At 44.6% G+C, this 115,343-nt stretch carries 87 protein-coding genes, 1 rRNA gene, 5 pseudogenes and 1 CRISPR repeat array (2 of these 94 only partly in view); of the genes and pseudogenes, 62 read left to right on the top strand and 31 right to left on the bottom strand.

Annotated features, from left to right (window positions below):
- From KUA48_RS06415 to KUA48_RS06380, 8 genes and pseudogenes are all read left to right on the top strand, one after another.
- Positions 1-578 carry the 3' portion of a nucleotidyltransferase family protein gene (locus tag KUA48_RS06415; RefSeq protein WP_218431974.1) on the top strand. It extends 511 nt beyond the left edge of the window, so 578 of the gene's 1,089 nt are visible here — the last part of the coding sequence; its start codon lies beyond the left edge, outside the window; it ends in the stop codon at positions 576-578.
- Positions 579-783: 205 nt separating this feature from the next.
- Positions 784-1,053 carry a hypothetical protein gene (locus tag KUA48_RS06410; RefSeq protein WP_119238398.1) on the top strand — a complete coding sequence of 90 codons (270 nt, stop codon included), beginning with the start codon at positions 784-786 and terminating at the stop codon, positions 1,051-1,053.
- Positions 1,054-1,072: 19 nt separating this feature from the next.
- Positions 1,073-2,938 carry a glutamine--fructose-6-phosphate transaminase (isomerizing) gene (gene glmS / locus KUA48_RS06405; protein ID WP_218431972.1) on the top strand — a complete coding sequence of 622 codons (1,866 nt, stop codon included), beginning with the start codon at positions 1,073-1,075 and terminating at the stop codon, positions 2,936-2,938.
- Between the two features lie 11 nt (positions 2,939-2,949).
- Positions 2,950-3,075 (top strand): annotated as a pseudogene (locus KUA48_RS06400) (dTDP-4-dehydrorhamnose 3,5-epimerase); the annotation flags it as partial.
- 604 nt (positions 3,076-3,679) lie between these two features.
- Positions 3,680-4,504 (top strand): DUF3800 domain-containing protein, encoded by an 825-nt coding sequence (locus tag KUA48_RS06395; RefSeq protein WP_218431970.1) that lies wholly within the window; start codon positions 3,680-3,682, stop codon positions 4,502-4,504.
- 941 nt (positions 4,505-5,445) lie between these two features.
- Positions 5,446-5,601 (top strand): hypothetical protein, encoded by a 156-nt coding sequence (locus KUA48_RS06390; protein WP_006849444.1) that lies wholly within the window; start codon positions 5,446-5,448, stop codon positions 5,599-5,601.
- Positions 5,602-5,603: 2 nt separating this feature from the next.
- Positions 5,604-6,203 (top strand): N-acetyltransferase, encoded by a 600-nt coding sequence (locus KUA48_RS06385; RefSeq protein ID WP_218431969.1) that lies wholly within the window; start codon positions 5,604-5,606, stop codon positions 6,201-6,203.
- Between the two features lie 203 nt (positions 6,204-6,406).
- A complete protein-coding gene (locus tag KUA48_RS06380; RefSeq protein ID WP_218431966.1) occupies positions 6,407-9,277 on the top strand; it encodes a DEAD/DEAH box helicase family protein in 2,871 nt (956 codons plus the stop codon).
- 259 nt (positions 9,278-9,536) lie between these two features.
- Here the strand turns inward: KUA48_RS06380 and KUA48_RS06375 are convergent, their stop codons facing one another.
- The 3 genes from KUA48_RS06375 to dapF all read right to left on the bottom strand — a co-directional run bounded on the left by KUA48_RS06375 (position 9,537) and on the right by dapF (position 13,917).
- Complete coding sequence (locus KUA48_RS06375; RefSeq protein WP_218431964.1) at positions 9,537-11,726, bottom strand: glutamine synthetase III; 2,190 nt, start codon at positions 11,724-11,726, stop codon at positions 9,537-9,539.
- Positions 11,727-11,782: 56 nt separating this feature from the next.
- Entirely contained in the window at positions 11,783-13,015 is a 1,233-nt protein-coding gene (locus KUA48_RS06370) for an LL-diaminopimelate aminotransferase (RefSeq protein ID WP_153073375.1), read from the bottom strand.
- A 62-nt stretch (positions 13,016-13,077) separates the two neighbouring features.
- A complete protein-coding gene (gene dapF / locus KUA48_RS06365; protein WP_218431962.1) occupies positions 13,078-13,917 on the bottom strand; it encodes a diaminopimelate epimerase in 840 nt (279 codons plus the stop codon).
- Between the two features lie 454 nt (positions 13,918-14,371).
- On the opposite strand from dapF, the gene KUA48_RS06360 reads away from it, so the two are divergent.
- The 10 genes from KUA48_RS06360 (at position 14,372) to KUA48_RS06315 (ending at position 25,821) form a co-directional block, all read left to right on the top strand.
- On the top strand, positions 14,372-14,728 hold the full coding sequence (locus tag KUA48_RS06360) for a P-II family nitrogen regulator (protein ID WP_006849503.1): 357 nt from the start codon (positions 14,372-14,374) through the stop codon (positions 14,726-14,728).
- A 101-nt stretch (positions 14,729-14,829) separates the two neighbouring features.
- Positions 14,830-16,098 (top strand): ammonium transporter, encoded by a 1,269-nt coding sequence (locus tag KUA48_RS06355; RefSeq protein WP_218431960.1) that lies wholly within the window; start codon positions 14,830-14,832, stop codon positions 16,096-16,098.
- A 211-nt stretch (positions 16,099-16,309) separates the two neighbouring features.
- Positions 16,310-17,293 (top strand): helix-turn-helix domain-containing protein, encoded by a 984-nt coding sequence (locus KUA48_RS06350; protein WP_218431958.1) that lies wholly within the window; start codon positions 16,310-16,312, stop codon positions 17,291-17,293.
- 76 nt (positions 17,294-17,369) lie between these two features.
- Positions 17,370-17,558: a hypothetical protein gene (locus tag KUA48_RS06345; protein WP_218431956.1), complete on the top strand. Its 189-nt coding sequence runs from the start codon at positions 17,370-17,372 to the stop codon at positions 17,556-17,558.
- 5 nt (positions 17,559-17,563) lie between these two features.
- Positions 17,564-21,484 (top strand): type V CRISPR-associated protein Cas12a/Cpf1, encoded by a 3,921-nt coding sequence (cas12a, locus tag KUA48_RS06340; RefSeq protein WP_218431955.1) that lies wholly within the window; start codon positions 17,564-17,566, stop codon positions 21,482-21,484.
- Positions 21,477-22,046: a type V CRISPR-associated protein Cas4 gene (gene cas4 / locus KUA48_RS06335; RefSeq protein ID WP_119227725.1), complete on the top strand. Its 570-nt coding sequence runs from the start codon at positions 21,477-21,479 to the stop codon at positions 22,044-22,046. Before cas12a ends, cas4 begins: the two co-directional genes overlap by 8 nt.
- A gap of 10 nt (positions 22,047-22,056) precedes the next feature.
- Entirely contained in the window at positions 22,057-23,010 is a 954-nt protein-coding gene (gene cas1, locus KUA48_RS06330) for a type V CRISPR-associated endonuclease Cas1 (RefSeq protein WP_256624403.1), read from the top strand.
- Positions 23,011-23,280 (top strand): CRISPR-associated endonuclease Cas2, encoded by a 270-nt coding sequence (gene cas2, locus KUA48_RS06325; protein ID WP_218431951.1) that lies wholly within the window; start codon positions 23,011-23,013, stop codon positions 23,278-23,280.
- Between the two features lie 176 nt (positions 23,281-23,456).
- Positions 23,457-24,930: direct repeats of the CRISPR family, unit length 36 nt; unit sequence GGCTAGTATGCTTCAATAATTTCTACTATTGTAGAT.
- A gap of 345 nt (positions 24,931-25,275) precedes the next feature.
- Positions 25,276-25,524, top strand: a complete 249-nt coding sequence (locus KUA48_RS06320; RefSeq protein WP_006848385.1) for a DUF3791 domain-containing protein — start codon at positions 25,276-25,278, stop codon at positions 25,522-25,524.
- Between the two features lie 90 nt (positions 25,525-25,614).
- Complete coding sequence (locus tag KUA48_RS06315) at positions 25,615-25,821, top strand: DUF3791 domain-containing protein (RefSeq protein ID WP_006848384.1); 207 nt, start codon at positions 25,615-25,617, stop codon at positions 25,819-25,821.
- Between the two features lie 587 nt (positions 25,822-26,408).
- Here the strand turns inward: KUA48_RS06315 and KUA48_RS06310 are convergent.
- Together KUA48_RS06310 and KUA48_RS06305 are read right to left on the bottom strand one after the other, a co-directional pair.
- Positions 26,409-28,490, bottom strand: coding sequence for a VapE domain-containing protein (locus KUA48_RS06310; protein ID WP_218431949.1), 2,082 nt, complete (start codon positions 28,488-28,490; stop codon positions 26,409-26,411).
- Between the two features lie 555 nt (positions 28,491-29,045).
- Positions 29,046-30,581 carry an ISL3 family transposase gene (locus KUA48_RS06305; RefSeq protein WP_264949399.1) on the bottom strand — a complete coding sequence of 512 codons (1,536 nt, stop codon included), beginning with the start codon at positions 30,579-30,581 and terminating at the stop codon, positions 29,046-29,048.
- A 459-nt stretch (positions 30,582-31,040) separates the two neighbouring features.
- On the opposite strand from KUA48_RS06305, the gene KUA48_RS06300 reads away from it, so the two are divergent.
- On the top strand, positions 31,041-31,652 hold the full coding sequence (locus tag KUA48_RS06300) for an HAD family phosphatase (RefSeq protein WP_256624515.1): 612 nt from the start codon (positions 31,041-31,043) through the stop codon (positions 31,650-31,652).
- Positions 31,653-31,761: 109 nt separating this feature from the next.
- Positions 31,762-32,901 (top strand): DUF418 domain-containing protein, encoded by a 1,140-nt coding sequence (locus KUA48_RS06295; RefSeq protein WP_218433684.1) that lies wholly within the window; start codon positions 31,762-31,764, stop codon positions 32,899-32,901.
- Between the two features lie 36 nt (positions 32,902-32,937).
- Here KUA48_RS06295 and KUA48_RS06290 read toward each other — a convergent pair whose 3' ends face one another.
- The 11 genes and pseudogenes from KUA48_RS06290 to KUA48_RS06240 all read right to left on the bottom strand — a co-directional run bounded on the left by KUA48_RS06290 (position 32,938) and on the right by KUA48_RS06240 (position 46,437).
- Positions 32,938-33,864 (bottom strand): LysR substrate-binding domain-containing protein, encoded by a 927-nt coding sequence (locus KUA48_RS06290; RefSeq protein WP_117587764.1) that lies wholly within the window; start codon positions 33,862-33,864, stop codon positions 32,938-32,940.
- Positions 33,865-33,890: 26 nt separating this feature from the next.
- Entirely contained in the window at positions 33,891-34,469 is a 579-nt protein-coding gene (locus KUA48_RS06285; RefSeq protein ID WP_153073866.1) for a 4Fe-4S binding protein, read from the bottom strand.
- A 19-nt stretch (positions 34,470-34,488) separates the two neighbouring features.
- Positions 34,489-34,689, bottom strand: a complete 201-nt coding sequence (locus KUA48_RS06280; RefSeq protein WP_218433681.1) for a 4Fe-4S binding protein — start codon at positions 34,687-34,689, stop codon at positions 34,489-34,491.
- A gap of 8 nt (positions 34,690-34,697) precedes the next feature.
- Positions 34,698-35,099: a C-GCAxxG-C-C family protein gene (locus tag KUA48_RS06275; RefSeq protein WP_153080559.1), complete on the bottom strand. Its 402-nt coding sequence runs from the start codon at positions 35,097-35,099 to the stop codon at positions 34,698-34,700.
- 178 nt (positions 35,100-35,277) lie between these two features.
- Positions 35,278-36,437, bottom strand: a pseudogene (locus tag KUA48_RS06270) (dicarboxylate/amino acid:cation symporter).
- A gap of 87 nt (positions 36,438-36,524) precedes the next feature.
- Positions 36,525-37,745, bottom strand: coding sequence for an anaerobic sulfatase-maturation protein (locus KUA48_RS06265; RefSeq protein WP_215651608.1), 1,221 nt, complete (start codon positions 37,743-37,745; stop codon positions 36,525-36,527).
- Positions 37,746-37,800: 55 nt separating this feature from the next.
- Positions 37,801-39,324, bottom strand: a complete 1,524-nt coding sequence (locus tag KUA48_RS06260) for an arylsulfatase (protein ID WP_153088062.1) — start codon at positions 39,322-39,324, stop codon at positions 37,801-37,803.
- A gap of 25 nt (positions 39,325-39,349) precedes the next feature.
- Complete coding sequence (locus KUA48_RS06255) at positions 39,350-40,996, bottom strand: sulfatase (protein WP_153073875.1); 1,647 nt, start codon at positions 40,994-40,996, stop codon at positions 39,350-39,352.
- A gap of 251 nt (positions 40,997-41,247) precedes the next feature.
- Positions 41,248-41,597 (bottom strand): annotated as a pseudogene (locus KUA48_RS06250) (hypothetical protein); the annotation flags it as partial.
- A gap of 110 nt (positions 41,598-41,707) precedes the next feature.
- The gene (locus KUA48_RS06245; RefSeq protein ID WP_256624514.1) at positions 41,708-43,354 is read right to left on the bottom strand and encodes a RagB/SusD family nutrient uptake outer membrane protein; all 1,647 of its coding nucleotides are present in this window, start codon (positions 43,352-43,354) and stop codon (positions 41,708-41,710) included.
- 17 nt (positions 43,355-43,371) lie between these two features.
- Entirely contained in the window at positions 43,372-46,437 is a 3,066-nt protein-coding gene (locus KUA48_RS06240) for a TonB-dependent receptor (protein ID WP_238399665.1), read from the bottom strand.
- 168 nt (positions 46,438-46,605) lie between these two features.
- Between KUA48_RS06240 and KUA48_RS06235 the strand changes: the two genes are divergently transcribed.
- On the top strand, positions 46,606-47,136 hold the full coding sequence (locus tag KUA48_RS06235; protein ID WP_369503330.1) for a hypothetical protein: 531 nt from the start codon (positions 46,606-46,608) through the stop codon (positions 47,134-47,136).
- A 335-nt stretch (positions 47,137-47,471) separates the two neighbouring features.
- Positions 47,472-47,714 carry a hypothetical protein gene (locus KUA48_RS06230; protein WP_153083912.1) on the top strand — a complete coding sequence of 81 codons (243 nt, stop codon included), beginning with the start codon at positions 47,472-47,474 and terminating at the stop codon, positions 47,712-47,714.
- 354 nt (positions 47,715-48,068) lie between these two features.
- Here KUA48_RS06230 and KUA48_RS06225 read toward each other — a convergent pair whose 3' ends face one another.
- A complete protein-coding gene (locus KUA48_RS06225) occupies positions 48,069-48,770 on the bottom strand; it encodes a S24 family peptidase (protein ID WP_218433497.1) in 702 nt (233 codons plus the stop codon).
- A 139-nt stretch (positions 48,771-48,909) separates the two neighbouring features.
- On the opposite strand from KUA48_RS06225, the gene KUA48_RS06220 reads away from it, so the two are divergent.
- The 13 genes from KUA48_RS06220 (at position 48,910) to KUA48_RS06160 (ending at position 56,415) form a co-directional block, all read left to right on the top strand.
- The gene (locus tag KUA48_RS06220) at positions 48,910-49,350 is read left to right on the top strand and encodes a hypothetical protein (protein WP_194253305.1); all 441 of its coding nucleotides are present in this window, start codon (positions 48,910-48,912) and stop codon (positions 49,348-49,350) included.
- A 15-nt stretch (positions 49,351-49,365) separates the two neighbouring features.
- Positions 49,366-51,363, top strand: a complete 1,998-nt coding sequence (locus KUA48_RS06215) for a hypothetical protein (protein ID WP_218433495.1) — start codon at positions 49,366-49,368, stop codon at positions 51,361-51,363.
- Positions 51,364-51,407: 44 nt separating this feature from the next.
- Positions 51,408-52,283, top strand: coding sequence for an ATP-binding protein (locus tag KUA48_RS06210; RefSeq protein ID WP_218433493.1), 876 nt, complete (start codon positions 51,408-51,410; stop codon positions 52,281-52,283).
- 2 nt (positions 52,284-52,285) lie between these two features.
- Positions 52,286-52,909: a bifunctional adenosylcobinamide kinase/adenosylcobinamide-phosphate guanylyltransferase gene (locus tag KUA48_RS06205; RefSeq protein WP_153096493.1), complete on the top strand. Its 624-nt coding sequence runs from the start codon at positions 52,286-52,288 to the stop codon at positions 52,907-52,909.
- 5 nt (positions 52,910-52,914) lie between these two features.
- Entirely contained in the window at positions 52,915-53,139 is a 225-nt protein-coding gene (locus KUA48_RS06200; protein ID WP_153083916.1) for a hypothetical protein, read from the top strand.
- Between the two features lie 3 nt (positions 53,140-53,142).
- Entirely contained in the window at positions 53,143-53,319 is a 177-nt protein-coding gene (locus KUA48_RS06195; protein WP_153083917.1) for a hypothetical protein, read from the top strand.
- Positions 53,312-53,551 carry a hypothetical protein gene (locus KUA48_RS06190; protein WP_153096492.1) on the top strand — a complete coding sequence of 80 codons (240 nt, stop codon included), beginning with the start codon at positions 53,312-53,314 and terminating at the stop codon, positions 53,549-53,551. Before KUA48_RS06195 ends, KUA48_RS06190 begins: the two co-directional genes overlap by 8 nt.
- Before the next feature lie 6 nt (positions 53,552-53,557).
- Positions 53,558-53,827, top strand: coding sequence for a hypothetical protein (locus KUA48_RS06185; RefSeq protein ID WP_153096491.1), 270 nt, complete (start codon positions 53,558-53,560; stop codon positions 53,825-53,827).
- Positions 53,802-54,269: a hypothetical protein gene (locus KUA48_RS06180; RefSeq protein ID WP_153096490.1), complete on the top strand. Its 468-nt coding sequence runs from the start codon at positions 53,802-53,804 to the stop codon at positions 54,267-54,269. Before KUA48_RS06185 ends, KUA48_RS06180 begins: the two co-directional genes overlap by 26 nt.
- A gap of 29 nt (positions 54,270-54,298) precedes the next feature.
- Complete coding sequence (locus tag KUA48_RS06175; protein ID WP_153083921.1) at positions 54,299-55,033, top strand: DUF3164 family protein; 735 nt, start codon at positions 54,299-54,301, stop codon at positions 55,031-55,033.
- A gap of 143 nt (positions 55,034-55,176) precedes the next feature.
- Positions 55,177-55,428, top strand: coding sequence for a hypothetical protein (locus KUA48_RS06170; RefSeq protein ID WP_118311851.1), 252 nt, complete (start codon positions 55,177-55,179; stop codon positions 55,426-55,428).
- The gene (locus KUA48_RS06165; RefSeq protein ID WP_153083924.1) at positions 55,400-55,975 is read left to right on the top strand and encodes a phage virion morphogenesis protein; all 576 of its coding nucleotides are present in this window, start codon (positions 55,400-55,402) and stop codon (positions 55,973-55,975) included. Before KUA48_RS06170 ends, KUA48_RS06165 begins: the two co-directional genes overlap by 29 nt.
- Positions 55,972-56,415 carry a hypothetical protein gene (locus KUA48_RS06160; RefSeq protein WP_218433492.1) on the top strand — a complete coding sequence of 148 codons (444 nt, stop codon included), beginning with the start codon at positions 55,972-55,974 and terminating at the stop codon, positions 56,413-56,415. The genes KUA48_RS06165 and KUA48_RS06160 overlap by 4 nt, the downstream gene beginning before the upstream one ends.
- A 72-nt stretch (positions 56,416-56,487) precedes the next feature.
- On the opposite strand, the gene KUA48_RS06155 is transcribed toward KUA48_RS06160, so the two are convergent.
- The 8 genes from KUA48_RS06155 to KUA48_RS06120 form a co-directional block, all read right to left on the bottom strand.
- Positions 56,488-56,970: a hypothetical protein gene (locus KUA48_RS06155; protein WP_118311848.1), complete on the bottom strand. Its 483-nt coding sequence runs from the start codon at positions 56,968-56,970 to the stop codon at positions 56,488-56,490.
- On the bottom strand, positions 56,970-58,271 hold the full coding sequence (locus KUA48_RS06150) for a reverse transcriptase domain-containing protein (RefSeq protein WP_153096488.1): 1,302 nt from the start codon (positions 58,269-58,271) through the stop codon (positions 56,970-56,972). Before KUA48_RS06150 ends, KUA48_RS06155 begins: the two co-directional genes overlap by 1 nt.
- Before the next feature lie 519 nt (positions 58,272-58,790).
- Entirely contained in the window at positions 58,791-59,981 is a 1,191-nt protein-coding gene (locus tag KUA48_RS06145; RefSeq protein WP_218433499.1) for a phage minor head protein, read from the bottom strand.
- 122 nt (positions 59,982-60,103) lie between these two features.
- Positions 60,104-61,420, bottom strand: coding sequence for a DUF935 family protein (locus KUA48_RS06140; RefSeq protein WP_153096487.1), 1,317 nt, complete (start codon positions 61,418-61,420; stop codon positions 60,104-60,106).
- A gap of 5 nt (positions 61,421-61,425) precedes the next feature.
- Entirely contained in the window at positions 61,426-61,845 is a 420-nt protein-coding gene (locus tag KUA48_RS06135) for a phage protein Gp36 family protein (protein ID WP_153096486.1), read from the bottom strand.
- A gap of 11 nt (positions 61,846-61,856) precedes the next feature.
- On the bottom strand, positions 61,857-62,087 hold the full coding sequence (locus tag KUA48_RS06130) for a hypothetical protein (RefSeq protein WP_153083821.1): 231 nt from the start codon (positions 62,085-62,087) through the stop codon (positions 61,857-61,859).
- Position 62,088: 1 nt separating this feature from the next.
- On the bottom strand, positions 62,089-63,648 hold the full coding sequence (locus KUA48_RS06125; protein ID WP_153085727.1) for a hypothetical protein: 1,560 nt from the start codon (positions 63,646-63,648) through the stop codon (positions 62,089-62,091).
- A 9-nt stretch (positions 63,649-63,657) separates the two neighbouring features.
- Positions 63,658-64,122 carry a terminase gene (locus tag KUA48_RS06120; RefSeq protein WP_153083823.1) on the bottom strand — a complete coding sequence of 155 codons (465 nt, stop codon included), beginning with the start codon at positions 64,120-64,122 and terminating at the stop codon, positions 63,658-63,660.
- A gap of 169 nt (positions 64,123-64,291) precedes the next feature.
- Between KUA48_RS06120 and KUA48_RS06115 the strand changes: the two genes are divergently transcribed.
- The 15 genes and pseudogenes from KUA48_RS06115 (at position 64,292) to KUA48_RS06045 (ending at position 86,083) form a co-directional block, all read left to right on the top strand.
- A complete protein-coding gene (locus tag KUA48_RS06115; RefSeq protein ID WP_153096485.1) occupies positions 64,292-65,230 on the top strand; it encodes an HK97 family phage prohead protease in 939 nt (312 codons plus the stop codon).
- A gap of 27 nt (positions 65,231-65,257) precedes the next feature.
- Positions 65,258-66,319 carry a hypothetical protein gene (locus KUA48_RS06110; protein ID WP_218433490.1) on the top strand — a complete coding sequence of 354 codons (1,062 nt, stop codon included), beginning with the start codon at positions 65,258-65,260 and terminating at the stop codon, positions 66,317-66,319.
- 2 nt (positions 66,320-66,321) lie between these two features.
- Entirely contained in the window at positions 66,322-66,792 is a 471-nt protein-coding gene (locus KUA48_RS06105; RefSeq protein WP_154029759.1) for an N-acetylmuramoyl-L-alanine amidase, read from the top strand.
- A gap of 22 nt (positions 66,793-66,814) precedes the next feature.
- Positions 66,815-67,273, top strand: a complete 459-nt coding sequence (locus tag KUA48_RS06100; RefSeq protein WP_153084237.1) for a hypothetical protein — start codon at positions 66,815-66,817, stop codon at positions 67,271-67,273.
- A complete protein-coding gene (locus KUA48_RS06095; protein ID WP_218433488.1) occupies positions 67,227-67,583 on the top strand; it encodes a hypothetical protein in 357 nt (118 codons plus the stop codon). Before KUA48_RS06100 ends, KUA48_RS06095 begins: the two co-directional genes overlap by 47 nt.
- Positions 67,580-68,107 carry a hypothetical protein gene (locus KUA48_RS06090; RefSeq protein WP_153128510.1) on the top strand — a complete coding sequence of 176 codons (528 nt, stop codon included), beginning with the start codon at positions 67,580-67,582 and terminating at the stop codon, positions 68,105-68,107. The genes KUA48_RS06095 and KUA48_RS06090 overlap by 4 nt, the downstream gene beginning before the upstream one ends.
- Positions 68,108-68,110: 3 nt before the next feature.
- Entirely contained in the window at positions 68,111-68,602 is a 492-nt protein-coding gene (locus tag KUA48_RS06085) for a hypothetical protein (RefSeq protein WP_154029765.1), read from the top strand.
- A gap of 38 nt (positions 68,603-68,640) precedes the next feature.
- Positions 68,641-68,838, top strand: coding sequence for a hypothetical protein (locus KUA48_RS06080; RefSeq protein WP_153084241.1), 198 nt, complete (start codon positions 68,641-68,643; stop codon positions 68,836-68,838).
- Positions 68,835-73,313 carry a tape measure protein gene (locus tag KUA48_RS06075; protein WP_218433486.1) on the top strand — a complete coding sequence of 1,493 codons (4,479 nt, stop codon included), beginning with the start codon at positions 68,835-68,837 and terminating at the stop codon, positions 73,311-73,313. The genes KUA48_RS06080 and KUA48_RS06075 overlap by 4 nt, the downstream gene beginning before the upstream one ends.
- Position 73,314: 1 nt before the next feature.
- Positions 73,315-73,779: a hypothetical protein gene (locus tag KUA48_RS06070; protein WP_218417133.1), complete on the top strand. Its 465-nt coding sequence runs from the start codon at positions 73,315-73,317 to the stop codon at positions 73,777-73,779.
- Positions 73,780-73,803: 24 nt separating this feature from the next.
- Positions 73,804-78,030, top strand: a complete 4,227-nt coding sequence (locus tag KUA48_RS06065; protein ID WP_256624488.1) for a hypothetical protein — start codon at positions 73,804-73,806, stop codon at positions 78,028-78,030.
- Between the two features lie 10 nt (positions 78,031-78,040).
- Entirely contained in the window at positions 78,041-78,325 is a 285-nt protein-coding gene (locus KUA48_RS06060) for a hypothetical protein (protein ID WP_118311832.1), read from the top strand.
- Between the two features lie 2 nt (positions 78,326-78,327).
- Positions 78,328-78,945: a hypothetical protein gene (locus KUA48_RS06055; protein WP_256624487.1), complete on the top strand. Its 618-nt coding sequence runs from the start codon at positions 78,328-78,330 to the stop codon at positions 78,943-78,945.
- A gap of 49 nt (positions 78,946-78,994) precedes the next feature.
- Positions 78,995-85,167, top strand: a pseudogene (locus KUA48_RS06050) (CotH kinase family protein); the annotation flags it as partial.
- A gap of 196 nt (positions 85,168-85,363) precedes the next feature.
- Positions 85,364-86,083, top strand: coding sequence for a transposase (locus KUA48_RS06045; protein ID WP_369503331.1), 720 nt, complete (start codon positions 85,364-85,366; stop codon positions 86,081-86,083).
- Between the two features lie 46 nt (positions 86,084-86,129).
- Here the strand turns inward: KUA48_RS06045 and KUA48_RS06040 are convergent, their stop codons facing one another.
- The 5 genes and pseudogenes from KUA48_RS06040 to KUA48_RS06020 all read right to left on the bottom strand — a co-directional run bounded on the left by KUA48_RS06040 (position 86,130) and on the right by KUA48_RS06020 (position 90,261).
- Positions 86,130-86,927: a glycoside hydrolase family 16 protein gene (locus KUA48_RS06040; protein ID WP_144151057.1), complete on the bottom strand. Its 798-nt coding sequence runs from the start codon at positions 86,925-86,927 to the stop codon at positions 86,130-86,132.
- A 12-nt stretch (positions 86,928-86,939) separates the two neighbouring features.
- Positions 86,940-87,221, bottom strand: coding sequence for an ROK family protein (locus tag KUA48_RS06035; RefSeq protein ID WP_256624504.1), 282 nt, complete (start codon positions 87,219-87,221; stop codon positions 86,940-86,942).
- Positions 87,222-87,226: 5 nt separating this feature from the next.
- A complete protein-coding gene (locus KUA48_RS06030) occupies positions 87,227-87,409 on the bottom strand; it encodes a carboxypeptidase-like regulatory domain-containing protein (RefSeq protein WP_238399664.1) in 183 nt (60 codons plus the stop codon).
- Between the two features lie 152 nt (positions 87,410-87,561).
- Positions 87,562-89,004: pseudogene (locus KUA48_RS06025) on the bottom strand (alpha-L-fucosidase); the annotation flags it as partial.
- 36 nt (positions 89,005-89,040) lie between these two features.
- Complete coding sequence (locus KUA48_RS06020; protein WP_153080555.1) at positions 89,041-90,261, bottom strand: ROK family protein; 1,221 nt, start codon at positions 90,259-90,261, stop codon at positions 89,041-89,043.
- Between the two features lie 468 nt (positions 90,262-90,729).
- On the opposite strand from KUA48_RS06020, the gene KUA48_RS06015 reads away from it, so the two are divergent.
- From KUA48_RS06015 to KUA48_RS05965, 11 genes are all read left to right on the top strand, one after another.
- A complete protein-coding gene (locus KUA48_RS06015) occupies positions 90,730-91,695 on the top strand; it encodes an ROK family protein (protein ID WP_153073873.1) in 966 nt (321 codons plus the stop codon).
- Positions 91,696-91,755: 60 nt separating this feature from the next.
- Entirely contained in the window at positions 91,756-93,747 is a 1,992-nt protein-coding gene (locus KUA48_RS06010; protein ID WP_153094925.1) for a glucosamine-6-phosphate deaminase, read from the top strand.
- Between the two features lie 24 nt (positions 93,748-93,771).
- On the top strand, positions 93,772-96,114 hold the full coding sequence (locus tag KUA48_RS06005) for a family 20 glycosylhydrolase (RefSeq protein WP_153094924.1): 2,343 nt from the start codon (positions 93,772-93,774) through the stop codon (positions 96,112-96,114).
- 10 nt (positions 96,115-96,124) lie between these two features.
- Positions 96,125-99,268 carry a glycoside hydrolase family 2 TIM barrel-domain containing protein gene (locus KUA48_RS06000; protein ID WP_153094923.1) on the top strand — a complete coding sequence of 1,048 codons (3,144 nt, stop codon included), beginning with the start codon at positions 96,125-96,127 and terminating at the stop codon, positions 99,266-99,268.
- Between the two features lie 347 nt (positions 99,269-99,615).
- Positions 99,616-99,972: a P-II family nitrogen regulator gene (locus tag KUA48_RS05995; protein WP_006848366.1), complete on the top strand. Its 357-nt coding sequence runs from the start codon at positions 99,616-99,618 to the stop codon at positions 99,970-99,972.
- A gap of 165 nt (positions 99,973-100,137) precedes the next feature.
- Positions 100,138-101,400: an ammonium transporter gene (locus KUA48_RS05990; RefSeq protein ID WP_218433618.1), complete on the top strand. Its 1,263-nt coding sequence runs from the start codon at positions 100,138-100,140 to the stop codon at positions 101,398-101,400.
- 201 nt (positions 101,401-101,601) lie between these two features.
- Positions 101,602-102,321, top strand: a complete 720-nt coding sequence (locus KUA48_RS05985; RefSeq protein ID WP_117587760.1) for a hypothetical protein — start codon at positions 101,602-101,604, stop codon at positions 102,319-102,321.
- A 490-nt stretch (positions 102,322-102,811) separates the two neighbouring features.
- Positions 102,812-104,599, top strand: a complete 1,788-nt coding sequence (asnB, locus tag KUA48_RS05980; protein WP_118201470.1) for an asparagine synthase B — start codon at positions 102,812-102,814, stop codon at positions 104,597-104,599.
- An 88-nt stretch (positions 104,600-104,687) separates the two neighbouring features.
- Complete coding sequence (gene gltB, locus KUA48_RS05975) at positions 104,688-109,211, top strand: glutamate synthase large subunit (protein ID WP_218433617.1); 4,524 nt, start codon at positions 104,688-104,690, stop codon at positions 109,209-109,211.
- A 19-nt stretch (positions 109,212-109,230) separates the two neighbouring features.
- Positions 109,231-110,574, top strand: coding sequence for a glutamate synthase subunit beta (locus tag KUA48_RS05970; protein ID WP_218433616.1), 1,344 nt, complete (start codon positions 109,231-109,233; stop codon positions 110,572-110,574).
- A gap of 284 nt (positions 110,575-110,858) precedes the next feature.
- Positions 110,859-111,917: a glycoside hydrolase family 43 protein gene (locus tag KUA48_RS05965; protein ID WP_218433615.1), complete on the top strand. Its 1,059-nt coding sequence runs from the start codon at positions 110,859-110,861 to the stop codon at positions 111,915-111,917.
- Between the two features lie 96 nt (positions 111,918-112,013).
- Here the strand turns inward: KUA48_RS05965 and KUA48_RS05960 are convergent, their stop codons facing one another.
- Complete coding sequence (locus tag KUA48_RS05960) at positions 112,014-113,237, bottom strand: transposase (protein ID WP_153093847.1); 1,224 nt, start codon at positions 113,235-113,237, stop codon at positions 112,014-112,016.
- 665 nt (positions 113,238-113,902) lie between these two features.
- Between KUA48_RS05960 and KUA48_RS05955 the strand changes: the two genes are divergently transcribed.
- Positions 113,903-115,343 (top strand): 16S ribosomal RNA (locus KUA48_RS05955) (it continues 91 nt past the right edge of the window).

Raw genomic sequence — 115,343 nt, 5'->3', positions numbered from 1 at the left:
TCCTGCTGTGCTTCTGGCATAACAGAAAACTTCAGAAATATTATGATAGGGTGAAGGAGGATCAGTTCTCGCATCGGGTAATATTGGTAAAGCAAGAGGAGGTTGCGATTCCGACAGTGGAATTCAACCTCATCTTCCAATTGACTCATATCTTTACACATTTGATGAACGAGGGGATTGGGTTGAGACAGCTTCTTGATTACTACTATTTGGTTTTAATGTTAAGTGTTAACTGTGAAATTTTAACTTCCTTGCAGAAGGAATTGAAGGAGTTGGGATTGTGGAAGTTTGCTGGGGCTATCATGTATATTATGCACGAGGTGTTCGGTATGCCTACCTCTCGCCTTATCGTTCCTCCTAATGAGAAATATGGTAAGTTTGTGCTGAATGAAGTGCTGGAAGCCGGGAACTTCGGTAAGCATGATGAAAGGAATCGCTTCGGAAGATCAAAGCTGGGTCATAATCTTCAAAGGGTTTATAGGGATATGAGACTCGTGACGTATTTTCCTGCAGAAGCCCTCTGTGAGCCATTGTTTCGCATTTGGCACTTCTTCTGGAGGATAAAATATAAGAAATAATAGATATATGGGCGAACGGCTCTCTCCCCTTTTTAATTAAGCTACTTTTCGGGGATGGAGCCTAGTAGCCCTTTAAAATTCAATTCAGGCAAATTATAATCATTAAATAGAAGTAATAAAAATAAATATATTTGCAACTTCTGCTCACCCATTTTTAATAAAGCTGCCTGTTGAAAGAAAAATATGTCATATCTAATAAAAATATATGAATAACGAGAGTAAAAGTAAATTCAATCTTTGGCTGTCTGAACATCCAGAGTCGTTTCATCCCAGTGATGAGGCGCGGATGTTTGATTTTGTGAATTCCCTCTATGAAATGGAGGGGAATATATGTATTGATGAAATTTTCAGTGGATTTACCAAAAGCCATCCTGCTTACAGCAAGGAGGAGGCGATGAGATTGAGTGATAAGTGGGAGGAACAGATTCTGCTCATCATGAGATTCCTGGATTGGAAGAAACAAATAAAAAAATAATTTAGTAAGAAAGTAAACTATGTGTGGAATAGTTGGATATATAGGACAGAATGATGCTTATCCTGTTCTTATTGAGGGGTTGAAGAAACTGGAGTATCGTGGATATGACAGTGCTGGTGTGGCCTTGATTAATGGTCAGGATCAGCTGAATGTGTATAAGACAAAGGGTAAGGTGAGTAACCTGGAGGCGATGGCTGCCGAGAAGGATTGTAGTGGTCATGTAGGTATCGCTCATACCCGTTGGGCTACCCATGGTGAGCCTTCTGCTACCAATGCGCATCCTCATGTGAGCATGAGTGGTGACTTGGCTCTGGTGCATAATGGCATCATCGAGAACTATCAGGTTCTAAAGGAGCAGCTCGTTGAAAAGGGCTATGAATTCAAGAGTACTACCGATACTGAGGTGCTGGTACAGCTGATTGATTTCTACTACCAGCAGAATGGCAAGGACTTGGTTTCTGCCGTCTGCCAGGCTTTGAACGATGCCATCGGTGCGTATGCCATTGCCGTTGTCGAGAAGAATAACCCTAACCATCTGGTGGCAGCACGCCAGTCTAGTCCGCTGGTAGTTGGCGTGGGTAAGGATAACCTGAACTTCTATATCGCCAGTGATGCTACGCCTATCGTAGAGCATACGGATAAGGTTGTGTATCTGGAAGATGGTCAGATTGCTGACGTCAGGGTAGGTGAGGAGTTGAATATCATCAACCTGGAGCATTCTGCCTGTCATTACGATATCAAGACCGTGGATCTGGACATCAGCAAACTGAGCAAGGGTGGTTTTGATCACTTTATGCTGAAGGAGATTTATGACCAGCCTAACTGTCTGAAGGATTGTATGAGTGGTCGCCTCTTTGCTGACAAGGAACATCCTGAGAACAACCGCATCGTTCTTTCTGCGCTTCGTGATTATCGTGACCGACTGGTTCAGGCGAAGCATATCATCATCGTGGCGTGTGGTACCAGTTGGCATGCCGGACTGATCGGTAAGCAGCTGATTGAGAAGATGTGCCGCAAGAGAGTGGAGGTGGCGTATGCCAGTGAGTTCCGCTATGGCGACCCTGTGATTGAGCCGGAGGATGTGGTTATTGCAATCAGTCAGAGTGGTGAAACGGCGGATACCTTGGCTGCGATTAAGCTGGCAAAGGAGAAGGGTGCGCTGATTTTCGGTATCGTGAATGGCGTGGGTTCTTCCATCGCCCGTGAAACGGATACGGGTATCTATATCCATGTGGGTCCGGAGATTGGTGTGGCAAGTACGAAGGCATTCACCGGGCAGGTGACGGTTCTTACGCTTCTTGCTTTGGCTTTGGGGCATGAGTTGGGAACCCTGAACAATGCTGACTACTATCAGATGATAGAGGAACTTTCTGAGATTCCGCAGAAAATGAAGAAGGTATTGGAGCAGGCTCCGATGATCAAGGATATCTCCCGAATGTTTACTTATGCACACAACTTCCTGTATCTGGGTCGTGGTGTGAACTATCCTGTGGCGATGGAGGGTGCCTTGAAGCTGAAGGAAATCAGTTATATCCATGCCGAGGGCTATCCTGCTGCCGAGATGAAGCATGGTCCTATCGCTCTGGTAGATCAGGATATGCCAATCGTTTTCCTTGCTACGCATCATCAGTTGTATGAAAAGATTATCTCGAACATGCAGGAGGTGAAGTCGAGAAACGGCCGCATCCTTGCCGTGGTGACTGAGGGTGACCAGCAGGTGAAGGAGATAGCGGATAATGTATTGGAGGTTCCAAGAACCCTGAATGCGCTGGTTCCGCTGCTGAGCGTGGTTCCGCTGCAGCTGCTTGCTTACTATGTGGCAGTGGATAAGGGACTGGATGTGGATATGCCGAGAAATCTGGCGAAGAGTGTGACGGTGGAATAAGGTTCATCTGTCACCTAGAGGCTGATGGTGGAATCTCTTTCCTGGATGAATCACTCGGGATTGATTGGCGTATTCCTACGGAACACGCTAATCTTTCCGAGAAGGATACGAAACATCAGGTATTGAAGGACTTTTAAAGTCCTTTTGAATACTAGAAGAAAGGTGTTTTTCTAATAATATTGAGGTGCTTTCCCTCTAAAATCATCCCGTCCTTCTTTACCATTAAAGAAGGCTCCACCTCTCATCTCGGTCTTCTCCCCTCAGGGAAGAAGAGGAAAACCGCCCTACAGTGCTGGATTTTCTACCTCTCCGTCTCTCCTGCAAGGAGAGCTCCACCTCTAACCAAGCCTTCTCAATAGTCTTTACGCCCCCTTCGGTTCCCCTTGTAGGGGACAGAAACCTCAGAAGGAAGGATGTAACCGCCCTACAGTGCTATATTTGCCCCACCTGTCCCTCCCCTGCGGGAGGGTCCTTACCCTATACCCAAGCCCTAAATCCCTACCATAGGGATTAGGGATGTAACCGCCCTCCGGTGCTCGGAACCGCTTCGCTATAAGGTTGGCGGGGCATCAAAGCCCTGCGCCATATTGTGCGGGATGGGACCGCCTGGGAAATAGCAATTTACAGTTAACAGTTTATAGTTTACAGATTTTTGTGGTAATTTGTTGATGAGTTGCAGATTTCTTTCGATTTTCTTGGTGGTTTCGAGGAAAAAGCGTATATTTGCTGCAAAAAAAGATTATGTATTATATTTGGTTCGATGAAAGTGATAAAGAGGGGGCGTATTACTCCAATTTCTATGGCGGCATTCTCGTAGATTCTAAAAACTACGAGAATGTGTTAGCTATGTCTAAAACTTTTGTTGAAGAGTTTGGTATAACGGAGGAAATCAAATGGCAAAAAGTAAATGAATATTGGTATGAGAAGTATTTGACTCTGGTTGATTTCATCTTTGAATTGTTAGCTCAAGGTTATATCAAAATACGAATTTTTTTTCGTAATAACCAGTATACGGCTCCCTATTTAACAAGAGAACAAAGACATAAGGCTTATCCTTTGTTATACTATCAATTTATCAAGCATGCTTTTGGTTTCCAATATTCTAATCCTGAGAACAAACCTCAGTACTTAAAAATAATGTTGGATGATATTCCTTTGAAGGGTGAGGATAAGAAGGAGTTTAAGAAATTTATCTATGGACTCAACTATGATAAGGGATTTCAAAAGGCTAATATACATATTCGTGAGTCTGATATTTGTGAAATTGTTTCTTCAGAACATCTTATGTTGCAATTTATGGACTTAATCTTGGGATCGATTTGCTTTCGTCTCAATAATAAGCATAAAATCAAGGATGGTACTACCAATCGCAGAGGTAAAAGAACTATTGTCAAGGAAAAGCTTTATAAATATATTAATTCCAAGATACGGGAATTGCATCCAGGATTTAATATTGGGGAAAGTACTGGCATCAGCCAAATTGAGGAAAGATGGACTTTGCCATACAGCCATTGGAGCTTCAAACCATGTAATTATGTCCGTGATACTTCGAAAGCAAAAAAATAACTCCTGCGTATCTACACGAGTGAGCTACGACACACGTAGCCTTTCAATACGTCAAGAGTTATTTTTCTACTGCAAAGATAATACAAATATTTATATGTTGCAAATATTCAACTTGATTTTGGGGTAAGTTTAATCAAGATTAACAAAAATCCCTATCTATTAATGTATTTGCATAGTTTTTTGAAGGGAGTTCAAAAAAGATTTTAAAAGCATGTAGGGATTACTTACATACTACCGCAGAACTTGTAAGGAAGCAGAATCATTTTGTGTGTTGTAAGAATGTAAAAATTAGATTTAGTCAGGATTAATAGTTGTGCACCATATTAATTAATGCATTTTTTCTCATTCGAGTGGCGACAAGCGCAGAGCGATACTGCGATGGGGAGCAAATATAATTTTTTTCAAAAAACTGATAGGTGTAACTATTTGTAATATAGTGGGGACGCTGTATTGGTGATATACAAGAAGAGGGAAATCGCCCTACAGTGCTATATTTGCCCCACCTGTCCCTCCCCTGCGGGAGGGTCCTTACCCTATACCCAAGCCCTAAATCCCTACCATAGGGATTAGGGATGTAACCGCCCTCAGTGCTGACTTTTCTACCTCTCCGTCTCTCCTGCAAGGAGAGCTCCACATCCTAACCAAGCCTTCCCTTCTCGAAAAGGGAAGGATGTAACCGCCCTCCGGTGCTCAGAACCGCTACGCTCTAAGGTTGGCGGACCATCAAAGGTCTTCGCCATGTTATGCGGGATGGGACCGCCTTACTATAGCTTGCTGAGGTAGGGAATAGCAGTTTATAGTTTACAGTTAATAGTTTATTGTTTACAGTTGATTTTGTAGCAATTTGATGATAAGTTGCAGATTTCTTTTGATTTTCTTGGTGTTTTCGAGAAAAAAGCGTAACTTTGGCGGCAGAATTAAATGTTTAAAAGGAGAAGATTATGGCAATAGATATTAAAGTGATACCGACTCTACGAGGTGAAGAAGCAGCTCGCTTTGTGAAGAGAGCGGAAGAAGTTATGAATAATAATAATCGTGTGGACTTCTCTGCAAAAGTTGCTGAAGCTCGTGCCATTTTGGAAAAAGCGGGTTTTTGATTATGGGGTTCTTATTGGAAAAATGCAAACTTGTGAAATTGGATGATAAGATATTGTCATCTTGTCACCCTTTTACCTGTGGAGATGCTGACCTTGACGACTTCTTTCAGAATGACGCTATGCGTTACAAGAAAGAGTTGTTAGGAAAGACTTATTGTTTTATTTTGGATGAGGATCCTAAGACAATCGTTTGTATGTTTACACTATCAAATGATAGTATTCGAGTGGATGTCATTCCCAATAATCGGGGACGTAAGTTGTCGCAAGACATTCCAAGAGAGAAACGTATGCGTAGATACCCTGGTGTATTGATTGGACGTTTGGGAATTAATGCAGGGTTTCGCAATCATGGTATCGGTACGGAACTTCTTGATTTTATAAAATCATGGTTTATAGATGAGGAAAACAAAACAGGTTGCCGCTTTTTGATTGTTGATGCTTACAATAATGAAGCACCTCTTGGCTTTTACCAAAAGAATGAGTTCCTGTTTTTGTTTTCTACGGAACAGCAAGAAGCGGAAAATCTAGGCTATGACATAACAAAGACTTTGCACACTCGTTTGATGTACTATGATTTGAAGAAATTGACTTCAATTGCCTAATATCTGGAAAACACAAAAGGATAAGAATTTAGATTTTTAATTATATACTTTAAGATTGGCAGGGCTTTTGATGAAGCTCTGCCCGTCTTTTTGACTTTTCTTTTTTTGAATTTAAAAAAAGATACCATCTTACTTTTTAACATACTGATAGGTGTCACTGCTTGGAATATAGCAGGGACGCTATATTCATTATATGCTTTTATATGAAGAATATTAAGCTTTTTGATTACCAAGAGGATATGAAGGAACGGATTGAGAAGGCGTTGCGCCTTCATCGGTCCGTGATGGCACAAATGCCAACGGGTACGGGAAAAACGGTTCTACTCGCTTCGGTCGTAGAATCGTTTTTGAGGGAACATTCCAATTGCAATGTTTGGATTGTTGCCCATAGAAGGGAGCTGGTTTCTCAGATTCGAGAAACTATTCAAAGAGTCTTTTCTAAAACCCCATCCCTTCTTTATAAGGATTTTTCGAACCACCCTGTCAATTCTTCTAAAATCACCCCGTCCCTCTTTACCATTAAAGAGGGCTCCACCTCTCACCCCGACCCTCTCACCCTCAGGGGAGAGGGAGGAAACCGCCCTACTCGGTGCTCGGAACCGCTTCGCTCTAAGGTTGGCGGACCATCAAAGGTCTCGCCAGATTGTGCGGGATGGGACCGCCTTACTGCTTCTTGCTTGCGGCCTGCTGATGGGCTTGCTGCTACTTGCTTGCGGTCTGCTGAGGAACTTGGGGACCGCCTGGGTGAGAGGGGTGGAGATGGACTTGGTGCAACTTCTGCCTCTTCTGATAATCCTACTTCTGACATGATGCCGATAAAGGCTGTGTCGATACAATGGTTGTCGAAACACTATGACGAGATAGAGGAAGAACCGGGGATGATTGTGATTGACGAGGCGCACCATGCGCTTGCCAAGACCTATAAGGAGATGTGGGAGAGATTCCCAAATGCTAAGTTCCTGGGACTGACGGCTACACCTTGCCGATTGAATGGTAAGGGATTTACGGATTTGTTTGATGTCTTGGTGCAGTCGTGGAGTGTTCCTGAGTTTATCAGCAAGGGAAGATTGGCGACATACGATTTTGTGAGCATCAAATCAGATGGTGTGACGCAACGGCTCATCGACTCCTTGCAGAAGCGAGGGGCAGACGGTGACTACCAAAACAAGGAAATGGATATGTTGCTGAATAAGAAGCCGAGCATCGAAAGGCTCTATCGGAGCTTGGAGGAATATGGTAAAGATAGAAAGGGCATCGTGTATGCTATCAATATCAGGCATGCTAATGCTATTGCCGAGTTCTACAGAGAACACGGCATAGCGGCTGTTGCTATTGATAGTAAAACGCCAAGTTCTTTACGAAAAGAACTTATAGAAAGGTTCAAAGCTTCTAATACTTCTTTTTCGAATCACCCTGTCAATTTTTCTAAAATCACCCCGTCCCTCTTTACCCTTAAAGAGGGCTCCACCTCTCACCCCGACCCTCTCACCCTCAGGGGAGAGGGAGGAAACCGCCCTACTCGGTGCTCGGAACCGCTACGCTCTAAGGATGGCGGACCATCAAAGGTCTCGCCAGATTGTGCGGGATGGGACCGCCTGGGTGCTACTTGTTTGCGGGCTGCTGATAAAGTTGGCGATGGGCTTGGTGCTACTTGCTTGCGGGCTGCTGATGGACTTGCTCCTATACAAGTGCTGGTGAATGTGGACATATTCTCGGAGGGATTTGACTGCCCGGATGTGGAGTTTGTACAGTTGGCTCGACCTACATTGTCGCTTGCCAAGTATCTGCAGATGGTGGGACGAGGATTGCGAGTAGCTAAGGGAAAGAAGAACTGCGTAATTATAGATAATGTGGGACTATATCGGGTGTTCGGATTGCCTTCGCAAGTATGGAACTGGAATGCTATGTTCGAGGGAAAGCTGAAAGTTGGCAAGAGAAAGGAGACTCCGAAGGATAGAGAGTTTTTCCTGATGAACGAGAAGCAAGACGATATTCAGATTCATCCAGACTCAGAAATGATGATGGTGATGAGCCATGAAGAATTGCTCCAAACACTACAGTATCGTGAGTTCGTAGATAGCAAAGGGGAGTTTGCCATCATCAAACTGCCTGATGGAAAGATGACGGTAGTGAACCGACAAGGAGAACAGGTCTTGGAGCCAGGCGATTACTATGACATGAAGCTGTTGGATGGCAACATCCTGTTCTACCGACCTCGCAGAAAGGCGAAATGCTATTATGACCTGTTGGCAAAAGCTGTCATCGACGATGGCACTAACGTAGCAGAAACTCCCCATGTTGTCAACATAAAAGGATGGGAGTTTATAGAATATAACGACATCTTCATGTCTCGAACCCAAGAAGATTTTTCTCTGCCCTATCATCCTTCACAATATGATTTTCTGAATTATGGCTATTATATGATATTCAGATTCAGACCTTCTGCTCCCGGTTGTCAGGTATGGTACTATTGTGAGGGTGATGAAGGGAAGATGCGCATGAGCAATGAAGAAAGCAGGAATGTATGTTTCCTGCGTAATGATTACGAACATGTGTATTGGTTATGTGCAGTCCTGTATGGTGAACGTATCGTTGTCATGGACAGCAAAGAGGACTACTACCTGGTGGATTCAAATTTGAAGAAGACTTATATAGGATGCAATCATCCAAAGAATGAAAATGAAGATTTGAATTTTGTGATGCCTCGCCTTGGCAAGAAATACTATCATGAGGCGATGTTGCAAAAGAAGGAAATGGAAGAAAACGAGATGCTTCTTTTGCATGAGAAGTCAGAAGCAGGACATGTAGAATTGTATCAAGCAGGAAAGAAATGGGGCGTGAAGGTAGATGGTAAAGTTGTCGTGCCACCCCTCTACTGCAGTATAGCGCAACCTGTTGGTGCCTATTGCGCCTTTGAAGAGATTCCCAGACATTGGGGCGTTATGACATTGAAAGGAAAAGTGATTGTTGATGCCAAATATGAGAAGGTGGAGATTCGTGACAATGGAATCGCCGTGGTAACAGGTATCACGGGAAAAACACAGACAATCAATCTTTTAAAAGTAAAAGGGTAAAAAGGTAAAAAAGTAAAAAAGTAAAAGAGTAAACAGACCGATGTGAACAAACGTTCATGTCGGTCTGTTTTTTGTTTATGTAAATCAGGAAATAAAAAAGCGGAGCGTGATTTCACAACCACACTCCGCGCAAACTTAAACAACCAATAAAAGAAATAGATTGATCGTTCAATTGTTATATCTGATGAAGAGTAGCTCTTGTTAGAGCTTTGTTTTTTTATCTGTCAGAAATATGTCTTATGTTGGAAGACATTGCTGATTAGCGGATGAACAGGAGTTCACGATACTTAGGCAAGGTCCAGAGCTCATCGGCTACTGTCAACTCCAACTTATCAATCTGATAACGGATTTCCTCCATCTTTGGAGCTACCGTGTCATGATAAGCTATCGCCTTATCGTGCTCATTCTCAATCTTGTTGGCAACCTTGCGGGCATTAACCAACTCCTCAACACCTGTCTCGATAATCTGAGTGCGCTCGGCAATCTTCTTGATGATATTGATGTTGCGGGCAGTCAACTTCTTGCCTTCCTCGTCACCGAAGATGTCAATCATGTTCTCCACATTCTTAGCCAACTGGCTCTGATAGTGAGTAGCCACTGGGATGATGTGGTTCATGCTCAAGTCGCCCATTACACGAGCCTCAATCTGAATCTTCTTGGTGTAGGTCTCCCATTTCACCTCGTTACGGGCTTCCAACTCGTTCTTCTTCATGACACCCATATCCTCGAACATCTTGATAGATGCAGGGTCGAGATAACGCTCGAAAATCTTTGGACAGCTCTTCTCGCAGTCCAGACCACGCTTGGCAGCTTCCTCTACCCACTCATCTGAGTAACCATTGCCGTCGAAACGGATTGGCTTGCAGGTCTTCAAATCCTGACGAACGATATCGATGATGGCAGATGTCTTGTCCTCACCCTTGGCAATCAACTCATCCACACGCTTCTTGAAGTCGGTCAAAGCCTCAGCTACAGCTGTGTTCAATACGATCATTGCTGATGCACAGTTAGCCTCAGAACCTACGGCACGGAACTCGAAACGGTTGCCGGTGAAGGCGAATGGTGATGTACGGTTACGGTCGGTGTTATCAATCATCAACTCAGGAATCTCTGGGATATCCAGCTTCATGCCCTGCTTGCCAGCCACGGTGAAGAGATCCTTCTTGTCGGCTTTCTCAATGTGCTCGAGAAGATCGGTCAACTGCTTGCCGAGGAATGAAGAGATGATTGCTGGAGGTGCCTCGTTGGCGCCCAGACGATGCGCATTGGTAGCACTCATGATAGATGCCTTGAGCAAACCGTTGTGCTTGTATACACCCATCAAAGTCTCTGTGATGAAGACTACGAAACGGAGGTTATCCTCTGGTGTCTTGCCAGGACCATGAAGCAGAATGCCTGTATCTGTAGCGAGACTCCAGTTGTTGTGCTTACCGGAACCGTTGATGCCTGCGAATGGCTTCTCATGGAGAAGTACGCGGAAACCGTGATGGCGAGCTACCTTCTTCATCAAGCTCATCAGGAGCATGTTGTGGTCAACGGCAAGGTTGGTCTCCTCGAAGATTGGTGCCAACTCAAACTGGTTTGGTGCTACCTCGTTATGACGGGTCTTGCAAGGAATGCCGAGCTCAAGAGCCTGGATTTCCAAATCCTTCATGAATGCCTGAACACGCTCTGGGATGGCTCCGAAGTAGTGGTCGTCCATCTGCTGGTTCTTGGCAGAATCGTGACCCATCAGGGTGCGGCCTGTCAGCATCAGGTCAGGACGTGCAGCATACAAGCTTTCATCTACCAGGAAGTACTCCTGCTCCCAACCGAGATTGGAAATAACTTTCTTGACATCTGGGTTGAAGTAGTGGCAAACCTCTGTTGCTGCTACGTTTACAGCGTGCAATGAACGGAGCAATGGAGCTTTATAGTCGAGTGCCTCACCTGTATAAGAGATGAAGACAGTAGGGATACAGAGTGTATCGTCGATGATAAATACAGGAGATGTTGGATCCCATGCAGAATAACCGCGAGCCTCGAAGGTTGAGCGGATACCGCCAGATGGGAAAGATGATGCATCAGGCTCCTGCTGAACGAGCAACTTGCCTGAAAATTCCTCGATCATACCACCCTTGCCATCATGCTCGATGAAGGCATCGTGCTTCTCGGCAGTACCTTCTGTCAATGGCTGGAACCAGTGAGTGTAGTGGGTTACGCCATTCTCGTCAGCCCACTGCTTGATGCCTTTGGCTACGGCGTTGGCGATGTTACGGTCGAGACGTGCTCCGTTGTCGATGACGTCTATCAGTTTCTCATAGACATCTGCAGGGAGATACTTGTACATCTTCTGTCGGTTGAATACCTTCTTTCCGAAGAATTCACTTGGTCGCTCGCTAGGAGCGGTTACCTCAACAGGCTTTCTCTTGGAAGCCTCTGAAACAGCTTCAAATCTTAAGTTGCTCATACCTTATATAATTTAAAATTTCTGATTTTCAATGTTTTTATATTCTGTTGGAATGTTTATTTTCCCAGCCATTTGGCAATTCTCTCCATGGCTTCCTTGCAGTCCTCATGCTCGCCGAAGGCGGTGAGTCGGATGTAGCCTTCGCCCGATGGACCGAAGCCGACACCTGGAGTGCAGACTACACTGGCACCATAAAGCATCTCTTCGAAGAATTTCCAGCTTGGCGTGTTGTTTGGCGTCTTCACCCAGAGGTAAGGTGCATTCTCGCCGCCATATACTCTCAAGCCGAGTTTCTGGAGTTCGGCTCTCATGAAGTGGGCATTCTCCATATAGTAATTGATGGTTGCCTTCACCTGTTCCTTACCCTCAGGGGTGTAGATGGCTTCGGCAGCACGCTGGCTGATATAGCTTGTACCATTAAACTTGGTGCACTGGCGGCGGTCCCAGATAGGATTCAATGCCACTTCCTCACCTGCCAATGTCTTTGCCTTCAACTCTTTAGGAACGATGGTGTAACCACAACGCACACCGGTGAATCCGGCAGTCTTCGAATAACTGTGGAATTCTATCGCTACCTTTCTGGCACCACGAATCTCGTAGATAGAATGAGGAATTGATGGGTCGGTGATATATGCCTCGTAGGCTGCATCATAGAGGATGATGCTCTCGTTCTTGATAGCATAGTTTACCCATTTTCTGAGTTCTTCTTTCGAGATGACCGTACCCGTAGGGTTGTTTGGATAACAGAGATAAATCATGTCCACACGGTGATCTGGAATCTGAGGGATGAAGTCATCGCTCTCATCGCAAGGCATGTAGGTTACATTGCTCCACTTGCCGTTCTCGAAGACTCCGGCTCTACCTATCATCACGTTAGAGTCTATATAAACCGGATAAATCGGGTCGGTAACGCCGATGTTGTTATCCCATCTCAAAATCTCCTGGATATTTCCCGTATCGCTCTTGGCTCCATCGTTTACGAATACCTCGTTGGCGTCAAGATGAATGCCACGTGGCAGAAAGTCGTTCTTGATGATAGCCTCGCGGAGGAAGTCGTAGCCTCGTTCCGGACCATAGCCTCTGAAAGAAGCCTGCTCAGCCATCTCGTCTACAGCCTTGTGCATCGCCTTGATGACGGCAGGGCAGAGAGGCTGGGTTACGTCACCGATGCCCAGACTGATTACACGCTGCTTTGGATGTGCAATCTTGTAGGCGTTCACCTTCTTTGCGATGTCGGCAAACAAGTAGTTGTTGGCCAACTTCAGGAAATGTTCATTAACTAATGCCATATTTTGTTTCTCCTTTTATTTGTGGTCATTATCGACCATTTGTTATTTAAGTTTGCTCTTATTTATAATTCAATTTCTCCTTCGAATGAGAAGGCTGCAGGTCCCGTCATGTAAACATGATCATCAGCCTCGCTATATTCTATTTCCAGCGTTCCGCCATCCATCACGATACTGCTTTTCCTACCAGTACGCTTGGTAAGGGCTGCGGCTACGGCTGTGGCACAGGCTCCTGTTCCGCAAGCCATTGTTATTCCGCTTCCCCTTTCCCAAACTCGTGTCCTTATGGCGTCTGTGTCAGTTACTTGTGCAAATTCTATGTTGCATCTTTGGGGAAATGCCTTGTCTCTTTCCAGGATTTTACCATAGTGGGCGATGTCGATGGTGTCGATGTCATCCACGAAGGTAACGAAATGCGGATTACCCATGCAAACATAGGTGCCTTCAAATTTTCTGCCGTCAGCTTCGAGCACCGAAGGGCCTAAGAATTGCTCGGGATTTTCAAGCTTGGGTTCCAGCATGTCTACTGTTACCGATTCCACAACTTCTTTATTATCCTGAAGATGAAGTTTCAATATCTTGATACCCGAAAGCGTTTCCAGTCGGATGGTGTCCTTTCGGGTCAATCCCTTTTCGTAAAGATACTTACCGATGCATCGGCTTGCATTGCCGCACATCATCGCTTCAGAACCATCGGCGTTGAAGATGCGCATCGAATAATCTGCTCTTATGCCGTCGTGCGGCTTTCCGATGAGAACCAGTCCGTCGCTTCCTATGCCCGTGTGATAAGCACTCCAGGCAATGGCCGCCTTCTCTGGGTCAGGGATGTCGTATTGTTGGGTATCTATATAGATGTAGTCGTTACCCGCTCCCTGCATCTTTGTAAAATGAACTGTTTCTTTCATCTGCGTTGTTCTTTATGTTTGAATACTCTTCTTTTATCTCTCATGTCTTATCTCTTTTGAGATTTGACTTTTTGCTAGTCTTTCGAATATTTCGATGACTATTTGTTTGATTTCGGTTGCAAAGGTACGACGATTTGTTGAGATATGCAAGAAAATAAATACAGAAATCTTGATTATTTTTCGCAATCTTACAATTTGTGTTATAAAAATGCTTTCTGCCTTACAAATTGTAAGGAGAATATGATAAGCCTTGATAAATTTAAAATATTCGATAAAAAGCAGAAACGAAATGTTTTTATTTTCTTTAAAATGATGACAAAATGTATTAATTTTGCAGCCGAAAACGAACATAATGTAAAAGAAAGGCTTGGTTTGAATAGCAACCAATGAATGTTCGTTTTCGAAAAGAGACAATCAATAGAAGTATTAACACATTATTAATTATTAAAGGATTATGAAGAAGATTGAGGCAATTATCCGCAAGTCTAGATTCGAGGATGTCAAGAAGGCGCTTTTAGCAGCAGACATCGAGTGGTTCTCTTATTACAATGTAAGAGGTGAGGGTAAAATGCGCCAGGCTCGCATTTACCGTGGTGTGATGTACGATACCAGCAGCATCGAGCGTGTGCTTCTGAACATCGTGGTTCGTGACAAGAATGTGGAGCCTACCATCGCCGCCATCCAGGGCGCTGCACAGACCGGTGAAGTAGGAGATGGCAGAATCTTCGTGATTCCTGTACTCGATACCGTTAGAATCAGAACCGGCGAGCGAGGCGACATCGCATTGTATAACGCTGAGAAAGAGGAATAATTTAAAATGTTGAATGTTAAGTGTTGAATGTTGAATTAGGCATTCTTACTTATCTTTAATAAATATTATTTAGTATTCTAATTTAACTATAAGATATTTTTATGAGCAGTTTATTATTGACGACACTTGATACGGGTAACACAGCGTGGATGATCATGGCAACCATCTTGGTGCTTTTGATGTCAATCCCGGGTATAGCACTTTTTTATGGTGGTTTGGTGCGCCAGAAGAATATCCTCAGCGTCCTGATGCAGACGGTTTTCATCGTGGCAGTAGTCAGTCTGATATGGGTAGCCTTCGGTTATTCCTGGGCATTCTCTACAGAATATGCCGATTCGGGCAATCCTCTGGCTTGCGTCATCGGTGGTTTCGATAAATGTTTCCTCCACGGCATTGGCTTGGATGCCATCATGCCAACAGGCATTCCGGAGCTCACCTTTGCAATGTTCCAGTGCATGTTCGCCCTCATTACTCCAGCCTTGATTCTCGGTGCTTTTGCCGAGCGCGTGAAGTTCAGCGGATATGTACTTTTCACCATCCTCTGGGTTATTATCGCTTATCTTCCAATGGCCCACTGGGTATGGGGTGGCGGTTTCCTGCAGGAGATGGGAGCCATCGACTTTGCGGGTGGTACCGTGGTTCATATCAATGCCGGTGTAGCCGCTCTGGTCATGGCACTCTGTGTAGGCAAGCGTGATGATTACCGTGCGGGTCATCCTATCACACCTCACAACATCACCTTCGTGTTCATGGGTATGTCATTCCTCTGGTTGGGATGGTTCGGTTTCAATGCCGGTAGCGGTCTGGCAGCCGATGGTCTGGCTGCCAACGCCTTCCTTGTAACTCATATCGCCACAGCTGCAGCAGCTACTACCTGGATGCTCATCGACTGGATTGTGAACAAGAAGCCAACTACGGTAGGTGCTTGTACCGGTGCTGTAGCCGGATTGGTAGCCATCACTCCTGCAGCCGGCAGTACCGATATTTTCGGAGCTTTCTGCATCGGTATCATTTCCACCATCGTCTGCTTCTTCATGGTAGCGGTAGTAAAGGAGAAGTTCAAGTATGATGATGCCCTCGATGCCTTTGGTGTTCATGGTATGGGTGGTATTCTGGGATCTATCCTCACCGGTGTCTTCGCCACTCAGTATGTAACAGGAGCCGAAGGTGTACAGGGTGCCCTCTATGGCGACTGGCATCAGCTTTGGGTTCAGGTTGTAGCCACCGTGGTAAGCATCATCTACAGCGTTGTAGTTACCTACATTATCTTCAAGGTAGTAGATAAGAGTGTAGGTGTACGTGTTGACAAGCGAGTAGAGGAGGAAGGTCTCGACATCTACGAGCATGGTGAGAGTGCTTATAGCAACTAAGATAGAGAATGAATATATGTATAACACCTTGGCTGTATGTTTTGTATGGTCAAGGTGTTTTCTATTATAATAATGTGTAAACCTGATTTTGCCTAAATTCTTCTTGTTATTTTATCATTTGCCTGCTTTTTTATGTTAAATCTTATAAATAATTAGTTACAAAATCAGTTATTTTTATTATATTTGTCAACAAATTAAAGCGTAGACAATTATGATTAATGAATCATTTTCTATAAGATTGCGGGAAGCGCGACAGATGATGGGGCTCAGCATGGATAAACTCGTAGAGCGAACCAACGGAGCCATCACCAAGCAGAGTATCTCCCGATATGAGAAAGGCATCATGCACCCTAAGCGTGATGCCCTGCAAGCCATAGCCAAAGCCCTCAATATCAGCGAGGAATATTTCGAAGGAACCAATCTCAAGATAGATATGCCTATGCTCCGCACCACCTCCAATGGCAAGTTGTCCGAAGACGAGTTGCAAGCCCTGGAAGCGAAACTCTCGTTTTGGGCAGAGCAATATCTTACGAAGGAGAAAGAAGCAGGCTTTCCTACCCGGTTCAAGAATCCGATAAAAGGCACCAAGGTATCAACCCTTGAAGATGCCATCCATGCTGCCGACCTTCTTCGTGAGAAGTGGCATTGCGGTGATGGTCCCATCGCCAGCATCCTGAGACTCTTGGAAAGAAAAGGTATCATGATACTTGCTGCTAATCTTCCTGAGTATGTCTTCGGAATGAGCACCTGGGCTGATAAGAAGCATCCGCTGATGATTCTCGATTTCAATCCGGAAAAGAGTAGCGTAGAGAAACTTCGTTTCACGGCAGTTCATGAGTTGGCTCATCTGCTTCTCCTCTTCCCAGAAGATAGTCCGCTGAGGCTGGAGAAGCGTTGTGATCTCTTTGCCAGTTATTTCCTTCTTCCTAAATTGGCGCTTATCGAAGAGTTGGGCTCCAAGAAGCGTGAGAAGATAACGCTGGAGGAGATGATTGACATCAAGGAACTGTATGGCGCATCTCTCGCTGCTTCCATCATCGCCGCCAGAGATTACGGCATCATCACCACCGAGTATAAACGTGCATGGTATACCGAGCATATAGAGCCTAATCCCCGTGAAATAGGTAATGGCCACTATGTATTTCCCGAGACATTGGGAAAGGAGAAGAGAGTCAATTCGATAGTAGATTCGTGAATGTTGAATGTCGGTGTAAATGTCAGCATTTGATGATATTTAAAATAGGAAATACTAATTCTTAATAGTGTTAGATATGAAGCAAAATAATAATGAACAAATCGTCTTCGAAATGTTCGAAGAGGTTGCAACCGAAAGCATCGCTGAGGCTCGGAATGCATACATCTATGAAGAAATTGATGGGTGCTATCAGGAGGCGAAAGAGATTGCTAATAAGGCAAGGATGAACTTGCTGGAGAAAATGAATAATAACAATTTAAAATAAATAATATGGCTAAGAATTTTGAAGATTTTAAAAGACTTTATCCTCTTTCAAAGACTTTGCGCTTTGAAGCGAAGCCTATTGGCGCCACTTTGGATAATATAGTTAAGAGTGGTTTGTTAGAAGAAGATGAACACAGAGCTGCAAGCTATGTGAAGGTGAAGAAATTGATTGATGAATACCACAAGGTATTTATTGATAGAGTGTTGGATAATGGATGTTTGCCTTTGGATGATAAAGGTGATAATAATTCATTGGCAGAATATTATGAGAGCTATGTATCTAAAGCGCAAGATGAGGATGCAATAAAGAAGTTTAAGGAAATTCAGCAAAATCTTCGCTCTATTATAGCTAAAAAGCTAACAGACTATAAGGCTTATGCTAATTTGTTTGGTAATAAACTTATAGAGTCATATAAGGACAAAGCTGATAAGACAAAGCTAATTGATTCAGATTTGATTCAATTCATCAATACTGCGGAATCAACTCAACTTGATTCTATGTCACAAGATGAGGCCAAAGAACTTGTGAAAGAATTCTGGGGCTTTGTTACTTATTTTTACGGCTTCTTTGATAATCGTAAAAATATGTATACGGCAGAAGATAAGTCAACAGGTATTGCTTATCGTCTAATCAATGAAAATCTCCCAAAGTTCATTGATAATATGGAGGCATTTAATACAGCCATAACCAGACCTGAGATACAAGCTAACATGGATGAGTTATACTCTAATTTTTCTGAATACTTAAATGTAGAAAGTATTCAGGAAATGTTCCAGCTTGACTATTACAATATGCTTCTTACTCAAAAGCAGATTGATGTCTATAATGCTATAATTGGTGGAAAAACTGATGATGAACACGATGTTAAGATTAAAGGTATCAACGAGTATATCAATCTCTACAATCAGAAGCATAAAGATGACAAGTTACCAAAACTTAAGGCTTTGTTTAAGCAGATTCTTAGTGATAGAAATGCAATTTCTTGGTTGCCAGAAGAATTCAATAGTGATCAGGAAGTCTTGAATGCTATCAAGGATTGCTATGAGCGATTGTCTGAAAATGTTTTGGGTGATAAGGTTCTTAAGTCTTTGCTTGGTTCTTTGGCAGATTATTCTCTTGATGGGATATTTATCCGTAATGACTTGCAGTTGACTGATATTTCTCAGAAAATGTTTGGAAATTGGGGCGTGATTCAGAATGCCATCATGCAGGATATAAAGCATGTTGCTCCTGCCAGAAAGCATAAGGAATCTGAGGAAGATTACGAAAAAAGAATTGTAGGTATATTTAAAAAGGCTGATAGCTTTAGTATCAGTTATATAAATGATTGTTTGAACGAAGCAGACCCTAATAATGCCTACTTCGTAGAGAACTATTTTGCGACATTTGGAGCGGTAAATACTCCAACAATGCAGCGTGAGAATCTGTTTGCGCTTGTTCAAAATGCGTATACAGAAGTTGCTGCATTACTTCATTCTGATTATCCTACGGTAAAGCATCTGGCACAAGACAAGGCTAATGTTTCTAAAATCAAAGCACTGTTGGATGCAATAAAGTCTTTGCAGCATTTCGTGAAGCCTCTGTTGGGCAAGGGTGATGAAAGTGATAAAGATGAACGTTTCTATGGTGAACTAGCTTCGTTGTGGGCAGAACTTGATACAGTGACACCGCTGTATAATATGATTCGTAATTATATGACTCGTAAACCATATTCTCAAAAGAAAATCAAACTTAACTTTGAGAATCCTCAATTGCTTGGTGGTTGGGATGCTAATAAGGAGAAAGACTATGCTACCATTATCTTACGTCGTAATGGGTTGTATTATCTTGCTATTATGGACAAAGACTCAAGGAAGTTATTGGGTAAGGCAATGCCGTCAGATGGGGAGTGCTATGAGAAAATGGTATATAAGTTCTTCAAAGACGTGACAACGATGATACCAAAGTGTAGTACACAATTAAAAGATGTACAAGCTTATTTTAAGGTTAATACAGATGATTACGTCTTAAATAGCAAGGCGTTTAACAGGCCATTGACGATAACAAAGGAAGTCTTTGATTTGAACAATGTATTGTATGGTAAGTATAAGAAATTCCAAAAGGGATACTTGACTGCTACTGGTGATAATGTAGGTTATACTCATGCTGTAAACGTATGGATAAAATTCTGTATGGATTTTTTGGACAGCTATGATAGCACTTGCATATATGATTTCTCTTCTTTGAAACCGGAGTCATATTTGTCACTCGACTCTTTCTATCAGGATGTTAATTTGTTGTTGTATAAATTGTCGTTTACAGATGTATCTGCATCATTTATTGATCAGCTTGTTGAGGAGGGAAAGATGTATCTGTTCCAAATCTACAATAAGGATTTCTCTGAGTATAGCAAGGGCACTCCAAATATGCATACTCTTTATTGGAAAGCATTGTTTGATGAACGTAATCTGGCAGATGTAGTTTACAAGCTTAACGGACAGGCAGAGATGTTCTATCGTAAGAAAAGTATAGAAAATACTCATCCAACTCATCCTGCTAATCATCCTATTCTTAATAAGAATAAGGATAACAAGAAAAAAGAAAGCTTGTTTGAATATGATCTTATAAAAGATCGTCGCTACACTGTTGATAAATTTATGTTCCATGTGCCAATCACAATGAACTTTAAAAGTTCTGGTTCTGAGAACATCAATCAAGATGTGAAGGCGTATTTGCGTCACGCAGATGATATGCATATTATTGGTATTGATCGTGGCGAACGTCATTTGCTGTATTTGGTTGTAATTGATTTGCAAGGTAATATCAAGGAGCAGTTCTCGCTTAATGAAATTGTGAATGATTATAATGGTAATACCTATCATACCAATTATCACGATTTGTTGGATGTTCGTGAAGACGAACGACTCAAAGCTCGTCAAAGTTGGCAGACCATCGAAAATATCAAAGAGCTGAAAGAGGGCTATTTGTCTCAGGTTATCCACAAGATTACACAGCTCATGGTTAGATATCATGCCATTGTTGTTTTGGAAGATCTGAGCAAGGGATTTATGCGTAGTCGTCAAAAGGTAGAAAAGCAAGTATATCAGAAGTTTGAAAAAATGTTGATAGATAAGCTTAACTATTTGGTAGACAAAAAAACTGATGTTTCTACTCCTGGAGGCTTGCTGAATGCATACCAACTTACCTGTAAGTCTGATAGTTCTCAAAAGTTAGGAAAACAGAGCGGATTCCTGTTCTATATCCCTGCATGGAATACATCTAAGATAGACCCAGTTACAGGATTTGTTAACTTGTTGGATACTCATTCTTTAAATTCTAAAGAGAAAATCAAAGCATTCTTCTCTAAGTTTGATGCTATCCGTTATAATAAGGATAAGAAATGGTTTGAGTTTAATCTCGACTATGACAAGTTTGGTAAAAAAGCGGAAGATACAAGGACTAAGTGGACTTTATGCACCAGAGGAATGCGTATTGATACTTTCAGAAATAAAGAAAAGAACTCGCAGTGGGATAATCAGGAAGTTGACTTGACAACAGAGATGAAATCTTTATTGGAGCATTATTATATCGACATTCATGGTAATCTCAAGGATGCTATCAGTACGCAAACAGACAAAGCGTTCTTTACTGGCTTGCTGCACATATTGAAGTTGACCTTGCAGATGCGTAATAGTATTACTGGAACCGAAACAGATTACTTAGTGTCTCCTGTTGCCGATGAGAATGGAATATTCTACGATAGCCGTTCTTGTGGTGATCAGCTTCCTGAGAATGCGGATGCTAATGGTGCTTACAACATCGCTCGCAAGGGACTGATGTTGGTTGAGCAGATAAAAGATGCTGAGGATTTGGATAATGTGAAGTTTGATATATCCAATAAGGCTTGGCTCAATTTTGCACAACAAAAGCCATATAAGAATGGATGATTATATTCAGCTTTCAACATTGAATGACTTTATCTTCTGTCCGTACTCCATATACTTGCATAGTGTGTATATGGAGTCGGACGGAGATTTATATAAAGCCGCTCCACAGACCAAAGGTACTCTAGCGCACCAAGGCGTGGATGAAAAGAAAGGGAGTACTCGAAAGAGTGATATTATGGCGCTCCCGGTTTATTGCGATGAGTTAGGCATATCTGGCAAGATTGATGTCTATAAACAGGATAAGCGTTTGTTGATAGAACGTAAGAACAATCTCAAACGCATCTTTCGTGGCCAGATTTATCAACTTTGGGGACAATACTTCTGCTTGAAAGAAATGGGATATGAAGTTGAACAACTTGCTTTCTATGAAATATCTACCAATAAAATGATTCCGGTTGACTTGCCGGGAGAGCTTGGTAAACAGGAATTGATAGGATTCATAGAACAGTTTAAACGTTATAATCCTGCTTCTACTACGATACAGGTAAATCCAAATAAGTGCATCCATTGCATCTATTGCAATCTTTGCGATAAAACCAATACTGATAATGTTTACACATAAAGACATAGAAATGCGAACCATATTCGTGGTCAATTGTATTGAGCACGACCGGAGCCTTCGAGTAAATAGCGGAGAACTGATGCTAGAGGAAATAGAAGGTGATAAGAAAAAGACCTTGACTAAGTTCCCCTTCCAAAAGTTGTTGGCTCTTTTCATTATCGGTCACATCACAGTTACTACTCCGCTGATTGATAAATGCAAAAAGCATGGTGTGGCTTTAGTGGTGATGAAGCCTAATCTTCGCCCTGTTTTCTTTTGGGCAAATTCTGCCGAGGCAAACTATTTACTTCGAAAAAGGCAATTTGAATACAGTACAGAAGATTTAAGTATCGCTAAATGCATTGTATATAATAAGGTGTTGAATCAGAAAGCTGCATTGGCAAAGACTCGAAAGAAGGATAGCTATACAGAGGATGCCATCAAGCAATGTGATGCTGCATTAGTTACTTTGCCAGACGTTGATGAATACAATCAATTGATGGGATTGGAAGGTATGGTTGCCAAGACCTATTTTTCTGCATATTATCAGAATCAAAACTGGAGAGGAAGACATCCAAGGATGAAGAGCGATGTGCTGAATGTGACATTGGATATTGGTTACTCTATCCTATTCAACTTTATGGAAAGTTTCATTCGTATGTTCGGATTTGATCTGTATGTTGGTGTGTACCATCGATTATGGTTCAAGCGCAAATCATTGGTGTGTGACTTGATGGAACCTTTCAGGTGTATCATTGACCATGCTGCATTGTTGGCGTTTAACAGAAAGCAGTTTTCAGAGAAAGATTTCACTCTTATAAAGCAGGAATATCATTTGAAATATGAGAAGTGTGCTGACTATTATAGAGTGTTTTATGATGAATTGATTGCTCGTAAAATGGACATATTCAAGTTCGTTCAGCAATACTATCGTTGTTTTATGGGTTGTAAGTCTGTAAAAGAGTATCCAATATTTGAGTTTTAAATGATAATTGTTAGTTATGACATATCGGATGACAAGATGCGTACCAACTTTTCTAAAATGCTGAAAAGTAATGGTGCCATTCGGCTTCAGTATTCTGTTTATGAGATTAGTAATACGAAGAGAATTGTTGACAATCTTGTTGCGAAGATAGAGGCTTATGCCAAACATTTCACAGCAGATGATAGTGTAATCCTCTTTAATGTAGATCCTGATAAGCTTACTAAGTATGGTAATGCGATTCATAGGGACCAAGCTATAGTCTATTTTTGACTTTGCAAACCTTGGTCTTTATGCTTTTGTAATAAAGCGTGTAACTTGCTTATTTACAAGGCGTTCTTTGAAATATTGTACCCAATATTATGGGAAGGGGTGGTAATACTCTTTAAAAAGATATGCAGAAGATGCCTTTATTTAAAGGATTTTTTGTATCTTTGCAATCGATAAGAGGCTAGTATGCTTCAATAATTTCTACTATTGTAGATTCAACAAGTTTATAATTCTTCTCTTCAGGAGGGGCTAGTATGCTTCAATAATTTCTACTATTGTAGATCAGCAAATGTACTCTCAGAGCTTCGCAAGGAGGCTAGTATGCTTCAATAATTTCTACTATTGTAGATAATGTTGAGCAACCCGAGAATGAACTATGGCTAGTATGCTTCAATAATTTCTACTATTGTAGATGGTTATGGTTCTAGGTTAAAAGGTGAGGGGCTAGTATGCTTCAATAATTTCTACTATTGTAGATTGTCTGTATTGTGTTAAATATTTTAAGAAGGCTAGTATGCTTCAATAATTTCTACTATTGTAGATGGGTTCAATTGCGTATTGCTTATTCTGCTGGCTAGTATGCTTCAATAATTTCTACTATTGTAGATCAAACGTAAAACAGAAACAAAGTATAAACGGCTAGTATGCTTCAATAATTTCTACTATTGTAGATATCTGCGGATCCATCGGTGGCACATCTTTGGCTAGTATGCTTCAATAATTTCTACTATTGTAGATTAGCGAAGCTGATCTACCACATCGTGCGGGCTAGTATGCTTCAATAATTTCTACTATTGTAGATGGCGAAATATTGTGTTTTTGAGAAGGGGGCTAGTATGCTTCAATAATTTCTACTATTGTAGATCCATCAATAAAGAAACTAGTAGTAACAAGGGGCTAGTATGCTTCAATAATTTCTACTATTGTAGATAGCTTCCTGATGTCCGAGATACGAAGACCTGGCTAGTATGCTTCAATAATTTCTACTATTGTAGATTGGAAGAATGCCACAGTAGGCTGGTGGGGGGCTAGTATGCTTCAATAATTTCTACTATTGTAGATAAATCTTGACCAGCAGGAGAATAACGCTGGGCTAGTATGCTTCAATAATTTCTACTATTGTAGATTATGTTAGAATAAAGTTTTGCACTTTTTCGGGCTAGTATGCTTCAATAATTTCTACTATTGTAGATGACGGGAACGTGCCTATTTTGGTTAAACAGGGCTAGTATGCTTCAATAATTTCTACTATTGTAGATATCAAGCAGCACAAGGGACTTCACTCAAAGGGCTAGTATGCTTCAATAATTTCTACTATTGTAGATATGGTATAGAAGCCTAGCGGGTTGAGTTGGCTAGTATGCTTCAATAATTTCTACTATTGTAGATATAATGCAACGACCACGAGGCAAAAACAAAGGGGCTAGTATGCTTCAATAATTTCTACTATTGTAGATAAAAGAATAGCTGGTACCACGTAGCCTTTTGGCTAGTATGCTTCAATAATTTCTACTATTGTAGATGAAATATAACCACAGCCGAAGAAATAAAAAGGCTAGTATGCTTCAATAATTTCTACTATTGTAGATTTGATGCTCAGCTTCCAGTCTCTTGCCAGGCTAGTATGCTTCAATAATTTCTACTATTGTAGATAATTCCATAAAGGTGCGATTTGGTTTATAGCCTGAAGGCAGAAGTTACATCTTGTTGAAGATGGGGTAAAGAAAAAAGTGGTTGCTCGGAAATTTCGAACAACCACTTTTGCTATGTTTTAGAGAGTAAAAACTTAGGAGAAGGGGAACGGCTTATTCTACCTTCCAACTCACCAAGATTCTTCTGCCTCTAGAGAGAAGTTTACTCCTACTTTTATGATTCTTCTTCCATCACCAGCAAAGATTTTGGCAAAATCAGTCTATTTTTCTTTATTTAACTCCGAAATTGAGTGGAATATCAGAGAAAATCTTTAAATTTGCATTTAAATACAATATTTTGTAAAGAATGGAAGATAGAGAACTGTTGCTGAAAAGTGACCCAGAGTTTGACCGCCTCGCCTTTACGGTGTTGGCTATCGAGGCTTCGGCACAAAAAATGGGTATATCGCCGTCTGAAATGAGAAAGCGATTGGATAAGGTGGGGCTAATCAAGAGTCTCATTCAAGATTGCTATGACACTCTACATACCGAGAGCCGGGAAGCTGTAGCGAATGATGTGGTCGAAGCTCTTAAAAATTGGGAAAGAAAAGAATAATGGAAAAGCAAATATTATATCATGGTTCATATTAAGCCAAGAGATAGTTGATAAGTATTTACAATTCAAATCATATGAAAGGGTATAATTATGTTGGACTTTTTATTATGGAATAAAATCGCTCGTATCATAAAGCAACTAGCTGATACGTTACATATATCAACCGACAGAGCATTACAGATATTCTATGACTCTGATGTTTGTCGTATGTTACATGACAAAGAACTTGGCTTGCATCTAATGAGTGATACATATATTGTAAATGACTTGATAGAAGAGCTAAGGAATAAGCAATAGCAAAACGATGGATAATTAGAGGAGGAAGATTATTTGTACTGTAGCACCTTGACTGTATGTTTAGTACGGTCAAGGTGCTATCTTTATGTAATAATGTGCAAATGTGTCTCCTTCAGCTATTGCATTCGACTCCTTCAGCTATCGCATTCGTCTCCTTCGGTCACTGCATTCGACTCCTTCAGCTAATGCAGCCGTCTCCTTCTGCCAACTCAGCCGTCTCCTTCACCTAATGCAGTCGACTCATTCAGCTAACTCAGTCGTCTCCTTCAGCCACCGCAGCCGTATGTGTCAACTCAATGAAGTAGATGAACTCGTGAAATGAAGTGGATGAGTTCGCATAATGAAGTTCATGATTTCTGCACAATTGCCAATACATGCGAATGGTAAAGTAAAAAGAAGTTTATTCCTACCTTTATGATTCTTATACGAAAATGTTTTTCTGTTTCTATTGCCACATCTGTCACCTTTGGCTTAACTCGCTGATTATAAGTGAATAATGCGTATCGATAAGCGGTATTTCTGTTGCCACCTAATGCCACGCATTGCCACACTCTTTTTATGAGGGAATGAGATGGAAAGTGAGTAGGTTATTTCCTAACTACCAGATACTCAGTACCAAATCTTGTTCTTCGGTTCTTCAAACCTTCTATATTCTGAAGCTCTCTGCCCAATTTCTGTATACTCGAAACCTGGAGAGAAGAGCCGAATTTCTGCTTCAAAATGTCGAAAATGGCGGCTGCCATCAGATATTCGCTATTTTCCGGGGTACTTGCAGGCTCGAAAACCTGCAGAAAACATTGCTTGATAGGGGAAATCTGCTCAAATTGTCTGTTATGTTGCATGATGATGGCGGTTTCCTTGGCGTCGAAATAGGATTTTTCGCCACGCTCCAAAGCTTGCATCGCCTGCGCATAAAGTTGCTCATAGTTCAGTCTGCCACTCACATCGATAGGTCCCGTCAGTTCTACTCCCAGGAAACGGCGGTTGCCGGATGGGTCGGAAAGAATATCGGTCATGTTGCTCGTGGCGATGAAGGAGGCTAGACGAGGGAATTCCTGTACATGACTTCCGTATGGCGGCTTGATTTTCACCGTAGGCAACTGCAGCAGATTCTTCAGAAAACCCTGCTGCACCTGTGGTGAAATCTGATTGAACTCATCGAGATTGATGAGCAGAAATTGTGACATCGCCTGCAATACCTGACGCTTTTCTGAGAGAATCATGTTGTCGCTGAAGCCCCACGATAATTCGGTAGGGATGAGACGGCGGCAGAAGGTGCTCTTGTTGTAACCTTGCTTGGAAATGAGCAGCGGCATGGTACTGTTGCCATATTGACGGCGATACATGCCGCGCCACTGGTCAACCATTCCCAGAAACCAGGTGTAAAACCAGTCTTCCCAATGAGGATTGTTGGTGGGTACGGTTCGTGCCAGGGCACGGATGCGGTCCTTGCCGTCCCATTTTCCCAGACAGTCATAGAGATAGGACTCTATTGGACTGTAGTTTCTGATGCGGTCTGATTCTAGAAAATTCCTTACATCCTTGATGCTTACGTGGATGTCGGCTATCTGAACATCCAGCGTCATGCTTTTCTGCACACGGGCATCCACCGGTCTGAAATCGCCAACCCATGAATTGTTCGGGCGGTATTCGGTATATTTCATCACGGTATTGTAACGGAACTGGTACCGGCTCTCCAGGTATCTGATCATCTGCAGAATTTCGGCACGACCTTTTCTGCCTGAGGCTGATTTCTCCGTCTTCCTGTCTTTGGAATGGATATCGTAAGCGGTGCCCACTATCTGGCGGAGTTTCTCTTCTGTCACATGTCCCCAGTTGTTGCGGCGGATATGGATGAAAGCTTCTTCTTCGCTGAGGCCCATGTTGCAGAGCTTGATGGCGATGGCTGAGAAGCCGGCAAGGAACCGGTCTTCATCGTTCTGCCATGAGATGTTGGCTTTTTTCATCTCTTCCTTCGTCTCTTCTGCTGCCTTGCGGTAGAGGAATTCATAGTCATCGTATGTCTTCAGATCGTCTACATTTTTAGGGGCTGAGGCTACCTTCTTCATATTTTGGGAGATGCGCATCGCCACTGCCTTGCTGTTATAATAAGGAGAGGCATCCAGCGTAAGCATGAAGTTGGATGTCAATGATGGCTTTTCGGGTTTGATGGCTGCCTGTACCTGCGACTGGTAGAGCGTCTTTACCTGTTCGTAGGCAGACTGGTAGAGTAAGTCGGCGTCGGCTTCTTTTGGCGGGATTTTTCCTTCTTCGTTGCAGATGCTTACGAGCACGATGAGGCTTCTGCCGTCGGCTCCTTCGAAGGCAGCGAAGGTCATCGGCAGCAGACTGGCCGTCTTCTTGACGGCATCTTTTTCCTGGTCCGACATGAGGTTGATGAAGTGGAGCATCACCAGTCCGTTTGATTTCTGGAAGACGAGATTGCCGCTTTCATCCTTGTTGAATTCTGCGGCTGGATAAACGTGCTGCCATTCCTTGATGCCTTTGTAGTACTGGTAGTCGGCCTCCATGAGCGGCACACTCATTCTGAAATTGGTGACACTCAGCTTGGCATCATCTTTAGCGATGCGCTCCAGAAACCGTTCTATGGTTTTCGAACTGACCATCAGCTTGTTCTGTTTGTTGATTCTTGTAATAGTAAACTTCATATTTCTGCTAATTTGTTGATAGGGTGATACTTAGGGTTGTCGATGACTTTGCCCAGCTTTGCCCGAAGCGTTGGGCAAATGTGCCCGGCTACGCCGGTCATTCGTGACCTTCGTGTCGGTCATCCGTGCTCAATTGAAGCAATAGTTCCATGAGTTGTAAACATCTCCTTTAGCGAAGTAGAGTCTGATTAAATCTGCTTGTGTCATAGGTTTTTGGAATTAAAATTATATAAAAAGTGGTTTCACAGGAGTCGTAAGCTTCTAGGTGGAATCGGCAGGAAGTTTTCCTGTTGGTTGCAAAAATACAAAAAATGTTCGAAACCGCAAGCCTTTTTCTCCACTTTTTTAATGTTTTTCTGCGAAAACAATAAGTATTCCTCTGCTTTTTCGCTGAGAATCCCCCGTTTTTCGCCCGAGTGTGGCAATAGGTGATAATAGAAAATGCCCTTGTTGCAATGCTTAAATAGCTAAAAACCAATTGGTTAACTTGGAGCGTGGCAATAGTGGCATTAGTTTGAGGAAAATCTTTCTGGTTCTTCTCAAATTTTGGTACATTTATGTATCTAAGTTTGAGGAGACCTTTATCTGCAAAAGAGAAATCGATGCTCTTCCACCCATAATTCGCTTTGCGGTCTTTATCTTGTTGACCGAACCTTCAAGGATTCCATTGTTCAATTTGCTAGCAATAGAATTATTGATGGCGGAATAGTCCTTAATCAGTCCTTTGGCAAACTTTTCCATTTTCTCATTACCACATCCTATGACCATGTTAATCCATTTGTACAAGTTCATTTTGACCTCTCCGCTCAAAATGCCTTGAAATGTTGTTATATAATAGGCTAAATCGGTAACATGCAAGTCCTGCAGAAACAATCTGACAGTCTCCGTCTTGGTTTTCCAGTTGAAGTGAACTATTGAATTCCAAAGGTCATACTCTTCGTTCCTGATAGTTGCCTTTGCAAGAAATGCCTTGTAGGCATCATCGTATGCCTTCCAGTCTTCCTTCCATTTTCCTCTCAGTAGAAAAAGAAGTCTTTTCAGTATTTCTTTCTTCTCTGTAGAATGTAACCCCTTGGTAACCACAGAGTAATCCAATGACTTTTTACAGAGAATCCTATTTGTAATAGATTCTATGGCTTTGTAAGCCCTTAGTTGCGTTGGGTTGAGCAAGTCCTCATATTTGGTGTTCCTTAGCTTTCCCATCTTAAATCCATCAAACCCTGTTTTGTCATGGATTTCACTCAAAGTCAGTCCTTGCCTTGCATAAAGATCCATGAAAGTGTTCCATTCAGTCATTTTCTTGATTCTTCTTGCATCCTTGCACATCGATTCCAAGACTGCATATATGCTGTTATAAAGCCAACCTCTACTTATTTGTGGCTTAATGGGACCAACTAGACCTTGAGTCAGCAACTCCATTCTCTTATGCAAAAACTCCTGCAGAATCTTTGGAAAGACTGCGCTCGTCAAGTCTTCAATGACATGGAATTTGTCTGTGATAGCATGTGCTGATGGGGCTCCTTGCTTGATAGCCTTAATGAAGCATCGTCCCCTATCACGAGTGATAGTATTGACTTTCTTGTATTGTTTCAAGACATTTGCCACAATCGAAGAATCTCTAGAGTCTATCAGTTCCAAAATCTCGCCTGTGTCATGGTCTACGATAACACTGCCATAGGTATGTCTCTTTCTCTTGGCAAAGTCATCTATGCCTATATTCCTGGCAGTCCTGTCTGGAAGTCTTTGGATCTTTTTCAAATGATTTATGCAAGTATTTGGACAGCAAGTGATTCCCATCTTTCTCATGACCTTGGAGGTCGACACAGATGACATATGTATATGAAGCAGGTTCATCAACTCTATGCATCTTACACTGAATCTTGCATATTTGTTTAGCCACTTCGTCTGTTGCTCTACAAATATATGTTTATCAGACTGGCAGTAAAAACGGCGCATGTAAAGGGTGAGAACAAACCGTTTACACCCTAAAGGACACATCGTGACCGTTCTCTTTTGCCAGCCACGGGTATGAGTGGTTTTCTTGCCACAACGGTCGCAGAAGGCATGGGTAGCCGTACTCACGAGAACCATTTTGAGTTCCGTGGAAGAGAAGTCACAACTTGCGATAAAAAAGCCATCTATGGCAGGAAAAATGTCCATAAGAAGTTTTTCTCCGACCGTAGAAGCATTTATATCGGATTTTATTTGGTTGTTTCTTATCTTTTTTATAATTTTGCATCTGTTAGCGATTGTATCCATTGTAAGTCATATTTTATGATCACTTTAAACTTACATATTTTTGGAGACAATCGCTAATTTTTTATATTAAACTTTCTCAAAAATATTGCTCCTTCATATAAAATATGGGGCTTTGTACTAAAATTTGAGAAGAACCATCTTTCTCATACATAGGCTTTCCTCTTTTACTAATAAATGTTATATTCCCGCCATTCCTTTTCCAAATCATTTGTTTTCTCCTGAATTTACAGTACTTTTGCAGTAAGTATGTGGTTAAAGATTAAAAGTGCGATTTAAAATAAGGTGTAGATTATGCAATACAAGAATATCATATTCGATTTAGGTAATGTCCTGGTGAAACTCAATCCGGAAGGATGCATCGGGGCTTTCAAGGCGATAGGAATGGGGGAACTGGCGAATCCGAATCCTCAGAGTGAGGGGATGAAGTTGATGAGCAAACTGGGTGTGGGAATGATGACCACCGAAGCATTCTGCGATGCAGCCCGTGAGTTGACTGGAGCTGATGTGACGAATGAAGAGATCATCGATGCTGCCAACAAGATGCTGGTGGAGATTCCTGATGAGAAAAAGGAGCGACTCCTGCAGTTGAAGAAGGCTGGTTATCGCCTCTTTCTCTTGAGCAATACCATTGATATACACTGGGATTATTGCGTGGAGCATCTCTTCCCTTATCAGAACCATGGGGTAGAGGATTATTTCGGGCACTGTTTCCTCTCTCAGCGAATGCATTTGGCTAAGCCTGATGTCCACATCTATGAGGAGGTAATCAGGCAGGCGAACATCAATCCCGATGAAACCCTCTTCATTGATGATCTGAAGGAAAACTGTGAGGCTGCCGAGAAGCTGGGCATCCATACCTTCCAGAACGTGAAGTTCGATGATTGGCTTTCACTTCGATTCTGACGGATATGTCAGAATCGAAGTGATTCGAAAAAAATATGAATTTCTTCGCTTTTTCCAATAAAATGTTATACCTTTGCCAACTCATAATAACTAACATAACATTATCAAAATGAATTTTTACAAGACATTAGGATTGAAAAACAGCCGTATTGATGTGGCTGATGCCTTGCGAGGATTAGCAGTGGCAGGTATTATTCTCTATCATTCCGTGGAGCATTTCAATATGTACGATGGAAACATAGCACATGTTTATACGCTGGGGTGTGATGATTGGATGGCAGATGTGCTGGCATTGCTGCTGTCGGGAAAGATGTATGGCATCTTTGCCCTGCTCTTCGGATTAAGCTTCTTTATCATGAATGATAATCAGCAGCAGCGTGGAAATTGCTTTTCGGGTAGATTCGCCTGGCGAATGTTCCTCCTGGCAATGCTCGGTATCGTGAACACCGCCTTCTTTGATGGCGACATCCTCTTCTCCTATGCCATCTATGGACTGGTTCTCATCCCATTGAGTTATCTTCCTACCAAATGGCTCTGGTGGGTGGTTGCCTTCCTCTTTATCCAACCGGTAGAAATCTACTCCCTCATTTCGGGATGGCAGGTGGATGCATCGGCATTGAGAGAAGTGTATGGAAATATGTATAATGGTCATCAGCACGGCAGTTTCCTGGAGAATGCTTATGGCAACCTGCGATACGGGCAGGTGGCTACTTATTACTGGTGTATGATGAAGGGAAGACATACGCAGACTATCTGCCTCTTCATACTCGGAATGCTGGTGGGTAGAAAGCGTTGGTTCTACAATGAGAACAACAACCTGGCTTTGTGGAAGAAGGTGCTGGCGGTTTCCATCCTGGTATTGATTGTGGGAGGCATAGCTGATGTGCGCCACATGGAAACATGGAACAATTGGCTTTATCCTATCTACAACTTCTTCATCCTCTCGTTTGTAGTATCAGGATTCATATTGTTGTGGTACGGAAAGGAATGGTTCAGAAAGGGATTGTCGTTCCTGCGCCAGTTTGGCAAGATGAGTTTGTCCAACTACTTTCTCCAGTCTATCATCGGTTGTGGACTGTTTGCTTATTATGGCTTCAATCTCCAGACGAAACTCGGCATCACCTATGCCTTCTTTGTGGGTATTGCCATGGTGGTAGTGCAATGCCTCTTCTCCAACCTCTGGCTCAAGTATCACTCCCATGGTCCTTTCGAGGGAATTTGGAAGAAGCTGACCTGGATTAAGTTCTAAATTTTCAAGTTTACTGTAAAACTGGAGACTCCAGTTTTACAGTCTTATCCCATATTTCCAGTTGCCTTCATTCATCATCTGCGCTGGCATAAATTCTTTCATGCTGTTGATGATGGTGTTAAGCATCCGTTCTTTGATATAGTCTTCCCTAATGTATAGGGAGATGCGTCTCTGGGAAAGATAATCTCCTTCTATCTTTCTTACATTCTTGCGTTGTGCCTCATTTAGGAATTCGAGGTGCATCTCTGGAATGATGGTGAACCCGCCGTTCTCATCCACGATGCGAATTAAAGTTTCTATGCTGCCTGACTCATAGATGTGGTGCCCTTTGCTCCTTGCTTTACAGAAGGAGAAGGCACTATCGCGAAGGCATTGTGCTTCTTTCATAATCCACATGTTCTCATGTTCCAGATTCTCTGGCTTGAACACGGGCAGCTTGCGCCAGCAGTCTTCCGATAAATATACATAAAAGCGTTCTGTGTAAAGCGGAATCTCAAGTATTCCTTTACGAGGCAGGTCTGAAATAGCAATGCCAGCATCTATTTCTCCATCTTGCAAAACATGAAACATTTCTTCTGATTTCATCTCTTGAATAGAGAGGTTTACTTCAGGATAATCTTTTCTGTAATGCTTGATGAATTTGGGAAGAATGTAAGGAGCAATGGAGGGACCTACGGAGAGAGACAGAGATTTGCCAATCTGGTTCTTTTCTTCAGCCACGAGTTCTGTGATTTTCTCTAGCTCCAAAAGTGTCTTTTTAGCTTGAAGGATGATTTTCTCTCCTGCACTCGTTGGTGTTACCTGTTTGTTGGTGCGGTCGAAGATGCGCACATCGAGTTCTTCTTCTAACTTCAGCAGCATGGCGCTGAGTGTGGGTTGGGAAATATTGCACGAGTCTGCCGCCTTCGCAAAGTTGCGAAAGCGGTTGATTGCTACGATATATTTGAGTTGTTGCAGATTCATTTTGCTTTGAGTTATCTTGCTTGAAATTATCTTGCTTTGAGTTTACATATCAGCTGTGTCATGTTGCCCATAGGACAGAACACGCACCAGGTTCTTGGACGATAGATAATGGTGAGCAGAACGCCCACAATCAGCGAGGTGAGCATGATGCCGTAGAGACCGAAGGCAAACTGCGCCTTCCATGGCTCAATCTCTACCGGGTAAGCCCAATGCCATGGCACGTTGAAGGTCCATAGCAGGTGGATGGTCTGATGGAGATCTTCTGTGCCCTTTGCCACCATTGTGGTGAGGATGATCATCTGTATGAAGAAGAACATGAAGAACAGGAGGAAGCCATGGCGGAACCATTTAGACGAGAACCATCTTGGTGCCGCCTTCTTGCGCGACCATCCCAGGGTGTTTCCTATTTGCAGGAAGAGTTGTCCTCGTCCACAATAGTTGTTGCAATATCCCTTTCCACCTCCGAATATGGCCATGAGCAGCGGAATCAGAAAACAGATGACTCCGAGCCATGCGAACACGATATTGAAGAATCCGAGGATGAAATAGGTGGCAGATATGAGCCACAGGTAATCACTCCATTTCTTATTTTTCTGTTTTGCCATGCAAATCAATTTGATGAAATTAAACGGGTTGTCTTAAAACTTTATGGATTACTCCTGCCGGACAGTTTTTCTCGCAGATGCCGCAGCCTATGCACTTCTCCTCATCTATCTGGGCATAGCATCCCTTGTAGATGCTGATGGCATCCTTAGGACATATTTTCACGCAAACACCACATGCCACGCAGCGGTTTTGCTCGTTAATTGTTTTATACTTAGCCATATTGTTACTTACTTCTGAATACCTTCCTTTTCCAGTATCTCTTCCAGAAATTCAGATGCATCAGCCACGCAGAGCGGACACTCGCGAAGCACCTTGCCTGTGCCCACACCTTTCAGCAGTTTGCATTGTGTGACACCATTGCGTTGCTTAAACTTATCCATTATCATTCTCATGCCCTTGATAGACTTCGCCTTGTCTTGTGTTGCGAGTCCAAGTACGATGCCAGCGCCAACGAGGGCTCCGCAGGTTCCCTCCATGTTACCCATACCTGCAGCAAAGGCATTGCCGGCGTTCTTGATGGTTTCCTCGTCCATACCGGTGAAGTCGTGGTAGGTGCAGAGCACAGCCTGTGTGCAATTATGTGAGCCACAACGTTTCTTTTCTGCTGCTATTTCTTTTCTTGTTTCCATTGTCATTTTTCTCTTTGTTTTTTTATTTTCTTATTTGTAATTTTGATTTCGGCTGCAAAGATAATACTTTTATTATAGATAAACGAAAGATTTTGGCTATAAGTTGATAGATGGTATCTATTGTGGCTTTTTGAAAAAAAAAGGTGTGTCATGGACTTATGACACACCTCTTTATTTTTTATTTATCCTTTCTGAATATCTTATCCACGACTATAGCAATGGCGCCATCGCCGGTTACATTGCAGGCGGTGCCGAAACTGTCCATCGCAATATAGAGGGCTATCATAAGTGCTTGCATATCAGCATTGAAACCTAAAACTGAGGCTAGCGGACCTAGCGCTGCCATGACGGCTCCTCCCGGAACTCCCGGAGCTGCTACCATGCAGATGGCAAGCACGAAGATGAAGTTGAGGAAGAGGGGGAGATTGCACGGCATACCATTGATGAGACAGATGGTGAGCGCACAACAGGTAATCTTCATCATTGATCCCGAGAGATGGATGGTGGCACAGAGCGGAATGGTGAATCCGGCAATGCCATCGGTGACGCCGTTTTTCAAGGTCTGCTTCAGAGTTACCGGAATGGTGGCTGCTGATGATGATGTGCCAAGTGCCGTGAAGTAGGCTGGCAACATGTTGAATAACAGCTTAAAAGGATTCTTGTGGGACAAGCCGCCAGCCAACAGATATTCGTAAAGTAAGATGACGATATGAAGTACGAGAATCACGAGGATAATCTGTGCGAAGACCAGCAGAATGTGGTAGGCTTCGCCGGAGAAAGTCATGCCCAGGAAGATGCCGAAGATATAAAGGGGCAGTAGGGGAATGATGACTTTGGCAATGATACCTGATACGATTTCCTTGAATTCCTGAAAAACGTTCTGCATGGTGCGGCTGCCTTTGTGGGCAATGCCCAGTCCGGCAATGAACGAGAAAACGAGGGCACTCATCACATCTACCATGGCAGGTATCTTGATTTCGAAGAAGGGTTTGAGTTCTTCCACTTTATCTACTGCCACATGGGCAGAATTGGCAATCATGTTAGGAAAGAGTGCCGAGCCTGTGCCATAGGCAAGAAGACCCGCCAGGATGGTGTTGGCAAAGGCGATGCCCACAGTGGCAAGGAGGAGTTTTCCGGCTCCGTGACCGATGTCGGCAATGGCTGGCGTAACGAGACCGATGATGATGAGCGGTATCATAAAGCCCAGAAACTGGCTGAAGATGCCGTTGAAGGTGAGAAACGCTCTGACGGCAGCTTCATTGAAGAAATTGCCGAAGATTACACCAACAGGATGGCAATGATGATTCTTGCCAAGAGTGGCATTTTGATTCTTTTCATATTCGTAAAATTGCTTTTTGCCTGCAAAGGTACGATATTTCTAACTTTTTTCCAAGTATTTTGCTGTTTTTTTAGAATCTGTCATGCTTACTGTACAACTTTCATGATGTTCGAAGGTGGGCACTGCGCCATGAGTTCCTGCTTCATGTAATCCATGTAGGGCGCTACATGCTGATAATAATGGTAATAACCCGGACAGAGATAGTTGAGACCGGAATCGCCATACTTATCTTTCATGAAGCGGTTCTTTGGGCATTCTCCATGACAGGCAAACTCCATGTCACACTCCTTGCACTGGCGGGGAAGAGAACTGTGTTTCAGACGGCTGAACTCCTGTTGCTGCTCACCATAAAGCATGTCGATGAGCGAATGGTCACGGATATTGCCCAACTTATACTCCGGAAAAACAAAGTGGTCGCAGGAATAAACATCGCCATTGTGCTCCATCACTCCCGCATGACCGCATTCCTTGGAATAAGCACAGATGCCGGGAGAAACACCCATCCAGTTTGCCAGTGTGCAGTCGAAAATCTCAACGAAGATTTTGCCCACATCCTTCCGTACCCACTCATCGAAAATCGCACAGAGAAAGTTGCCCCACTGCTCCGGCGCAACCGATGCCTCGCTCAGAGAAATCTCATCCTTGTCGGCAAGACTTGCCAGGGTACGGCCATCCTCATGTCGGGTCAGTCGCTCAACGATAGGTGTGAACTGCAGAAACTGACAGCCGTTTTCCTTGAAGAAGCGGTAGAACTCCAGCGGATGATTGGCATTATAGGCATTCACCACCGCCATCGCATTCCATTCTACCCCGTGTTTCTTCAGCAGTTTGATGCCTTGCATCACCTTCTTCCACGATGGTTTTCCCGCAGCCGTCAGCCGGTAATGGTCATGATCAGGCTGCGGACCATCGATAGAGATGCCTACCAGCCAATGGTTCTGGGCGAAAAACTCGCACCATTCATCGGTCAGCAACGTGCCGTTGGTCTGAATTACGTTGTCGATGCGCCTGCCTCCAGCATACTTTTGCTGTAGGGATAAAGCCTTGCGGTAGAAGTCGATGGAGCGCAGCAGAGGCTCGCCACCATGCCAGGTGAAGAGCACCTGGTTCATGGTTTGCGCCTCAATATATTCTCGGGTAAACTGTTCCAGCATCTCATCGCTCATCAGATGTCGCTGAGCAGTGGGATAGAGCTTGTTCTTCTCCAGATAATAACAGTATTTGCATGCCAGGTTGCAATGGGCACCCGCAGGCTTCAGCATTACATACAGTGGCTTGGCAAAGGGATTTGCTATGTTGTCGTTCATCATTTTTTCTTGAATCTAGTTGTAATCTCTATCTCTCTGTAACCGGGAGAGAAAATCAGAACTTTGGCAGCGTAATTTCGAAATCCTTGCTGTCTCGATGCTCCTTTCTGATGGCAGCCAGGAGTTCGGCAAGAATCTCCGGATGTTCTGCCGCCACATTATGGTCTTCGTGGATATCGGAAGCCAGATTATAGAGCCGCGGTTCGCCTTTTACTACCACCAGTTTCCAGTCGCCCTTTCTCACGCCAATCTGGTCGGTTTCGTGAAATTCCCAGTACAGGTAATCGTGATGTTTCTGCTCTGCATCCTTGCCCAGAAGGGTAGGAGCGATAGAGATTCCGTCGAAACCATCACCAGCCAACTTTCTGTTGGTATAACGCTTGGCAAAGTTTCTGATGCCAGCCAAATCGCAGAAAGTAGGCAGCAGATCGTAAAAGGCAAACTGGGTATCGTTCACCGCTCCTGCCTTGATATGCTCAGGCCACCAGGCGATAAATGGTATGCGGATGCCGCCTTCGTAGCACTGGCGCTTCAGACCTTTTAACTTACCGTCGCGACCGAAGAACTCTGGATCAGCACCACCTTCTTCATGCGGCCCGTTATCTGAAGTAAAGATGACAACGGTATTCCTGTCGAGTCCCTTCTCCTTCAGCTTGGCGAAGATTTCGCCTACATACTGGTCCAGTCGGGTAATCATTCCGGCAAACTGTGCATGGGTATGAACCGCAGCGTTGTATCTCGAATCTTCCCATCCGCCCCAGGTTTTATCGGTAAAGAACTGTTTCTGGTAATTCTCTAGAATAGAGTCTTCCGGCTGGGTCAGTTCGGCATGCGGCAGGGTATAGGTAAGGAATCCTACGAAAGGATGTTCCTTATCCTGTCTGTCAATCCATTCCAGTGCCTTGTCGTGGATGATGCGGGCAGAATACTGTTTGCGCTTGAAATAATCCTTGCCGAACATCGGATGCTGGATGTTCTGTTCCATTACCTCTCTTACCACTGCTGTATCTCCCATTACACGACTGTAGCGATTCAGGAAGTTAGGATAATAGAGATGAGCCTGAAACTGGCAGATATAGCCATAGAATTCGTCCACGCCACGCTTGTCGGGAGTAGAAGCCGAACCTTCATATCCGCCAGCCCATTTCCCGAATACGCCGGTTCTATATCCTTCGTCCTTCATGATTTCGGGCAGAATCTTATGCTGCGGGTCGTAAGGTTCCTGTCCTACGACAGAATACTCCTCGTTGTTGCCATATTTTACCATTGGCACACCTCTCCAGTATTCCTTGTTTCCACGCACATGTGTATGTCCCGTATGCTGACCAGTCATGAGGGTAGCTCTCGACGGAGCCGAGACGGGAGAACCGGCATAAGCCTGGGTGAATCTCATTCCCTCCTGTGCCATCCGGTCTATATTAGGCGTGTGGATATAAGGTTGGCCGTAGCAAGCCAGATCGCCATATCCCATGTCGTCACACAGTATGAAGAGAATGTTGGGTGGGGTGTTTTGTTTTGCACAGAGCAGGGTAGGAAGGCACGCCAAACCTACCCCTGTAAACCATATTGTCTTGTTCATATCAATGTTATTTTGTTCGGTTCTTTTACTCATCTACCTTCAGATTCCTGCGATAGGTAGCGAGGAGCTTCTTCATTTCCTTTTCTACCTTCTGCATGCCAGGCTTGCCGTAGAGGTTGTGCAGCTCGTTCGGATCAACCTGGATATCATACAACTCGTAGTAGTCAATATCGGCATCATCGGTGATGTAGTTGATGGATTTGAGATATTCGAAACACCAGTTTTCTGAAGTTCCCGGTTGGCACTGATACTTGTTTTCTGGAACGGCTCTTTCACCACCCTTGCCGTAGAAATGAATCAGTTTGTAGCGCTCGGTTCTCACACCATCGTGCTTGCGTACCAGATGATAATTAGGGTAGTCATAATAATGGTAATACAGACTCTTACGCCATTTTCTTACAGGCTGTCCGGCAAACAATGGTTGGAGCGAAGTGCCCGGCATATAGGCAGGCTTCTTCAAGCCCGCCAGGTCGAGGAAGGTAGGAGCAAAGTCGATGTTCTGTACCATCTGGTTGCACTCGCTCTTAGGCTGGATATGCTTAGGATAGCTGATGATGAGCGGTGTATGGAATGATTCCTCATACATGAAACGCTTGTCAAACCAGCCGTGTTCGCCCATGTAGAATCCCTGGTCGGAGGTGTATACGATGATGGTATTATCCGTGAGATGATGCTCATCGAGATAAGTCAGGAGTCGGCCTACACTCTCATCCACCGAAGCAATCACTGCCATATAGTCGCGGATATAGTTCTGGTATTTCCATTCTACCAGTTCCTTACCCGTGAGATTCTTGCTCAGGAATTCTCTGTTTCTCGGCATGTAATAGGCATCAATAGCCTCGCGCTGCTGCGGTGTCATGCGGTTCATCTCTCCCATGAGTCCAGCATACGAGTCTCTGCCTTCCGGTGTAGAAGGGTCGTACATTTCGGGCACTTTCAGGTCGCGTACCATTTCCATATATTCATCGATAGTCATCTTCTGGGTGGATGCAGCCGAGCCTCGGGTCGCATAGTCGTCCCAGAAGGTTTCAGGTAGCGGGAAGTTTACTTTGCCGTATTTCCCAACATACTTGGTGCTAGGCATCCACAGACGGTGGGGTGCCTTATGATGAACCAGCAGACAGAATGGCTTGTTTCTGTCTCTTTGGTCGAGGTATTCGATGGCATGGTCTGTGATGAGGTCGGTGGCATATCCCATTTCCTGCTTGTATTCTCCGTAATGGTCTGTTGATGCGAAGGTCGGGTTGTAATATTGTCCCTGATCGTTGAGGATGTGATAGAAATCGAAACCTTTAGGGCGGCATGACATGTGCCATTTTCCCACTACTGCCGTCTCATAGCCTGCCTTCTGCAGCATTTCAGAGAAGAAGGTTTTGGTGGAATCGATGCCCTCTGCCAGCATGCGCTGTCCGTTCTGATGACTGTAGAGACCGGTCATCAGACAGGCACGGCTTGGTGTAGAAAGCGAGTTTTCAACGAAAGCCTCGTTGAATTTCATTCCCCTTTCTGCAAGTCGGTCAATATTTGGGGTAGGCGCCAGTTGGGAGATGGCACTGCCGTAGGCGCTGATAGCCTGTATGGCGTGGTCATCGCACATGATATACAGGATGTTTGGTTTTTCGCCTGTATTCTGGGCGAAGAGAGATAGCGGCAAGGCTTGAAGGGCAGCCATCGCCAGCAAAGATCGGTTGAAAGGTTGATAATTATTAGCCATAATGTTTTGTATTAAGTTATATCTTGCAAAGGTACGCTGAATATTCGTAATTACCAAAAATTTCGGGATATTTCTTAAGAATATTTCTCTTATTCTTCATAAAGCAACAGTGCCCTTCCTGTTTCACAATAGAAAGGGCACACAACCTAGTCTATTCTCGTACATGATGTGTTGATATAACATAGAATAGTTGATTTTTTATGATAAAACTATAAGTTGTCTTTTTCTATTTCCTTGAAGTACTTGTATGTGCTGACCTTCAACTCGTCAGTAGCCATTTCGTCGCAGACGATGATGCCATGCTGGTGAAGCTGCAGAGCACTGATGGTTCATGCCTGGGTAACAGGTCCCTCAATGGCAGCCTGGAGCGCACGTGACTTGTTATGACCATTGCAGAGAATCATTACCTCTCTGGCAAGCCTACATATTCGTCCATGTTGAAGGTGAGGACGTGCTTGAAAGAGATTTCGCCAGCCTTCACAGCCTTTACGATTTCTGCATACATGCCCATAGGTGAAGAACCGGTAGGCAAACCTAATACAAATGGCTCTTCTGAACTTGAAAACCCAGAAAAGAGGGGTACCTTGTTTTGGTACCCCCTTCTAGAATTTGATAACGTTTATTAAAATGTGAAATCAAAAATGAAATTAACCGAATCGTGTTATAAAATCATTCTCCTCCCCATTCTTTGTGTTGCTTTAAGTTGAGATCGGTATCAATCTCATTTTGTGGGATTGGCCACACATCATCTTGAGACCCTCTGTAAGAACGGGAATAATCTCCCATACCGTATGTTTCATATTCTTTATTCATACGTTCGATAGCATCCTTCCATTCGCCCCAGCGGTAGAGATCTGCAAAGCGAAGATCCTCAAAAGCAAGCTCGACGCGACGTTCGTGACGAACAATCTGTCGAAGTTGTTCTGTTGACAAACCATTACCCTCAACAGCCTCAACCTTTGGCATATGAACACGTTCACGTACTTCATTGATATACTTGGTAATCTGCTCTTGGCTATATCCACCTTTCTCAATCATAGCTTCAGAAAGAGAAAGGAGAACTTCTGCATAGCGGATTACATAGTAATCAAGACTACCATCATACTCATTTGCCATATTCTCAGGTACGAACCATTTCATAATGGCAACTTGAGAAACAGAAGGAATTTTCTTGCCACCTTCTTTAGGATAATTATATACATCGTTGAGCCACTTCATACCAGGAACAAAGAGAGTTCCCTTCAACCTAGGATCACGATTCTCATAACGTGCAAAATCAGGATTTTCCTTATCGTATGCTGCTTTGCCAGTCTTACCCTTGAACAAAGGTGAATTATCTATAGGCAGACCATCAATGCAATAATAATCATCACAGAGATTTCGAGTAGCCTCAACTGCATTCATCGGACCACCCCAGCTGATACTGAAGGTCTGACCCTCGTTCTTTCCAGGTCCTGCATAATGAATACCCAAGATTACTTCATCGCATTCCTCATTCTTTTCTGTGAAGAGCTCAGAGAAATTCTTATATCCATCAGAACCATCACCAGAGGTGAACAAGCTGTATTTACCTATTACATGGTTGTATGCCTCAATAGCTTCATCGTAGTGCTTGGTAAAGAGAGCTAAACGCCCCATGATAGCGTATGCTGCTTCTTGTGTAAGTCGACCTTTACCTGCTTTTCCCTTAACAGGGATATTAGGAATATTTTTCTTGAGGTCTGCTAAAACTTTGGTGGCAATTTCTTCTTTTGTATTTCGGGCAGGTTGGCATTCAGCCAATGTCAATGGCTTTTCGAGATAAGGTACATCGCGGAATACTGAAACCAAGTTACAATATCCGAGAGCACGCAAAGCTATAGCTTCACCCTTAAAAGCAGCCTTCTTGTCGTCGCTCATACTGATTTCATCAACATTCTCGAGCAATGCGTTGCAGCGCTTGATAAGCTCATAGTTCGCATTCCAATACTTAGAGAAACACTGATCGTTAGCTGTTGATGTTCCCTGTGCAATAGAGGAACCGAGCATCCCGTTACCCCAAGAGTGTCCACCATTATCTGTACAAGTTTCACGGGTGAGAAAACCAAATTTCCAACCATCAATATAATCGTTGTTCAAATCGCCATTTTGCATAGCGTCATAACAACCCGTAAGCGCCATCAAGGCATCTGACTCAGTTTTCCAGAAGGTTGAACTAGAAATCTCATTAGGGTTTTTTACATCAAAGAAGTCGTCAGAGCAAGATGTTGCTGTAAGCACCATCATACCGCAAAATGACGCAACTTTTATAGAGTTGAATATTCTATTCTGTTTCATTGTAAAGTCCTCCTATTTTAGAAATTAATATTAACACCGAATGATACGCTCTTCATGTTAGGGTGGATTTCGTTACGTGAATCTCCACTGGTCTTTTCTGGATCGTAGTTATCTAAAGAAGTGAGTGTGAGCAGATTGGTTGCTGCGAAGTAGACACGAACCTTGGATACACCCCATTTTGCAAGCTGGTCGAATGTATACCCTACCTCTAAGTTCTTTAAGCGCAAGTAATCTGCTTTTGACAACCAGAATGAAGAGAGTGTATCATTGAAGCTATAACCCAAGCGTGGCATAGAACCATTTGGATTACTTTCAGACCAACGGTCTAACCAGCGATCTGTGCGGTTACCATGCCAGTCACTAGTGGATTCCCAGTTATAGCGGTAAATTCCAGTAACTCCCTGCCAAAGTGTTGAGAGGTCAAAGTTCTTCCAAGATCCTCCGATATTAAAACCGAATGAATACTTAGGGAATGGATTACCGATAATCACACGGTCGTCTGGTGTAATATTTCCATCGTCGTTAGTATCTTGATACATGATGTCACCCAATTTTGGCTCAATACCATTTTGTTTAATCTTCTCACCCTTTGAATTAGTTCGGTTGAGATCAGCCTCTGTACGATAGATGCCGATAGCCTTATAAGCGTAATAAGAACCAATAGCATCACCTACTCTATTGATGGTTGCACCACTGATACGCTCATCTAAACCGCCCATATAGAGAATTTCATTCTTTACATGGGTTACATTGAAACCTGCATACCAGCCAAAGTCACCGCGGTGGTCTTGATAGTTAGCACTCCATTCCCAACCACGGTTACGAACTTTACCAACATTCTGATAAGGAGCACTCAATAATCCGATGAACATACCTGGCATAGAAAGCTGCATCAATATATCTGAAGCCTTGCGATCGAACCAATCGAATGAGGTGGTTACCTTATTGTTGAAGAATCCGAGATCAATACCAATATTCACGCTGCGTGTAGTCTCCCACTTGATATTTTCGTTTGGAACTGAATTCTGTATAAGACCAGCCTGAGGAGTTCCACTCTGATCAAAATAGTAGTTGCCGCTTGCTGCATAGGTTGCAGTGTAAGGATAATTTTCGATTTCCTGATTACCTAACTTTCCCCAAGAAAAACGGAGCTTACCGAAGAGCCACTTGCTCTGTTCTTCCATAAATTTCTCACTGGTGAAGACCCAACCTAATGATACAGAAGGAAATGTTGCATAGCGGTGTGATTTTGGCATGCGTGAAGATCCATCATGTCGAACATTGAATTCGAAGAGATATTTGTTGTCATAATCGTACTGTATACGTCCAAAGAATGACTGTAAGCGATAAGCACCGGCATTACCTCCTGTATTAGGATTCTTGGTTCCACCATCTAACTCATAGATGTTGTTGGTAGGGAAACCTTGCTTAGATGCAGTTAAACCTTCTTCATCGTAGCCAATAATAGAATGACCTGCCAATGCATTGATTGTATGAAGACCAAAACGCTTGTTATAGGTAAGAAGGTTTTCATTAGTCCACATGGTTTCACGATATCTGTAATCAGTTAATTGATTGTTTACAGACCCTACTTTCAGAATGTTTCCTTCTGCGTCATAGCGTGCATCTATATCGCTAGGTGAGTAGCTTTTGGTCGCTTTGTTATAGAATGTATATGCGTAACTAGTCTGGAATTTTAAACCATCATAGATGTCAATACCAATGGTTGCCTTTCCGTTAAAGCGCCATGCATTATTCTTGTTATATCCAAGATTGATAGCCTCTAATGGATTTTTAAACGCTTCTGCATCTTTATTAGAACCATCTACATAACCATAATGGCCATTGGTATAGCGTGAAGGTACAGTTGGGCGTGCAAACCATGAAATCATTCGCATTACACCTCCTTCACCAGCAACATTCTTTCCTGGGGCTGTTACATCATTAAAATTTCCTGCTATATTTAACCCAAAACTAAATCTTTTGTATTTAGAGTTGACGTTGGAACGGAAGCCTAGTTTACGTACTCCAGTTTCCTTCATTATACCCTTTTGGTCAGAATAGTTAATAGATGTCATAAATTGTACATTTTCAGAACCACCTGATACCGATAAACTATGCTGCTGCATGTGACCTGTCTGCATGATTTCATCCATCCAATCTGTGTTAGCATAGTGGTCTGGATCAGAGCCGTTTTTTAACTTTTCAAGCGCAGCTTGGTCGTAAGAACCAGGATTAGTTTCATTACGCATGATGGCCCAATCGTAACTGTTGAGAAACTTTGGTAAAACAGTTGCGCTCTGGATAGAATAACTTCCTCCATAGTTTACTTTTACAGATCCGGCTGAACCTTTCTTTGTTGTAATGAGGATTACGCCATTTGCTGCACGTACACCATATATAGCGGCAGATGCGGCATCTTTCAGAATAGAAATATTCTCAATATCTGCAGGTGAAATATCGCTGAGTTGACTTAATGTTCCTTCTACGCCATCAATGAGAACCATAGGATTACTGTTACCAAATGTTCCTACGCCACGTACTCTAATTTCCGGATTATCATTACCAGCTTGGGCACCATTCATTGTAATGTTGACACCTGTCATTCTTCCTTGTAATAGGGTAGCGGTGTTTGCTACTGGCACACCTTCGATGTCTTTAGATGTGATTGCCGATACAGAACCTGTAAGGTTTGCTTTCTTCTGAACTCCATAACCTACAACTACAGTTTCCTGAAGCATGTTGCTGTCTTCTAACAGTGTAGCACGGATAGAACCGCCATTCCATATTATAGTCTTTGTCTTGTAGCCGATGGAAGAAATTGTAATTTTAACTCCCATTTTGACGTCTTTTAGGGTAAAATTACCATCAAGGTCAGTTACAGTACCACCGTTGCTCCCTTCGATTCGGATTGTAGCACCGATGATAGGTTCTCCATTAGAGTCTTTAACATTACCACTGCAGGAACTCTGTTGTTGCATAGCAGTTTTTGAATAGGTCTGAGCTGCTGATGCAGGGGCGGCATAAAATGGTGATGTGATACCAAGTAGAGCCGCAATGTACAAATATGCTCTTTTGTTCATAGGATTATTATATATTGTTAGTTAAAACTATACTGCGTTAAATTAACATTTAATCGTCTGTAAATCAATAACTTATATTAAGAAATGCTTATGAAAACTTAACTATAAAAAGTTGGTAAAGTCGCTGATTTTCAGTAACTTTGCAAATCACGACAAACGCAAAATTATATGAATACAGGACTTGACCAATATATGGATATCTTTAAAGATGCAGTTGAAGATTCGGCTGCAAAGTTAACAAAAAGTTTCGAGAAAATACTCATCGAGGTGATAATTTTGTTCATGGTAATACCAAGAAAGATAAATTTCACCCAAATGGGGAGGTATGGCTCGCATGTTGAGCAAACCTATCGCAACGCATTCGGCTTAAAAAAGTCGAAAAGCGTTGACTGGCTCAAACTTAATGTCTCACTTGCCAAGCGCTTCTTTGGTAAACAGGGAAGATGGGCTATTGCCATTGATCCCAGCTACATCAGCAAAGCTGGCAAGAAGACTCCACATATCGGTCGTTTTTGGTCGGGATGTGCACAGTCTGTTAAACATGGTCTCGAAATCATGGGTATTGGCCTCATTGATATTGATGCCAAAGACTGCATGATGTTAAAAGCACACCAGTCGCTAAGTAATAAAGAACTGAGTCTTAGAAACAAGACTATGGTAGATTTCTATATCGGCGTCATTAAGCGTTATCGCAAGTAAAGGGCACAGAACGAAGCGTATATAAAGCCTTATGCCCCAAAATCGAGTGAAGTCTTTGAAATATAGTTAGTTACGATAATCTTGCATGAATAGCGACACAAAACGAAACGTTTACATGGGTTTAATTTTGGTTTAATTCTGTGGTCTCCTGACTTGCGTTTGAGGGCGGTGGACTTGAATGAGGTTTACAAATGGCTTACATGAGGATGATGGGGCGTGTGCATGGGTGGCAATCGCTACCCTTTATTTTTGCCCTTTTATGATTATTTAAAATGCAAAATTATTCCATATAATAATTATTTGGTATATTTGCACCGAAATTTAAATGAATTGATATGGCAAAGGTTATACACGTCCATCTTATTGTGGGCAAACATAATGGCTTGAAAGACTTCTACTTTTCAAGCATATCGGCGGTTTATACCGTGCTGACCTCAGAAGAGGTCGGATGTACCAAGAGTTACTTGCTTCATGCTGGGCTGTCTGGGAATGGGTCTATAATCACGAAACGAGCTATTATAAAGCAATCTACGCTTATTTCTGGTGGTCGGCAAGGGTCTATGAAAGGAAGTGGTTAAAACGCCGTTAGAACGGCTTATTTACGGTATTCAAACCGAATATGAATGAGGGGGCTTTACGGCTCCCTTTTTTCGTGTTGAAAAGTGGCGATTTTGGGGTAAGGGTTACACTAAGGGTTACAGTTAAGGGTTACACTTTCGAGAATTAAGGGTTACAAAAGTGGGGTCGTTGGCATACAAAAAGCTGAATGAAGAAACTAACCACTTTTTGCGGTTAATTGTGAAGAAACTACCCCTTTGTGAGCAACGTTTTTTGAAGTTTACACCTTATTATATATAATATATAGGGCTTTTGAGGCGATAAAGAGGGGGTGACACCCCACTTGGAGTACCAAAGGGGGTGTCACTATGAGGTTAAAAGAACTTGCTGATGCTACCAATGACCTCAAAGATGTTCAATATCCTTGATTTGGGGTATTCTTGTTCATCGAAATCTTGCAAGTTGATTGGGATGAAACGGAGCTTGTCAGGATCACCAGACTTGCGCAATATCTTGATGGTTCGTATCGTGTCAAGCACAACAGCGTATATTTCGCCATACTGGACATCATCCAGCGTACATTGGCGAAGGGCAATGATGTCGCCATGGTTGATTTTTGGCTCCATTGAATGACCTGTAACATTGCACCACAAATCGGCCTTTTCAAAACCACGGATGACAATGTTGGTAGCAGGAACACTTACCTGCGAGTTGAATATCTCAGTGAAGCCTCCAATGAAATCAACATCATAGTATGGCTTACCAACATTTGGATCATCAGCGAGCTTTGGAGTGCAATATGTTAAAGAATCATTATATGGCGATTTTTCTTGTTTATTTTCTTGCATAGTGCGCAACATATCACCATTGCCAGTTATCAGCCACTCTACATTTACATCTGGAGCATAAGCGAGAAATCTTGCAATATTATCTTCACTAATACCATTGTTTTGTTGCAATATACCACGTGTTACACCCGATTTTTTGTAAAATTCATAGGGTGTAACGTCCTTTTTGGATAAGTAAAGCAAGATATTTTGCTTTATGAGCGATTTTTCTTGTTTATTTTCTTGCATAATCGAGATATTTTGTTTATCTTTGCACCGTGTTACTAAAGGAACACCGCGCCAAAGATACAAAAAAGGCGTGAGAAAGACGAATTTTGCATCTTAAAAAGATAAAACAAGATTTGTATAACGATTAAAAATGGAAGCAATGAAAAAGTACATTGACGTAACAAGAGAAGTTCGCCAGGACATCATGGCAGCGTTCAACGTTACAGGGAAAATGGTTTATTATGCCCTGAACTTTGACGCAAAGCGTGGCGAAAGTGACAAGGCAAAGCGCATCCGTGTATATGCCAAGCAGAAAGGTGGCATTGTGATGATAGTTGCCCCAGAGGTTGAGACCATCCATGATGCAGATGGCTATATGCGCCAATACTTCCCCAATGGTGCAATGATTGAGTGCAACAAAGCCAATGGCAATGTGGATGTGTTCTACAAGGGCAAGATGATGAAGCAATACCAGGATGTGAAAATCAAGCAACTGGAAGAAATCCAAAGCATCTTTGCTGCATGGACACAGAGGGATGCCGACATCTTGACTACCCCAGAGCTTTACAAAAAGTACGCAAGACCTGTTTGTGCCGAATAATCAAGGAGGTGAGAAATGGAGTATTACGGTAACACACTTTGCATTTCAGCACGTGAGCTTGTTGACGGTGGCATAATGACTGCCTCGAACTACAAGCAGCTATCTGCCAGGAAGCGCATCAATGTGGTGCGTAGCGGTAAGGGGCAAGGACGTTATGCTCTGGTTGCCGTTGATAGCATTCCTACCATCTACCGCAAAATGGTGGATGAACTTTATCCTGGTGGTGACACTGTGAGACTGGAAGGTTGGATAACGTCCAACTATGAGACCGACCAAGCAGCCGTTGCGTTCTTTAACGACCGTGCCAAGACTGGGCTTGACCTCACACAAGAGAAAGTGAAGGAATATGTGGTTAATGCCTCTGTTCTGAACACTTGCATCAAGCTCTACAACCGTGCAAGCGCATCAAAGAAGCTGATGGGAGAAAAATACGACTGGGAAAAGATGGCAACCACCATCAAAACACTCAAAGAGAAATTTGGCCATACGCTACCAGCTTCAACCATGCGATTCAGAAAGAAAGTAGCCGAATACAAGAAGTTTGGCTATGCCTGTCTGATAAGTGGCAAGTTCGGAAACCAAAGCGCACGCAAGGTTGATCACAAGACGGAACGCTTGATTTTGGGCTTGGCAGTACTTCCTAACAAGCCATTCAACACAAGTGTCTTGGAACTATACAATTCGTTTGTTTGTGGTGAAATAGAGGTCTATGATCCTGAAACTGGAGAACTATTCAACCCCGATGATTTCACAGACAAGAGCGGTGAACCAAAGGTTTTGAGTGAATCGACAATCACCAACTACTTGAACCGACCGAAAAACAAGGTGCTAATTGAACATGAGCTTATGAGTTACACCACCTTCATGCACGAACAGATGCCGCACATGCACCGCCATGCAGGTGAGTTCTCTTTGAGCCAAATCACAATGGATGACGTGGACTTGACACGAAAGTTGAAAGACACCAAACAAAGGGTTCACGCTTACTATGCTTATGATGTGGTCAGCCAATGTGTGATTGGCGCATCTTACGCAAGGAAAAAGGATGAAATCCTGGTGCTTGACTGCTTTAGGGATATGTTCCGACTGATAGAACGCAATGGTTGGGGTATGCCAGCAGGTATTGAGGTTGAGAATCACTTGATGTCGCAATACAAGGACGGATTTCTGCAAGCAGGTGTCGCATTCCCATTCGTTCATTTCTGTGCGCCTCAGAACTCGCAAGAGAAATATGCAGAGAACTTGAACGGTGCGAAGAAACGCAGCATCATCCACAAGAACCATGAAGGCATTGGCCGTTTCTACGGAAAGGGCAAGTGGCGCACGGAAAGTAAGAAAATCAGTGACGAGACAAACGAGCTGTATGAGGACAAAGAATATTTCAGCTATGACCAACTGATTGCCGATGATCGTCAAGACAGCTACGAGTGGAATCACAGCTTGCATCCGAATCAAAAGAAGTACCCAGGCATGAGCAGATGGGACGTTCTTGTTGCCAACATCAATCCGACCCTTCAACCGCTTGACAAACTTACGCTTGCAAGATACATTGGTGAGCGAGTGGAAACAAGCATCAGAAGGAACTCCACCGTAAGAGTGGCATACGAAGATTGGTGGTTGAGCAAGACCGAAAAGCTGGAACGACTGGAACCAAACAACAACAAGGTGACGGCATACTACATTCCAGATGCTGATGGCAAGCCACAAGAGGTGTTCATCTTTCAAGGTGACAGGTTCATTGACCAAGTGGAACGAGTAGAAACCTACAACCGTGTGATGGCAGAACAGACAGATGAAGACAAAGAGAAATATCAAGTGCAACAGAAGAAAGTTGCCTCATTCACGAAATACGTCAAGGACAATGCCATTGGCAAGGTTGGAGTGATGAAGTCGGATGTTCCAAAGGAAGAGGCAGAGGAAACCTTTGTACTTCCACCGCCAAGGATAGAAGAACCCGATGAAGCATATATGCCAGACATGAGCATTGAGGAAAGGGCTTTGGCAGACATTTAGACACCGTTCAAACATCATTATAATAAAGATTAAAGATTAAGAAAATGACAATAGCAGAAGCAACAAAGAAAAAGATTTTGGCAGCGATAGCAGCCAACAGATCAAATTATCCAAGTGACGCAAAGCACGCAACCGCCCTTGGACTTTCAACATCCATCTATAGTATGTTGAAGAATGGCCAGACAGAAAAGGCATTGAGTGATGCCAACTGGTTGAGCATTGCAAGAAAGCTGAATGTGGCCTTGCGCAACGAAATAGAGTGGAACGCAGCCCCAACAGAGACCTTCAAGTATATCACCAAGCAAATAGAGTTCTGTCAAGGCTCAGGGCAAAGCAGCATCCTTTGCGACATACCCAACATTGGAAAGACCTTCACGGCGCGCTATTATGTGCAAGGTCACAAGAATGCAGTTTATATCGACTGTTCACAAGTAAAGACCAAGTTGAAGTTGGTTCGCAAGATAGCATCAGAGTTTGGCGTGGACAGCAAGGGACATTATGCCGATGTGTATGAGGATTTGGTTTATTACCTTCGTTCCATCGAACACCCTCTTATCATCCTTGATGAAGCTGGAGACTTGCAGTATGAGGCTTTCTTGGAACTCAAAGCTCTCTGGAATGCAACCGAACGTTGTTGCGCCTGGTACATGATGGGAGCGGATGGACTGAAAGAGAAGATAAATCGCTCCATCGAGTGCAAGAAGGTTGGTTACACCGAAATGTTGAGCCGTTACGGTGGTAGATATTCCAAGGTTACACCAGATGATGGCAAGGAACGTGATAAGTTCTTGCGCCATCAGGCAGAAGTGGTGGCAATGGCTAACGCTCCAAAGGATGCCGACATTGCAACCATCGTGAGAAAAACAAATGGTGGCTTGCGCCGTGTATATACAGAGATAGAGAAACTGAAACTTGCATAACCATGGCAAAGCGAGCATACAGCCCCAGGGATATTGCAGCAAAGACATACGTCACCATTCCCTGGGGTGAGAAATGGAGCAAGGTGTTTGGCTATCCAAGCATAACAGAGACATGGTTTGTGTCAGGATCGAGCGCAAGCGGAAAGAGCAGCTTTGTGATGCAGCTTGCCAAAGAACTTTGCTCGTATGGTGGCGTTCTTTACCTGAGTTATGAGGAAGGTGTGAGCAAGAGCTTTCAAGACCGCATCAACCGCTACAAGATGAATGAGGTGCAAGGCAAGTTCCGTGTGGCAACAGACGACACCCTTGACGATCTGAGGGCAAGGCTTAAAAAACGCAAGAGTGCCAAGTTTGTCATCATTGACAGCTTCCAATATTCAAATTGGAGCTATGAGCAAGCCAAGACGCTTGCAGATGACTTCCCTCGAAAGTGCTTCATATTCATCAGCCAGGAATACAAGGGGCAACCGCTTGGCAAACCAGCAGCCCGATTGAAGTACATGGCAGGTATGAAGGTGAGAGTGCAAGGATATAAAGCATATTGCCAAGGTCGTGCCATTGGTGAGGCTGGTGAGGCATTCACCGTATGGGAGGATGGAGTAATACAAACAAGCAACGAAGCATAAGGCGTATGGACAAATACAAGGATGGTGACACCATTTTCATCTTGATGACGGCAGAGCAATGCAAGTCGGTTATGAGAGAATGGCTTGAACGTGATTACGAGTGCGACTTGAATGTAATGCGCTCACAGAAGAACAAAGGCAAGTTTGTACTGAAAACAAAAAGTCTGATGTGGGCAAACAGAATCATCCAGTGGCATGGATATGAAAAAGTAACTTATCAAATAATATAGCTTATGGAAGAAGTGATTGAAAGCCTGGTGGCAATCATCAAGGACAAGACAAAGGATTTTACCTACCTGGATCAAGAACAGATGTTCCGAGACTTGTCTGGCAGATTAAACGATATGTCGCTTGATGCCATGAAATGTGAGTATCTTGGTGAGAGAAAGGAGGTGGCAGACAATGAGTAAAGAACGAAGGGTGTTAGAACTGGTTCCACCATCATGCCAAATTACCCATGAGACAGTGATATGCCATGGGCATGAATGTGGATATTGCCACGGCAATGGCTACTTCTGGGGACGTGACGCCAATTGGGAAAGCGTGAAAGTTCCTTGCCCTATATGCCAAGGCAAGAAAGAAATGAAAGCCATCATTGAAATAACATGGCTACCAGACAATGAAAAGACAACTAAAAAATAAACGAATATGAGTAAAATCGGTAATTGGTTCCATGTCATGCGTGAGAACTACAAGAAAAAGGCAGAACAGAAACGTGCAGCGCAAGTGAGAGAAGAAGCCATGTCAAGACTACAGGCGAGAGAGTTCAATGGCAAGATATTCCTTTGCTTCGACAATGTGCCAATACTGGAGACGGAAGACTTGACCCTTGGCATGGCTGCAAGCGTGAAAGAGGCACGCCAGTATTTTATGACTTACAGAGGTGTCGGCCATGAAGCAGCAAATAACGAACTTTAGCCGTTTCTTTGCCTCATTCAACGAACTGCCTTGCTATTGTGGCAGCCGTGAAGAGTTCAAGAAGGAAATAGTCAGTCAATACACATTCGGACGCACAGAGAGCTTGAAGGAAATGACTTGGCAAGAGTACAATGATTGCTGTGACGGTCTGGAGAAACTGAGCGGTCGAAAAGAACGATTGAAACGCAATCGCAGCATCTGCCTAAAGCTGATACAAGAGATTGGCGTGGACACAACCGACTGGCAGCGCATCAATGAGTTCTGCAAGCATCCTCGAATTTGCGGAAAGGAGTTTGCCAGAATCCGACTTGACGAAATGGAAGATTTTCAAAGAAAACTCAGAGCAATCAAGAAGAAAGGCGGTTTGAAAGAGAAAGAAGACGTGAACAATCCTGGCAGGATGGTGATGTATATCCCTTTGGATGGAATCCCTCATGCCTAAAAATACAACCCATTTTAAACGACAAGACAATGGAAGAGAACAAGAAACAGACAGTGGAAATGACAGCGGAAGAGGCAGAAGCCTTCAAGCAGTTCCAAGAGAAGCAAGCCAAGGAAAAGGCTGCTAAGAAGCGCAAGGAAGACCGTGAGGCTTACGCCCAGTTGGTGGACAGCGAGATTGAGAGTGCCATCCCCGAACTTCGCAGCCTGTCAGAACAGATGCTTGCAGTGAAGAGCAAGGTTTATGAGAACTTTGCGGAAGTCATCAACATCAAGGCAAACGTGTTGAAGCTGACCAAGGACACCCAGCGCACACACACCTTCACCCATTCAAACGGAAAGATGCGCCTCACGCTTGGTTACAACTGCATTGATGACTACCGTGACACAGTGAATGACGGCATTGCCATCGTCAAGCAGTACATCGAGAGCCTTGCAACCGACACCAAAAGCAAGGAACTTGTGGCAACCATCCTACAGCTATTGAGCCGTGACGGAACAGGCAACTTGAAGGCAAGCCGTGTGTTGCAGCTTCGCAAACTGGCAGACAAGAGCGACAACGACCAATTCAAGGAAGGTGTGCAAATCATCGAAGAGGCTTATCAGCCATCGCTCACCAAGCAGTTCATCAGAGCTGAGTGGAAGGACGAACACAACAAGTGGCACATCATCCCATTGAGTGTGACAGATGTAGAACAAACAGAAACTAAACAAGAAGCCAATGAAGACAACGACAACCAAGGCACCCAAGGTGGCACTGTGTAGAATGTGCCACGGCACTGGGAGGAAGGGCGAAGACATTTGCCCACAATGTGAAGGAAGTGGACGTGTGACAGTGAGCTGTGAAATGACACTTGACATCCGTCCATATCATCCAAAGGTTAAACATTCAACAAACATTTAGCCCTATGGGAAAGCGACGCGGACTAAGTTATCAGAAACGTGTTGCTGACATCAACAGGATATATGACCAGCACGTAAAAGACGGTGTTCCAAACCGTGAGATATGGCGCAGGTTCATATATCCTGAGTATGCTATCAGTGAGCGTCAATTTTACAATATATTGAAAGCGTCTGCTGAATCAAAGAATGTGATTCCAGCAGACGCTCAACCGTATCTTGATTTTTGGAATGATGAGCAAGGAAAAGACTATTATTAAGAGGATTCTGAATGACATCCGCGTTGACCTAAGTGACGAGTTTGACCAGAACTTTGAGCGAGAGGCATTTTTCAGCGAGGCATGGGAACGGCACAGAAGCCCCCTTCGACCAGGTGGGCATATTCTTGTTGATACAGGCACGCTGAGGAGAAGCGTCAGAAGCGAGATGAAGGAAACGAGCATCCGCTTCTTCACTGATTTGCCATACGCCGACATTCACAATGAAGGCGGTGAGATAGTGGTGACAAAACGAATGAAAGGCTATTTCTGGCACAAGTACATGGATGCAGCAGGTGCATTGACCTTTGCAAGGCGCAAGGACGGCACGCAGCGCAAGGACAAGAAGACACGGCATATCAGTGACGTGGCAGAGTTCTGGAAGTTCATGGCATTGAAGAAGGAAGGCACGACAATCAAGATACCTAAGAGGCAGTTTCTTGGTTTGTCACCAGAGGTGGAAAAGGCAGTTACGGACATCATCGAGGATAATTTGCAAGAATACCTCGGAAAGGAAATGGAACATTTTGAAAAACGATTGAAGAAATGAGAAAAGAGATTTACAAGATGCTTTGTGAACGTTTGGGCAATATACCAGAAATCAAGTATATTGATCTTTGGAACCACAACGTGGAGTTCATAGAGCAAGAAGATAACTGGGAACGTCCAGCGGTGTTTGTGGAACTTTGCCCAATCAACTGGGAAGCCACGGTGGTAGGTATGCGCTATGTGACAGAGGCGAAAGTGAACTTGCACGTGGTGACGGACTGGGTGGGCAGCAGTGCAGCCAACAGTGACCAAAGGGAAGAGAGCCTAACAGTGTTTGACCTCTTGGAAAAGATTCACACAGCTCTGGCAGATGTGAACGGTGAACATTTCAGAGAGTTCGACATCAGCAATTCGACAACCAACCACAACCATGAGGATATTTTGGAAAACATTGAGACTTATAGTTATGTGGGGTACAGAGAACTTGACCAGTCCAAGTAAATATGATTAAAGCATCCGATGGCTTGACAGCTTCGGATGCTTTTTTAATGTCATTCGGATGCCGTTTGAACCTTATTGATACAAGCTCAAATCAAAAGCATCCTTCTTCTTCCATCCCTCAGCCAAGGTGTTTTGCACATATTCGGTGGCTTTCAGATAAAAGTCGGCAAGTTCTTCAAGTGTGTCAAACGTATGGTATGACGGTTCATCCTCAGTTCCAAACTTGAACGTTACTGGCAGCGTCTTTCCTTCCGTTTGCACGGCAAGGTCATAAGCTGCCTTATAGTTGAACTGGTTTTCAGTGGAGAGCCACACAGCCTGACCCTTATATGTGAAGCCTGAAATGATGGCTTGGTCAGTCTGTTCGTTGTACCAGTCCAAGACGATTCGCTTGATGTCATCCACAGAAGGCTTGCCATTGGTAAACTCTGCCTCCATGTAGTTGGCCGAACCGTCCTCTTTAACTATGACATCCCAACGGATGCGCCATTTGTTCTTGACGGGGTTCACGCATTCAAGCAGTTTCACCACCGCACTTCCTTCTGTTCGTTTCATTAGCTAAATACGTATTTGGTTCTACCTTTGCCAAATGTCTCTGTTCTGATAGTTGTCTCAAAAGGCAAGCCATCTGGCAGTTCACTGATCTGTTGGAGAATATTCTTCATTTCCTCCGAATTGGTGAAAAACTTCTTTGCCTCACCGTTCTGTTCGATGGAGACAATGCAGCGGTCTTCGCCTTGCTCTGTCTTGATACCAAGCTCGAAGTCCTTCACGATAATTGGTAAGTTCACTAACTCCCTGATGCTTACCACTGACCCAGGGAAACGCTTCTTGCCATCTGCCGGCTTATAAGAAACGTTCAAATCTTTAAATGATTTCATTGTTTTGTCTGTTAATTTATTAAACAATCTATTACAGTCGGCGTGCTTTGCCATTCCGTAGAAACTGGCAATGAGTTCGCGCCTTCTTTTCCTCGATTTAACCTCGTGCATTTTTCGGGCAAACTTTTGTTTGATACGCTTGCGTATCGCTACATGGTCGGGATATATGACATACCCCAAGAAGTCAATGCCCTCATCCACTGGGAACACCCTTTCGTTTGGTTTGATTTCCAAATCGACTTGGTCCACCTGGTTGTGGATAATTTCACGAATCACCCATAATTCCGCTTTCGTTTTACCAAGCACAAGGCCGTCATCGCAATAGCGATAGAAATGAGCGACCCCACACTTATCTTTCAAATAGTGGTCTAAAAATACAGACAACAACAAGTTGCCAGTGGCTTGTGAGCTTCTTAGTCCAAAGCTGATGCCACAGTCCAGCATAGTAACAAAGGATTCCAACATAACAAGCAGCTTCTGGTCTTTGAACACACGGCGGTAGCACCACATGGCGAAGTCTTGACGAACATTCTCATAGAAATGTCTGATGTCAAACTTGTAGGCATATAGCGTGCCTTCTGGGTCGTGCTGCATATCTTGACGAATTACCTTCATAAGGTCGTGCGTGCCACGTTCCTTGATGGATGCTGCTGTTGTGCGTATGTAACGCCTTTGCAGATGTCTGTCCACCACGGACATTATAGCATGGACACCTATGCGGTCTTTCATCGAAAGAATCTGCAAGTTCCTCTCTTTACCGTATTCATGGATTGTACGCTCACGGTAGCCACTTACACGGAAAGAGCCATTGGCAATTTGTTCTGTTAGCTCCTTAATCACCTCTTCACGATGCGCAAGCAAGTACCGTCCTTGGCGTGAGCGTTTCCGCTTCTTGCCACGGAGAACTTTATCAAACGACTCAGACATATTGGAGTATTCGATGATTTCTTCTATGATGTAACCTTCTCTACGCATTGTTAATAATTTAATAGACCTTTCGGCCTTCCTGTTTCTGGGTCTGACTTCTTCGAGCCATTGCTGGCCTACCAAACTCCACCCAACACTTGATGTTTCAGCTTTCCTATAATAGTAATTTGCTGAGGTTCGTTTCCCTCGGCACCATCTTAGGGAGCACGTCCCTTGTATGGTAGGCCGATTGATAATGTAATCAGTTTGTCCAGACGCGAGCCGACATTCGCATTCGCATTCGAGGCATCGTTATTCGCATTCGCATTCACGACACCGCCATTCGCATTCGCGTTGTTGTACCCACGATAAACCACACGGCTTATTGGGAAAGTCCACCTTTTGGGCTGCAAAGTTACGTATAAAACTCTGTAGCTATACATTTTATAACGAATAATCTTAAAAAATGTTGTCATTTAGTTGCTATATTAAGATTTATTACTATCTTTGCAACACAAAAGACTTATGCGGCGTTTCACATGTCGGCTCTTATGAGTGCAGGCTTCGGAAGGTTCATAAGTCTTTTTTTTATATTAGACGCATCATGTAAACAATAAGCCCCTCAGTCTCTTTTGCCTTAAATTCAATTTCCTGGTTGTTGTATGTAGCTTTGAATACAACAAAATTAAAATCGTGATGCCTACCTGGTTCTATGCGGATTTGTTCTGCATCTCTTATCCAGTTGTTTACATGGGTAGCCACTTCCATTGTTTCTGCAACTCTTCTGCTATTCTTGCATTTCGAGAATGTTTCTGTAAAGAATTTCTTTCCTATATGCAACTCGATACCTTCTTTTGTTTCAACCGTTAATCTTGCAGCTTGTGTACCATCTTGCATAGTAATTCTTGGCAGATGTCTGTCAGCCCAAGTCAATACAGATTCTTGGATGGTTCTTCTTTCCTCACTTGTTAGCCGTCTTTGTTCTCCTTCCTCTCTGAGCTGATGGAGTATTCTGCAAGCCTCACATAACTCATTTTCAGGAACAAATCTTGCCAATTTGATTTTTCCTTTTGCAATATCACAGTCACGACACCGCTTGATGGTATAAGGGTTATAATCAGGAACTGTCTTTTGCTCCTTGCCCGAATTGAAACGGAATATTCCCTTTTTGTCAGTCTGCAAAGCATCCTCACCCAGCGACATAGCTTCATCATGTGGTGTTGGCTCGTATTTTCGTTTTAGGACTTGCACCACGGTACAGCGACAATTCCAACCATTTGGTGGGTAGTATGATTCCCAGAATGAATCAGATGCTGGAAGCGTCACACGGTCGAGCGAGGCGTGTTCTGGACGAACCTTATCATCATGCTGTGTTCGATACTGGAGATAATAATGATCACCATCCTCCATGAACTTTTCCCACTTCGCAGCCATTTCCGCTGATGCCTGAACAAAGTTGTATTCAGCACGTAGATAGTTGGAGTTATACGTTTCATCTATCTTTCGGACATCGTTCAAAAAGCGTTCAAACGTCTTTTTATTGCCATTCTCATCAAGCAAGGATGGAAAAGCCTCATTGAGTTCATGGAACGTCTTCATTCCACTAAAGATATAGTTGGAGCGTGTAAGACGTTGGCGCATGAGGTCGGACATTTCTACCTTTTGAAAAGAACTGTCAAGAACAGAGGTGTGCGTATTGATAAAGTCTTGTGCCTCATCAGAGGCTATGATGTTGATGTCGAAGTTTGCACCCTTCTGCTTGAAGAGTGCAGACATCATCTTTGCAAACTTCTTGCGAAGTTCCTCACGTAGTTCATCCTTGATGGGTGCAGCCAATGTCAGTGTCTTGTTTCCAAGGATGGTGGCATACCGTTGGTGCAGCCCCACATAGTCGGTGGGGCTTAATCGAAAAAAGGACGTGCGTTGTGCTGCTTCTTTGGGTCTTTGCCGTTATCACCACCATCATCAGGGTCTGGTGAAGGAACCTGTTGCTGACGGCGTTCACCCACAGGCATATTGTACTTGTCGGCAAAATACTTTGGATCGACCTCATAACGGTCTGCAATCATCTTTTCGTAGGTGAATTGCTGTTCTGGAGTGTAGTCAACTGCTTCATCCCATGCAAAGCGCAAGCCTTGAAGAGGAAAGCCAAGTTTCACCATGCGAGGAATAAGCTGATTGTTCACAAGGTCTGCCAACATATCCGCATCACTCTCCACAAGGTTCTGGAACACTTCAAGATGGGTTTGCGACTGTGAAAGGCTACTGCCATCCTCAATGGTCATGGTCTGACCAATAATGAGCTTTGACAGTTCTGAGTTGGCACGGTCAACACGTTTGTCATACACATTGAACGCATCGCCCTTGGTGCTTTCCACCACCTCAATGTCAGTACCCTCTGGGAACAAAGCCCAAAACTCAGTTCCCATCGTAGCCATCATGTTCTCCATCTTGGAAAGCTCCTTTTCGTCACGGACGGTGGTGTGGCCAATACGCATAGGCATACCAAAGATTTCACCGAACGTGTCCCAGAAGGCAAGCGTGTTCTTTTTCGGGATGGTGTGTGCAGCAGCCTTTAAGTACAGTCCCAAGTCATCAGGCTGACCAGCCTCAATGAGCCAGTCAGTGAAAGGTGGCTGGTGGTAGTCGATGCCAGTAGTCCAGTCCATGCCCAAGTCAGTGATAACACGGCCATACTCTGGAATGACATACTTGCGGTTTATCAGCTTCACACCATTGAAGCATGGACAACCGTCACCATCAGTGGTAATGTCGCCAAGCTCAATGAGCGAGTGACCCCAATAGATGGAATCCAAGGCAAGGCGCAAAAGTTGCTTAAACCATGCCTGGTTGAAATAGTGCAGCGCATCATCCTTCACATTCTCATTCTTGTCAATGATCTTGAAGGAACGAGCCATCACAAAGCCCTTGCGCTGTTCCACGCATCCCGAAAGGTGCGCATCCACATCAGCGTCACGATAGATGTCATAAAGACGTTGGCGGTTTGGACTTTCCACACTGATTGCCATCTGCCAGGCATTGCGCCAGTCTTGCATATCAGAGCGTGTAAGTGCCTCAGTGGTGCGTTGTAGCTGTGCCACTATTTTCTGGACGTTCTTGCGCCCAGAAGCCTTGGCAAGATTGAAATCACCATGCGAGGTGTGCAAGATGCGTGGCTTGCCTGTAATGCTTTGTATAAAGTTCTGAATATATCCCATGTCATTTACCAATTATGTCTAAGTTTACGCTGACAGCCATAGACAATGGAACTGCCAACCATTTCACCGTTGTCATCCAGCACCAGTGGCAGGTCAGGAACAATCTTGCCAGACTGAACACCCTCTAACCACTTGATGGCACGCTCATAGCGTTCCTTACGAATGTCGGAACCCATCTTTTGAGGCATAGCCGAAACCATGTGGTAAAGGGCAATGTCGCAAGTGAACATCACAATCTGATGGTTGCGCTTTTCGCCTTCCGCAGCAAACACCGCATCACAATCGTACTTTGGACGCAGATAGCCCGAAATTTCCTCCTGTGCCTCACGCTCGGCATTGGCACGATTCTCGGCTGATGCCTGAGAAACCACCTTCATGGCGGTATCGCCGATAACCACCTTATAATCATCTTCTGTTATAAACATGATTCACCTCCTTACTTTGTCACAAACAAGGCACGTCGTTCGATGTCTTCAACCTTTGTACCCTTCTTGAAACGATGACGCTTCACAAGCGTCTTGATGGTCTGCTTGGGTACGACCTTCAAACCACCATTCATGTAAAGAACATAATACTTCAAGCCACTGCCTTGGGAGAGCATGATGGCTTCTTTGACGGCACGCTTGTAACGCCAAGCGAAAAGCAAATCTTTGAATAGTCTAATCATATTACCAACTGTTTTTAGAGGTAGGACGCTTGCCAAACCTCGGTTTGTAAATAACTTGTCGAGTGTTGCGCTGGAGCATCCAGATAGCACCCTCATCAGCATCGGGCGCATCATCATGCACACGACTGCCACGTTCGAGTGAAAGCGTCTGTTCGATGCCTACTTGCATATCTGGAGATTCCTTCAACGCCTCATTGTAGAACACAAAGCCACGTTCCCATAAAGGAGAAACGGCCTCAATGCGCTGCAATTTTTCTGGCTTCTTGCGCTTGTCGCCTGTAATCGGCAACTGGTAGCCACGGCGGTTGCCCTCTTCCGTGAACTCATCAAGAATGGTATCTTGCAGAAAGTTCGCCTCCATGAAGAACGACACCGTTACATCATCAGGCAGGGATTCATAAAGATTGTAAAGCCATCTGACCATACCGCCAACTGTATCTTGACGGACATAGCAATCAATCAAATGAAACTCAGTGCCTATCTTTCCCCAGAAACGTGAAGCCTTATAGTCGTTTGCCGTGGTCGATTTGAAAGAAGGGTCGGTGTAGCAAATAAGTTGGTCATACTTATTGAGTGGCAGAACCTTCTTGTATCGAATCCAGTCATGGCGAAATATCGTGCCATCCTTAATAGGATTGTGCATCATTTCTTTGTTCCAGGCACGGAATCCCACAAAGTCGGCGTATGCCTGAGCCTCTTCCTTTGTCCATTTCTCACGCCAGACAGGTTCACCATTAGCATCAACCGCCACAATCTTAGACAGAAACACACCCTTGGTATGTGCCAGGTTGAAGAGAACTGATGTCTTGGAAATGAGGTTGCCCACCATGATGAAGCGACCACGACCCACGTCAAGCGAACCGAAAAGGGCTTCTTTCACCCAGTCGGTAAGGTCATGCACACGCTTCTCATTGCGGCAAAGCTCATCATCGTCAAGGTCATCAATAACAATGTAGTCTGGACGTGCCTCACGATCACGCAAACCACGTGGTGATTGTCCACGGCCACAAGCAAGGAACTTCACGCCGTCCTTGGTCTTGAACTCACCTTCTTGCCAGTCGCCAGCGTTCTTCTGTGCGCCAAAGTCAGCAATAATGCGTTGGTTGTACTCCAATTCTGCCTGGATGTCGCCAAGCAAGCGGTTGGCACTATCCTCAGACTTGCCCACAACCACCATGAAGTTAATCAGACGCTTTGCCTGAAACATCAGCCACAAAGGGGTAAAGATGTCCATGTGGGTGGATTTGGCATGACCACGTGGCCACATGAACACCGCTTTGAGGTTTGGGGTGTTCTTAACCTTCTGTGCAGCCTGGTTGTGAAAAGGAGCATTGTGAATGGTGCGAATCACCTCACCAGTAGTCTTGTCACGAAGCTGCAAGAAGTGGGGAAAGTAATACTCGCAGAATGCAGCATAATTGGATTGCAGCCTACGAATACGCTTTTCCTTCTCAATGGGCGTTTCCTTACGCATAAGAGATGTGTCGGTGAAAGACTGAACTTGCTTGCACCGTTCCTTCCATTGCTCGTATGCGAGTTTCTTTTCTGCTGCTGTTGCCATATATACCTATTATTTAACACCCATCTGTTCCATGATAAACAAGTCTTGCAGATGATTGATTTGCTTCATCAGCTCAGTTGTTATCGTAGGGTCAGACTTGGCACGGAACTCCAACCACTTGCTAAACATCATGGACACCTCAATGACATCCACCACATTAGCCTTCTTATCAAGTTTCTCAATGACGGAAGAGAGCTTTGCGAGTTTGTCACCCAGTCCAGCCATTGCCATTGGATCACCCGATTCATTCACTTGCGTTATGAGCGCATCAATGGTCAACAACAGCTTATTGACCAGTTCGGGACGTGTGACACTCTTGGCCGCACGTGCCTCCTTCCATCCATCAGCCACACACCACTTGGATATGGTGACACGTGAGATGCCTACCTTTTCGGCAATCTCAGCCTGTTCCATACCCGACATGAACAGTGTTCGAGCCAATGAACGTTTCTTTTCTATTTCAGCTTTTGTCATGTGCAATACTTTATTAAAAATTCAAATGCAGTGCAAAATTGCAACAATTCGGTAGCATCACCAAAATAGTGTGCAACCATTTCATAGAAGTGTGCAATCATTTCACACTTTTTTGGCGGTCAGTAATTTTAGCAGTAATATTGCAGCGCAAAACGCAAAAAGCGAGAAAATGAAACGAGTAAGAATTTCAAACAACAGCCTTAACAGTTACGGTAGTCGTGTACTGACAGAAGGCATGGATGTACAGCAGTATTGTCGCAATCCCGTACTTCTTTATATGCACGAACGTGGCAATGTGATTGGCTATGTGAAAGACCTCAAAGTGGATAACGATGAGGTGACTGGTGAACTGATGTTCGATGAAGCCACACCACTCTCCAAGCAGTGCAAGAAGCAATGGGAGTTTGGTAGCCTGAAAATGGTGAGTGTGGGCATTGACATCGTTGAAGAGAGTGAAGACCCAGAGGTGATTGTTCCTGGCCAGAAATACAAGACCATCACCAAGAGCAAACTCTTTGAAGTGTCAGTTGTGGACATAGGAGCCAATGACGATGCCATCGTAATGAGAAAGAACGGCGAACAAATCACATTAGGCAAGGACGGAAAGAATCCGCTGACCTTGCTCAGTAACAACAAAAATTTAAACAACAAGCAAATGGAACAGAAAATTTTGTGCGCACAGCTCGGATTGCCTGAGACGGCAGACGAGGCGACCATCCTTCAGAAGATCAATTCGCTGAAGGAAGCAGAGACAGAGAAAGAGACGCTTGCCAAGGAGAAAGCCCAGCTCACACTCTCTGCCATTACAACAACCGTGGAGACAGCCATCACTGAGAAACGCATCAGTGAAGACAAGAAGGAGCATTTCATCAACCTCGGCAAGAAGATTGGCGTGGATGACTTGAAGCAGACTTTTGCAGCCATGAGTCCGATGGTGAAGCTCAGTTCTGTAGTCGGCCATCAGGGTGGTTCGCCAACTCAGCAGAAAACCACTTATTCCAAGTTCAGTGAAGTGCCAGGCGAAGAGCTGGAAAAGATGCGCTCGGAGAATCCCGATGAATACAAGCGTCTTTTCAAGGCAGAGTATGGCATGGAGTGTGAAATCTAAAAATGTCAAACCATAAAAAAAAGAAGAATGAAAATGAACAGATTGCTTGCACTGACAATGGCAGTGCTTTTCAACTGCATTACTGGCAGTGTTTTCGGTGCAGTCCTTGGCTTTTCACCTGTAGTGGGAGCCGTGGGCATGAACTGTATCGCCACCGTAATAGGCGGTGAGGTAGCTCAAGGCGCATTGCGTGCTGGAGTATATAAAGAGGTGTGGACTGGTGAAATGGTGAAATACCTTCGCCGTGGCTTGGAAGCCACTTGGCTTGACGGCATTCCTGACGCATCAAGCGTGGTGGAGAATGATGTCATCCACTTGGTAGATGTAGGTGTTGATCCTGATGTATTGGTCAACAACACCACATATCCTATTGACTTGCAGAAACTGGATGACAAGGACATTAGCATCAGCCTTGATAAGTTCCAGACTAAGGTTACACCAATCACTGATGATGAGCTTTATGCCATCAGCTACGACAAGATTGCACGTGTGAAGGAAGCGCACGGAAATGCCATCAATGATGCCAAGTTTGCCAAAGCAGCCCATGCACTCTGTGCCAAGCAGAACACGGCTAAGACACCAGTGCTGAAAACCACTGGTGAGAGGGATGCAGCTACAGGACGCTTGAAGATGACCAAGAACGACTTGCTCGACATGAAGCGAAAGATGGATGCCTTGGGAGTTCCAGCAATGGGACGAAGAGCGGTGCTTTGCTCTGACCACATCAATGACCTTCTGGAAACAGAGCAGACCTTCCGCGAACAGTACAACATCAACCGCAATGACGGAACCGTTGGCCGCTTGTATGGCTTCGACATCTACGAGTTTGCAAACAATCCTCTCTATACCACAGCAGGTGTTAAGAAGGATTTGGGCAAGGCTGCTGAAACTGGTGAGTTCCAATGCTCATTTGCCTTCTATGTTCCTCGTGTATTCAAGGCCACTGGTTCGACCAAGATGTATTGGAGCGCATCAGAGAACGATCCTGAGTACCAGCGTAACAAAATCAACTTCCGCCATCGTTTCATCTGTATGCCAAAGAAAGCTGATGCAGGTGTCGTAATGATGAGCGACTACAGTGCTGCATAGTCATGGCACGAATGAAATATCTGGTGCTGCATTGCACCGCAACAAAAGAAGGTCGTGAGGTGTCCAGTGACGAAATTCGCCACTGGCACACTGACCCAGTGAGCAAGGGCGGTCGTGGATGGAAGCAGGTTGGCTATACCGACATGATACACCTTGACGGAAAGGTGGAGCGACTTGTGAAGAACAATGAGGATGCTGAGGTTGATCCATGGGAAATCACCAATGGTGCAGCAGGTTTCAACTCTGTGAGCCGTCACGTTGTTTATGTCGGTGGGCTTGCCTCTGATGGAAAGACAGCCAAGGACACCAGAACGGATGCACAGAAAAAGGCTTTGACCGAATATGTGCGCAACTTCCATGAACGTTTTCCTTCCATCCGCATCATTGGCCACAACGAGCTGAACAGCCATAAGGCTTGCCCATCATTCAACGTGCAAGAGTGGTTGCGCTCAATAGGTATCAAGCAAGTTTAACCCCATAAAACAAAAGATAACGATGGCAGACTTTTTACTGCAATTCATCCAGTGGGCAATACCATCGGGCGGCATAGGTGCTGCCATCGTTTGGTTTGCCAACAGAAAAGCCAACAATGCCAAGAATGCCAAGGTCGTGCATGATACATATAAAGGTATGTACGAAGACATTTCAAAGGTGCTGTTGGAAACACAACAGAAATATGAAGACATTACAAAGGTCGTGGAAGGGCTTACGGCTGAAAACCACAGGACACGTCTTTCAATCAATCGGCTCAGTCGTGCGATCGAGGCTATCAAACTTTGTCCTCATCGCAATTCTTGCCCTGTCAGCAGTGAGTTGTCGCTCGACGAAGACGATGACAACCCAGGAAGAGGGAAAGGTGGTAAGGGACAGCGTAGAAAGCAAACAGACCACGACAAAAATAATGTGGATGGAAAAGGTGCCACAAGACCAGGTGCATCTGATCATTCCACTTGACAGCATAGGCTGTTTGCCGTCTGGTGCATCCTTTGGCAACAAGCAAGGGCGTGCCAACGTGAAGGCAAGCGTTGGAAAGCAAGATGGTAAAGATGTGATATACATTGATGCCTCTTGTGACAGCTTGCAAGTGTTGTGCCTCTATTATGAGGAACAAAACAAGAAGCTGGCAAAGCAAAACGCAGAACTCTCTAACACCATTAAAACAGAGAAAGAACAATGTTCAAACCCTGTTAAAGTGGCAATATTCAGTTTTATTGTCGGACTGGTGTCTGGCATAATAATCACAATCAAAACAAGAAAAAAATGAATAAGAATTTCATGTACGGCATTGGAGCCGTAAAGTTTGGTGAAAAGACCATTGGCTACATTGAGAAAGGTTCATGGGACTGGGGCGGCACAAAGCCTGAGAGTACTGACATTGATGCAGAGCAAGTTCCCGATGCGCCAGTGCTGACAATTCCAACTAAAAATGCAACAATCTCGCCAACATTCAACATAATACAGTTGAACTACGAGAACATTCAGATGGTGCTTGGTGGTACTCTCGTAGGAACTACTGGGAAGTACACAGGCTGGAAAGCACCAACAAGCCTTGTGCATCTTTCTGGCAAATGGACTATTGACTTTGTTTCAGGCCAGACTTGCACCATACCGAATGCAACAATCTTGGCCAATCTCGGTGGCAAGCTCACACTTACAGAGGTATCGAAGCTGGAATGTCAGTTGAAGGTGAACAAGCCTTCTGATGGTAGTGCGCCATACGACATCAATGACACGGCCAATCCATTAAGTGCATCATCCACCAGCCAGGCAAACAGCGTGAAGGTTTAGTGTATGGATGAGAACACCATCAGACTAATAGAAAAGGAAGGTGCGGAAGCCCTTTTGGACACTGGTCTTTCAGTGCCATTGAAGGAGTTGCACCTTCCTTTTTGCAAAAAGTCCATTCATTTACGTGTGACCATGCGCCGACCTACCTTGGCAGGACAAATCAGAATTGCAAGGGAATGGCTGGCAATGGGCGTGACCAGTGAAGAAATGTGGCATTTCTCCAAGGAGGAAGAAATGAGATTCCTTGCTGATCATGGCAAGAAAATCAGTCGCATGATAGCTTACACCCTTTGTCGTGGCTGGATAAGCCGACATCTGTTTGTTGGCTTAACGGCATGGGTTGTGAGAAACTGGATGGAAAACAAGTATCTTGTCAGCGTGATAAAGAAATTTGTCGGGCTGATGGGAACGGACAGTTTTACAGATATTATCAAATCGGCAGAAGCGGTGAATCCGATGAAGCTGAGGAAGAGCCAAAAGAAGAAAGGGAGTTAACGAGCGAATACGAAGGTTCCCATAGCCCTTTCGGTTTTGTGTGGCAGATAGCAAGCGAAACAGGTTGGAGCGTTGACTATATCCTTAATGGTGTCAATTACCAAACCTTGATTATGATGCTGAGTGATGCCCCACATTATGTTAGCAAGAAAAAGAACGGCAAGCCCAAGGACGAAAGAAGTGCCAAGGAGGAAGCCGATGACATTGTAGGATTTTTCCAAAGTAAATTGAAATGAGCAAAGGCAAGACGGTAGCAATAGAAATTGAACTCCTTGACCGCATCAGCGGTGGACTTGACAGGGTAAACAAGAAGATGGATGCCTTGAAGGGTTACACCGATGAAGCCAAGAAAGGATTGAGTGGACTGGAGAACATGAGCGACAGGGTGAAAAAGTCGCTCATGGGGCTTGGCATGGCTTTTTCCATGAAGCAGGTTATTACGGAGGTCGCTACTGTCAGGGGCGAGTTCCAGAAATTGGAGGTGGCTTTCAATGTCATGCTTGGCAGTGCAGACAAAGCCGATAATCTGATGGCTCAGCTGATTCATACAGCAGCCACGACACCGTATGGTCTTGAAGGTGTGGCACAGGGTGCGAAACAACTCTTGGCGTATGGCATGGAGGCAGAGAAGGTGAACGAAACCTTGATTCGTCTGGGTGACATTGCCGCAGGTCTTAGTATGCCATTGAATGAACTCGTTTATCTGTACGGAACAACGATGGCGCAAGGCAGACTTTACACGCAAGACCTTAACCAGTTCACAGGTCGTGGCATTCCGATGATCCAGGAACTCGCCAAGGTGTTTGGTGTGGCAGAAAGCAAGGTGAAGGACTTGGTGGAGGCTGGCAAGGTGGGATTCCCAGAAGTGCAGAAAGTCATAGAGAACCTTACTGGTGAAGGCAGTAAGTTCGGTGGCTTGATGGAGGAACAGAGCAAGACCATATCAGGACAGATAAGCAACATCGAAGATGCTATTTCAACAATGTTCAACGACTTAGGTAAGCAAAGCGAGGGTGTTATCAATACAACACTTAGCGGTGTCTCCTATATCGTGGAACATTATGAGCAATTCGGACGTGTTCTGATGGGATTGGTTGCCACTTATGGAACATACCGCACGGCTTGCATGACGGTGGCAGCAGTCCACAGTCTCATAACGGTTGGTATTGGTGGCATGACCGCAGCGGAAGCCATTCACTACGGTTGGATTGTCATGGTGGAGAAAGCGCAGAAGCTGCTTAACGCTACCATGCTAAGCAATCCATACGTATTGGTTGCCACAGCCATTGCAAGTGTTATCGCCGTAATGGTTTCCATGAAGACGGAAACAGAACTGATGCAAGCAGCCGATGAAGACTATGAGGCGCAAAAACAAAAGGTCATTGAGGCTGAGGAAGAACACAAACGCAAGATGGAAGAGCTTTGTTCCATTGCTGGTGATGAAGCTCTCAGCACCGACACAAGACGTGAGGCATTGAATCGCCTCGAACAGAAATACCCTGCTATCTTTGCCAAATATGACACAGAGTATGAGAAGCTGAAAAACATCAAGAAAATCAAGTTGGAGATTGCTGAGTTGGAGGCTGGGCAAAGCATAACAAAGCCAAAGAACGAACTCAACAGCGTAAACAAACGCATCAAAGAGCTTGAAGCAAAACAGCGCACGGAAAAGTGGGTTGAAAGCAATAGCTCTGGTACAAGTATGAAGAAAGTCGGAGGTTTGAGCAAGAAAGAGGAAGCCGAACTCAAAAACCTTCAAAAAAAGCAACAGAACCTAAACAAGCAGGTGCGCAAGGATTCTGTGAACGCTTACTTTGACAATCTCACAGGGGTCAGCAACAACGATCTGAAAAAGCAGATAAAGGAGCGCGAAAGCCTCATTGCCCGAATGAATATGTCTGGTCATAAATATGGCTATACAACCAATGACGGCAAAAATATCCGTGGCACATACACCAAGGATGAATTGCAGTATCAACTCAACAAATTGAAATCTGAGCAGAACCGCCGTAATGAACCAAGAAAATCAAGTTCTGATTGGGGCGCAGCCGACAAGAGGGCTTATCAAGCAGCATTGAAGAAATACAACGACTTCATCAGCAAAGGCTCAAACAACCTAACCAAAGAAGAATATGACAAAAAGGCAAAGGAACTAAAGGAAAAAATGGAACTTGCCAAAAAGGAATATGATTCACGCAAACCTGGTTCGGACAAAGACAGCGAGAAAGCACAAAAGGCAGCAGCCAAGGCGGAAGCTGCAAGAGCCAAGGAAGAAGCAGCGGAAGAACGCCGCAAGCAGACCAAGGAAAAGGTGGGTCAGGAACTTGCAGAACTGCAACGTAAAAATGACGAGGAAGAAATTAATACCATGCAAGAAGGCTTGGAAAAGAAACTTCGCCAGATAGAAAACGACTATCAGGCTCAGAAGAACGAGATAAACAAGCAAGAAACCGCATGGAAACGAGATAACAAGAAAGCAGGCATTGCCACTGGTACAAATGGACTTACCACGGAACAGACCGATGCCATTAACGAGGCGCACGCCTTGAACGAGAAAAGCAGAACTAAGGCCATCGAGGAAGCCAACAAGGAAGCCTTGAAGGATGAGTTGCTTGCCATGACAGACTATTTGAAGGAGTATGGAACCATACAAGAACAAAAGTATGCCATTGCCAAGGAATATGCTGAAAAGATTAAGGAGGTGAATGAGGGTGCTGGCACTGCTGATGAAAAACAGTGGAAGGTGAAGGCACTCGAAAAGCAGCGTGACACCGCCATGAGCCAAGTGGATGCCAAGAGCCTTGCCCTGGATATAGACTGGGGTACTACCTTTGAGGGCGTGGGCAATGTGCTGAAAGATGTGGCAAAAGAGACACTTGGCAAGGTGGAGACGTACATGAAGACGGCTGAGTTCAAGGCTTTGTCTGCTGAAAACAAAAAGACTTACACTGACTTGCAAGCCAAGTTGAAGCAAGAGACAGGTGCGGAAAGCACCAGTCCGTTCAACTTCAAAATATGGGGTACAATCTCCAAGAATGTCACGGCATACCAAGAAAGCGTGCGAAATCTCCAAAACAAGACGGATGCCCACACAAGGGCGGTCGATGAACTGGAAAAGGCGCAAGCAAACTTGGCTGCTGCTACTGATGACACCTCAAAGGAAATTGCCCAGAAAGCGGTTGATATTGCACAAGGAAAGGTCGATGCCACTGCCACTGAGCAAACGGAGGCACAGGATGAAAGCAACAAGGCACGCCAGACGCTCACGGACAACACCAATGCAGCAGCGCAAGGCATTCAGAACTTCACCAACTATCTGAATGAAATGTCAAATGGTTCCCTGTATGGCTTTGCCAATGGTATGAGCAAACTCATTACCTCACTTGGAAAAGGCTCGGACGGAATAGGCAAGTCGTTGAATGAGCTTGGTGGCAAGATAGGCGGTATCATTGGCGCAATCCTTCAAATCATTGATGCGCTTGGTGATGATCCAAAGGGCTTCATTGATGACCTCTTGAACAGAATCGCCGATTGTGTGGAAAAGATTGTTGAGGATTTGCCCGAAATCGTTTTGTCCATCATCAAGGATGTGGGCAACATCTTGCAAGGTTTGGTCAGTGGCATTGGCAGTTGGTTTGGCATTGATGACCTTTTCGGTTTGAATGGCAATGAAGCCAAGGTGCAAAAGACCATTGACGACTTGACCAAGCGCAACGAGCTTCTGCAATATGCCATCGAGGATTTGACAGACGAAATCAAGGCAAGCAAGGGAACAAAATCAGTAGTAGCCTATCAACAGGCATACGCCAACCAGCAAGAAGCCAACCAGAATTATCTGGATATGGCAAAGGCGCAAGCCAGTTATTGGAAAAAGCATCATAGTTGGAACCACTATTGGAATGGCTTCAACAATGACCAAACTGCCTGGATCAAGCAGAACGTAAAAGAAGACTTCAATGGTGATCTCTGGAGTCTTAGCCCAGAGGAAATGAAGAAACTTCGCTCCAATGTCGGTATTTGGGAATATATCAAGAACACTGGCAAGGGTGGTTATGGAAATGACGTTGCTGACAAGCTGAATGACTACATAGACCAGGCTGGCAAACTGGAGGAACTGACCGATGAACTCTATGAGGGATTGACTGGCATTTCCTTCGATTCCATGTATGACAGCTTTGTGGACACCCTTATGGATATGAATGCCACGGCTGAGGATATGGCTGATGACCTGTCAGAATACTTCATGCGTGCCATGCTTTCAAACCAGATTGGTGAAATGTATGCTGACAAGCTAAAGGAATGGTGGAAGAAGTTTGGTGCTGCTATGGAAGACAATGACCTGACTGAGGCAGAGCGCAATGCACTCCAAGAGGAATACATGGGCTATGTGAAAGATGCCATTGCATTGCGTGACAAACTTGCAGAAGCTACTGGGTACACTGGTAACAGCAGCACAAGCCAAAGCGGTAAAAGTGGCGGCTTCTCTGCCATGACACAAGACCAAGGCACAAAGCTCGAAGGTATGTTCACCAGTGGCTTGCAACATTGGTCAAGCATGGATGACCAACTTGAAAATGTGGTCGAGAAGATGAATGTGGCAGAAAGCCATCTGGCACGCATTGCCGAAAACACAGGCATGAGTGTCACGCATCTGAACGACATCAAGGAGGAAATAAGAAAGATTATTCGTGATGGACTAAAAATGAAATAATATGGATGAAATACTTAGTGGCCAGGTACTGGTCAATGGCACTGACATCTGGAAAGAATACGGTGTTTTTCTGACGGAAGACAAAAAGGGCGACATGGCCAATCTGACTGCCATACTTACACCAAGCAAGACAAAAGATGAAACGGCAGTGAACATCAGAGAGGAGGATGGTGAAAAATACTCAGACGTATTGACACCAAAGAATGAGGCTCGTGATGTGGAACTGTATTTTGCCATGTATAACAAGACCAAGGAAGGATGGTTGAAATCGTATGCTGATTTCATCAAGTTCCTGAAGCAAGGCAAAAACGGTTGGCTTGATTTCGCTTTTCCTGACCTTGATTTGACATTGCACATGAGATTCTTGGATTGTGGAAAGTTTAAGCCTCTGACCTATATATGGAAAGATGGTGTGCAGGCAAGCAAGTTCAAAGTGAAATTCCGTGAGCCAGTCCCCATCATTTAAATGACATTATAACAGTATTGAAACATGGTTCAAACAATATACGACAAAACAGGCTATGCAAAGGCAGAGATTGCCCCTGATGACAGCTCAACCCAGGTGAAGGAGGTGCAGGGTGACAACATCCTCACCCTTTCATTCACCCATTATGCCAACATTGCCCTTGACGTGAACGATTACACGGACTTTGAGGGCGAACGTTATTGGCTGATGGAAAAGTATGCCCCAAAGCAGAACAACGAAACAGAATGGGTGTATGACTTGAAACTGTATGGCATAGAGAGCATCATCAAGCGTTTCTTGGTGCTTGAAACCACCGATGGCAATACTGAACCAGTGTTCACTCTCACGGCTCCACCACGTGACCATGTGAAGATGATAGTGAAGTGCATCAATAATGGCTTGGATCATACTACTGACTGGAAGATTGGCCAAGTGGATGGCACTGATAACATTGTCATTGACTATGATGGCAAGTATTGCGATGAAGCCTTGAAGGAAATCGCTGAAAAGGTAGGTGGAAAGGCTGAATGGTGGATTGAAGGGCAAACCGTAAACATTTGCCGTTGTGAGCATGGTGAGGAACTTGCCATTGGCTATGGCAATGGATTGACGGAACTGGAGCGAGACACCAGCAACACAGCCAAGTTCTACACACGTCTGTTCCCGATTGGTAGCACACGAAATATCGACCCTGAGAAATATGGGCATAATCGTTTGATGTTGCCTGGTGGCTTGAAATACATCGAACTTCATACTGAGGAATACGGCATATATGACCATTATGAGCAAGATGCCTTTTCTGACATATATCCACGCCGTTTGGGTATGGTTAGCAGTGTGCGCTCGGAGACTAAGACGGATGATGACGGCAATCCTTTCATCATCTATTACTTCAAGGATGACACGCTCAATTTCGACCCAAATGAATACGAGCTTGCCAATGAGGTAAAGCGTGTTTCCTTCCAAGATGGTGAACTCGCTGGTCTTGGAACGGATGATGATCATTACTTTGAGGTGAATTTCGACAGCAAGACACGTGAGTTTGAGATTATCACTATATGGCCATACGATGATGATACCCAACTGCCTGGTGGCAATCTTGTTCCCAAAGTGGGCAATCATTACATCCTTTGGAACATCAGAATGCCTGATGAATATTACACCCTGGCAGAAGAAGAGTTTCGCACGGCTGTTGACCAATATAATGCAGAGCATTGGCAAGACATCAGCATCTACAAAGGCAAGACCGACCATGTTTGGGTGGAACAGAAAAATGCAGACTTGTTTGTTGGACGCAGGGTAAGGCTTGAAAGTGAGAAGTTTTTCCCAGATACTGGATATAGAAGCAGCCGAATAACCAAGGTTACAAGAAAGGTTGTTTTGCCGTCACAAGTGGACTTGGAAATCAGTGATGCACTCCAAAGTGGTACATTGGATCGGATGAATGACAGCTTGGCCAACATCAAGAACTATACACGTGAGCGCACATCTGGAAGTTTGCCAGACATCATCCGTACATGGGACAACACTTTGCCAACTGACACAAATCTGTTCTCAGCTCGAAGAAGCCAAAGGGAGTTTCTTAGCAAGAAGAAAATTGATCGAGCGAAAAAGAAAATCATCTTTGATGAGGGTATTGACCTCGGTGACTTTGTGGAGGGCGTTGCAGGTGGTCACTTGGATGGCAAAGGTAATGGTGAACTGCTGACAATGGTCGTGCGCCAATTTTTGAGAAGTGCCAAGTTTGTTGATGGCTTCAATGGTGAGGGATGGCAGCTCTGGATTGATGAAAGTGGGCTTTCCAATCTTACTATTGATAAGCTGACCGTGCGCCAGATAATGACCATCTTTGAACTCTTGATAAATAAAGTTCGGAGTGTCGGCGGTCAGATTTGCGTAAGTGCAGCTAATGGCAAAATAAAGAGCGTTGAAGAGCAAGATGGTTATTTTCTCATTCGCTTTGAGCAAGAGAACACCTTTGTTGCACATGACTTGATGCGATGTCAAACCTTCACAGGTGCAAATCTGAAAAGTTATTGGGTCGAGGTCGCAGGTGTGAACGGTGATGGCATTCTTGTAGCCAAGGAAGAGTTTGACAAGACGGAACCAGCAGAAGGCGATGAATGTGTATTGATGGGCAACACCACAAACAGCAATCGCCAAAACCTCATACTCATATCAGCGACAGAAGACGGACAGCCCAGGATTGATGTCATGGATGGTGTGAATGGCAAGAGTTTCACCAATGCCTTGCGTGCAAGACTTGGCAATCTTGACGGAATCAAGGATGATTGGTTTCCGTCCAACAACCAACCACATGGAAACGGTCTTTATTCAGATAATGCCTACTTACGTGGCACATTTCTCTTGGTGACTGGTGAAGACATCAAGACCAAGTTCGAGATAACGGAAGGAAAGATTGAATCCGCTGTTGAGGGACTGAGACAGGACTTTGCAAGTGATCGAGGCTATTTGAACAATCCTGCCTTTTCTGATGGCATGGACAAATGGGCTACAGAGAACGAAACGGTTTTCTTCCTCGCTGGCAATCGTTGGATATGGACTAACGGAAAGGCTTTGTCCAAACGTGGCAACAGCGCAAGTGTTTGCAAGGACATGGGAAGAACTGTTGTACGCATCAGAAACAAGTACATCAGCCAAAAGAACACCAACTTGCAGAGCATTCCACCAATGACCACAAGAGAAGACGGAACCAAAGAGGCCATTCCTGTTTTCCTCACGTTCTTCTACCGATGTGCCAAGGCTGGCACACTGACCGTGGAGTTTGAGAATGTTGATAAGACTGGCTTTGAAAATTTCAACTCTATGCACGTTGAAGAGAAAATTGCTGAAACTGATGGCTACAAGCAATATTCTTGCAATGGCCTTTGGAACGGTACTGGTGATTTCAAACTGAGCTTCACAGGCGACATCTATCTGTATATGCTCATTCTCTCAACTGACCGTGTGGAATCATTGGCATACAAGTATAAAACACTTTTTGAACAAAGCGAAAAACTTGTAAGGATTGCAGCCCAAAATTTTGACAAGGACGGCAATGTATTGGCAGAAAGCGACATTATAACAACAGCAAAGTACAATGAACTTATCAGCCAAAGATTCAATGAGGATGGAAGTCTGAAAAACCAAGCTGGACTTGTGACAGCTACAGACTATGCAGAATGGTTGCAACAGTACAATTCTGACATGATGGGATTGAATGAGAAATTTGGCAACTATGTCAGTATTGAGGCTTTTGCTGGTATGTTTGCCACAGCGGTAGATGAAGACAAGAACATTGTTAAACAGGCAGACATTTCCGCATTCGTCACAAAAGATGAAAATGGAAATTTGGAAAGCGGTGTGCATATCAGTGCCGACAACATCAAACTGGAGGGACTTGTTACTGCCAACGAAAATTTCAAAATATTGGAGGATGGTAGCATTGAGGCACAAAATGCCAAGATAAAAGGTAAAATTGAGGCTTATGAAGGCAAAATAGGATATTTCCTGATAGACAACCAAGGCTTGTATTATGGCGACCCAGCAAAATGGACAGATAATAGTTATAAACAAGATTTAGCGGCAATTAGACCAGGACTGATTAAGTTACAATCACAAGTAGGAGTATTCAAGCCAGGTGATGTGGCTAACATAAAGGTTGCTATTGGCAATGGTGCAGACCCACAACAGACAGAATCAACTTCCTGGTGCAATTGTGCTGGTTATTTTTATCGGCAGATGAATCCTGATCCTGGTGACTGTTATTTGCCAGCAGTGAAAATAATAAGTGATAATGTCTTGAGTCGTGATGTTGCACTTTATACAAAAGGAGCTATTGTATGTGATGGAGGATTCTTAGAAATTGGTAGAATTATCAATACAACAAAAGCAGGTACAGCTTACATCATAACACTCGACCATGGTACGACATTGACCGCTTTTAATAATTCTTCTGGTAACACATGGGTTTCCTTGCCAAAATTGGATGAAATACGATTGCAGCTTGGAATAGAAGAAAGTAAAACCTTTTGTGTCCCTGTTAAAATCATAAATAGCTCAAAGAGTTCTAACAATGTTTATGTTAAAATAAATGGTGATGGCGATTTGCTAAACCATGATGGAGGACATTGGCGTGATGATAACAGAAACACAGACCAACTTTGCTTAGGAAAAGGTGACAGTGTAAGCATAGCCCTTACTTATGTTGGTGGCTCCTATTATGGTCAAGTATTAGACATAAACCGTTAAAAAACAAGATATGGCAAAAATAGATTTTCAAAATTTCACTATTCCTGTAGGGATTAGTAAAAAAAGAAAGCAAACAGGTGACGCTCGTGAAACCATTGCAAATTTGGTTTACACTCGTTCCATGGGAATAAAAGCACATCATTTGGCTTTCAAAATATATGAGAGCAATGGTGCAACGGAATTTTCCGATGATGAAGTCAATCTCATAAAAGAACTTGTGGAACACTATTGTTTTCCAAGTATCATAGACGCTTTGAATGAGCAACTAAATTGTCAAACGGATAAAAACGAATAACTATGGCATTGACAAACGAAGAGAAGCAAGAACTACTCAATGCGATGAAAGCTGAATCGCAAGGTGTAGATGAACTGGAGCAAGTAGATACCTTGGACGGTATTATGAGCCTTCCAGCCTTACGAGGTGAGGAAGTAGTGAGTGCGCCAATAAAGCTGCTGACCAAACCAGCGGAGGATGCTGTGGCACATGCAGTAAGTGCAGCAAATCGAGCAACGGAAGCAGCGCAAACCGTGTATTCTGTCACACAGGGCGCAAATTCTGCTGCAAGTGCAGCCAATGCAGCCGCGTCAGCAGCTTCTGATGCAGCGGAAGAAGCTAATAGTGCTGTGGCTGCTGCATCTGAGGTTGTGGCTAAATACGAGAATGTAGCCAAGGCAGCTTTCAATGGTGCAACGGCACGTTTTTCCTATATGGTGGAATCTGCCACAATACAACCTCAATCATCCATTGCCAAGGGCGGTGTTATCGTCTATGTTCAGAGCCAAAAGCAATTTGCCTATTATGTGGGTGGCAAGTATTACGGCAACTGGGCTGTTGAAGGTGTTCCCAATGCGGAATTGTACCGTGGTGGTTTTTTTTTCAAGCATACAGAAAAACAAGGTTTATCTTTGTGGTGATGTTCTCTATGTTTGGAGCGATGAAGAAAATGACCTTGTTGAAATCAGTGGCAGCGGTGGCGGTAACACGTACAATGTGACTGAGCAAGTTCCGCTTGAAAACGGTTACTATACGCTTGCCACTGCCATCAAAGCAGTGGAGGAAAAGCAGCGTGCCAAGGGACGTTGCATAACTTATGAGGTATCACAAGGCAAGTGGGAGACCAAGCAATTCATTGGCACGAATCTTTCAAGCTGGGAATCAATTTCAAGTTGGGAAGATTTTGGCGGTGCAGGGACTGTCAAGAGTATAACGGTAAATGGCACGAAGCAAACACCTGATTCCACTGGCAACGTGAATGTGACCATCAAGGAAACTGAGGTTGATGAAAGTCTTGACGCAAACAGCACGAACCCTGTGCAGAACTCAGCAGTGACGGCGAAGCTCAATGAGGTGGAGGCAAACACCATCTTTGGTGGCAATGCTGAACTTAGTGAGGATGAAAGCACGGTACATCTTACCTTAACCAACAAGAGTGGTGCGGAAGTCGTGGGCTTGGACATACCAGCAGGAAAAGGTGGCGGTGGTGGTGAAACTTCCACCACAAAGATTGTATTGGGCGCATCCGTCAACAACAGTGTCATCAAGGAAGGTAGCAGTGCGCAACTCACATACTCTTACGACCACCAATATAGCAGCGGTGATGAGAAAGGTACGTCAACAGGCCAGAAAGCAAACATTGAGATTGAAATGAAACGTGGTTCAATCACCATGTACCATGACACCATCGAGGATGTGAGCAAGGGAAGTTATACGCTTGACCTCTCCAAATACTTGCAGGTTGGTACAACCGACATATATGTAAAAGCATCCACTACTGATCCGACAACTGGCAAGAAGCAGATGAAACAGAGCTATGTGAGCGTAAAGGTCGTGACGTTATCCTTGACAAGCAGTTTCAACCTTGCAGAAGCCATTGCAAAGGGTGGCTATGGGACAAACGAGACCATCAGTATTCCATACGCAATAAGTGGCTCGGGAACCAAGGTGGTGACGCTTTATGTGGATGGCAAGCAGCAGAATGCCCACACCATAACACGAAGCGGAACGACCAACAGCAGTTTCTCGTTGTCAATGACCGCATTCAGTGTGGGAAGGCACACCATCCAAATGGTGGCAGAAATGGAGGCAAGTGCAGACTTGACCTTGAAAAGCGATAGCATCTATATGGATATTCTGAAAACAGGCAGCAATTCGCCTTTTATCGGAACCATGATGACGCACTCGGATGGTCGTATCTTTACAAAAGACCATTTGGCACCAACTTTGGAAGCTGGACAATATGAGCAAGTAAAATTTGAGTTCGTTGCCTATGACCCAACAGCGACACCAGCGGATGTGTCTGTATATCGCAATGACATCAAGACGCAGAATGTAAGTGTGCCAAGAACCACACAGATTTACACAAACCGATTCCTTGAAAAGGGAACAAACCAAATGAAATTCAAGTGTGGTGTCACTGAATACAATTTCTACATTGATGTGAATGAAAGTGGCATTGACCTGAATGAGACAACATCAGGCTTGCAGTTGAAACTTACAGCATCTGGCAGAAGCAACAGCGAAAGCACGCCGTCCGAATGGACTTATAACGGCATTAGAACCACATTCAATGGCTTTGACTGGAAAAGCAACGGATGGACTGGTGACGCTTTGAAACTGACCAATGGGGCAAACATCGAAATCGGTTACACACCATTCAAGAGCGATGCCACAACCAATGGAGCCACTTATGAAATGGAACTGATGTGTTCCAATGTGACAGACAGAAACGGTGTTGTCATTGATTGCATGAATGGCAATGTCGGCTTCAAGCTGACCACACAAGAGGCTATAATGAGAACAGGGGCAGGAACGGAGGTCAATACGCTTTTTGCGAGTGGCTTGAACTTGAAAATTGCCTTTGTCGTGCAAGAGAAGTCTGGCAACCGTCTGTTGGAACTCTATGTAAACGGTATTCTTTGCGGTGCGAAGCAGTATGCCAACACCGACAGTCTTTTGCAATCGACACCTGTCAACATCAAGGTTGGGAGCGATAGTGCAGATGTGGAACTGAGAAACATCCGTGTCTATAACCGTGCGCTTGGCGATGATGAAGAACTTGCCAACTACATGGTGGATCGTCCTACTACTGATGAAATGGTTGTGCTGTTCGAGAACAATCAGGTGATGAATGATGAAGGTACGGACGTTGATATGGATAAGCTCAGAGCCAAGGGCAAGAGCGTGATGCGCATCGTGGGCGATGTGAATCTTGTGAATCAGACCAACAACAAGAAGTTTGAAGTGCCTGTTGACATCTATTTCTATTCTGCCTATGGCAAGGAATATGATTTCATCATATACCAGTGCGGATTGCGCATACAGGGAACATCATCAACCACTTATCCAAGAAAGAACTACCGCTTGTATTTCAGCCGTTCAAGCAAGTATGGAACCAAGCTGTATGTGAATGGTGTGGAAGTTCCTGAATGTACCTATTCATTCAAGCCAGGCGCACGTCCAATAAATATTTTCTGTTTGAAAGCGGATTTCTCAGATTCCTCTTCCACTCATAACACTGGAGCCGTGAAGATAGTCAATGACATCTGGAAGCGTTGCGGATGGCTCACACCACCACAAAAGACATATACTGGCAACTATGATGTCCGTATTGGTGTGGATGGTTTCCCTATTGATTTGTTCTATGACAATGACAATACTGGTGAAAACATCTACCTTGGCAAGTACAATTTCAACAATGAGAAAAGTGGCAGTGCAGCCATCTATGGATTTGAGGGCATTGAAGGCTTCAATGATGCAGCAGCTTTGAACGGACAGCGAAACAAATGTATCTGCTTGGAGTTCTTGAACAACTCTGAGACACTTTGCTTGTTTGGCACGGCTGACATGGCTTCATTTGCGGATGCACTGGAGTTCCGTTTCAAGGCTGATGACACTTGGGAAACCGCCAATGAGGAAGACAAGGCAGCGGTCAAGCGTCTTTGGTCGTGGATTCTCTCATGCAAAGGAAATCCAAGCAAGTTCTATGCAGAGTACAATGATTACTTTGACAATGAAAGCCCATTTGCATGGTATGTGATAACGGACTATTTCATGGCGGTGGATAACCGTGCCAAGAACATGATGCTTGTCACATGGGACGGTCTTCACTGGCAGTTCATTCCATACGACATGGACACCATCTTTGGTGAACGCAATGATTCCGTCTTGAAGTATGACTATACCATAACATGGGAGACCTTGGATGAAAGCATTGGCTCCTATGCCTTCGCAGGGCATGACAGCATTTTGTGGCAGCTTGTAAGGGGATGTCCAGACAAGTTGAGGGAGGTGGCTGACAAAATCCGCTCAAACATGAGCCTCGAATATGTGCTTAATATGTTCAATGTGGAACAGATGGGCAACTGGTGCGAACGCATATACAACAAGGATGGCATATACAAGTATATCACTCCTTTGACGGAAGGCGTGACATCAGCGGATGGAACGAATTATTACAATTACCTCTATGCCTTGCAGGGAAGCCGTTACGCACACCGCACGTTCACCATCCAAAACCGTTTTGCGCTGCTGGATAGCCAATATGTGTGTGGTACATACCGCAAGGATAGCTTTGCTGCTTACTTTGGCTATAAGTTCGGTAGCGACAACCGAAAGATAAAGATAACGTCAAGTGAGCGTTATTATTTCGGTTATGGCTATACGAGTGGCACACCGCATCAGAGTGCAGTCCTGGCAGAAGACACAGGCAGTATGGTGCTACTGACACTTGACACCGACTTGATTGTGAATGATCCACAATACGTGTATGGTGCAAGTCGCATCATGGGGCTTGACCTTACGGACGTGAGCCATGCAATCTTGCAGACGTTGAACCTTAACAACTGTTCGGCACTTCGCACGCTTGATGTAAGTTGTGCAGCGACACAGACAACACTCAACGCATTGCTTGTGAACGGATGCAAGAACCTTCGCACGCTCAATATGACAGGTTTGAAGTCCACCAGCTTCACTGGCATTGATTTGAGTGCAAACACCAAGCTGGAAACATTCCGTGCAGGGAAGAGTGCTTTGACAGGCGTGAGCTTCGCACAAGGTTCACCATTGAAGACTGTTGTATTGCCTTCAACGCTGCAAACCTTGGAACTTCGCTATCTGAGCAAGCTCACAAATAGCGGTCTCACACTTGAAGGAACAGCGAATGTCACACGTCTGGTTGTGGATAATTGCCCATTGATAAATTGGCAGACACTTTACAGCAGATGCAGTAAAGTGAAATATCTACGAATTACAGGCATAGACATGGAAGGTGACGGAACAATGCTAAAGAATATGCTTTCGATGGGTGGTGTTGATGAAAACGGTGGCAATGTGGATTCATGCCGTCTGGTCGGCACTTATCGCCTCACTTCATATATTGCTGATGACGAATACAAGAAATGGCAAGAACATTTCCCTGAGCTGAACATCATTCAACCAGAATACACGATGATTGAGTTTGATGACACTGTTGCGGATGATGCCAATGTGTCCAACCTTGACAATAAGACAGGCTATAAGTATGGCAATGACTATGTGCCAAGTGGTCACATCACGGCACTTTTGAGGAAGCGTCATCGTGTTCTTGCCAAGGTTACAAAGAAGCCTACAACAAGAAACATCAAGATAGCTGGTGTTGATACCATTGCAAACAATCTTGATGGCATTGTCACCATATATCCATTGCATGATGAGAACTCCAACTATTATGCGGATGCAGCAGAGGTGGCTAATTGCACCGCTGCAAAGTTGGATGGCTCAGAGGGCGACATTATGATGTTCGAGCCTCACAGATGGATCAAGGGAATCAATGACTACCTGAATGGCAAGCATTATAGCTGTTACAGCAGCAATGTTGCCATGCCATCCGTACCGAAAGCAAAAGTCATCTTGCTGAGTGAAATACAGGGTGGTGGCAATTATCGCAAAGGATATAAGGTAATGAGTGGCAAGAACACCTTGCAAAACTCATATACAGCAGATAGCAGCTATGCCGTTTGTCGTGTGTCTGTATCAGGCTATAAGCGTGTTCGTTTTCCTTCTGTGCCAGGCAGCAATCTTGTTGGAAGCATTTTCACGGATGATTCGGGAAAGGTAGTCAAAACCATCGTTGTGCCAACACTCAGCAACAAGTTTGAGGCTGGTATGTACTTGATTTCAGACATCCCTTCTGGTGCGACATACCTCAACTTTACCGTATTGCAGACCGCTGAGTTTGATAAGGTGGTATTGAGCAACAGCGACAAGATTGAGGATATGGAACCTGATTGGGTCAATGAGGATGACTGTTTGTGTGCAACTGTAGGAAGTTCTGTTGTAGGCGATAAATTGAGGGCGGTGGTTACTGGTGGCAGCACCACGTCAAACTTGACATGGAGCGACTTCCACTATTATAGTGTTCAACGTGGTATGCAGCAGATTGACGCAAGTATGCACAGTGCCATTGCCAACTTGTTCTTTGCCAAGTATGGCCGTAGGGATGCCCAAGACCAATGTGGAGCTGGTCAGCACACCAACATGAGAACTACAGGCGGAACAATGGCATACGGCATGACTGACACCATTGGCTATAAGGCTGCAAAGGCAATCAACGCAAATGTGACAAATTCGCTCATTGACAACTTGGTGTACCAATACGCATGGTACAAGGTTAATGGTGAATATGGAGCCGTTGATGTCAAGCAAGTAAACAACACTTGTTGCTTGGGTTATGAAGACATATTCGGCAACAAGTACGATATGATGGACAATGTGGATTTGCCAAATGACAGTGGCAATGCTGGCAAGTGGCGCATTTGGATGCCAGACGGAAGCACACGAATGGTAAAAGGTACGACTAACAGCGGAAACTGGGTAACAGCCGTTTATCATGGCAAATACATGGATGTCGTGCCAGTTGGCAACGTCAGTGGTTCATCCAGTACGTATTATAGTGATATATACTGGATAAGCACATCAGCAAGCCGTGTGGTTTATCGTGGGTACAACTACGCGTATGCGAATGGCGGTGTCGTGAATGCGAATGCGAATAACGATGCCTCGATGCGAATGCGAGTGTCGGCTCGCGTCTGGCCTTCCACGGAAAAATCGTCTGGGCGCAAAGCGTCAGTGCGTTCAAAGCGATAATCGAGGTAGCGTAAACGTAAAGCGTCAAAGCGTGGAGCGAAGCGACAATACGAAAGAAGGCAGTTAGGATGATGTTCTAACTGCCTTCAAATATATTTCGTTCCGGCGAAGCCGGTCGATTTTTTTTGATTTTTTGAGGTGTGGGGTATAACCTTGAAAAGTTGCGTTTCGTTTTTGAAATTATAGCGTTTCGTTCCAAAATGCGAAAACATTTCGTTTTGCGGATTATACAAGGAACTTCTCAAACTCTCACCCCTCATAGTTGCAGATGCTTACTTCTCTACAAGTACATTTGTTAATGGGATAAAGAAAGAAGGGTTCTCTTTGATAAGCCGCTTTCGTGACAATGCTTGTCTCTTTTATGTCTATGCTGGTCCACGTACTGGAAAACGTGGTCGCCCCAAGACCAAGGATGGCAAGATTGATATGAAGAATCTTGACCTCACTCGAATGGAGAAGATGGAGATGAAAGATATAGAAGGAACAGCTTATACTTTGATAGCCTATTCCAAGGCACTCAGGTGTAAAGTTAGACTTGTCATCTGGCAGATGCCGAATGGCAAGAAGAAACTATTCTTCTCTACAGACACCTCACTTTCGGGTGAAGAGGTACTTCTTTATTATAGAACCAGGTTCCAGATTGAATTTTGCTTTCGTGACGCCAAAGGCTATACTGGTCTCATGGACTGCCAGGCTCGCGATAAGTGGAAACTCGATTTTGCTTTCAATGCTTCGTTCACATCACTAAATGTTGCCAAGGTAACTATGAAGGAGATGGGAATGGAATATTCTATGTCTTCATTCAAATCACTGATGACCAACATTTATCTGGTGAAACGAATTTTTAAAGCAAGCGGGTACACCCCGAACCGAACTTTAATTAGCAAGATTTTCAAAGATCTCTCGTGCTTACAGCGTATAGCTGCTTAGCACATTATTGAATTATTAACGAACTATTGTTAAAATGTTATATTGATTATTCGCATTCTATGACTTTTACCCAGTCTACCCACAATTCAACTGGTAAGTCTTCATCGTGTATTATGCCTGCCCAAGTTGGCTGCCCGTTAAGCACACCTCCTAGGGAACAGTTTAGAATTATGTCAAAATTATAATCGCAGAACGGAAATTGCAGCTTTTCTTTTGGCAGATTCATATTCTTGTATCTGAAAGTTTCTTTTCCGTCTACATAAAATATTACAGCTTCGTCAGTCCTTTCTGCTGCATATACATGAAACTGTGTAACATCAAAGTTGGAATCTCTGTTAGGATTGGTTACCCCCGCAGAGCCAGTGTCTCCATTAATATAATACGTATGTACTGTTTGATAAAATTCATATGGAGTCTTTTGTATCCATTCCATTAAATCTATTTCGCCGCTTCTAGGCCAGATTTCTCCTCCAATTGGCATCTGCCAAATAGCAGGGAATGCACCGCGAGCCCGTTTGGTTAACCTTGCCTTTACTTCTACTCGGGTATTCTTGCCAAACCCCTTTATCGTATGGATACCACCTGTTTTATATAAGCCATCGTCTTTGCTTGCTTTAAGTTTGAGATAGCCATTCTCTACTTTCACATTTTCATATTCATTTACGTTCTTGAAATGTCGCGCCCAGGCTACATTTAAATATTCTGCAAGTTTCCAAACTTTTGGGTTAGGAATTGATTCAGAACTATTGAACTCGTCAAGAAATATTGTCTTTTCTTTCTTGCTGTCAGCCATAACAACTGTTGAAGTGATGATAAACAGTGCTAGAATTAATCTACTTTTCATTGTTATTGTTGTTTATGTTTGCTTATTGTCATTTAGAAACCGGTATCTTGCTATCAGGCAGGCTCCCGTGATTCCTGCAAGGCCTTTCAGGCTTGAGGTAACGATTTTAGAATCCTCATTCATGATGTTGAGAGAAAATTTCTTGATGCCCATCTTTACCGGTAGTGTGAGGTAATCGCCTGTAACCGACATTTCTCCTCCGATGACCAGCATTTCAGGGTTGAAGATGTTGATGACTCCTGCCAGCTGTTTGCCAAGTTCATCTGCTATGCGTTGCAGTGTGGCAAGGCTCAGTACATCTATTTGTAACCCACATAAGTGATGGTAAGTTTGGCACCCTTTTCGATGTTGCTGAGGGTGAAGTTACCATCCAGGTCAGTTACGGTTCCACCGGTCTTACCTTCGATTCTGATGGTAGCGCCGATGATAGGTTCTCCGGTAGCGTCTTTAACATGAGTTTTGCTGCTGGGTAGCTGTAGCAATGGTAGAATTGCTTTGAGCAGCCAATGCAGAAACAGTGCAAAGAGGTGACATCGCACCTAAAAGCGCTGCAAAATACAAATTTGCTCTTTTGTTCATAGGGCTATTATTTATTGTTAGTTATAAAATTTTTCGTACTTCTTTCTAGTTATTAGAATGCTGAAACAGAGTTTATACAAGGGCATCCCTTTGCATCGTCGATTACGATGCGGATGCCACTTGTAGTAATCTTATCGAAGCGAAGTATTCGCTTGTAGCCGATAGTGGTAGTCTCTTCCTTAGGGTCGAGCCTTACCCAGTTTTTGCCTTGTTGGTAATAGATTGAGAAGGCTTTTACGCGCTGCCCCAGAGGTATGTATTCCTGGAGCATGAGGCGTGTGATAGATTTTGGCTTTCCGAGTTGAAACTCGATATAGGCATCTTTTTTCTTTTTAGAAGCCCAGAAGGTGTCATACTGGCCGTCTGTGATATTCTTGCCAATGTGCTTGCCTTGCTGGCTGTCTACTTTAGGTGTGATGCCTTTCAGTAGATTGACAGATAATTCTTGTCGGATTTTCCTGTGGAAGTTTACTGCATTTGCAGAGTCGATAGGGTGGATGAGTCCATCCTTGTCTACCGGGAAGTTGAGTAACATGGTAGCGTTGTGTCCTACACTCTTGTAGTAGAGATCGCACAGGTCTTCAACGGTTTTTACCTTACTGTCTTCTTTCTCATGGTAGAACCAACCCGGACGGATAGAAACATCGCACTCAGCTGGTGTCCACTGGTCGCCGTCTTCCCATCCAAACTGCAACTGTTTGTAGTCTTTGAAGCCTGGATAGACGGTGTTGGATGGTATTGTAGACCAGCAGGTCTCGCCTGCAAATCCATTTTCATTTCCTACCCATCGGCATCCCGGTCCGCCATCACCGAAAAGAGTGGCATTGGGTTGTAAACTGTCAACAATTTCGAAAATCCTAGGAAAATTGTAGTAGTTCCTTCTGTCGATGGTTCTGCTTTCTTCGGCACCTCCGTACCAGCCGTCTCCTCCGTTGGCTCCGTCAAACCATACTTCGAAAAGTTCGCCGTAGTTGCTCAGAAGTTCCTTGAGCTGGCGCTGGTAGAGTTTCAGGTAGTAGGGAGAACCGTAGCTTGCCTGGTGTCTGTCCCAAGGCGAGAGGTAAACTCCGAATTTCAAACCGTATTTCTTGCATGCTTGGGAGAGTTCTCCTACCACATCACCTTCACCATTCTTATAAGGTGTGTTGCGGATGCAGTAATCTGTGGTGCGTGTAGGCCAGAGGCAGAAGCCGTCGTGATGTTTGGCTGTAATGATGACTCCTTTCATGCCCGCAGCAACCAGGGTTCTTGCCCATTGTTCGCAATCCAGTTTCTTAGGATTGAAGGTCTTTACATCCGAATTTCCGTATCCCCATTCCTTATCATTGAAGGTGTTGAGGCCGAAATGGATAAAAGCATAGGTTCCCAGTTTCTGCCATGCCATCTGCTTGGCGGTTGGCACAGGTTGGATGGGGTCTACCTGGCTGTAGTTGCGCTGGGCGGCAGCTGTTATGGCTGCCAACCCTAGGCATAGTGCAACAAGAAGAGACTTCTTCATACTTAAAATAGGTTTTGTATTGGTTGTTTAAATTCCTTATTTGTCGATGTTCTCATTCAGAAGCCGGTATCTTGCCATCAGACAGGCTCCCGTGATTCCTGCAAGACCTTTCAGACTTGAGGTAACGATTTTAGAATCCTCATTCATGATGTTGAGAGAGAATTTCTTGATACCCATCTTTACCGGTAGCGTGAGGTAGTCGCCTGTAACCGACATTTCACCTCCGATGACCAGCATTTCTGGGTTGAAGATGTTGATGACTCCTGCCAGCTGTTTGCCAAGTTCATCTGCTATGCGCTGCAGTGTGGCAAGGCTCAGTACATCTTCCTTTGCTATGGCGTCCAGGATATCCTGGAGTGATAGGTCTTCATTCTTTTTCAGAACTCTTTCAGAGAGGATGGAAGTCTTTCCTTCCTTTATCTTCTCGATGAGTTTCCTTTTGAGTGCTCTGCCCGAAACTTCTGTTTCTATGCAACCAATCTTGCCGCAGTGGCAGATGATGTTGTTGTTGTAGGCAGTCATGTGACCGAATTCGCCAGAATATCCCGACTTGCCGTAATAGAGATTGCCGTCGATGATGATTCCGATTCCGATGCCCCAGCATACGTTCACGAAGATGGCGTCTTTCAGGCCTTTGCACTGTCCCTTAATCAACTCAGCGAAAGCCATGCTCCGGGTATCGTTCTCGATACATACAGGTAGCTGTATGAGTTGAGCCAGCTTGTCGGTCAATGATTCTTTCAGGAAGGTGAACATGTTGTAGGCATTTCCCTGTACAGGATTCACGCGCTCAGCCACGTTCACGCAAACTTGAAGTATTTCTTCTCTTGAAACAGGAAGGTTTTCGATGAACTCATTGATGATTCTGCTTATCTCTTCCAGGTTTTCAGGAGAGTTCTCATATACGTAAGGCACTCTTGTTTTTTCGGTAATCAGATTGCCTGCGAAGTCGCTTGCTGCAAGTGCCAGGCAGTTCATCTCAGGATTGACGCCGATGAAGTAGCCTGCTGTTGGAACGAGGTCGTAAACCATCGGGATGCGTCCCGAAGAATTGTCTTTCTTTCCAATCTCTCTGGCGAGTCCTTCTTTTATCAACTCGTTGAGGGCACTTGTTGTTGTCGGTAAGCTAACTCCGATAGCCTTCGACATCTCTGGGATGGTGGAGGCTCCGTGAGAGATAAACTGCTCCAGGAGCTTGCCCTGAACTGAGGGCTTTTTGTTTATCTTTCTAAGATATTTTATTAAGTCAGCTTTCATAACTAATATTTTTTAGTTGCAAAGATAAAGTTTTTCTGTATAGGTGCAACATTTTTTGCTGTTAATAAAACTTAAATGGTGAAAAATAGTATACTTTTCGTCGTTTTCGGACATCCTGTTTTCTTCTATACCTTATTATATATATAGAGAGGTTGGATACGTAAGTGCACAAAAGGGGCAATTAAAACTACACTTAATAGCTCTTTTGATATTGGGTAAAGTTACACTGAATCGGTGTCAGATGCGAACAAAGTACAGGTATTTCAGCCATAAGGAGACTTAAAGTATAAAAAATGTTTCTGTTTTAGAAATATTAACGCTATTTTCATTGCTGTGTTTGATAAAACTAGTAACTTTGCAAAATAAAATATTTTAGTAACAAACTGAGCGTTAATAAAGAATTTAATAAATGAAAGTTTATATCGCTCCTCGTTATTTTTCGATTTTAACCTATTAATTAAAAGAAGTATGGAATACGATGTAAAGTCTTTAGTGATTGGCTTGGATTTGGGTGGAACCAATTCCGTTTTCGGCATCGTTGATGGGGACGGAGAAATAATAGCTACAACCTCAATCAAGACCCAGACATTCCAACGCGTGGAACAATACGTAGAGGAATCGGTAAAAGCTGTGATGCAGATAGTAGAACAGGTAGGTGGTATGGAGAAAATTCGTGCCTTGGGCATCGGTGCGCCTTGTGGTAACTATTACAAGGGGACCATTGAAAATGCAGCAAATCTGGTATGGGCTAAGGGTATTGTACCGCTGGCTGACATGTTTGCAGAGAAACTGGGCATTCCGGTTGCTATTACCAATGATGCAAATGCGGCTGCTATGGGAGAAATGAAATATGGTGCTGCAGTTGGTATGAAAAATTTCGTAGAACTCACTCTCGGAACAGGCGTAGGATCGGGTATCGTGGCTAACGGGCAGCTGATTTATGGTTGCGACGGTTTCGCCGGTGAGTTGGGACACATGGTAGTGGAGCCTGACGGTAGACCATGCGGCTGTGGCAGAAAGGGCTGCCTGGAGACCTACTGCTCGGCTACAGGCGTGGTCCGTACTACCTTGGCCATGCTCGAAGCATCAACCGTGGCAACTGAGCTGAGAAATATTCCAAGGGAAGAAATTACATCTTATGTGGTTTATAAGGCAGCCATGGCAGGAGATACACTGGCACGGGAAGTGTTCAGACAAACCGGTACAAGAATCGGCAAGGCCTGTGCAGAGATAGCTACCTTTCTGAGCCCGGAGGCTTTTATCTTCTTCGGAGGATTGGCACAGGCTGGCGATCTGCTCTTCCGGCCTATTGAAGAAGCATATAACGAGCATGTGCTCTCATTATATAAAGGTAAGGCTAAGTTCCTGATGAGCGGACTTGATGGTGCCAAGGCGGCCATCCTGGGTGCTGCAGCAATGGCGTCTGAACTCTAATCCGTCATTTTAAAAAAAGAAAACATAACATAACCTATTTATTTAAATACAGATAAAGATATGAGACTCAATCTTAGTTCACAAATCGTACTCAATAAAGTACCTGTAGAGTTCTACAAGCCAAAGACGACTGTAGAATATTCTGAAATCTCCAGAATGGAGAAGATTCATACAGACATCTTTGCCTCTATGGCAGAAGGTGCCAGTCATGTAGCTGACAAAATAGAAGCTGGTATCAAGGCGGCACAGCAGGAAGGCAAATTCTATGTGATGGCGCTGGGTTCCGGTTCTTCTCTCTATTCTGTATACGATGAACTCGTTCGCCGTTACAACGAGAAGACCCTGAGCTTCCGCAATGTTGTTGTATTCAATGCATACGAATATTATCCGCTCCAGAAGGACAGTTCTCTCCGTACCATCAACCAGTTGAAGGATCGTTTCCTCAATCATGTGGATGTGGCTGAGCAGAACATTTTTACACTGGATGGTTTTGTGGCACAGGATGCCGTACAGGACAGTTGCCGTCTTTATGAGCAGCGTATCAAGACCTTTGGCGGTCTCGATGTAGCCCTCCTAGGTGTAGGCCGTTCGGGTAATATTGCTGCCAACGAGCCAGGTTCGGGCATCCAGTCGATGACCCGTATCATCCTCATCGGCAATACCTCTCGCGAAGAGATGGAGAACAGCGAGCAGACCAAGGAAACCATTCCTCCATGTTCGCTCACCATGGGTATCGCTACCTTACTCTCAGCCAAGAGCATCTATCTGACAGCCTGGGGCGAAGAGAAGGCAGAGATTATGCAGAAGGTGGTGGAGAACTCTATAACAGATACCCTGCCGGCATCATTCCTTCAGACTCATCCGAATGCTCATGTTGTCATCGACCTGGGTGCAGCTCACCATCTGACGCGTATCGAGCATCCATGGCTCGTAACTTCATGCCAGTGGAGTGATAAACTGGTGCGTTCGGCACTGGTATGGCTCTGCCAGAAACTCGGTAAGCCTATCCTGAAGTTGACCAATAAGGATTATAATGAGAACGGACTGAGCGAACTTCTGGCTCTCTATGGCTCTGCCTATAATGCCAATATCAAGATTTTCAATGATTTGCAGCATACCATTACCGGATGGCCAGGTGGTAAGCCAAATGCCGATGATACCTATCGTCCGGAGCGTGCAACACCATTCCCTAAGAAGGTTATCGTGTTCTCTCCACACCCAGACGATGATGTTATCTCAATGGGAGGAACCATCCGTCGACTGGTACAACAGAACCACGATGTGCATGTAGCTTACGAAACATCAGGAAACATTGCTGTGGGTGATGAGGAAGTAACAAGATTCATGCACTTTATCAATGGTTTCAACCAACTCTTTGCTGACTCAAAGGATAGTATCATCTCTAATAAATATAAGGAAATAAAGACCTTCTTTGCCAAGAAGAAGGAGAGTGACTTCGATACGAGAGATATCCTGACCATCAAGGGACTGATTCGCCGTGGTGAGGCTCGTATCGCTTGTACCTATAATGATATTCCGCTTGACCATGTACACTTCCTCGACCTGCCATTCTATGAGAGCGGCAAGATAGAGAAGTTGCCTATGACCGAGAAGGATGTGGAGGTAGTGAGAGCTCTGTTGCAGAAGGTGCAGCCACATCAGATTTATGTTGCCGGCGACCTTGCTGATCCTCACGGAACCCACAAGAAGTGTACTGATGCCGTTCTGGCAGCTATCGACGAAGAGAAGAAAGCGGGTGCAGAATGGTTGAAGGACTGTCGCATCTGGATGTATCGTGGTGCCTGGGCAGAATGGGAGATTGAGAATATCGAAATGTGTGTTCCATTGAGTCCTGAGGAGTTGCGAGCAAAGCGTAACTCTATCCTCAAGCATCAGTCGCAGATGGAGAGTGCTCCTTTCTTGGGTAATGATGAGCGCCTGTTCTGGCAGAGAGCCGAGGACCGTAACCGTGCTACTGCATCGCTCTACGACCAGTTGGGTCTGGCATGCTATGAGGCCATGGAGGCTTTCGTGGAGTACAAACCATTGTAATACCTTATTAATATATTTAATGTTATGGCAAAGTTCAATCGTTTATTAGGCTCGTTTGTAGCCTGTGCAGCGATGCTGGGTGGTATCTCCACTCCGGCATCTGCTGCCGATATTAATATTATCCCGATACCGGTGAAGACTCAGGTACAGAAAGGGGAGTTCGTATTGCCACAGAAGGTGGTAATCGCTTACCAGACGGCTGAAGGCAGAAATATCGCCCAGTACATGGCAGACAAACTGAAGGCTTCTACAGGTTATGAGGTAACGGTAGGTGGAAAGAAGGGGAATATCTCTATACAGATTTCTCCTTCGCTGAAAATTGCCGAGGAAGGTTATCGCCTTACCGTAACCGCCAAGGGGGTTGTTATCAAGGCGAAGACCGCCAAGGGCGCCTTCTACGGTATGCAGAGTTTCATGCAGTTACTCCCTGCCCAGATAGAGAGCGCAACCCGGGTGGATGGAGTGAAATGGGTAGCACAATGCTGTGATATCCAAGATGCTCCACGCTTCGGCTACCGTGGATTCCATCTCGATCCATGCCGCCATTTCATTTCTGTCGAGAATGTGAAGAAGCAACTGGACCTGATGTCTATGTTCAAGGTGAACACCATGCACTTCCATCTGACGGAAGACCAGGGCTGGCGTATCGAAATCAAGAAATATCCTAAACTTACTTCTGTGGGCAGTATCCGTACCGAGGGCGATGGCTCTTTTTATGGCGGTTTCTATACCCAGGAGCAGATTAAGGAAATAGTGGATTATGCTGCCAAGCGCTATATTACCGTGATTCCGGAAATCGACCTTCCTGGTCACATGATGGCAGCTATCTCTGCTTATCCTTATCTTTCATGCAAAGGTGAGCAGTGGTCGTTGAGAACAGTTTGGGGTGTAGAGGATATCGTGATGTGCCCGGGCAAGGAAGATATGTTCCGCTTCCTGGATGACATCTTTAGTGAGATTGTTCCTCTCTTCCCAGGTAAGTACTTCCATATCGGTGGCGACGAGTGTCCGAAGACCAGTTGGAAAAACTGCCCTGCCTGTCAGAAGCGTATTCAGACAGAGGGCTTGCAGGCTGAAGGAAAGCATTCGGCTGAGGAAAGACTGCAGAGCTACGTTATCAAGCGCATAGAGAAAATGCTGGAGAAGCGTGGCAGAAAGATTATCGGATGGGACGAGATTCTGGAAGGCGGATTGAGTGAGAATGCTACCGTGATGTCATGGCGTGGAACGGAAGGAGGTATCGAGGCTGCCATGCAGAAGCATGATGTCATCATGACGCCGGGCAGCGACGGTATGTATCTCGACTGGTATCAGGGTGACAGCAAGGTGGAGCCTGTAACCATTCCTAGTCCTCCTAGATATCTGGCTTCAACCTATAATTATAATCCGGTACCTGATACCATCAAGGCGTTGGGACTGGCTCATCATATCCTGGGCGTTCAGTGTAACAACTGGTCGGAATATATGTATTCCAATGCCAAGATGGAGTATATGATGTATCCTCGTGCCATTGCTCTCTCTGAGATTGCATGGTCGCCAGTGAGCAGGAAAAACTTCAAGGATTTCTGCCGCCGACTGGATGCAAACTGTGTCCGTCTGGACGAGCGCCATATCCATTATCATATCCCATTGCCTGAGCAGCCTTTAGGTTCTTGCGATAAGGTGGTCATTACTGGGGATACTGCGGTAACCTTTACCACCTCGCGTTCTATGAAGATGGTTTATACATTGGATGGAAGTACACCAACTCCTTCTTCTTCGGCTTATGCAGAGCCTATCAGGGTGAGTGGAAACACCATCATCAAGATAGCAACCATATTGCCTTCAGGCAAGATGAGCCGTATCAGAACCGTTGATGTTGAGAAGCAGACTTATGCTCCAGCTGTTAAGGTGGAGGGCGCAAAACCTGGGTTGCAGATGAAGCGCATTAAGGGCAACTATCTGAAGGTTGACCAGCTGGAATGGGCTGATGCTGCCTGGGAGTGTGCAAACATCGAGGGCTTGGAGCAGATGAAGATTCAGCAGAAGGATGATGCTGCTACCTTGCGCGGTGCCAATAATTATGCTGCCATCGCTGAGGGCTACATCAATATTCCGGAGGATGGTGTCTATTATCTCTCTTCCCGTCTGGAGCAGGTTTGGATTGATAACAAACTCATGATTAGCAATGAGGGGGATGTGAAGGCTGGTACCAATCATGATACTTCTGTAGCATTGGCTAAGGGATTGCATCCTTTCAAGGTGGTTTTCCTCAGCAATATCGTTGGCGGCTGGCCTTCATGGTGGAGCAGTCTCGGCATTGAAATGCGCAAGGACAGCGAACAGAAGTTTACACCAGTAGATAACTCTATGTTTTTCAGAAAATAATAAAACAGATATGAGCATCAGAAATATAGCAAATGTATCGCTTTGCCTCGCCTTGCTGTCTGTCGGCAATGGCGTAGCGGCTCAGAACGAGTCGCGTTGGCATAATGTGGATATCAACCAGCAGAACCGCGAACCTCGCCGTGCTGCTTTCTTTGCATACGAGACCCTTGACAAAGCACAGAGTTTTGACAAGAGGAAGTCGGCCAACTATCTTTCGATGGAAGGCATGTGGAAGTTTAACTTCGTGAAGGATCATAACAAGCGTCCTGCCAACTTCTTTGCAGCCAACTATGACGATTCGGAGTGGAAGGATTTCCCTGTACCGGGGCTATTCGAACTGAACGGTTATGGAGATGCTACTTATAAGAATGTCGGTTATGCCTGGGCTACCCAGTTTGACCCAAATCCTCCTTATATCAGCGAACTCAACAACTATACGGGTTCTTATCGTCGTACCTTCGAACTTCCTAAGGACTGGAAGGGCAAGGATGTCTATTTCCATGTAGGTTCGGCTACCAGCAACCTGACCCTTTGGGTGAACGGCAAGTATGTGGGATATAGTGAAGACAGCAAGGTGGCTGCCGAGTTTAATATCTCCAAGTATCTGAAGCCGGGCAAAAACCTGATAGCTATGCAGGTGATGCGCTGGTGCGATGGTTCTTATTTCGAGGATCAGGACTTCTGGCGCTTTACTGGTATAGCCCGTGAGGTTTATCTCTATGCACGTCCGAAACTTCATGCTGCCGATATCCGTCTTGATGCCGGTTTGATGAATAATTATCGGGATGGTATCCTGAACTATCAGATAGCGCTGAAGGGCGGCAAGACTGATGTGACTGTTGCCTTGTGTGATAAGGATGGCAAGCAAATAGCATCGGCTACCGGAGCTCAGGGTGTAATCAAAGTACCGAAGGTGAAGGCTTGGACTGCTGAGACACCTTATTTATATAAGGTATACATCTCTCTGAAGAATAAGCAGGGGGTAGCGGAGGTGATTCCGCAGAAGGTGGGCTTCCGCAATGTGGAAATCAAGAACGCCCAGTTGCTGGTGAACGGCAAGCCTGTACTGATTAAGGGTGCCAACCGGCATGAGATAGATCCGGATGGTGGATATGTGGTAAGTGTAGAGCGCATGATTCAGGATATCAGAATCATGAAACAGTTGAACATCAATGCGGTTCGTACCTGCCATTATCCTGACGATCCCCGCTGGTATGAACTCTGTGATGAATACGGACTGTATCTTACTGCTGAGGCTAACCTCGAATCTCATGGTATGGGATATGAGGAAAAATCACTCGCTAAGTTCCCTGAGTATCTCCAGACTCACATCGAGCGCAATGAAGGTAATGTGAAAAGTTTTATCAATCACCCTTCTATCATCGTATGGAGTTTGGGTAATGAGTGTGGTTACGGCATCAACTTCGAAAAGACCTATGACTGGGTGAAAGCGCTCGACAAGACCCGTCCTGTTCAGTATGAGCGTGGCGGTTATGACAGCAAGACTGATATTTACTGTCCGATGTATATCGACTACGAGGAGAGTGAGAAATATTGCAAGAGTGATGGTGTTAAACCATACATCCAGTGCGAATATGCTCATGCTATGGGTAATTCGGAAGGTGGTTTCAAGGAATATTGGGACCTCATCCGTAAGTATCCTAAGTATCAGGGTGGCTATATCTGGGACTTCGTAGATCAGGGCATTCGTGACAAGAGTCCTGTCACCGGTAAGGAAATCTTTACTTATGGTGGAGATTACGGCCGCTATCCGGCAAGTGACTATAACTTCAACTGTAATGGTATCATTGCTCCAGACCGCCGTCTGAATCCTCATGCTTACGAGATTCAGTACTATCATCAGAATGTATGGATCAAGGACCTGGATGCTGTGAATGGTGCTTTCAAGGTTTACAACGAGAACTTCTTCAAGAATATCGATGACTTGAACCTGACAGCTACGGTTTATGCCAATGGTGTGAAACTGGCTACAGTTGAGATTCCTGAAACAAAGGGTATTGCTCCTCAGGCTACCAAACTGATCAAGAGTGATGAACTGAAGTATGCGGTGGCTGAGGCTGAATCGAAGCATGCAAAGGAGGAGATTGTTCTTAACTTTGCTTTTGCAAGCGATGGCACACAGCCGCTGGTAGACAAGGGCCAGGTGATGGCTCGCCAGCAGTTTATCATCAGCGATTATCAGTTTGCCAAACCGGCGGTTCCTGCTGTTGCTGCTGCGCCAACCAAGAAGGATAAGGTGCAGGAGACAAGCAGTATGGAGGTGGAGGAAACCAACTCTTATGTGAAGGTCAGCGCACAGAGAATGTCTGTAACCATAGGCAAGAAGACGGGTATGATAGATTATCTCGATGTAGATGGTGAACCGATGTTGAAGTTCCGTGAGAGTATGACTCCGGAATTCTGGCGTGCTCCTACCGATAATGACTATGGAGCATCTCTGCAGAAGGAGATGAGAGTATGGAAGAACCCGCAGATGACTCTGAAGTCTTTCGACAAAAATGTGAGTAAGGACAATGTGGTGCTGACAGCTCTCTTCGATATGCCGGAAGTGAAAGCTCAGCTGATGCTCCGCTATGACATCAGTGCTGCGGGCGAGGTGAATGTTACCCAGAAGATGACTACCGACAAGGAGGTGCAGGTTGCCGATCTGTTCAGATTCGGTCTGCAGTTGCAGATGCCTGCTACTTTCTCTAAGCTCGAGTATTATGGTAGAGGTCCTGAAGAGAACTACGTAGATCGTCATTCTTCTGCTTTTATCGGCAAGTACGAGTCTGACGTGAAGGATGAATATTATCCATATATCCGTCCGCAGGAGAGTGGTAACCATACCGATATCCGCTATTTCTCTATCTTTAATCCAACCACCGGCAAGGGGATTACCTTTGAGGGGTATGAACCTATGGAGTGCAGTGCCATCCCTTATCTGGTAGAGGATTTGGATTCTGGTATCGAGAAGACGCATGCATGGGGACAACACAGTGGTGATCTGGTGGATAAGGGACTCGTGCAGTTGCATATCCAGAAATGCCAGTATCCTTTGGGCTGCATCGACAGTTGGATGACCAAGCCTATGGAGAAGTATCGTCTCCATTATGCTGATCGTGAATTTACATTCAAAATAAAGGCAAAATAAAATTTCCGTTATAAAACTCAGATATATGCGGAAATACGGGTATAAGATTAAGTTTAAATAATAAAGTGACCCTAGTTTTAGGGTTGAGAGTTTGTCTTTAGGTTTGTCGCTTGAGGGGGCATTTAGGCCTTTCAAGCGGCTTTTTTATTGCTTGTTTCAAAATGAAACGAATAATGTGTAATTTGCTTTCATTTTGTTCCGTATTTTAAAAAGAACTATGCAAAATAATAACTAAATAAAAATATTAATATCAAAAGGTAAGTAATATTGTGAAATATTAAACAAAATGTCGTACCTTTGCACCAGAAAACAAACAAAATGTAAATTAATTAATAGGAGAGATTAACATGAAAAAGATTGAAGCAATCATCCGTAAGACTAAGTTTGAGGATGTAAAAGAAGCTTTGCTTGCCGCCGACATCGAGTGGTTCTCTTACTACGATGTAAGAGGAGAGGGCAAGATGAGACAGGCTCGAATCTACCGTGGTGTCATGTATGATACCAGCAGTATCGAGCGAGTGTTGCTGAATGTTGTCGTGCGCGACAAGAATGTAGAGAAAACGATTAATGCCATCCAGGAGGCTGCCCGTACAGGCGAGATTGGTGATGGTCGAATCTTTGTAATTCCTGTCGAGGATACCGTAAGAATCCGTACAGGTGAAAGAGGCGACATCGCTCTCTATAATGCTGAGCAGGAGAAATAGTGATTAGTGTTTTATGTTTAGTGCTTAATGTTTACTTAGAGGGGTAGCATAAGCACGGCTTTGATGGCTAACATTAAACGTTTTCTTAAAATTTTATGAATCTTGTGTAGTGAGGGCGCATGCCAATTAAACATTAAACACTACACACTAAACAGTAAAAAGATTATGAGTGTACAGGATTTAGGAATTTCAGTAGATACCCTATGGATGCTCTTGGCAGCCATGTTGGTCTTTTTCATGCAGCCGGGATTTGCCCTCTGCGAGGCGGGCTTTACCCGTAGTAAAAATACAGCGAACATCTTGTTTAAGAACTTTGTCGATTTTATGATCGGTTCCGTTCTCTTCTGGTTCGTAGGTTTCGGATTTATGTTTGGTAGCGATGGCGCCGGTTTCATCGGTATGCCTAACTTCGGGGATTTGTCTTTCTATACAAATGCAGCCGGCCTTCCTACTGAAGGCTTCCTAATGTTTGAAACCGTATTCTGCGCTACTAGTGCTACCATCGTTTCAGGTGCTATGGCAGAACGTACCAAGTTCTCCATGTACTGCGTTTACTCATTCTTCATTTCATTGATTATCTATCCTGTAGAGGGTCACTGGACATGGGGTGGCGGTTGGCTTTGCAACAGCGAGGCAGGTTCGTTCATGATGAACACCTTCGGTGCAGCCTTCCATGATTTCGCAGGTTCTGCCATCGTACATAGTGTTGGTGGTGTACTTGCCTTGGTTGGTGCTATCTGCTTAGGTCCTCGTCTGGGTAAATATCGCAACGGCAAGAGCACGGCTATCCCTGGTCACAACCTCATGGCTGCTGCCCTGGGCGTATTCATCCTCTGGTTCGGCTGGTTCGGTTTCAACCCTGGTTCTCAGCTTGCTGCTTCTGGTGAGGTTAACCGTGTTGCTATCAGTCACGTATTCCTGACAACCAACTTGGCTGCCGTTTGTGGTGGTCTCGGTACTATGTTCACCTCTTGGATTAAGTATGGCAAACCTTCGTTCTCATTGACATTGAACGGTATTCTGGCTGGTTTGGTAGCTATCACCGCTGGTTGCGACTTGGTTAGTCCATTGGGTTCTGCCATCATCGGTCTCTTGGCAGGTATCATCTTGGTATTCTCTATCGAGTTCATTGATACCAAGCTTCATATTGATGATCCTGTTGGTGCAAGTTCAGTTCATGGTGTATGCGGTATCTTCGGTACTTTGATGACTGGTCTCTTCGCCCTTGATGGTGGCGCCTTCTATGGTGGTGGCTTCGGATTCTTCGGTGCTCAGTGCTTCGGTATCCTCTGCATCGACCTTTGGGCAGCCGTAACAGGTATCATCCTCTTCTGGGGTATCAAGAAGATTGCTGGTCTCCGTGTTGATAAGCGAATCGAGGAAGAAGGTCTCGATATCTACGAGCATGGTGAGAGTTGCTACAACTAAAGATGCTTTCATATAACGAGCGAGAGAGATTTTTCAGCAGAAGTTTTGGAGAGCAGAGTTTTATTAATGCCATTGAATAATGTACGCTGCATCTCAACAATATAAATAAATCGCAATTTATTTTGTGTTGTCTTCGATTTGCAGTACCTTTGCTGCCGAAACTTTAAAAAACAAAGAAGTATCACATTAAAAAGAGAGAATATGAAGAAGATTTTTGATATAAAGAAGATGGGTGCCCTTGCACTCGGTTTGGTTGCTTTTGCTCCTGCAGCTTCTGCTCAGGATGAGGTTGAAACTACCATCGCTGCAGATGTTGTAAACCAGTATTACTGGCGTGGTCAGTCACTGGGAGAAGTCTCTTTGCAGCCAACACTCTGTATTGGTTACAAGGGCTTGTCTCTGACAGCTTGGGGAAGTGTAGGTGTCTCTAAACCAGACGATACTAAGGAATTTGACCTTACCTTGGCTTATGAAACCGGTGGCTTCCATATCGGTGTAACCGATTACTGGTTCAACTCTCCTAACGAGAAGTATTTCGCCTATAAGGCACATGAAACTTCTCATGTGTTTGAGGCAAACGTAGGTTATGACTTTGGTCCAGTTGCCTTGAACTGGTACACCAACTTTGCAGGCAATGATGGATTAAATAAGGATGGTGACCGTGCTTATTCTTCATATGTTGAGGCTACAGCCCCATTCAAGTTGGGCGGTTGTGATTGGGCAGCAAGTATAGGCGCAGTTCCATTTGCAACATCTTTCTATGGTGATGCCAATGGTTTTGCAGTTACCAATGTTTCACTGAAAGCTACCAAGGATTTGAAGATTACAGATTCTTTCTCTGTTCCAGTCTTCGCTCAGGTAGCTGCTAACCCTAGCACCGAAAAAGCTTACCTGGTAGTAGGTTTTACCTTGCAGCCATAATAGGCTCTTAGGTTTTTCGATATAATCTTACGTTGGTAGGTTTAAGTTTTTATTTTAAATGCCGATAGTTCCGTCAAAGAGCTATCGGCATATCTTTGTATGATATGGGGGTAAGAAACTGTGTATAATGCCCTGGATGCTTTGTTGCATATCTATGAGCGTATAATATGCCCTGGATACGCTTTGTTTATCTTAAAAATGATTGTATTTTACAGATTGTAATTAAATAGTGTCTTTTTCTTTTCAGTTTATTATATATTTTAATCTAATATGCGTTAATATGTTATTATTATGATAAGGTAAAGACAAAATGCTACTATTCTTTTCTTTATTCTAACAAAAAGTTGTAATTTTGCACCCGAAACATAGCAAAAAGTAATTTTAAACTTTGCTTTTGCTTGGTTTGCTCCTAAAAGAATGGATTGGACATGCCAAGGTGAATAAGAGAGAACAAGAGTTAAAAATAACCGTAAAAGAAAGGAAAAGATTTATGTGTGGAATCGTATCTATCTTCAATATTCAGGAGCAGACTCCTGAATTGCGACAGCAAGCGCTTCGTATGAGCCAGAAGATTCGCCATCGCGGACCAGACTGGAGTGGAATCTACTGTGGTGGTTCAGCTATCCTGGCACATGAGCGTCTGAGTATTGTAGACCCTGAAAGTGGTCGCCAACCTTTGTTTGCACCAGACAAAAAACAGGTGCTTGCCGTAAACGGTGAGATTTATAATCATCAGGACATCCGTGCTCGTTTTGCCGGCAAATACCAGTATCAGACCGGTTCCGACTGTGAGGTGATTCTTTCTCTCTATCGTGAGATGCGAGCAGATTCCGACTTTGATTCCTTAATATATAAAGGTGAGGATGCGCTCCACGCCCGTATCTCCAAGATGCTTGAAGAGCTGAACGGTATCTTTGCCTTCGCCCTTTACGATGCCGAACGTGATGAGTTTCTCATCGCCCGCGACCCTATCGGTGTTATTCCTCTTTATATTGGTTATGATAAGGATGGAAAAGTGCTGGTGGCAAGCGAGTTGAAGGCTCTGGAAGGTCAGTGCGACCACTACGAGCCATTCCTCCCGGGCCATTATTATTATAGCAAGAACCCTGGCATGAAGCGTTACTATACACGCGATTGGTTTGAGTATGCTGCCATGCAGAAAAAATATCAGATTGATGATGCCAAGAAGGCTGAAGAACAGCTGAAGGATGCTGAACCTCAGGAGAAAGCTGCGGTAAAGGAAATCCATGATGCTCTCGAAGCTTCTGTCAAACGCCAGTTGATGAGCGATGTACCTTACGGTGTCCTTCTCAGTGGTGGTCTTGATTCTTCTGTCATCTCTGCTGTAGCTGAGAAGTATTCTTCTACCCGTGTAGAGAATGGGGGAGAGACCAAGGCATATTGGCCACGTCTGCACTCCTTCGCTGTTGGTTTGAAGGGTGCGCCTGATCTGGCAAAAGCACGTTTGGTTGCCGAACACATCGGAACTGTGCATCACGAAATCAACTATACCATTCAGGAAGGTCTGGATGCTATCCGTGATGTCATCTATTTCATCGAGACCTATGATGTTACCACTGTGCGTGCATCTACCCCGATGTATCTTTTAGCGAGAGTCATCCGAAGCATGGGTATCAAGATGGTGCTTTCGGGCGAGGGTGCCGACGAGGTATTCGGAGGTTATCTCTACTTCCATAAAGCACCGGATGCCAAGGCATTCCATGAGGAAACCGTACGAAAGTTGGGTAAACTCTATCTCTACGATTGTCTGAGAGCCAACAAGAGTTTGGCTGCATGGGGCATCGAGGGCCGTGTGCCTTTCCTCGACAAGGAGTTCCTGGATGTAGCGATGGGTATGAACCCGGTTTTGAAGATGTGTCCGGATAAGACCATCGAGAAAAAGGTGGTTCGTGAGGCATTTGCCGATTTGCTTCCAGAAGAAGTGGCATGGCGACAGAAGGAACAGTTCTCCGATGGTGTGGGCTATTCATGGATTGATACCCTGAAGCAGATTACCGCATCTGCCGTCAGCGATGAGCAGATGGCGCATGCTGCTGAGCGATTCCCTATCAACCCTCCACAGAATAAGGAGGAGTATTATTATCGTTCTATCTTCGCCGAGCATTTCCCAAGCGACAGCGCTGCCAAGAGCGTACCTAGTGTGCCTAGCGTAGCATGTTCTACAGCCGAAGCCCTTGCCTGGGATGCCTCATTCAAGAACCAGAACGACCCTAGCGGCAGAGCCGTGGCGGGAGTTCACGAACAGGCGTATAAATAAGTGAAGAGTGGAGAGTGAAGAATCACTTTGTACTTCATATTTAAGTAAGAAAAATAGTTAGAAATAACCGATATAAAACGAACAAGAAATGGAAAAAGGATTGTACAGTTCAGCCTATGAGCACGATGCGTGTGGCGTAGGTATGGTGGTGAATATCCACGGTAACAAGAGTCATGAGCTGGTCGATAACGCCTTGAAGGTACTCGAGAACATGCGTCATCGTGGTGCAGAGGGTGCCGATAACAAGACGGGTGATGGTGCCGGTATCATGCTCCAGATTCCACATGAGTTTATTCTTCTTCAGGGTATCCCAGTGCCAGAAAAAGGTAAATATGGTACGGGTCTCGTCTTCTTGCCTAAGGATGAGAAGAAACAGCAGGATATTCTCTCTATCATGATTGAGGAAATTGAACGCGAGGGATTGCAGCTGATGCATCTCCGCAATGTGCCTACTAACCCTGATTGTTTGGGTGAGGCTGCTTTGAGTAACGAACCAGCTATCAAACAGGTGTTTATCACAGGTGTTACAGATGATAAGGTGCCTGTCTTTGAGCGCACCCTCTATCTTATCCGTAAACGTATTGAGAAACGTGTCAGTGATCCTGATTTCTTTATTTGTTCGTTGTCTAATTCGAACATCGTATATAAGGGTATGTTGAGCAGCCTCCAGTTGCGCCAATATTATCCTGACTTGACCAATAATTATTTCACAAGCGGTCTGGCTCTGGTTCACTCCCGCTTCTCTACCAACACCTTCCCAACATGGAGTCTGGCTCAGCCATTCCGTCTCCTTGCCCACAATGGTGAGATTAACACCATCCGTGGTAACCGTGCCTGGATGAAGGCTCGTGAGAGTGTGTTGAGCAGCGAGGCTTTGGGCGATATCCGTGAGATTTCTCCTATCGTCCAGCCTGATATGAGTGACTCTGCCAGCCTCGACAATGTATTTGAGTTCTTCGTGATGAGCGGCCTGTCATTGCCTCATGCCATGGCTGTGATGGTGCCTGAGAGCTTCAACGACAAGAACCCTATCTCTGAGGATCTGAAGGCATTCTATGAGTACCACTCTATCCTGATGGAGCCATGGGATGGTCCTGCCGCCCTGCTCTTCAGCGATGGCCGTTATGCTGGTGGTATGCTCGATAGAAATGGTCTGCGCCCTGCACGCTATACCATCACCAAGAACGATATGATGGTAGTCGCATCTGAAGTAGGTGTGATGGATTTCGATCCTACAGAGATTGCCGAGAAGGGTCGTCTGCAGCCTGGTAAAATTCTCCTCATCGATACACAGGAGGGTAAGATCTACTACGATGGTGAAATCAAGGAGCGCCTGGCTGCCCAGCATCCATATCGCCAGTGGTTGAACACCAACCGTATTGAACTGGAGAAACTTCGCAGTGGTCGTAAGGTGGAAAATGGTGTGGACAACCTCACTCGCAAGGAATTGGAATTCGGTTTTGGCGAGGAAGATATCGACGGTACTATCATCCCAATGGCTACCAAGGGTCAGGAACCTACTGCTTCTATGGGTAATGATACTCCGCTTGCTGTGCTTTCCGACCAGCCACAGATTTTCTTCAACTACTTCCGTCAGCAGTTTGCTCAGGTTACCAACCCTGCTATCGATTCTATCCGTGAGAACCTCGTGATGAGTCTTACCGAGTATATCGGCCGTGTAGGTTCCGGCATTCTGAACCCAGACGAGAGCAACTGCAAGATGGTTCGTCTGCCACATCCTATCCTGACCAATACCCAGCTGGATATCCTTCAGAATATCCGCTACAAGGGATTTAATACAGTAAAACTCCACATGCTCTTCGAAACCGCCAAGGGCGAAGAAGGACTGCACGAGGCTTTGGATGAACTCTGCAAGCAGGCTGCCCAGAGCGTGGATGATGGCTACAACTACATCATCTTGAGCGACCGTGGCGTGGATGAAACTCATGCCGCCATTCCATCTCTGCTTGCCGTGAGTGCCGTACATCATTATCTGATTGATGCCGGCAAGCGTGTGCAGACAGCCCTCATCGTAGAGAGCGGTGAGATTCGTGAGGTAATGCATGCAGCCCTCCTGTTGGGTTACGGTGCATCAGCCCTCTGTCCATACTTGACATACGCCATCCTCGACGACCTTGTAAAGAAGGGAAAGATTCAGGAGGATTACCATACAGCCGAGCAGAACTACATCAAGGCTGTGAAGAAGGGCTTGTTCAAGATTATGGCTAAGATGGGTATCTCTACCATCCGAAGCTATCGTGGTGCCAAGATCTTCGAGAGCATCGGTTTGAGCGAGAGCCTTCTGAAGAGCTACTTCGGAACAGAGGTGAGCACTATCGGCGGTATCGGACTCGAGACCATCGCCCGTGATGCCATCCGCCTGCACGACAAGGCATTCGAGACCAAGAAGCTCGAGTTCCTGCCAAGTATGGGACAGTTCCACTACCGCAAGGACGGTATCAAGCACGCTTGGAACCCAGAGACCATCGCCACCCTGCAGCTCGCAACCCGCAAGGGCGATTATGATCTCTTCAAGAAATATACACATCTCGTTGACGATAAGCAGGAGCCTATCTTCATCCGCGACTTCTTCAGCTTCCGCAAGAATCCTATCTCTATAGATAAGGTGGAGCCGGTAGAGGAAATCGTGAAGCACTTCGTTACCGGTGCAATGAGTTTCGGTGCCCTCTCCAAAGAGGCTCACGAGGCAATGGCACTCGCCATGAACGCCCTCGGTGCCCGAAGCAATACCGGTGAAGGTGGTGAGGATAACGAGCGATTCCATTCTACACAGGATGGCATCAGCCTCTCAAGCAAGACCAAGCAGGTGGCTTCCGGTCGATTCGGTGTGACTACTGAATATTTGGTAAATGCAGAGGAAATCCAGATCAAGGTGGCACAGGGTGCTAAACCGGGTGAGGGTGGTCAGTTGCCTGGCTTCAAGGTTAACGAGGTCATTGCCAAGACCCGTCACTCTATTCCTGGCATCAGCTTGATTTCTCCTCCACCTCATCACGATATCTACAGTATCGAGGATTTGGCTCAGCTCATCTTCGACCTCAAGAACGTAAACCCTAAGGCGGCTATCTCTGTGAAGTTGGTTGCTGAGAGTGGTGTGGGTACCATCGCTGCCGGTGTGGCTAAGGCAAAGGCCGACCTCATCGTTATCTCTGGTGCTGAGGGTGGTACAGGTGCCAGCCCTGCATCAAGTATGCGTTTCGCTGGTATCTCTCCTGAAATCGGACTTTCTGAAACCCAGCAGACACTGGTGAAAAACGGTCTTCGCGGACAGGTTCGTCTGCAGGTAGATGGTCAGTTGAAGAGTGGTCGTGACATCATCCTGATGGCTTTGCTCGGTGCTGAGGAATTCAGTTTCGGTACGGCAGCCCTCATCGTTTTGGGTTGTGTCATGATGCGTAAGTGTAACTTGAATACCTGTCCTATGGGTGTTGCCACACAGGATCCTAAGCTCCGTGCGCACTTCCGTGGCAGCTACAAGTATCTTATCAACTACTTCCGCTTCCTCGCTGAGGAGGTTCGTGAATATCTGGCAGAGATGGGTTACACCTCATTGAACGATATCATCGGTCATACCGAGCTCATCGTCCGCAAGAAGGATGAGGAGATTGTTCCTACCGAGGGTTCGGATGCCGTAGAGCCAGAGGTGGCCAAGAGCATCAAGGAGAAGGCCGACTTGCTCGATTTCTCTCGTCTCTTGCATCGTGAGACAGGTCATTGCTCGCTCTATCATACTACCGAGCAGATTCATGACCTCGACAATGTACTCGACCAGCAGTTGATTCGTGGTGCACAGCGTGCCATCGAGAATCAGGAAGAAGTGAACCTCGATTTTGCCATCAAGAATACCGATCGTGCTGCCGGTGTGATGCTGAGCGGTATGATTGCCGAGAAATATGGTGAGGCTGGTCTTCCAGACAAGACCGTGAACGTGAAGTTCAAGGGTTCTGCAGGTCAGAGCTTCGGTGCCTTCCTGGTTAAGGGAGTGGATTTCAAACTCGAAGGTGAGACCAATGACTATTTCGCCAAGGGACTTTCAGGAGGTCGTGTTTCCATCCTTCCTCCTATCCGCAGCAACTTCTCTGCTGAGGATAACATCATCGCCGGTAACACCGGATTGTATGGTGCTACAAGCGGTGAGTTGTATATCAATGGTAAGGTAGGTGAACGCTTCGGTGTTCGTAACTCCGGTGCCATCGCCGTGATTGAGGGCGCTGGCGACCACTGCTGCGAGTATATGACGGGCGGTAGAGTAGTAGTGCTCGGTGAAACTGGCCGTAACTTTGCCGCTGGTATGAGTGGTGGTGTTGCCTATGTATGGGATAAGAACCACAACTTCGATTACTTCTGTAACATGGATATGGTGGAGATTAATCTCGTGGAGGATAGCACCTATCGCAAGGAGTTGCACGAGCTGATCCGTCAGCATTATCTCTACACCGGCAGTAAGCTTGCCCGTACTATGCTCGACGACTGGAACCACTACGTAGAGGATTTCATCCAGGTAGTGCCAATCGAGTACAAGCGAGTTCTCCAGGAGGAGCAGGTAAAGAAGTTGCAGCAGAAGATTGCGGATATGCAGCGAGATTACTAATTTTAAAATTAGAAAAAAGATGGGAAATCCAAAAGCATTTTTGACTATACCTCGCAAGGAAGCAGGTTATAGACCAATTCACGATAGAATCCTCGACTTCAGCGAGGTAGAACAGACATTGAATAGCAACGACCGCCGACAGCAGGCTTCACGTTGCATGGATTGTGGTGTGCCTTTCTGTCACTGGGCTTGTCCGCTGGGCAACAAGGCACCGGAGTGGAATGATGCCCTCTACAAGGGCGACTGGGAGCTGGCTTATCGTCTCCTCAATTCCACCAACGACTTTCCGGAGTTCACAGGACGCATCTGTCCTGCACTTTGCGAGAAGGCGTGTGTATTGAATCTCATGGATCATGAGCCAACCACCAACCGTGAGGATGAGTGTGCCATCGTGGAGCACGCCTTCTCTGAGGATTATGTACATGTTGAGATTCCTGAGCGTAATGGCAAGACGGTGGCTGTCATCGGTGCTGGTCCTGCGGGATTGGTAGCTGCCAACCAGTTGAACCATAAGGGATATAAGGTAACAGTATTCGAGGCACGTGAGAATGCTGGTGGTCTCTTGCGTTATGGTATTCCTAACTTCAAACTCAACAAGAGCATCATCGACCGCCGTCTCCGTCTTCTCGAAGAGGAGGGTATTGAATTCAGATACAACCAGCATATTGACGTTACCAAGTTGCCGGAAGGCTTCGATGCCTACGTGGTATCTACCGGTACACCAACTGCCCGCGACCTGAAGATTCCTGGAAGAGAGCTGAAGGGTGTTTATTTTGCCCTGGAACTTCTTTCTCAGCAGAACCGTATCCTCGCCGGTATGGAGTTCTCTAAGGACGAACTGGTTACCTGCAAGGGCAAGGATGTGCTGGTAATCGGTGGTGGTGATACTGGTTCCGACTGTATCGGTACCGCACATCGTCAGGGTTGCAAGAGCGTAACCCAGATTGAAATCATGCCTAAGCCAGTGGAAGGCCCGGAGGATCCTAAGAATCCTTGGCCAAACTGGCCTCGCACCCTGAAGACAACTTCCAGTCATGAGGAAGGATGCACCCGTCGCTGGAACATCAACTCTCTGGAGTTCCTGGGAAAAAACGGCAAACTGACAGGTGTGAAGGTTCAGCCTATCGACTGGAAACCAAACCCAGAGGGTGGTCGCCCGTTGATGGTAGAGGCTGGCGAACCGGAGATTATCAAGGCAGAGGCCGTATTTCTGGCCATGGGCTTCCTGAAGCCACAGCAGCCTGAATTTGCTGAGAATGTATTCGTGGCTGGCGATGCAGCAAGCGGTGCCTCTCTGGTAGTACGCGCCATGGCAAGCGGCAGAAAGATTGCTGCCCAGGTAGATAAGTTCCTGAACAAATAAATCGGTTATTTTTAACTATAAGTGTAGGGAGGTTGACCTCAGTGATGAGGTTTTCCTCCCTTTTTTCTTTCTCCTTCTCCCTCGTTCCGCCCTCATCACTCTCGTTCCGCCCCCGTTCCAGGCGGTTCCATCGCCTGTCCTATGAATAATAATCAACAAAAAAAGGGTTTTATTCGTGATTTCTCTCCATATTTTCCTTAATAATTTGGCATTCCCAAATATAAAGTGTAAATTTGCACTCAATATTTCGACTAATAATAATTAAACTAAGGAAATAACAGAAAATGAAAAAGAAATTATCAACCGTTCTTTTGGCATTGGCTGCCTTTATGCCAATGACAGCACAGAATCTTGTAAAGGGAGATTATGGTTATCTCTATTGTCACATGAGCGATAAGGGGGAGTGGACAGCCTATGCCATTTCCCGTGATGGCTACAACTATCAGGACATCAATGATGGCAACCCTATCTTCAATCCAGAAGAGCATGCCCGCATTGAAGGCGGAACCCGTGATGCCTACATCACCCGTATGTACAATGGCAAAGGATACATCATGGTTACCACCGATATGTGCGTGCGCAAGAGCCACAAATGGGACAACTATGGCATCGATCTCCTGAAGAGTAAGGATTTGAAGAACTGGACCAGCGTTACCTTCGATTTCCGCAAGGGCATGCAGAACTTCTGCGATGCTGCCACAGCTACATCTCCTTATAAGGACTGGAGCACCATCAACCGTGTATGGGCACCTCAGATTTTCTGGGATCCTGACTATTGTTGGGAAAACGGTGAGAAGGGCGGATACATGATTTACTATTCCATGCTTAACCGTGCTGAGGAGAAGTACGACCGCATGTATTACAGCTATGCTGACAAGACCTTTACCAAACTCACCACTCCTAAGCTACTCTTCGACTGGGGGTATGCTACCATCGATGCCGATATCAATTTCCTGAAGAGCGATGGTCTCTATCACATGCTCATTAAGAAAGAGGGTGGAAAGAGAGGTATCTTCACTGCTACCAGCAAATATCTCAATCATGGTTGGAGCGCTCCTGTCGATGATGACTTCGTAAGTTTCGAGGGAAGTAAACTGACAGAGGGAAGTTCTGCCTTCCAGCTTATTGGTGATGATACTTGGCGTGTGGCTTACATCCAATATAGTGATCATCCTAAGCATTACCATATCTGCAAGGCAGATAAGTATCTTCGTAATTTCTCTGATCCTGTGGACATTAAGGGAGTTACGGCTCCTCAGCATGGCAGTTTCATGAGAATTACCAAGAAAGAGTACAAAATGCTCCTGAAATGGAACCAAGAATTAAAAAATATAGAAAAATAAGTGGATTTATTGTTAAGTGCATAGCCGTATAGAATATTTAAGGGATTTATGCTTGTTTGGTTTAGATCAATAGTTCGTTAATAATTCAATAATGTGCTAAGCAGCTATACGCTGTAAGCACGAGAGATCTTTGAAAATCTTGCTAATTAAAGTTCGGTTCGGGGTGTACCCACTTGCTTTAAAAATTCGTTTCACCAGATAAATATTGGTCATCAGTGACTTGAATGAAGACATAGAATATTCCATTCCCATCTCCTTCATAGTTACCTTGGCAACATTTAGTGATGTGAACGAAGCATTGAAAGCAAAATCGAGTTTCCACTTATCGCGAGCCTGGCAGTCCATAAGACCAGTATAGCCTTTGGCGTCACGAAAGCAAAATTCGATCTGGAACCTGGTTCTATAATAAAGAAGTACTTCTTCACCCGAAAGTGAGGTGTCTGTAGAGAAGAATAGTTTCTTCTTGCCATTCGGCATCTGCCAGATGACAAGTCTAACTTTACACCTGAGTGCCTTGGAATAGGCTATCAAAGTATAAGCTGTTCCTTCTATATCTTTCATCTCCATCTTCTCCATTCGAGTGAGGTCAAGATTCTTCATATCAATCTTGCCATCCTTGGTCTTTGGGCGACCACGTTTTCCAGTACGTGGACCAGCATAGACATAAAAGAGACAAGCATTGTCACGAAAGCGGCTTATCAAAGAGAACCCTTCTTTCTTTATCCCATTAACAAATGTACTTGTAGAGAAGTAAGCATCTGCAACTATGAGGGTTGAGAGTTTAAGAAGTTCCTTGCGGTAACGCTTAATGACGCTGATATAGAAATCTACCATAGTCTTGTTTCTAAGACTCAGTTCTTTATTACTTAGCGACTGGTGTGCTTTTAACATCATGCAGTCTTTGGCATCAATATCAATGAGGCCAATACCCATGATTTCGAGACCATGTTTAACAGACTGTGCACATCCCGACCAAAAACGACCGATATGTGGAGTCTTCTTGCCAGCTTTGCTGATGTAGCTGGGATCAATGGCAATAGCCCATCTTCCCTGTTTACCAAAGAAGCGCTTGGCAAGTGAGACATTAAGTTTGAGCCAGTCAATGCTTTTCGACTTTTTTAAGCCGAATGCGTTGCGATAGGTTTGCTCAACATGCGAGCCATACCTCCCCATTTGGGTGAAATTTATCTTTCTTGGTATTACCATGAACAAAATTATCACCTCGATGAGTATTTTCTCGAAACTTTTTGTTAACTTTGCAGCCGAATCTTCAACTGCATCTTTAAAGATATCCATATATTGGTCAAGTCCTGTATTCATATAATTTTGCGTTTGTCGTGATTTGCAAAGTTACTGAAAATCAGCGACTTGACCAACTTTTTATAGTTAAGTTTTCATAAGAATTTCTTAATATAAGTTATTGATTTACAGACGATTAAATATTAATTTAACGCAGTATTGTTAGATAAGATAGAAAAAAATATGATTGTGCGCGCGTACATTATAATATGTAAAGCAAAATTTATATGCATATCGCTCTATTCAACATGATCCTAGTAAAATCTTTCACAGGTGTATTTGCTAAGTTGAAATGTAGTTTTATGTAATCCTCGGTAATGGGGAAAAATAGTCTTTAAAGTGAGTTTGATTGTTTATATGTGTTAAATTTTGGCTAAAATCTGAACTTTTTTGCGAAAAGATTTGGTGGAATGAAAAATAGTTAGTACTTTTGCACTCGCTTTTGAGAAATACACTTTCTCTTAGCAACGAAAGAAAGAGTTCTTTGAAAGATTTTACATAAACAGACAAGTAGTACAAGAAGCGGTTAACTTCTTAGAAATAAGAAAGTTGACTGGGTAAAAGAAACGAACCGTCAAGCAATTGACAAGTCAGGTTTACTAAGCTTCAATAAACGAAAAGGATATTCGTCCTAAGTACAGACAACAAACAAACCAAGCCGCAAGGCTAGGTAAAAATGATATTTTACAATGGAGAGTTTGATCCTGGCTCAGGATGAACGCTAGCTACAGGCTTAACACATGCAAGTCGAGGGGAAACGACATCGAAAGCTTGCTTTTGATGGGCGTCGACCGGCGCACGGGTGAGTAACGCGTATCCAACCTGCCCACCACTTGGGGATAACCTTGCGAAAGTAAGACTAATACCCAATGATATCTCTAGAAGGCATCTGAAAGAGATTAAAGATTTATCGGTGATGGATGGGGATGCGTCTGATTAGCTTGTTGGCGGGGTAACGGCCCACCAAGGCAACGATCAGTAGGGGTTCTGAGAGGAAGGTCCCCCACATTGGAACTGAGACACGGTCCAAACTCCTACGGGAGGCAGCAGTGAGGAATATTGGTCAATGGACGAGAGTCTGAACCAGCCAAGTAGCGTGCAGGAAGACGGCCCTATGGGTTGTAAACTGCTTTTATAAGGGAATAAAGTTAGTCTCGTGAGACTTTTTGCATGTACCTTATGAATAAGGACCGGCTAATTCCGTGCCAGCAGCCGCGGTAATACGGAAGGTCCGGGCGTTATCCGGATTTATTGGGTTTAAAGGGAGCGTAGGCCGGAGATTAAGCGTGTTGTGAAATGTAGATGCTCAACATCTGAACTGCAGCGCGAACTGGTTTCCTTGAGTACGCACAAAGTGGGCGGAATTCGTGGTGTAGCGGTGAAATGCTTAGATATCACGAAGAACTCCGATTGCGAAGGCAGCTCACTGGAGCGCAACTGACGCTGAAGCTCGAAAGTGCGGGTATCGAACAGGATTAGATACCCTGGTAGTCCGCACGGTAAACGATGGATGCCCGCTGTTGGTCTGAATAGGTCAGCGGCCAAGCGAAAGCATTAAGCATCCCACCTGGGGAGTACGCCGGCAACGGTGAAACTCAAAGGAATTGACGGGGGCCCGCACAAGCGGAGGAACATGTGGTTTAATTCGATGATACGCGAGGAACCTTACCCGGGCTTGAATTGCAGAGGAAGGATTTGGAGACAATGACGCCCTTCGGGGCCTCTGTGAAGGTGCTGCATGGTTGTCGTCAGCTCGTGCCGTGAGGTGTCGGCTTAAGTGCCATAACGAGCGCAACCCCTCTCCTTAGTTGCCATCAGGTCATGCTGGGCACTCTGGGGACACTGCCACCGTAAGGTGTGAGGAAGGTGGGGATGACGTCAAATCAGCACGGCCCTTACGTCCGGGGCTACACACGTGTTACAATGGCAGGTACAGAGAGACGGTCCCTTGCAAAACGGATCAAATCCTTAAAGCCTGTCTCAGTTCGGACTGGGGTCTGCAACCCGACCCCACGAAGCTGGATTCGCTAGTAATCGCGCATCAGCCATGGCGCGGTGAATACGTTCCCGGGCCTTGTACACACCGCCCGTCAAGCCATGAAAGCCGGGGGCGCCTAAAGTCCGTGA

This window comes from Segatella copri (genome assembly GCF_019249795.2).
Classification (GTDB): Bacteria; Bacteroidota; Bacteroidia; order Bacteroidales; family Bacteroidaceae; genus Prevotella; species Prevotella copri_B.
The sequence above is the reverse complement of the archived record's forward strand: the minus strand, read 5'-3'. Positions and strand labels throughout refer to the sequence as shown.

Excerpts from the sequence above, each read along its gene's own strand:
- KUA48_RS06410 (WP_119238398.1), top strand. The coding sequence starts at position 784 with ATGAATAACGAGAGTAAAAGTAAATTCAATCTTTGGCTGTCTGAACAT.
- glmS (WP_218431972.1), top strand. The coding sequence starts at position 1,073 with ATGTGTGGAATAGTTGGATATATAGGACAGAATGATGCTTATCCTGTT.
- KUA48_RS06395 (WP_218431970.1), top strand. The coding sequence starts at position 3,680 with ATGTATTATATTTGGTTCGATGAAAGTGATAAAGAGGGGGCGTATTAC.
- KUA48_RS06390 (WP_006849444.1), top strand. The coding sequence starts at position 5,446 with ATGGCAATAGATATTAAAGTGATACCGACTCTACGAGGTGAAGAAGCA.
- KUA48_RS06385 (WP_218431969.1), top strand. The coding sequence starts at position 5,604 with ATGGGGTTCTTATTGGAAAAATGCAAACTTGTGAAATTGGATGATAAG.
- KUA48_RS06380 (WP_218431966.1), top strand. The coding sequence starts at position 6,407 with ATGAAGAATATTAAGCTTTTTGATTACCAAGAGGATATGAAGGAACGG.
- KUA48_RS06375 (WP_218431964.1), bottom strand. The coding sequence starts at position 11,726 with ATGAGCAACTTAAGATTTGAAGCTGTTTCAGAGGCTTCCAAGAGAAAG.
- KUA48_RS06370 (WP_153073375.1), bottom strand. The coding sequence starts at position 13,015 with ATGGCATTAGTTAATGAACATTTCCTGAAGTTGGCCAACAACTACTTG.
- dapF (WP_218431962.1), bottom strand. The coding sequence starts at position 13,917 with ATGAAAGAAACAGTTCATTTTACAAAGATGCAGGGAGCGGGTAACGAC.
- KUA48_RS06360 (WP_006849503.1), top strand. The coding sequence starts at position 14,372 with ATGAAGAAGATTGAGGCAATTATCCGCAAGTCTAGATTCGAGGATGTC.
- KUA48_RS06355 (WP_218431960.1), top strand. The coding sequence starts at position 14,830 with ATGAGCAGTTTATTATTGACGACACTTGATACGGGTAACACAGCGTGG.
- KUA48_RS06350 (WP_218431958.1), top strand. The coding sequence starts at position 16,310 with ATGATTAATGAATCATTTTCTATAAGATTGCGGGAAGCGCGACAGATG.
- KUA48_RS06345 (WP_218431956.1), top strand. The coding sequence starts at position 17,370 with ATGAAGCAAAATAATAATGAACAAATCGTCTTCGAAATGTTCGAAGAG.
- cas12a (WP_218431955.1), top strand. The coding sequence starts at position 17,564 with ATGGCTAAGAATTTTGAAGATTTTAAAAGACTTTATCCTCTTTCAAAG.
- cas4 (WP_119227725.1), top strand. The coding sequence starts at position 21,477 with ATGGATGATTATATTCAGCTTTCAACATTGAATGACTTTATCTTCTGT.
- cas1 (WP_256624403.1), top strand. The coding sequence starts at position 22,057 with ATGCGAACCATATTCGTGGTCAATTGTATTGAGCACGACCGGAGCCTT.
- cas2 (WP_218431951.1), top strand. The coding sequence starts at position 23,011 with ATGATAATTGTTAGTTATGACATATCGGATGACAAGATGCGTACCAAC.
- KUA48_RS06320 (WP_006848385.1), top strand. The coding sequence starts at position 25,276 with ATGGAAGATAGAGAACTGTTGCTGAAAAGTGACCCAGAGTTTGACCGC.
- KUA48_RS06315 (WP_006848384.1), top strand. The coding sequence starts at position 25,615 with ATGTTGGACTTTTTATTATGGAATAAAATCGCTCGTATCATAAAGCAA.
- KUA48_RS06310 (WP_218431949.1), bottom strand. The coding sequence starts at position 28,490 with ATGAAGTTTACTATTACAAGAATCAACAAACAGAACAAGCTGATGGTC.
- KUA48_RS06305 (WP_264949399.1), bottom strand. The coding sequence starts at position 30,581 with ATGGTTCTCGTGAGTACGGCTACCCATGCCTTCTGCGACCGTTGTGGC.
- KUA48_RS06300 (WP_256624515.1), top strand. The coding sequence starts at position 31,041 with ATGCAATACAAGAATATCATATTCGATTTAGGTAATGTCCTGGTGAAA.
- KUA48_RS06295 (WP_218433684.1), top strand. The coding sequence starts at position 31,762 with ATGAATTTTTACAAGACATTAGGATTGAAAAACAGCCGTATTGATGTG.
- KUA48_RS06290 (WP_117587764.1), bottom strand. The coding sequence starts at position 33,864 with ATGAATCTGCAACAACTCAAATATATCGTAGCAATCAACCGCTTTCGC.
- KUA48_RS06285 (WP_153073866.1), bottom strand. The coding sequence starts at position 34,469 with ATGGCAAAACAGAAAAATAAGAAATGGAGTGATTACCTGTGGCTCATA.
- KUA48_RS06280 (WP_218433681.1), bottom strand. The coding sequence starts at position 34,689 with ATGGCTAAGTATAAAACAATTAACGAGCAAAACCGCTGCGTGGCATGT.
- KUA48_RS06275 (WP_153080559.1), bottom strand. The coding sequence starts at position 35,099 with ATGGAAACAAGAAAAGAAATAGCAGCAGAAAAGAAACGTTGTGGCTCA.
- KUA48_RS06265 (WP_215651608.1), bottom strand. The coding sequence starts at position 37,745 with ATGAACGACAACATAGCAAATCCCTTTGCCAAGCCACTGTATGTAATG.
- KUA48_RS06260 (WP_153088062.1), bottom strand. The coding sequence starts at position 39,324 with ATGAACAAGACAATATGGTTTACAGGGGTAGGTTTGGCGTGCCTTCCT.
- KUA48_RS06255 (WP_153073875.1), bottom strand. The coding sequence starts at position 40,996 with ATGGCTGCCCTTCAAGCCTTGCCGCTATCTCTCTTCGCCCAGAATACA.
- KUA48_RS06245 (WP_256624514.1), bottom strand. The coding sequence starts at position 43,354 with ATGAAACAGAATAGAATATTCAACTCTATAAAAGTTGCGTCATTTTGC.
- KUA48_RS06240 (WP_238399665.1), bottom strand. The coding sequence starts at position 46,437 with ATGAACAAAAGAGCATATTTGTACATTGCGGCTCTACTTGGTATCACA.
- KUA48_RS06235 (WP_369503330.1), top strand. The coding sequence starts at position 46,606 with ATGAATACAGGACTTGACCAATATATGGATATCTTTAAAGATGCAGTT.
- KUA48_RS06230 (WP_153083912.1), top strand. The coding sequence starts at position 47,472 with ATGGCAAAGGTTATACACGTCCATCTTATTGTGGGCAAACATAATGGC.
- KUA48_RS06225 (WP_218433497.1), bottom strand. The coding sequence starts at position 48,770 with ATGCAAGAAAATAAACAAGAAAAATCGCTCATAAAGCAAAATATCTTG.
- KUA48_RS06220 (WP_194253305.1), top strand. The coding sequence starts at position 48,910 with ATGAAAAAGTACATTGACGTAACAAGAGAAGTTCGCCAGGACATCATG.
- KUA48_RS06215 (WP_218433495.1), top strand. The coding sequence starts at position 49,366 with ATGGAGTATTACGGTAACACACTTTGCATTTCAGCACGTGAGCTTGTT.
- KUA48_RS06210 (WP_218433493.1), top strand. The coding sequence starts at position 51,408 with ATGACAATAGCAGAAGCAACAAAGAAAAAGATTTTGGCAGCGATAGCA.
- KUA48_RS06205 (WP_153096493.1), top strand. The coding sequence starts at position 52,286 with ATGGCAAAGCGAGCATACAGCCCCAGGGATATTGCAGCAAAGACATAC.
- KUA48_RS06200 (WP_153083916.1), top strand. The coding sequence starts at position 52,915 with ATGGACAAATACAAGGATGGTGACACCATTTTCATCTTGATGACGGCA.
- KUA48_RS06195 (WP_153083917.1), top strand. The coding sequence starts at position 53,143 with ATGGAAGAAGTGATTGAAAGCCTGGTGGCAATCATCAAGGACAAGACA.
- KUA48_RS06190 (WP_153096492.1), top strand. The coding sequence starts at position 53,312 with ATGAGTAAAGAACGAAGGGTGTTAGAACTGGTTCCACCATCATGCCAA.
- KUA48_RS06185 (WP_153096491.1), top strand. The coding sequence starts at position 53,558 with ATGAGTAAAATCGGTAATTGGTTCCATGTCATGCGTGAGAACTACAAG.
- KUA48_RS06180 (WP_153096490.1), top strand. The coding sequence starts at position 53,802 with ATGAAGCAGCAAATAACGAACTTTAGCCGTTTCTTTGCCTCATTCAAC.
- KUA48_RS06175 (WP_153083921.1), top strand. The coding sequence starts at position 54,299 with ATGGAAGAGAACAAGAAACAGACAGTGGAAATGACAGCGGAAGAGGCA.
- KUA48_RS06170 (WP_118311851.1), top strand. The coding sequence starts at position 55,177 with ATGGGAAAGCGACGCGGACTAAGTTATCAGAAACGTGTTGCTGACATC.
- KUA48_RS06165 (WP_153083924.1), top strand. The coding sequence starts at position 55,400 with ATGATGAGCAAGGAAAAGACTATTATTAAGAGGATTCTGAATGACATC.
- KUA48_RS06160 (WP_218433492.1), top strand. The coding sequence starts at position 55,972 with ATGAGAAAAGAGATTTACAAGATGCTTTGTGAACGTTTGGGCAATATA.
- KUA48_RS06155 (WP_118311848.1), bottom strand. The coding sequence starts at position 56,970 with ATGAAACGAACAGAAGGAAGTGCGGTGGTGAAACTGCTTGAATGCGTG.
- KUA48_RS06150 (WP_153096488.1), bottom strand. The coding sequence starts at position 58,271 with ATGCGTAGAGAAGGTTACATCATAGAAGAAATCATCGAATACTCCAAT.
- KUA48_RS06145 (WP_218433499.1), bottom strand. The coding sequence starts at position 59,981 with ATGATGTCTGCACTCTTCAAGCAGAAGGGTGCAAACTTCGACATCAAC.
- KUA48_RS06140 (WP_153096487.1), bottom strand. The coding sequence starts at position 61,420 with ATGGGATATATTCAGAACTTTATACAAAGCATTACAGGCAAGCCACGC.
- KUA48_RS06135 (WP_153096486.1), bottom strand. The coding sequence starts at position 61,845 with ATGTTTATAACAGAAGATGATTATAAGGTGGTTATCGGCGATACCGCC.
- KUA48_RS06130 (WP_153083821.1), bottom strand. The coding sequence starts at position 62,087 with ATGATTAGACTATTCAAAGATTTGCTTTTCGCTTGGCGTTACAAGCGT.
- KUA48_RS06125 (WP_153085727.1), bottom strand. The coding sequence starts at position 63,648 with ATGGCAACAGCAGCAGAAAAGAAACTCGCATACGAGCAATGGAAGGAA.
- KUA48_RS06120 (WP_153083823.1), bottom strand. The coding sequence starts at position 64,122 with ATGACAAAAGCTGAAATAGAAAAGAAACGTTCATTGGCTCGAACACTG.
- KUA48_RS06115 (WP_153096485.1), top strand. The coding sequence starts at position 64,292 with ATGAAACGAGTAAGAATTTCAAACAACAGCCTTAACAGTTACGGTAGT.
- KUA48_RS06110 (WP_218433490.1), top strand. The coding sequence starts at position 65,258 with ATGAAAATGAACAGATTGCTTGCACTGACAATGGCAGTGCTTTTCAAC.
- KUA48_RS06105 (WP_154029759.1), top strand. The coding sequence starts at position 66,322 with ATGGCACGAATGAAATATCTGGTGCTGCATTGCACCGCAACAAAAGAA.
- KUA48_RS06100 (WP_153084237.1), top strand. The coding sequence starts at position 66,815 with ATGGCAGACTTTTTACTGCAATTCATCCAGTGGGCAATACCATCGGGC.
- KUA48_RS06095 (WP_218433488.1), top strand. The coding sequence starts at position 67,227 with ATGGAAAAGGTGCCACAAGACCAGGTGCATCTGATCATTCCACTTGAC.
- KUA48_RS06090 (WP_153128510.1), top strand. The coding sequence starts at position 67,580 with ATGAATAAGAATTTCATGTACGGCATTGGAGCCGTAAAGTTTGGTGAA.
- KUA48_RS06085 (WP_154029765.1), top strand. The coding sequence starts at position 68,111 with ATGGATGAGAACACCATCAGACTAATAGAAAAGGAAGGTGCGGAAGCC.
- KUA48_RS06075 (WP_218433486.1), top strand. The coding sequence starts at position 68,835 with ATGAGCAAAGGCAAGACGGTAGCAATAGAAATTGAACTCCTTGACCGC.
- KUA48_RS06070 (WP_218417133.1), top strand. The coding sequence starts at position 73,315 with ATGGATGAAATACTTAGTGGCCAGGTACTGGTCAATGGCACTGACATC.
- KUA48_RS06065 (WP_256624488.1), top strand. The coding sequence starts at position 73,804 with ATGGTTCAAACAATATACGACAAAACAGGCTATGCAAAGGCAGAGATT.
- KUA48_RS06060 (WP_118311832.1), top strand. The coding sequence starts at position 78,041 with ATGGCAAAAATAGATTTTCAAAATTTCACTATTCCTGTAGGGATTAGT.
- KUA48_RS06055 (WP_256624487.1), top strand. The coding sequence starts at position 78,328 with ATGGCATTGACAAACGAAGAGAAGCAAGAACTACTCAATGCGATGAAA.
- KUA48_RS06040 (WP_144151057.1), bottom strand. The coding sequence starts at position 86,927 with ATGAAAAGTAGATTAATTCTAGCACTGTTTATCATCACTTCAACAGTT.
- KUA48_RS06020 (WP_153080555.1), bottom strand. The coding sequence starts at position 90,261 with ATGAAAGCTGACTTAATAAAATATCTTAGAAAGATAAACAAAAAGCCC.
- KUA48_RS06015 (WP_153073873.1), top strand. The coding sequence starts at position 90,730 with ATGGAATACGATGTAAAGTCTTTAGTGATTGGCTTGGATTTGGGTGGA.
- KUA48_RS06010 (WP_153094925.1), top strand. The coding sequence starts at position 91,756 with ATGAGACTCAATCTTAGTTCACAAATCGTACTCAATAAAGTACCTGTA.
- KUA48_RS06005 (WP_153094924.1), top strand. The coding sequence starts at position 93,772 with ATGGCAAAGTTCAATCGTTTATTAGGCTCGTTTGTAGCCTGTGCAGCG.
- KUA48_RS06000 (WP_153094923.1), top strand. The coding sequence starts at position 96,125 with ATGAGCATCAGAAATATAGCAAATGTATCGCTTTGCCTCGCCTTGCTG.
- KUA48_RS05995 (WP_006848366.1), top strand. The coding sequence starts at position 99,616 with ATGAAAAAGATTGAAGCAATCATCCGTAAGACTAAGTTTGAGGATGTA.
- KUA48_RS05990 (WP_218433618.1), top strand. The coding sequence starts at position 100,138 with ATGAGTGTACAGGATTTAGGAATTTCAGTAGATACCCTATGGATGCTC.
- KUA48_RS05985 (WP_117587760.1), top strand. The coding sequence starts at position 101,602 with ATGAAGAAGATTTTTGATATAAAGAAGATGGGTGCCCTTGCACTCGGT.
- asnB (WP_118201470.1), top strand. The coding sequence starts at position 102,812 with ATGTGTGGAATCGTATCTATCTTCAATATTCAGGAGCAGACTCCTGAA.
- gltB (WP_218433617.1), top strand. The coding sequence starts at position 104,688 with ATGGAAAAAGGATTGTACAGTTCAGCCTATGAGCACGATGCGTGTGGC.
- KUA48_RS05970 (WP_218433616.1), top strand. The coding sequence starts at position 109,231 with ATGGGAAATCCAAAAGCATTTTTGACTATACCTCGCAAGGAAGCAGGT.
- KUA48_RS05965 (WP_218433615.1), top strand. The coding sequence starts at position 110,859 with ATGAAAAAGAAATTATCAACCGTTCTTTTGGCATTGGCTGCCTTTATG.
- KUA48_RS05960 (WP_153093847.1), bottom strand. The coding sequence starts at position 113,237 with ATGAATACAGGACTTGACCAATATATGGATATCTTTAAAGATGCAGTT.